The organism is Roseivivax marinus (assembly GCF_900109705.1).
Lineage (GTDB): Bacteria > Pseudomonadota > Alphaproteobacteria > Rhodobacterales > Rhodobacteraceae > Roseivivax > Roseivivax marinus.
Window position 1 is genome coordinate 1 of sequence record NZ_FOAI01000013.1, and the last position, 99,490, is coordinate 99,490.

General features: G+C 67.4%; 86 protein-coding genes, 3 tRNA genes and 1 pseudogene. 32 read left to right on the forward strand and 58 right to left on the reverse strand.

The features are described 5' to 3' along the window. Positions 1–194: 194 nt before the first annotated feature. Together BMX29_RS14870 and BMX29_RS18885 are read right to left on the reverse strand one after the other, a co-directional pair. On the reverse strand, positions 195–401 hold the full coding sequence (locus BMX29_RS14870) for a hypothetical protein (protein ID WP_092814281.1): 207 nt from the start codon (positions 399–401) through the stop codon (positions 195–197). Then, the gene (locus BMX29_RS18885; RefSeq protein ID WP_139197045.1) at positions 401–991 is read right to left on the reverse strand and encodes a hypothetical protein; all 591 of its coding nucleotides are present in this window, start codon (positions 989–991) and stop codon (positions 401–403) included. Before BMX29_RS18885 ends, BMX29_RS14870 begins: the two co-directional genes overlap by 1 nt. A 223-nt stretch (positions 992–1,214) precedes the next feature. Between BMX29_RS18885 and BMX29_RS18890 the strand changes: the two genes are divergently transcribed. Beyond that, a complete protein-coding gene (locus BMX29_RS18890; RefSeq protein ID WP_139197047.1) occupies positions 1,215–1,793 on the forward strand; it encodes a hypothetical protein in 579 nt (192 codons plus the stop codon). A gap of 120 nt (positions 1,794–1,913) precedes the next feature. Here BMX29_RS18890 and BMX29_RS14875 read toward each other — a convergent pair whose 3' ends face one another. The 9 genes from BMX29_RS14875 to BMX29_RS14915 form a co-directional block, all read right to left on the reverse strand. Then, positions 1,914–2,978 (reverse strand): phage portal protein, encoded by a 1,065-nt coding sequence (locus tag BMX29_RS14875; protein ID WP_092814284.1) that lies wholly within the window; start codon positions 2,976–2,978, stop codon positions 1,914–1,916. 2 nt (positions 2,979–2,980) lie between these two features. After that, a complete protein-coding gene (locus BMX29_RS14880) occupies positions 2,981–3,559 on the reverse strand; it encodes an HK97 family phage prohead protease (RefSeq protein WP_092814287.1) in 579 nt (192 codons plus the stop codon). Beyond that, entirely contained in the window at positions 3,559–4,833 is a 1,275-nt protein-coding gene (locus tag BMX29_RS14885; RefSeq protein WP_092814290.1) for a phage major capsid protein, read from the reverse strand. Before BMX29_RS14885 ends, BMX29_RS14880 begins: the two co-directional genes overlap by 1 nt. A 3-nt stretch (positions 4,834–4,836) precedes the next feature. Then, complete coding sequence (locus tag BMX29_RS14890; RefSeq protein WP_092814293.1) at positions 4,837–5,175, reverse strand: HNH endonuclease; 339 nt, start codon at positions 5,173–5,175, stop codon at positions 4,837–4,839. Beyond that, positions 5,172–5,516 carry a phage head closure protein gene (locus tag BMX29_RS14895; protein ID WP_092814296.1) on the reverse strand — a complete coding sequence of 115 codons (345 nt, stop codon included), beginning with the start codon at positions 5,514–5,516 and terminating at the stop codon, positions 5,172–5,174. The genes BMX29_RS14890 and BMX29_RS14895 overlap by 4 nt, the downstream gene beginning before the upstream one ends. Continuing rightward, entirely contained in the window at positions 5,507–7,222 is a 1,716-nt protein-coding gene (locus tag BMX29_RS14900) for a terminase TerL endonuclease subunit (RefSeq protein ID WP_244889254.1), read from the reverse strand. Before BMX29_RS14900 ends, BMX29_RS14895 begins: the two co-directional genes overlap by 10 nt. A gap of 371 nt (positions 7,223–7,593) precedes the next feature. After that, positions 7,594–8,019, reverse strand: coding sequence for a hypothetical protein (locus BMX29_RS14905; RefSeq protein WP_092814302.1), 426 nt, complete (start codon positions 8,017–8,019; stop codon positions 7,594–7,596). An 8-nt stretch (positions 8,020–8,027) separates the two neighbouring features. Beyond that, complete coding sequence (locus BMX29_RS14910) at positions 8,028–8,576, reverse strand: head-tail connector protein (protein ID WP_092814305.1); 549 nt, start codon at positions 8,574–8,576, stop codon at positions 8,028–8,030. Then, positions 8,573–8,902 carry a hypothetical protein gene (locus BMX29_RS14915; RefSeq protein WP_092814308.1) on the reverse strand — a complete coding sequence of 110 codons (330 nt, stop codon included), beginning with the start codon at positions 8,900–8,902 and terminating at the stop codon, positions 8,573–8,575. The genes BMX29_RS14910 and BMX29_RS14915 overlap by 4 nt, the downstream gene beginning before the upstream one ends. Positions 8,903–9,214: 312 nt before the next feature. Here BMX29_RS14915 and BMX29_RS14920 point away from each other — a divergent pair, with 312 nt between their 5' ends. Then, on the forward strand, positions 9,215–9,814 hold the full coding sequence (locus tag BMX29_RS14920; RefSeq protein ID WP_043842501.1) for a L,D-transpeptidase: 600 nt from the start codon (positions 9,215–9,217) through the stop codon (positions 9,812–9,814). A gap of 39 nt (positions 9,815–9,853) precedes the next feature. Here BMX29_RS14920 and BMX29_RS14925 read toward each other — a convergent pair whose 3' ends face one another. The 4 genes from BMX29_RS14925 to BMX29_RS14940 all read right to left on the reverse strand — a co-directional run bounded on the left by BMX29_RS14925 (position 9,854) and on the right by BMX29_RS14940 (position 14,028). Then, positions 9,854–10,582: a proteasome-type protease gene (locus BMX29_RS14925; RefSeq protein WP_092814311.1), complete on the reverse strand. Its 729-nt coding sequence runs from the start codon at positions 10,580–10,582 to the stop codon at positions 9,854–9,856. A gap of 164 nt (positions 10,583–10,746) precedes the next feature. Next, a complete protein-coding gene (locus tag BMX29_RS14930) occupies positions 10,747–11,646 on the reverse strand; it encodes a transglutaminase family protein (protein ID WP_092814314.1) in 900 nt (299 codons plus the stop codon). Continuing rightward, complete coding sequence (locus tag BMX29_RS14935; protein ID WP_043842498.1) at positions 11,643–12,596, reverse strand: alpha-E domain-containing protein; 954 nt, start codon at positions 12,594–12,596, stop codon at positions 11,643–11,645. The genes BMX29_RS14930 and BMX29_RS14935 overlap by 4 nt, the downstream gene beginning before the upstream one ends. Before the next feature lie 7 nt (positions 12,597–12,603). Beyond that, on the reverse strand, positions 12,604–14,028 hold the full coding sequence (locus tag BMX29_RS14940) for a circularly permuted type 2 ATP-grasp protein (RefSeq protein WP_043842497.1): 1,425 nt from the start codon (positions 14,026–14,028) through the stop codon (positions 12,604–12,606). 228 nt (positions 14,029–14,256) lie between these two features. Here BMX29_RS14940 and selD point away from each other — a divergent pair, with 228 nt between their 5' ends. Continuing rightward, complete coding sequence (gene selD, locus BMX29_RS14945; protein ID WP_092814465.1) at positions 14,257–16,422, forward strand: selenide, water dikinase SelD; 2,166 nt, start codon at positions 14,257–14,259, stop codon at positions 16,420–16,422. On the opposite strand, the gene mnmH is transcribed toward selD, so the two are convergent. Beyond that, positions 16,401–17,462: a tRNA 2-selenouridine(34) synthase MnmH gene (gene mnmH, locus BMX29_RS14950; protein ID WP_092814316.1), complete on the reverse strand. Its 1,062-nt coding sequence runs from the start codon at positions 17,460–17,462 to the stop codon at positions 16,401–16,403. The two genes, selD and mnmH, sit on opposite strands and share 22 nt — an antisense overlap. Before the next feature lie 138 nt (positions 17,463–17,600). Between mnmH and BMX29_RS14955 the strand changes: the two genes are divergently transcribed. Beyond that, a tRNA-Phe gene (locus BMX29_RS14955) sits at positions 17,601–17,675 on the forward strand. Positions 17,676–17,927: 252 nt separating this feature from the next. Here BMX29_RS14955 and BMX29_RS14960 read toward each other — a convergent pair. Beyond that, complete coding sequence (locus tag BMX29_RS14960; protein ID WP_092814319.1) at positions 17,928–20,366, reverse strand: calcium-binding protein; 2,439 nt, start codon at positions 20,364–20,366, stop codon at positions 17,928–17,930. Positions 20,367–21,608: 1,242 nt separating this feature from the next. On the opposite strand from BMX29_RS14960, the gene BMX29_RS14965 reads away from it, so the two are divergent. Next, on the forward strand, positions 21,609–23,741 hold the full coding sequence (locus tag BMX29_RS14965) for a calcium-binding protein (protein WP_092814322.1): 2,133 nt from the start codon (positions 21,609–21,611) through the stop codon (positions 23,739–23,741). Positions 23,742–24,025: 284 nt separating this feature from the next. Here BMX29_RS14965 and BMX29_RS19660 read toward each other — a convergent pair whose 3' ends face one another. From BMX29_RS19660 to BMX29_RS15025, 12 genes and pseudogenes are all read right to left on the reverse strand, one after another. Beyond that, positions 24,026–25,081 carry a calcium-binding protein gene (locus BMX29_RS19660; RefSeq protein WP_092814325.1) on the reverse strand — a complete coding sequence of 352 codons (1,056 nt, stop codon included), beginning with the start codon at positions 25,079–25,081 and terminating at the stop codon, positions 24,026–24,028. Next, entirely contained in the window at positions 24,990–26,051 is a 1,062-nt protein-coding gene (locus BMX29_RS14975) for a Calx-beta domain-containing protein (RefSeq protein WP_139197049.1), read from the reverse strand. The genes BMX29_RS19660 and BMX29_RS14975 overlap by 92 nt, the downstream gene beginning before the upstream one ends. A gap of 9 nt (positions 26,052–26,060) precedes the next feature. Beyond that, positions 26,061–27,101 carry a Calx-beta domain-containing protein gene (locus BMX29_RS14980; RefSeq protein WP_092814331.1) on the reverse strand — a complete coding sequence of 347 codons (1,041 nt, stop codon included), beginning with the start codon at positions 27,099–27,101 and terminating at the stop codon, positions 26,061–26,063. Between the two features lie 227 nt (positions 27,102–27,328). Continuing rightward, a pseudogene (locus BMX29_RS19880) lies at positions 27,329–27,958 on the reverse strand (Calx-beta domain-containing protein); the annotation flags it as partial. Positions 27,959–28,306: 348 nt separating this feature from the next. Further along, entirely contained in the window at positions 28,307–29,875 is a 1,569-nt protein-coding gene (locus BMX29_RS14990; RefSeq protein ID WP_092814334.1) for a GMC family oxidoreductase, read from the reverse strand. Positions 29,876–29,894: 19 nt separating this feature from the next. Then, positions 29,895–30,419 carry a twin-arginine translocation pathway signal gene (locus BMX29_RS14995; RefSeq protein ID WP_043842490.1) on the reverse strand — a complete coding sequence of 175 codons (525 nt, stop codon included), beginning with the start codon at positions 30,417–30,419 and terminating at the stop codon, positions 29,895–29,897. 65 nt (positions 30,420–30,484) lie between these two features. Further along, the gene (locus BMX29_RS15000) at positions 30,485–30,880 is read right to left on the reverse strand and encodes a VOC family protein (RefSeq protein WP_043842488.1); all 396 of its coding nucleotides are present in this window, start codon (positions 30,878–30,880) and stop codon (positions 30,485–30,487) included. 98 nt (positions 30,881–30,978) lie between these two features. Then, on the reverse strand, positions 30,979–31,266 hold the full coding sequence (locus BMX29_RS15005) for a ribbon-helix-helix domain-containing protein (protein WP_043842486.1): 288 nt from the start codon (positions 31,264–31,266) through the stop codon (positions 30,979–30,981). Between the two features lie 156 nt (positions 31,267–31,422). Beyond that, entirely contained in the window at positions 31,423–33,843 is a 2,421-nt protein-coding gene (gene ligD, locus BMX29_RS15010; protein WP_092814337.1) for a DNA ligase D, read from the reverse strand. After that, positions 33,843–34,811 carry a non-homologous end joining protein Ku gene (gene ku, locus BMX29_RS15015; RefSeq protein ID WP_092814340.1) on the reverse strand — a complete coding sequence of 323 codons (969 nt, stop codon included), beginning with the start codon at positions 34,809–34,811 and terminating at the stop codon, positions 33,843–33,845. The genes ligD and ku overlap by 1 nt, the downstream gene beginning before the upstream one ends. Positions 34,812–35,207: 396 nt before the next feature. Further along, a complete protein-coding gene (locus BMX29_RS15020; protein ID WP_092814343.1) occupies positions 35,208–35,645 on the reverse strand; it encodes a DUF6691 family protein in 438 nt (145 codons plus the stop codon). Between the two features lie 13 nt (positions 35,646–35,658). Further along, positions 35,659–36,111: a YeeE/YedE family protein gene (locus BMX29_RS15025; protein WP_092814346.1), complete on the reverse strand. Its 453-nt coding sequence runs from the start codon at positions 36,109–36,111 to the stop codon at positions 35,659–35,661. Positions 36,112–36,286: 175 nt separating this feature from the next. On the opposite strand from BMX29_RS15025, the gene lexA reads away from it, so the two are divergent. Further along, positions 36,287–36,982 (forward strand): transcriptional repressor LexA, encoded by a 696-nt coding sequence (gene lexA / locus BMX29_RS15030; protein ID WP_092814348.1) that lies wholly within the window; start codon positions 36,287–36,289, stop codon positions 36,980–36,982. A 253-nt stretch (positions 36,983–37,235) separates the two neighbouring features. On the opposite strand, the gene BMX29_RS15035 is transcribed toward lexA, so the two are convergent. Next, positions 37,236–39,368, reverse strand: a complete 2,133-nt coding sequence (locus BMX29_RS15035) for a ComEC/Rec2 family competence protein (RefSeq protein WP_092814351.1) — start codon at positions 39,366–39,368, stop codon at positions 37,236–37,238. 80 nt (positions 39,369–39,448) lie between these two features. Between BMX29_RS15035 and gltX the strand changes: the two genes are divergently transcribed. From gltX to BMX29_RS15050, 3 genes are all read left to right on the forward strand, one after another. Beyond that, a complete protein-coding gene (gltX, locus tag BMX29_RS15040; protein ID WP_092814354.1) occupies positions 39,449–40,858 on the forward strand; it encodes a glutamate--tRNA ligase in 1,410 nt (469 codons plus the stop codon). 100 nt (positions 40,859–40,958) lie between these two features. Continuing rightward, a complete protein-coding gene (locus tag BMX29_RS15045) occupies positions 40,959–42,260 on the forward strand; it encodes a citrate synthase (protein WP_043842476.1) in 1,302 nt (433 codons plus the stop codon). 272 nt (positions 42,261–42,532) lie between these two features. Further along, entirely contained in the window at positions 42,533–44,161 is a 1,629-nt protein-coding gene (locus tag BMX29_RS15050) for a hypothetical protein (RefSeq protein ID WP_092814357.1), read from the forward strand. A 336-nt stretch (positions 44,162–44,497) separates the two neighbouring features. Here BMX29_RS15050 and BMX29_RS15055 read toward each other — a convergent pair whose 3' ends face one another. The 8 genes from BMX29_RS15055 to zwf all read right to left on the reverse strand — a co-directional run bounded on the left by BMX29_RS15055 (position 44,498) and on the right by zwf (position 53,094). Further along, entirely contained in the window at positions 44,498–45,274 is a 777-nt protein-coding gene (locus BMX29_RS15055) for an enoyl-CoA hydratase-related protein (RefSeq protein WP_092814360.1), read from the reverse strand. A gap of 107 nt (positions 45,275–45,381) precedes the next feature. Continuing rightward, positions 45,382–45,825, reverse strand: a complete 444-nt coding sequence (locus tag BMX29_RS15060; protein WP_425314280.1) for a cytochrome c-type biogenesis protein — start codon at positions 45,823–45,825, stop codon at positions 45,382–45,384. A gap of 29 nt (positions 45,826–45,854) precedes the next feature. Further along, positions 45,855–47,819 carry a heme lyase CcmF/NrfE family subunit gene (locus BMX29_RS15065; protein WP_092814363.1) on the reverse strand — a complete coding sequence of 655 codons (1,965 nt, stop codon included), beginning with the start codon at positions 47,817–47,819 and terminating at the stop codon, positions 45,855–45,857. Positions 47,820–47,975: 156 nt separating this feature from the next. Continuing rightward, positions 47,976–48,563 carry a holin family protein gene (locus BMX29_RS15070; protein WP_092814366.1) on the reverse strand — a complete coding sequence of 196 codons (588 nt, stop codon included), beginning with the start codon at positions 48,561–48,563 and terminating at the stop codon, positions 47,976–47,978. Beyond that, on the reverse strand, positions 48,554–49,171 hold the full coding sequence (locus BMX29_RS15075; protein WP_092814369.1) for a holin-associated N-acetylmuramidase: 618 nt from the start codon (positions 49,169–49,171) through the stop codon (positions 48,554–48,556). Before BMX29_RS15075 ends, BMX29_RS15070 begins: the two co-directional genes overlap by 10 nt. Positions 49,172–49,258: 87 nt before the next feature. Then, complete coding sequence (gene pgi, locus BMX29_RS15080; protein WP_092814372.1) at positions 49,259–50,845, reverse strand: glucose-6-phosphate isomerase; 1,587 nt, start codon at positions 50,843–50,845, stop codon at positions 49,259–49,261. 108 nt (positions 50,846–50,953) lie between these two features. Further along, entirely contained in the window at positions 50,954–51,631 is a 678-nt protein-coding gene (pgl, locus tag BMX29_RS15085) for a 6-phosphogluconolactonase (protein ID WP_043842468.1), read from the reverse strand. Positions 51,632–51,639: 8 nt separating this feature from the next. Further along, positions 51,640–53,094 carry a glucose-6-phosphate dehydrogenase gene (zwf, locus tag BMX29_RS15090; protein WP_092814375.1) on the reverse strand — a complete coding sequence of 485 codons (1,455 nt, stop codon included), beginning with the start codon at positions 53,092–53,094 and terminating at the stop codon, positions 51,640–51,642. 279 nt (positions 53,095–53,373) lie between these two features. Here zwf and BMX29_RS15095 point away from each other — a divergent pair, with 279 nt between their 5' ends. After that, positions 53,374–54,315, forward strand: a complete 942-nt coding sequence (locus tag BMX29_RS15095) for a nucleoside hydrolase (RefSeq protein WP_092814378.1) — start codon at positions 53,374–53,376, stop codon at positions 54,313–54,315. Between the two features lie 77 nt (positions 54,316–54,392). Further along, positions 54,393–54,842 carry a GNAT family N-acetyltransferase gene (locus BMX29_RS15100; protein ID WP_175471202.1) on the forward strand — a complete coding sequence of 150 codons (450 nt, stop codon included), beginning with the start codon at positions 54,393–54,395 and terminating at the stop codon, positions 54,840–54,842. Between the two features lie 13 nt (positions 54,843–54,855). On the opposite strand, the gene BMX29_RS15105 is transcribed toward BMX29_RS15100, so the two are convergent. Beyond that, the gene (locus BMX29_RS15105) at positions 54,856–55,302 is read right to left on the reverse strand and encodes a CBS domain-containing protein (RefSeq protein ID WP_244889256.1); all 447 of its coding nucleotides are present in this window, start codon (positions 55,300–55,302) and stop codon (positions 54,856–54,858) included. A gap of 194 nt (positions 55,303–55,496) precedes the next feature. On the opposite strand from BMX29_RS15105, the gene BMX29_RS15110 reads away from it, so the two are divergent. From BMX29_RS15110 to BMX29_RS15150, 9 genes are all read left to right on the forward strand, one after another. Next, positions 55,497–56,918 (forward strand): protein adenylyltransferase SelO, encoded by a 1,422-nt coding sequence (locus tag BMX29_RS15110; protein ID WP_092814473.1) that lies wholly within the window; start codon positions 55,497–55,499, stop codon positions 56,916–56,918. Between the two features lie 67 nt (positions 56,919–56,985). Beyond that, entirely contained in the window at positions 56,986–57,939 is a 954-nt protein-coding gene (locus BMX29_RS15115; RefSeq protein WP_175471203.1) for a CorA family divalent cation transporter, read from the forward strand. An 83-nt stretch (positions 57,940–58,022) separates the two neighbouring features. Then, positions 58,023–58,832, forward strand: coding sequence for a DUF533 domain-containing protein (locus tag BMX29_RS15120; RefSeq protein ID WP_092814387.1), 810 nt, complete (start codon positions 58,023–58,025; stop codon positions 58,830–58,832). Positions 58,833–58,851: 19 nt separating this feature from the next. Then, positions 58,852–59,787: a DMT family transporter gene (locus tag BMX29_RS15125; protein ID WP_139197055.1), complete on the forward strand. Its 936-nt coding sequence runs from the start codon at positions 58,852–58,854 to the stop codon at positions 59,785–59,787. After that, positions 59,784–60,206, forward strand: coding sequence for a Fur family transcriptional regulator (locus tag BMX29_RS15130; RefSeq protein WP_092814390.1), 423 nt, complete (start codon positions 59,784–59,786; stop codon positions 60,204–60,206). Before BMX29_RS15125 ends, BMX29_RS15130 begins: the two co-directional genes overlap by 4 nt. A 74-nt stretch (positions 60,207–60,280) precedes the next feature. Continuing rightward, positions 60,281–61,201 (forward strand): DMT family transporter, encoded by a 921-nt coding sequence (locus BMX29_RS15135; RefSeq protein ID WP_092814393.1) that lies wholly within the window; start codon positions 60,281–60,283, stop codon positions 61,199–61,201. Between the two features lie 40 nt (positions 61,202–61,241). Next, complete coding sequence (eno, locus tag BMX29_RS15140; RefSeq protein WP_092814396.1) at positions 61,242–62,519, forward strand: phosphopyruvate hydratase; 1,278 nt, start codon at positions 61,242–61,244, stop codon at positions 62,517–62,519. Continuing rightward, complete coding sequence (locus BMX29_RS15145) at positions 62,516–63,199, forward strand: DUF7002 family protein (RefSeq protein WP_092814399.1); 684 nt, start codon at positions 62,516–62,518, stop codon at positions 63,197–63,199. Before eno ends, BMX29_RS15145 begins: the two co-directional genes overlap by 4 nt. Beyond that, complete coding sequence (locus BMX29_RS15150; RefSeq protein ID WP_092814402.1) at positions 63,196–63,837, forward strand: DedA family protein; 642 nt, start codon at positions 63,196–63,198, stop codon at positions 63,835–63,837. The genes BMX29_RS15145 and BMX29_RS15150 overlap by 4 nt, the downstream gene beginning before the upstream one ends. Positions 63,838–63,856: 19 nt before the next feature. Here the strand turns inward: BMX29_RS15150 and ccmE are convergent, their stop codons facing one another. From ccmE to BMX29_RS15175, 5 genes are all read right to left on the reverse strand, one after another. Next, on the reverse strand, positions 63,857–64,312 hold the full coding sequence (gene ccmE / locus BMX29_RS15155) for a cytochrome c maturation protein CcmE (protein ID WP_043842449.1): 456 nt from the start codon (positions 64,310–64,312) through the stop codon (positions 63,857–63,859). A gap of 76 nt (positions 64,313–64,388) precedes the next feature. Continuing rightward, positions 64,389–65,417: an N-acetyl-gamma-glutamyl-phosphate reductase gene (gene argC, locus BMX29_RS15160; protein ID WP_092814405.1), complete on the reverse strand. Its 1,029-nt coding sequence runs from the start codon at positions 65,415–65,417 to the stop codon at positions 64,389–64,391. Positions 65,418–65,517: 100 nt separating this feature from the next. After that, positions 65,518–66,330: a glutamate racemase gene (gene murI, locus BMX29_RS15165; RefSeq protein WP_092814408.1), complete on the reverse strand. Its 813-nt coding sequence runs from the start codon at positions 66,328–66,330 to the stop codon at positions 65,518–65,520. A gap of 34 nt (positions 66,331–66,364) precedes the next feature. Continuing rightward, positions 66,365–67,291 (reverse strand): lysophospholipid acyltransferase family protein, encoded by a 927-nt coding sequence (locus tag BMX29_RS15170; protein WP_092814411.1) that lies wholly within the window; start codon positions 67,289–67,291, stop codon positions 66,365–66,367. A gap of 173 nt (positions 67,292–67,464) precedes the next feature. After that, positions 67,465–70,896 carry an indolepyruvate ferredoxin oxidoreductase family protein gene (locus BMX29_RS15175; protein ID WP_092814414.1) on the reverse strand — a complete coding sequence of 1,144 codons (3,432 nt, stop codon included), beginning with the start codon at positions 70,894–70,896 and terminating at the stop codon, positions 67,465–67,467. 162 nt (positions 70,897–71,058) lie between these two features. Here BMX29_RS15175 and BMX29_RS15180 point away from each other — a divergent pair, with 162 nt between their 5' ends. Together BMX29_RS15180 and BMX29_RS15185 are read left to right on the forward strand one after the other, a co-directional pair. Then, complete coding sequence (locus tag BMX29_RS15180) at positions 71,059–71,964, forward strand: LysR family transcriptional regulator (RefSeq protein WP_043842442.1); 906 nt, start codon at positions 71,059–71,061, stop codon at positions 71,962–71,964. Positions 71,965–72,279: 315 nt separating this feature from the next. Further along, the gene (locus BMX29_RS15185) at positions 72,280–73,212 is read left to right on the forward strand and encodes an endonuclease/exonuclease/phosphatase family protein (protein WP_244889257.1); all 933 of its coding nucleotides are present in this window, start codon (positions 72,280–72,282) and stop codon (positions 73,210–73,212) included. On the opposite strand, the gene BMX29_RS15190 is transcribed toward BMX29_RS15185, so the two are convergent. Beyond that, on the reverse strand, positions 73,182–73,610 hold the full coding sequence (locus tag BMX29_RS15190; protein WP_092814416.1) for a PaaI family thioesterase: 429 nt from the start codon (positions 73,608–73,610) through the stop codon (positions 73,182–73,184). The genes BMX29_RS15185 and BMX29_RS15190 overlap by 31 nt on opposite strands. A gap of 129 nt (positions 73,611–73,739) precedes the next feature. On the opposite strand from BMX29_RS15190, the gene trmFO reads away from it, so the two are divergent. The 3 genes from trmFO to gluQRS are packed head-to-tail and all read left to right on the forward strand — an operon-like array spanning position 73,740 to position 76,174. Continuing rightward, on the forward strand, positions 73,740–75,113 hold the full coding sequence (gene trmFO, locus BMX29_RS15195; RefSeq protein ID WP_092814418.1) for a methylenetetrahydrofolate--tRNA-(uracil(54)-C(5))-methyltransferase (FADH(2)-oxidizing) TrmFO: 1,374 nt from the start codon (positions 73,740–73,742) through the stop codon (positions 75,111–75,113). A gap of 4 nt (positions 75,114–75,117) precedes the next feature. Continuing rightward, positions 75,118–75,330 (forward strand): hypothetical protein, encoded by a 213-nt coding sequence (locus tag BMX29_RS15200; protein ID WP_043842436.1) that lies wholly within the window; start codon positions 75,118–75,120, stop codon positions 75,328–75,330. Positions 75,331–75,334: 4 nt separating this feature from the next. Next, a complete protein-coding gene (gene gluQRS, locus BMX29_RS15205) occupies positions 75,335–76,174 on the forward strand; it encodes a tRNA glutamyl-Q(34) synthetase GluQRS (RefSeq protein WP_092814421.1) in 840 nt (279 codons plus the stop codon). 28 nt (positions 76,175–76,202) lie between these two features. On the opposite strand, the gene hisI is transcribed toward gluQRS, so the two are convergent. Next, a complete protein-coding gene (gene hisI / locus BMX29_RS15210) occupies positions 76,203–76,562 on the reverse strand; it encodes a phosphoribosyl-AMP cyclohydrolase (protein ID WP_092814423.1) in 360 nt (119 codons plus the stop codon). Positions 76,563–76,630: 68 nt separating this feature from the next. Here hisI and BMX29_RS15215 point away from each other — a divergent pair, with 68 nt between their 5' ends. Then, a complete protein-coding gene (locus tag BMX29_RS15215) occupies positions 76,631–77,083 on the forward strand; it encodes an iron-sulfur cluster assembly scaffold protein (RefSeq protein WP_043842431.1) in 453 nt (150 codons plus the stop codon). A 57-nt stretch (positions 77,084–77,140) separates the two neighbouring features. Beyond that, entirely contained in the window at positions 77,141–78,556 is a 1,416-nt protein-coding gene (locus BMX29_RS15220) for a methyl-accepting chemotaxis protein (protein ID WP_092814426.1), read from the forward strand. A 411-nt stretch (positions 78,557–78,967) separates the two neighbouring features. Here BMX29_RS15220 and recG read toward each other — a convergent pair whose 3' ends face one another. From recG to sciP, 4 genes are all read right to left on the reverse strand, one after another. Then, positions 78,968–81,058, reverse strand: a complete 2,091-nt coding sequence (gene recG / locus BMX29_RS15225; RefSeq protein WP_092814429.1) for an ATP-dependent DNA helicase RecG — start codon at positions 81,056–81,058, stop codon at positions 78,968–78,970. After that, positions 81,055–83,178 carry an NAD-dependent DNA ligase LigA gene (ligA, locus tag BMX29_RS15230; RefSeq protein WP_092814432.1) on the reverse strand — a complete coding sequence of 708 codons (2,124 nt, stop codon included), beginning with the start codon at positions 83,176–83,178 and terminating at the stop codon, positions 81,055–81,057. Before ligA ends, recG begins: the two co-directional genes overlap by 4 nt. Positions 83,179–83,495: 317 nt before the next feature. Further along, positions 83,496–84,215 carry a response regulator transcription factor CtrA gene (ctrA, locus tag BMX29_RS15235; protein ID WP_043842422.1) on the reverse strand — a complete coding sequence of 240 codons (720 nt, stop codon included), beginning with the start codon at positions 84,213–84,215 and terminating at the stop codon, positions 83,496–83,498. A gap of 114 nt (positions 84,216–84,329) precedes the next feature. Next, positions 84,330–84,608, reverse strand: a complete 279-nt coding sequence (gene sciP, locus BMX29_RS15240; RefSeq protein WP_092814435.1) for a CtrA inhibitor SciP — start codon at positions 84,606–84,608, stop codon at positions 84,330–84,332. Positions 84,609–84,731: 123 nt separating this feature from the next. On the opposite strand from sciP, the gene mnmA reads away from it, so the two are divergent. Continuing rightward, a complete protein-coding gene (gene mnmA / locus BMX29_RS15245) occupies positions 84,732–85,874 on the forward strand; it encodes a tRNA 2-thiouridine(34) synthase MnmA (RefSeq protein ID WP_092814438.1) in 1,143 nt (380 codons plus the stop codon). A 367-nt stretch (positions 85,875–86,241) separates the two neighbouring features. Here the strand turns inward: mnmA and BMX29_RS15250 are convergent, their stop codons facing one another. From BMX29_RS15250 to BMX29_RS15265, 4 genes are read right to left on the reverse strand one after another with little or no spacing between them, the layout of a single operon-like run. Continuing rightward, positions 86,242–87,450: a beta-ketoacyl-[acyl-carrier-protein] synthase family protein gene (locus tag BMX29_RS15250; RefSeq protein ID WP_043842417.1), complete on the reverse strand. Its 1,209-nt coding sequence runs from the start codon at positions 87,448–87,450 to the stop codon at positions 86,242–86,244. Next, positions 87,447–87,707: an acyl carrier protein gene (locus BMX29_RS15255; RefSeq protein WP_043842416.1), complete on the reverse strand. Its 261-nt coding sequence runs from the start codon at positions 87,705–87,707 to the stop codon at positions 87,447–87,449. Before BMX29_RS15255 ends, BMX29_RS15250 begins: the two co-directional genes overlap by 4 nt. 42 nt (positions 87,708–87,749) lie before the next feature. Continuing rightward, positions 87,750–88,841 (reverse strand): UDP-3-O-(3-hydroxymyristoyl)glucosamine N-acyltransferase, encoded by a 1,092-nt coding sequence (gene lpxD / locus BMX29_RS15260; protein ID WP_092814441.1) that lies wholly within the window; start codon positions 88,839–88,841, stop codon positions 87,750–87,752. A 30-nt stretch (positions 88,842–88,871) separates the two neighbouring features. After that, positions 88,872–90,476: a L,D-transpeptidase family protein gene (locus BMX29_RS15265; RefSeq protein WP_092814444.1), complete on the reverse strand. Its 1,605-nt coding sequence runs from the start codon at positions 90,474–90,476 to the stop codon at positions 88,872–88,874. Between the two features lie 333 nt (positions 90,477–90,809). On the opposite strand from BMX29_RS15265, the gene mepK reads away from it, so the two are divergent. Beyond that, a complete protein-coding gene (gene mepK / locus BMX29_RS15270) occupies positions 90,810–91,379 on the forward strand; it encodes a peptidoglycan L,D-endopeptidase MepK (RefSeq protein WP_092814447.1) in 570 nt (189 codons plus the stop codon). 255 nt (positions 91,380–91,634) lie between these two features. On the opposite strand, the gene BMX29_RS15275 is transcribed toward mepK, so the two are convergent. Together BMX29_RS15275 and BMX29_RS15280 are read right to left on the reverse strand one after the other, a co-directional pair. Then, positions 91,635–91,711: transfer RNA gene (locus BMX29_RS15275), tRNA-Asp, on the reverse strand. Between the two features lie 32 nt (positions 91,712–91,743). Beyond that, a tRNA-Asp gene (locus BMX29_RS15280) sits at positions 91,744–91,820 on the reverse strand. Positions 91,821–92,061: 241 nt separating this feature from the next. On the opposite strand from BMX29_RS15280, the gene BMX29_RS15285 reads away from it, so the two are divergent. The 3 genes from BMX29_RS15285 to BMX29_RS15295 are packed head-to-tail and all read left to right on the forward strand — an operon-like array spanning position 92,062 to position 96,183. Next, positions 92,062–92,715, forward strand: coding sequence for an ABC transporter ATP-binding protein (locus BMX29_RS15285; protein ID WP_092814450.1), 654 nt, complete (start codon positions 92,062–92,064; stop codon positions 92,713–92,715). Continuing rightward, positions 92,712–95,111 (forward strand): ABC transporter permease, encoded by a 2,400-nt coding sequence (locus BMX29_RS15290; RefSeq protein ID WP_092814452.1) that lies wholly within the window; start codon positions 92,712–92,714, stop codon positions 95,109–95,111. Before BMX29_RS15285 ends, BMX29_RS15290 begins: the two co-directional genes overlap by 4 nt. Then, a complete protein-coding gene (locus BMX29_RS15295; RefSeq protein WP_092814455.1) occupies positions 95,101–96,183 on the forward strand; it encodes a lipocalin-like domain-containing protein in 1,083 nt (360 codons plus the stop codon). The genes BMX29_RS15290 and BMX29_RS15295 overlap by 11 nt, the downstream gene beginning before the upstream one ends. 88 nt (positions 96,184–96,271) lie before the next feature. Here the strand turns inward: BMX29_RS15295 and BMX29_RS15300 are convergent, their stop codons facing one another. Beyond that, positions 96,272–97,828 (reverse strand): cytochrome c, encoded by a 1,557-nt coding sequence (locus BMX29_RS15300; protein WP_175471205.1) that lies wholly within the window; start codon positions 97,826–97,828, stop codon positions 96,272–96,274. A gap of 385 nt (positions 97,829–98,213) precedes the next feature. Then, positions 98,214–98,948, reverse strand: coding sequence for a DUF533 domain-containing protein (locus BMX29_RS15305; protein ID WP_244889258.1), 735 nt, complete (start codon positions 98,946–98,948; stop codon positions 98,214–98,216). Positions 98,949–99,490: the final 542 nt, after the last annotated feature.

A 99,490-nucleotide genomic window follows, 5' to 3' on the forward strand; every position in this document is an offset into this window, starting at 1 on the left:
GAAACTCTCATGGGTGGCTCCTCTCACATGCAGATCATGACACCTGCACTATGGCGCATCGCGACGCCGGGGAGCAGGAGCCATCCACCCCATCGTCTTCCCAGAACTTGGGGCCACCACGCCACGCGTAAAAGTGAAAGCGGCTCTTGCCGTTCGCCAGCTTTCGCCGAATGCGATGGACACCTTTAGGCAGATCACCTTGCCGCACGGTTGGTCCTCCACTTTTCAAGCGGGGTCATGTGTGGCTTGGCAGCATCGCCACCGGTCCCGGCCGTGATTTCGAACCGCTTGCCCTCGGCGGTCTCCACGACGATCGACACATGTTCATAGCCCGCAGCCTTGGCGGCCTCAAACACCGGCGACAGATCGGACTTGCGAAACTCTGCAGAGCGACGCTCCATTAGTTTGCCCCTACATCAAGAATGCGGACAGCCGCTCTCGGTAATTTATCTACCACTTTCTTTGCGAAGAACGGCAAATCCAACGAAACCACGGGCTGACCGATCCGAGGATCATTTTGTTCGACGCTATCCCGCCATTCATCGAGCGAACCGCCAAACCAGCTAGAACCATCACCCCAGAAGAACGCAGATCGTTTAAAAATAATATTTCCATACCAACCGAGATCATTCGCTCGCTCTTGGTAAACCTGCCGAACGGTATAGAGGTTAATGTCTTCTTGCGAAGGCTCGGGGATGGTGCAGGAAGCGGTCAAGTCACCTTTTATGCAGCCATTGCAATGGAGAGCGAAATAAAGAGCGGCTTGAGAAACGATTTCGCTGTCATGCCAAGCTCTTTTCGGACCGATATTCAGCCCAGCAACCTCCTTAACGAAGCTCATTTGGAGCAACACGTCGATCTCGTAACTTGGTTTTGGTCCCATAGGAGGAAGAAACTCTGGGAACCGCCGTCTATGGTCGCGCTGCGTGACCAGGTCCATGGCAGTTATGCGTGCTGCCTCTCTGGCAGTGAAAGATTCAAACTTGATCATGCGCACCCCTCTTGGCGTGAGAGACACCACGCAGATGACGGCGTGGCAACCACCACGCAAAAATTTCTCGAAGCATAGTCACTTACTGCGAGGATGCATCATCAACAGCTGCAGCACTCAGAACAGCGACCATGCAGAAGAGCTCCGCGACAGTCTTGTCGATGTGTCGCCTAGAGTTTATCCCTGCCAACGGTGCTAGTAATGGTGCGAGACGCAAAGATAGATGAACTTATTTTTAGACCACACCTCTCTTAGAAAATCGGCTCGAGCAGCTTTTATTTCGTCGATAACGCTAATAATCGTTCATGGCTGTGTAGCAGAATTCTCCAGTATCGGCCTTTTAGGCCTCCCTGTAAGGTTCTCGCTTCAAGACTTACAGAGACTGGCACTGTTTGTTCAGATTTTTTACTCTGTTATATTTTTCTTCCGCGCTTATGAGCTCAATTTCCGACACCATATAGATGAGCTACAGGAGAAGGCTGATGAACGCAAAAAAAAGAGAAGTGAACTACATGGCGCTAAATACCGCGAACGAACGCCTCCTTTAGAAATTATTCTCAAAGACCAAAAGGCACCTCCAGAAAAGCGTGAAGAGGCACAAGAGTTGCGGAAGAAACAGAGCGCTTTTCGCAACGCGGCGGTCGAAAAGGACACTAGGCGCATTACAATCCTCCTATATTGGCAAATTGCGTTATTTTTTCTCATTGAAATAATAGCCCCGGCAATCACGATCGTGGCTGCATGGTCCTCCCTTTGGCTTGAATGCGTGGCCGCAGTGATATGCGCCTCTAACTTTCCTTAGGCTTGTACATATTCATGACCGCCGCTTATACCTGAGGGGCATAGGCGGCGCGCTTCAATTTTTTGACTGAAGTCACCAGTTGTCGGTGACTCTTCGGGCTCATGCCGAGGCGCGTCCCGCCTATTCCTTCCAATCGACCATGCGCATGGCCCCGGACACATCGCCCCGCGGAATGCCCGCCTCTTTCGCCTCGGCCATCGTCTTGATGATCGTGGACAAAGCGCGGGCGCGTCCGCCTGCATCGAAGGCTTGCAGTGGGCGGATGGTGTCAATTTCCACCAACCCACCGAGCTTGGTTGATGCCTCATCGGCCAGCAGCGCAGCGATGGGTTGTAGCGCCCAGATTGCGAGCTGTCGTTGCGCTTCCCTGACCGCCGGGCCGGTGGTGGCGCGGTTCACCAATGACGGTAGGACGCCATAGGCCATTAGGATGCCTTCGCGGGCCGCTGCCAGCGTCTCGGCCGTCATGCTTTTGGACAGGTCTGGCGAGAGCTGGTCGGGCTTCTGTCCGATCTGGGGGTTCATGCCCGCCGCAGTCGCCTGCGCGACACCCTCGATCACCAGCGTGGAGCCGCGCCGCCCTCGGAACGCACCGCGCATCGAGGCCATGTCCTCAGCCCCAGTGTCCGGCAGGGGCACGATCTGAGAGCCGAGCGGGGCATTCTCAAAGGTCTCGCCGAGGGCCGATTCCACCGCGTGGAGCATGGCCCCGGTGAGGCTGGACCGGCGCAGCGGGGCCGTTCCGATCCACGGGGTCAGGTTGTCAGAGCCGATTCGAAGGTGCAGAACCTCTGCCGCAAGCGCGGTGACCGTTCGTCCGCCGCCCGCCTCTGGGATGGACAGGCGGTAGGCGCGCGGCTTGCCATCGCGGGTGGTCACGTCCCAATCCGTCGCCGGGACAAGCCCCAGCTCAGTGATCAGGTAGACCGCCTCGCCGTTGAGCGCGGCCGAACGGGCAATCATCGCCATCATCTGGCGGGTTAGCAGTTCGGTGCCGGACACGTCCGCCATAGCGAACCCGCCTTCCCAAAGGCTGACACAGCTCTGCACCGTCGCCGTAAGCTCGGCCACGCCGCGCCGCCCGCTGATGAAGCTGTCCCGCGCCACCATGACCTGGGCGGTATAGCCGGACCCGCTGGACCTTGCCTCGATCGGGCGCAGCTTGTTCATGAGCCATCCGAGCATGGTCACCTCCACCGGATCGCGGCGGGGCGGTACGTCAGGCGCTTCGCCACCTCACCAATGGGTTGCCAGTTTCGAGCCTCGATCTGGGCTTGCGGATAGGCGGGTTTCGTGACGGCGCTTATCTCGATCAGGTCTGCCGCCTTGATGGTCCGCAGGATCGCGGTGCCACGTTCCTCGACCGTCTCGCCGCCCGGCCGGACGCGGAAGTCGGGAGACAGGCCCCGCACCAGCCCGGCCGAATGGGCCGAGAGGAAGTCCCGGACATAGCTTACCTGGCCCATATCGGCGCTGATTGTCGCTTCCACGGTTAGGGCATCGTCGGTTTCGGTAAGGGTCAGGGTGCCGGCCGAACGCGAGGCCAGTGGCTTGTTGAAGTCATGGCCGGACAGAAAGTGCACGTCCTCGCCGCGCTCGATCCGATCTGCGAAGGCACGGGCTGCGATCATCTCACGACGCTCACGGCCCATGCCCACGCGCTCGGCAAGCACGGTTTCCCGGCCATAGGGGAAGGTTGCCCGAAGGCGGGTTTCCCCGCCCTCGGTGCGCAGCTCAAGGCTGCCGACATGAGCGCCCCAGAGCATTACGCCCCCGCGTCCAGTTCGAGGTCGGTCAGCAGTTCGAGCTGGGCCGGGCGCGCCACGGTCACGTCCATCGTCGCCAGCGCCGTGATCCGAAGCCCGCCGGACTGCGCATCGCTGTAGGGGTCGCGGATCATGTCCACCGCTCCCCATGCGCCGATAAAGATCGGGGCCACGCCGCCTGCCGCGGTGGTCAGCAACGCCGAGGTGGCAAGCGGATTGCCGGCCGGCGCAGCAAGCGCATTGTTCGTCATGGCGATGTTTGCCGAGGGCAGGTTCTTCACCAGGCGGTCCCACTCGGACACCGCCGTGCCGTCTATCAGCGCGCTATCCAGGAAGTCCCACAGCTCCGGACGGATCAGCGCCCGCACTGCGTCCGGGGACGCGGCGGCGTTGGAAGTCATGAACCGGGTGACAGCCGAGCGGAACGCACCCCAACTCGCCAGCGCGGTCACGGCCGTGGAGGTGATGCCGTAGGTGGCCGCGCCCGCGATGACGCCGAGCGGCTGGCCGTTGGCCCCGGTTCCCAGGAACGCCGCCTGATCCATCGCCGCGCCCATGGCCCCGCTCATGTCTCGGCGCACCGCCTGTTCCAGCGCCGCGCCAGACTGTTTGAGCGTCTTGCGCGTGATGCGCATCTGAATGCCGAGGTTGTGGTCTGGCGACATGGCCCGATCAGTCGTGGCATAGGTCGACGGCCCGGCCACGTTGGCCGTCTCGCCATCCGCCCAGCCCGCTGTGACGGCCGAGGTGGTCACCGGCCATTCCACTGCGCCCGCGTCGATGCTGATCATCTGCGCCCCCATGCGTGCCGCAACGCTGTCCGGGAACAGGCGCTCGATGATCGGACGTGTCTGGACCGGGTTCGGGGTGCCGCTGGCGACGGTTTCACCGGCCCGGACTTCCAGAGCCTGCCACGGCACGGGAATGCCCCGGAAGCCGCCCGCGCTGCGCAGCTCGGACACGATCTCGGCCGTCTGACCGTCGAGCTGGCGCCCCTCATCGAGAGCCAGCGCGACCTGACGCATCTCGAAACCGGCCATGAGGTCGGCCCATTCCTGAGCCGTCCGGGTTTCCAGTTCGCTGCCTGCGTCCCGGCGTTCGGCATCTTCCGCGATCAGGGCAGCGCGATACCGCGTTTCGTTGGATCGATATTCACAATCCATCGTGTCCATCTGGCGGATTTCGTCCTCGGATGGTGTTTCCTTACCGGCCAGCTCGGAAAGGTTCTGGCGGATTTCGCTTTGCCGCCTGGCGATATTCACAGACTCGAGCATCGGTTATCCTTTCTGCTCAAAAGGGGTTTTGCCGGGTCGCGAAAGCGACTCGACGGCTTGCCGCCAATCTCGGCGGTCCTCTCGGGGCGGGGGGTGCCCGCACTCGATCCTCGTTTTTCGGGTGTGGCAGCCGGGGCAAAGCGCCTGGAGGTTGCCGGTCTCATACGACAGCTCGGGGTGCGTCCTGACCGGCTTGATATGGTCGACCTCGAGCCGGCCCCCGCAGCCGCAGGAGCGGCAGCGGTAGTGGTCGCGTTCAAGGATCTCCGCGCGAAGCGCCTTCCAGCGTTTGGTGCGCGTGACATGCCTAGAGTGGCGCTGATGTTCCTTGCGGATGCTCATGCCACGCCACCACTCTGAGCGGTGACCTCAAGAAAGCCCCGTTCACCCGGAACCTCTTTAATGCCATCGATCTCATAGCTGACGCCCTCATGGACCAAGCGATCGGTTCGAGCGATGCTGCGCCCGAAAGCCGTCGCGCGGATGATGAAACGGCTGACCAGCTTGTTGTCCCAAGCGCCCGCGCTAACGCGCTCGGCATCGGATACGTCCCGCCGCCGAGCGAAGATCGCGGAGCCGTAATCCGTCCAATCGCCAATGGCACCGCCAAGGCCATCGGTGTCGGTCTGGACGTAGCGGCGGATTTGAATGCGCCGGTCTAGGCTTCCAGAGTTCAGAACCATGCCATCCTCGCTTTCGTCTGGGGTTGAGCTGCGATCCGCGCGCCTTGCGCGACGGCCAGAACGGAAGCCGCTGCCGCGTCGATCCGGCCAGTGGCACGAGCTTTCGCGAGCTTGAGATTGTTGGCCGGGTCGCGCAGGCACACCGCGTCCGCGAAGGCCGAGCGCAACAACAGTGACGGCCGGGCCTTAACCAAGCCGTCAAAGGCGGCGCGGCGGAACCGCTCGCAGTCTTCGCCACCGTCCCGGAATCCCTGCCCGCGCCAGACGCATGGGGCGCGGACACCTGCCCGGGTCAGTGCCTCGGACAGCTCGGCCTGTTTGTAGCGGTCCATCGTGATCGCAGTGACGTGCTCGCCTTCGACGTTGCGCATCACCTCGGCCAGCCAAGGCGCAACCGGCACCGTCTTGTCACCGAGCACGGTCAGCTCACCACGCTCCTGCATTTCGACGTATCGCCCGGCCACGCCGTCCGACTGCCCCCTGTCCAAAAGGCCGGGCATGGACGGGAAAGTGCCGAGGCATTCGAGCCGCCCGGTCTGGGGCCAGTAGAACGCTGCCGCCGTCATCGAGGCCGAGCCGCCGAGGTCGATGCCGATCACAACCCCGCCCTCGCGGGGCGGCAAGGCATCCGTTTCGCAGGCCAGCCACTCATCGAGCGTGATCAGCAGATCGCGGGACTCGCCGGACACGCGCTCATTCCAATTGTAGAGGCGGAAAGATGTGAGGCTGGACCCGCCGCGCGCAATCGCCCGCTTGGCTTGGGCTTCCAGCCATTCCAGAGAACCGCCGATGCCGTGCGGTGCACCGGGGTTGGCGATCAGCAGGCTTTCGGGGTCATCGGCGGGCCGGCCTGGCGCAGGCCGATGCTCTTGAACGTATGACCCAGGCACAGGATCGTCGATCCACCGAGAAAATGGGTGGGTGTCGTCGCTGGCTGATGTGCTGATCAGGAACGAACGTCCGCCGCGCTTGCCGAGCCCGGACAGCAGGGCATGTTCGAGTTCATCGCCGCGGTCGAGCGCCCAGTGCCCACGCTCATCAAGGATCGCCATTGTCGGCGCACCGCCGAGGGCGGACTTTCCGTCGGCAGCGATCACGCGCAGGACATGCCCGCCGCAGTCGCCTTCATACTCGATCTCAAGACGCGGAGCCCGGCGGTAGATCAGGCGACGCCGCAGCTCGGACGGCAGGCTGGCCGCAAACCCGGCCACGAAGTCCCAAATGATGCGGCCCTGATCGCGCGTCCGAGCGGCCGCGATAATTTCCCGCCGAGGCTGGCGATCCCACACACCGAGCAGGCCGCCGAGCGCGAGGCCTGCCGTGATCGCAGATTTGCCGTTGCCGCGGCCAATGCTGAGAACGGCGGCTGCCGTGTCTGAGGCAAGCGCGCCCTCGATGAAATGGCTTTGAAACGGCGCGAGTTGAACCGGCTTGCCCGCATTCGGACCTTCGGGAATAGCAAGTCCATGCAGGAAATGCATAGCTCGATCGGCCGGGGCCGTCAGGCGCTCATCCAACTCGGGCGCGAAAAGAGAAAACTCACACACACGGTTTCCCGCATGCCCAGGAATTGCGGCATTGGGACCATCTGAGAAAAGGTTGCGCTGACGCGGATCGTTTGCCGGCAGAATGGCTGCTTCGGCGATGGGGTCGAGCTTCGATCCATCTGCCTTTCGCCACTGCCTCGCTTTCGCCTTCTCGCTCATCTTCTCGCGCCTGTCTCTATATTCAACCGTTACTCAGTTCCCACCTGCTCAATGGTGAGGTTCGGAGCGAAGGGCATAGGTCGACTGCCCACAGCGCGCGGCTGTGGCAGTCCCTACGCCCTCCGCGTGAAGTCCTGCTCAACGGAGCCGGTCCATCGCTTTGGGCCCGTCCGGTCATGCGCTCCTGCCGGTCGGTCGGTTGCTGCTTGCGACACCGTGAGCGCGGTGCCGGGGATCGGGCCTCAACCTTTCGGACTGCCCTTCGCCTGTGATCCCGCCCGTGGTAGGCTTTTCCTTGTGGTGCCACCGTTGCTGACCCGAACCACCACTTCGGCCCTGCGCATCGAGTGGCGCGCAGGGTCGCCGTTTGCTCATTCCTCGATCAGTTGAAGCTCTGGGCCGTCGAACATTTCGGCCACCAGGCGAAGCATGACGTCTCGCTGACGCTTGGTAGGGCGCCAGCCTCGCTGCTTCGCTCTTTGAGCCATGCCGGCCGCAAAGCGTTGATCCCACTCGGTCGAACCGTGGCGAGAGAGAAAATCCATGTGTGCGAGGAGCTCGTCATCGCAGCGTCGTGGAAGCGTTTCATCGCTCTTATGCGTAGCGATCTTGGCTCTCGGGAAGCTCCGTCTCGCGAGGACGAGAATGCGCGCTTCGCAGAATTGCTGCGCTGCCTTGCGATCCGCCCTTCGAATTTCGGTTTGCTTTTGCAAAGGAAAGGTTCTGAGAATTGCCTCTGGCAGAAACACAGGTTCGGCCAAGGCGAACGCTTCTTCGATCGAGTGCGGCGCGACCATGCAATCCGTCACAACTGCACCCCACGATATCTGGCGCTCACGCGCGCCATGTGCGGCGACGTGGTGAGGCTCTTTGCGTCCATCGGGGACCGGCCATCATAGTGCAGCGCGGCCTGATCCATGAGCGCTTGTGCGAGGTCTGACGGGACGTCCGCAGCCGCGTTCCCGAACCCGGCCTGATACTCGATTGTCAATCGGCCTGGGCTCAGATCGTGATAGCCCGCTAGCCAACGGATGCAGGGCCGATTGCCCCCAACCAATTCAAATGCAGTGAACAGCTCGCCATCGACGGTCACGGTCGGAACCGCATCGAAACTGACGGGGCCAATCGGTAGGTTGAGCCAGCTCGACCTTTCCGGATCGAAAACCGTCACCCTGATTGTCTGGGTCAAAAGCGCGATCTGTGCGAATTGCTCGATCTCTGCCGCGGCTGTCTCCCCCATGTTCCGAATCGCGTCGTCTTCCGCGTCATCGAGCACCCTCAGGTGTGTCTTGAGATCATTAAGGACGAAGGGCAGCGCGGCGCCGCCGGCAGTCCGGTGCACAAGCATTTTCATGCCGCCGTCTCCATTTCGCTGATGTGCCGGAAGAACGCCGCCTGATTCTCCGCGCTCATGGCCTCGAAAGATGCGAGCGCGTATGCCTTGAGCTCGCAGCGGCTGGCATAGGAAGCCCAGAGTCTGGCTTCCTCCATGCCGCCGAGAAAGGAAGGCAGTGGCGGGCCAGCCGAACCGATGGACACTGCCGCGGTCAATTCGGCGTCGTCGGGCTTGAGCGAATTCAAGGCAGAGAATGCAAGCGCGGCGCGTTCGGTCTCGGTTAAGCGAACCGCGGCGACGAAGCTGCCGAGCATTCGCGACATGCGCTTGTGCTCGGGCTTCATGAAGCGGCCGAGGCTAGACCCGCCCTTTCGGTTTACAGTAAGCGCGTAACCGTTTGATTTCTGACACCCCTCAACAGGGGGTCGTTTACAGCTTTGTGCAGTGTTGTCAGAGGCGTCCGGAGGATTGCAAATCCGTGTACACCGGTTCGATTCCGGTACTCGCCTCCAGACACCCTCCCATCTTCAAACCAGCATATGCGCGTCTCTTCCGGTCTTGCGCGGTGGCCGGTGCGCGCCCACATCGTCGTGATCGGGGAACACTCGGAACCGGCACGGGTTTCTGACGCGACCGGAACGGATATCGAGGGACGCATGAGACGCAGAGAACTGATCGCGGGCGGCGCGGCATTGGCGGGTCTTCCGCTGGCGGCACGGGCTCAGAACGCCACGGACACGACCGAGGCGGCGGCGGGCATGCTCGACGGGACCGGTCAGCCGATGATGGCGCCGCACATCGTGCAGCTGGTCGAGCCGTTTCCGCCGGGCGAGGTTCACGTCTTTCCCGGACCGTTCCGTCTCTACTGGACGCTCGAGGATGCCTACGCCTGGGTCTACCCGATCCGGATCGGTCGCGACAATCTCTACGAAGCCGGGGAATATTATGTCGGCGCCAAGAAGGAATGGCCGTCCTGGACGCCCACTCCCGACATGATCGAGCGCGAGCCGGAGAAGTACAAGCAGTACGAGGACGGGATGCCGGGCGGGCCGAACAACCCGCTGGGGGCGCGGGCGCTCTACCTGTTCACGGAAGAGCGCGGCGACACGTTCCTGCGCATCCACGGAACCAACGATCCGAACACCATCGGCCGCGCCGTGTCGAACGGATGCGCGGGGCTCATTAACGAGCACATGATCAACCTCTACGACAAGGTGCCGATGGGCGCGCGTGTCGTGCTCTATCCCAAGGCGTGACGGTCGGCCCGTAACATCGAGGCGCGTCGCGACGGCCGGTCAGACGCCCTCGATCTTCTGGAACGCGTCGCGCAGGGCATCCGACCATGCGTGGCTCATGCGGGCAAAGTGCGGGTCCGACGCCTCGATCCGGCGTCGGCGCGCGATCTCGAGCCCGCCCTCCTCGATAACCGCGAGGTCGAGAGGCATTCCGACCGAAAGGTTCGAGCGCAGCGTGGAGTCCATGGACAGAAGGACAGCCTTCTCGGCATCCGCAAGCGTGGTCTCGGGCGTGATGACGCGATCCAGGATCGGCTTACCGTACTTGTGTTCGCCGATCTGAAGGTAAGGCGTGTCCTCGGTCGCCTCGATGAAGTTGCCCTCGGGATAGACGAGGAACATCCGCATCGGCCGGCCCTTGCGCTGGCCGGCGACGATGAGCGAGGCGGAGGCTGACTGGTGCATCCGCTCCATCTTCTCGGAGATCTCGGCGGTCACATCCGCAAGCGTCGCGCCCACCATCTCGGCCACGGCCAGCATCGACGGCGCGCGCAGGATCGAACGGGTCTCGTCCGCGTCCGGGTCCTCGGCCGCCTCGGTCAGACGCGCGAGCGCGGTCTGCGTCACCGACAGGCTGCCCGCGGTCATGATGACGATGGCCCGTTCACCCGGCGTGACGAAGGTGAACATCTTTCGATAGGTTGCGATGTTGTCGAGCCCCGCATTGGTGCGGGTGTCCGACAGAAGCACCATGCCCGCCTTCAGCAGCAGGCCCACGCAATAGGTCATCGCCGTCCCCGTGAGTCGCGCCGCACCGGCGCCCGCCGGCGGCCCCTGCCCCGACCCGCGAGAGCTAGCTTGCCGGCGCGGATCACGCAATGCCGCCGCACGTCGCAGGGCCATGCCGGCTCCGAAAGCGTGACCGACGGGTTATCGCGTGGGCGCCGGGAGGCTCATTGCTGCTGGCGCTGCGACTGGGAAGCGCCGTCGGAGGATTGCGACTGCTCCTGACCCCCGCCCGATTGCGACTGCGACTGGCGCGCGCCATCGACCACGCCCACCGAGACGTCGAGCGTCTCGGTGGCGGCGCCGTCGACCACACCCCGGATCGGTGCCGCATCGCCCGCGTCGAAGCCCGAACCGAGCCGGATGTAGGCATCGTTCGGACAGCAGGCGTTGGCCGCGTCGAAGCCCACCCAGCCCAGACCGTCGACCCAGAGCTCGGCCCAGGCATGGCTCGCCTCGGCGCCGACGCTGTCCTCGGTCGACATCAGGTAGCCGGTGACGTAGCGCGCCGGGATGTCCACCGCGTGCGCCAGTGCGATCAGAACGTGAGTGTGGTCCTGACAGACGCCCTGCCCGCCCGCGAGCGCCTCGGCCGCGGTGGTATGGGGCTCCGTCTCGTTCGGGACGAACTCGATCGCCTCGTTGACCGCGCGGCACAGGGCATGGGCCCGATCGAGCACGGTCGCCCCGTCCATCCCCTCCAGCGCATCGGCGGCCAGCGCGCGCAGTTCCGCGGTGCCGGCGGTGCTGCGTGTCGCGGTCAGGTAGGCCGATGGCGGCACCCGTTCGCGATGTCCGCGCAGCACGCCGGCCAGATCGCTGGTCTCGACCGTGCCGGTGACGGTGATTTCCTGCACCTCCACCGGACCGCGCAGGCTGGCGGTCTGGGTCCAGTCGCCTGCGCCGTCCCGGAAGCCTGCGCCGTCGATCGCCGAGCCGGTATCGACGGTCCAGTCCAGCACGGTCTGTCCCTCGAACTGGCTGGGCCAGAGGCGCAGCGACTGCACCAGGCGGCGCACCGGCGTGTCGAAGCCGTAGCGGGTGACGTGGCGAACGGCCAGTTTCATGCGGGTTCTCCCGTCAGGTAGGTGTCCTGCACCACGTGCGCGATGCCGGCGTTGAGGCCCATGAACCGCGTCAGGAACTCGTGCAGGCCTTCGTCGAAGATATCCTCGACCTGCGCCTCGGCGAGTTCAGCCAGGAGCGCCCGCGCGGTGGACTGGGCCTGGCTCGGCCGTTTGTATCCCCGTGCGAGGTGGTCGAGGTGATCGCATGTGCCCTGCACCGCCGTCAGAAGCGAGCGCGGGAACTGACGGTTGAGGATCAGGAAGTGCGCGATGCGCCCTGCGGTGATCTCGCCACGATAGGTCCAGTTGTAGGCCCGGTGCGCCGACATCGACCGCAAAAGCGTGACCCACTGGGTCTGGTCGAGCCCCGAGCCCACGTAGCTCAGCGACGGCAGCAGCACGTAATACTTCACGTCGAGGAGCCGGGCGGTGTTGTCCGCCCGCTCGATCGAGAAGCCGACGCCCATGAAGTGGTAGCCGTCATTGCGCAGCTGGGTGTTGTCGATGGCGCCGCGCACGAGCGCGCAGACATTCGTCGTCCACTCGGCCAGATCGGTGAGGGACATCTTCGAACGCTCGGTCCGGCGCATCTCGCGCAGCTCCTGGTAGGCGGTGTTGAGCGCGTCCCAGGTCTGCGAGGTCAGCGCGGTCCGCACCACACGGGCGTTTTCGCGCGCGCTGGCGATGCAGGAATAGACCGAGGCCGGGTTGTCGGTGTCGAAGAACAGGAACGTCTCGATGTTGCGCTGCTTCGGCTCGCTGTACTTCTCGCGGAAGGTCTCGAGCGAGCCCGAGGCGCGCAGGATCGCGTCCCAGTCGTTGCGGTAGCCGCCGCCGATATCCGGCAGCAGCGCGTTGCGGGCGCCCACCTGGAGCAGGCGCGCGGTGGTCTCGGCGCGCTCGATGTAGCGGGCCATCCAGTAAAGGTGCGATGCGGTGCGGCTCAGCATGGTTCTGTCACTCCGCCAGGACCCAGGTGTCTTTCACGCCCCCGCCCTGCGAGGAATTGACCACGAGCGAGCCCTCCTTCAGTGCCACCCGCGTCAGCCCGCCGGGCACCAGCTCGATCTTCTCGCCGACGAGGCAATAGGGCCGGAGGTCCACGTGGCGCGGGGCCACGCCCTCCTCCACGAAGGTCGGAACCGTCGACAGGGCCAGTGTCGGCTGGGCGATGTAGTTCTCGGGCCTGGCTTCGATCTTGGCGCGGAAAAGCTCGATCGTCGCCTTGTCCGCCTTGGGGCCCACGAGCATCCCGTAGCCGCCCGAGCCGTGCACTTCCTTGACCACCAGTTCCGAGAGGTTCTCGAGCACGTACTTGCAGTCGTCACGCTTGGCGCATTGCCACGTCGGCACGTTCTCGAGGATCGGCGCCTCGCCAAGGTAGAAGCGCACCATCTCGGGCACGAAGGTGTAGATCGCCTTGTCGTCGGCCACGCCCGCGCCGGGCGCGGAGCAGATCGAGACGCCGCCCGAGCGATAGACGTTCATCAGGCCCGGCACGCCCAGCATGGAATCGGGCCGGAAGCACAGCGGGTCGAGGAACGCATCGTCGATCCGGCGATAGATCACGTCCACCTTCTGCGGGCCCTCGGTGGTCTTCATCCAGACGAAATCGCCCTCGACGAAGAGGTCCTGCCCTTCCACCAGCTCCACGCCCATCAGATCGGCGAGGAAGGAGTGCTCGTAATAGGCCGAATTGAACTGACCGGGCGTGAGGATGACCACGTTCGGATCGCCCTCGCACTTGGGTGGTGCGACCGAGGCGAGCGTCTTGCGCAGGAGCCCCGCGTAGCCATCCACCGGCGCGATGCGGTTCTCGACGAAAAGCTGCGGGAACATCCGCATCATGATCTCGCGGTTCTGCAGCATGTAGCTGACGCCCGACGGCGTGCGGCAGTTGTCCTCGAGAACGTAGAACTGGTCGCGGCCCGTCCGCACGAGGTCGATGCCGACGATATGCGACCAGACATTCTTGGGCGGGCGCATCCCCACCACGGCCTTCTCGAAGGCCTCGTTGTGGGTCACGAGATGTTCCGGGATCACGCCCGCGCGGATGATCTCGCGCCGGTCGTAGACGTCCGCGAGGAACGCGTTCAGCGCCGCGGCCCGCTGGCGGATGCCTCGGTCCAGCTTGCGCCATTCCTCGGAGGTGAACACCCGCGGGAACATGTCGAACGGGATCAGTCGCTCGGGGTCGCCGCCCTCGCCATAGACCGCGAAGGTAATACCCACCCGGCGGAAAAGCTGTTCGGCCTCGCTTTGCTTGAGCGAGCGCAGGTCGGCCGGCATCTCTGCCTGCCACCGGCCGAGATTCTCGTAGGCTGCCCGAACATCGCTGCCGGTCAGCATCTCGTTGAAATAGGTCGGATCGTCCTGTGCCATGGGCCCCCGTTTCCCGCTGCGTCAGACAACAAAGCACCGGGACCGCGCGAACTGCAACGCCCGGGTCCCTGAAAAGGCGCGCTTTCTCCGATGGTACACCTATGCTGACGTCGCGTGCATCGCCGTGGCTGCATGTTTTGTAAGCGTTCGGGATGCTCGGCCATCCCCCCCGCCCTTGTGACCGGCGCGGTCCGTGCTAAGCCCTTTTCCGGAGCCAGGAGACAGATGATGCACGCCCCAGCCCCGCTTCCCCTTACCCGAGACCTCGTCCTCGTCGGCGGTGGGCACACCCACGCACTGATCCTCAAGGCGTGGGGGATGAAGCCGTTGCCGGGCGTGCGGCTCACGGTGATCGATCCGGGCCCGACAACCGCCTATTCGGGCATGCTGCCGGGGCACGTCGCGGGCCATTATGACCGAACGGACCTCGATATCGACCTCGTGCGGCTCGCGCGCTTCGCCGGCGCGCGGCTTGTGCAGGGCGCGGCCGAGGGGCTGGACCTCCCGCGGCAGGAAATCCGCGTCTCGGGCCGCCCGGCCGTGGGGTTCGACGTGACCTCCCTCGATATCGGGGTCACGTCGGAGGTGCCCGACCTCATGGGCTTTGCCGCGCACGGCGTTCCCGCCAAGCCGTTGGGGCCTTTTGCGGCGCGCTGGCAGGCATTCGTGGCGGACGACCGGACCGGCGATGCCGCGGTGATCGGCGCAGGCATCGCCGGAACCGAGCTGGCCCTGGCCATGGCGCATCGGCTCCGCGGGACTGGCCGCCGGGTGCATCTGGTGGAGGCGCGCGAGGCACTGTCGGACGTGCCGAACGCGGTGCGGCAGAAGCTGTTGTCCGAAGTGCTTTCCGCCGGGATCATCCTGACCGAGGGCGCCGAGATCGCCCGCGTGGACGCGCACGGGCTGGTCCTGTCGACGGGCCGGCGCATCCCCACGCGCTTTGTCACCGGGGCGGCCGGGGCGCGGCCGCAGCCTTGGCTCGAACGCTCGGGGCTCGACCTCGTGGACGGGTTCGTCGCGGTGAACGCCCGGCTCGAATCGAGTTTCCGGCAGGTCTTTGCCGCCGGTGACTGCGCGCATTACCGCCACGCGCCGCGCCCCAAGGCCGGGGTCTACGCGGTACGCGCCGCGCCGGTCCTGCTGAACAACCTGCGCACGGCGGTCGGCCACGGCGGCTTCCGCCGGTTCCGGCCGCAGGGCGATTACCTCAAGCTCGTCTCGCTCGGCCGAAAGGACGCCATCGGCACCCGCGGGCCGCTACGAGTGTCGGGGCCGTGGGTCTGGCGCTGGAAGGACCGCATCGACCGGCGCTTCATGGAAAAGCTGTCGAAGCTGCCGGCAATGCCGCCCACCCCCCTGCCCTGGCCGCGCGCCCAGGACATGCGCGCGGCGATGGGTCCGAAACCGCTCTGCGGCGGCTGCGGCGCCAAGGTCGGCCGCGCGACGCTGCAACGGGCCCTGTCCCGGCTGGGCCCGCACGAGCGCGACGACGTGGTACCCGTACCCGGCGATGACGCCGCCATCCTGAAGACCGGCGGCGCGCGTCAGGTTCTGTCGAGCGATCACCTGCGCGCACTTGTGGACGACCCGGTCACCATGACCAGGATCGCGGCGGTTCACGCGCTTGGCGACATCTGGTCGATGGGCGCGGCGCCGCAGGCCGCGACGGTGAACCTCGTCCTGCCACGGCTCGCCGACACGCTCGCCGCGCGGACGCTCAGCGAAATTCTGGAGGCGGCCGAAGCGGTGCTGCGCGCCGAGGGCGCCGAGATCGTCGGCGGCCACAGTTCGGTCGGGGACGAGCTGACCATCGGCTTCTCGCTCACCGGCCTGTGCGAGCGCGACCCGATCACCCATGCCGGGGGCAAGCCCGGAGACGCGCTGATCCTGACCAAGCCCGTCGGCTCGGGAACCGTGCTGGCCGCCGAGATGGCCCTGGATGCCCGGGGCGGCGACGTGGCCGCGGCGCTGACCCTCATGACCCGGTCGGAGGGTGCGGCCGCGCGGATCCTCGGCGCGGCGCATGCCATGACCGACGTCACCGGCTTCGGCCTGGCCGGGCACCTCACCAATATCGCCGAGGCATCCGGCACAGGCGTCGAGCTCTGGCTTCACGCGATTCCTCATCTGCCCGGCGCGCGCAGCCTCGCCGCGCGCGGCGTCCGCTCGACCCTCTATCCGCAGAACCGGATGGTGGCGCCCGATCTGCCCGAAACGCCGGACGTGGCGCTGCTCTTCGACCCGCAGACCGCCGGTGGTCTCGTCGCGGCGGTGGCACCGGAGGACGCTTCGCGCCTACTGCAGGAGCTGCACGACGCCGGCTATCCCGAGGCCGCGCAGATCGGCTGGCTGACGGCGTCGCTACCCGGTCAGATCGACGTGACGGACTGAAGCGCGGCCTCGATCCGTGCCGCCGTGGCGTCGAGCGCCTTCGGGTCCAACGCGTCGGCCTCGACCCGTGCCGCGACGTCCGGGGCGACGGCGCGCATCGAGGTCTCGTAGGCGGGGTCGTAATGCTCGGCCGCCAGCGCCGCGCAAAGCGCGCGCTTCTCGCCCTGGTCGATCAGGTCGAACCAGCGATCCACGGTGTCGTGTCCCCGGAAGCGCCGCAGCGGCGTGAGCTGAGCCTTCAGCCGTTCGGGGTCCGCGAGAATGTCGGCATAAGCCTCGGCAAGGTAGCGCGCCCGCGCCTCAAGGGGCGCCGAGACCTCGATCCAGCGCGCGCGCTTCATCGCGTCCCAGAGCTGCGGCGGCAGGTTCAGCCTGCCGATCTTTGAGGATTCGGCCTCCACCAGCACCGGCCGCGCCGGATCGAACCGATAGAGCTTCTGAGCCAGTTCCGTCTCGAACCCCTTCTGAGCCGGCTGCCCGCCGGGCATCTCGCCCAGCAGAGACCCGCGGTGCCGCGCCAGCCCCTCGAGGTCGAGGACCTGAACGCCGCGCGCCTCGAGCAGATGCAGAAGGTCGGTCTTTGCCGTGCCGGTATAGCCACCCAGCTGCACGAGCGTCAGGTCCAGCGGCGTGTCGTAGAGTGCCTCTGTCACCAGCCGGCGATAGGTGCGGTAACCGCCTTCGATCGACTCGGCGCGCCAGCCGATCTCTCCCAGCATCCAGCGGAACGCCCCGGAGCGCTGACCGCCCCGCCAGCAATAGACCAACGGTCGCCAGCCGCCTTCCTTGAGCGCCAGCGACGTCTCGATATGCGAGGCCGCGTTGCGGAAGACCAGCGCCGCACCGATCTTCCGCGCGAGGAACGGCGATTCCTGCTTGTAGATTGTGCCGACCCGCGCGCGCTCCTCGTTGTCGAGCACCGGCAGCGAGATCGCGCCCGGGACGTGATCCTCCTCGAACTCCGCCGGCGAGCGGACATCGATGACGGTGTCGAAGTCATGGTCGAAGAGGTCGCGGAGCGCGGTCGCCGAGTAAGCCATGCGCCCCGATCTATCCCGCCACGGGGCCGTCGGAAAGACCCCGCGTCGCCGGTGTTTTTTCTGCCCCCGGACCTCTGGACACCGCCCGCCGGAGGGGCTATCCCCTGCGCCACCCGAAGGGCCGCGCCCTTCCCCGGTGCCCGGGTAGCTCAGGGGTAGAGCAGTGGATTGAAAATCCTCGTGTCGGTGGTTCGATTCCGCCCCCGGGCACCATTTAATGACCATCATCATGTTGGGTCACGGCCTAAGCCCCGCCTTTCAGTGTGTCCGATCCAACGCCAGCGGGGCGACATGGACCGGGCAGCGGATCGTGGCGGCGCCTAGGCGTGATTTAGGGACGATGCCGCGTCTGTGCTGGCGTTCTTGGCGAGACCGTCGCCGCACGACAGACAGGACTCTCAAGCAAGATAGAAAAGGCCGCCCCGAATACCGGGACGGCCAGAAAGGCTCCGGAGCGGTGTGCGCTCAGAGGAAGTTGATATCGTCCAGCGACACGTCCGCTGCGGTAACACCCACGAGGACGATGGTCTGGCCGTCGTAGCTGAGCGCCGCCGACGCCTCGCCGTCGAAGGTGGTGTCCGCGATCTCCAGCGCCGCTAGCTTGCCCCCGAGGCCGGTACCGGGCGCGTTCTCCACGCCGACGAGCAGGAGTGAATCCAGCCCGTCCTCGAAGTCGCCGACCACATCCACGGCCCCGGCCTCGCCCGCGTTCCACACGAAGACGTCCGCACCCGTGCCGCCGAGCAGCACATCGTTGCCGTCACCGCCATTGATGGCGTCGGCGCCGGCGCCCCCGGTGACCACGTCGTCGCGACCGCCGCCGGCCAGGAAATCGTTGCCGGTGCCGCCGTTCACGGTGTCGTCGCCCTCTCCGCCGCCGATGGCGTCGTTGCCGTCGTCGCCAGAAAGCTCGTCCTGTCCGAAACCGCCGCCGAGGCTGTCGTTCCCGGCCCCGCCCGACACGGTGTCGAAGCCGAAGGACCCGCCGATGGTATCGGCGCCGGCACCGCCGGTGATGGCGTCGTCGCCGGGACCGCCGGCGATCACGTCGTCGCCGCCGTTGCCGAGAACGGTGTCGTCACCCTGCCCGCCGCCGAGCGTGTCGTCGCCCGGTCCGCCAAGGAGGCTGTCATTGCCGAGACCGCCGCCGATGAAGTCGTCGCCGGTCCCGCCATCGACCACATCGTTCCCGTCCGCGGCCGCGATGTTGTCGTTGCCGCCTCCGCCCAGCAGCGTGTCGTTGCCGGACTGGCCTAGGACGCCGTCGGCGCCCGCGCCCGCGTCGATGTCGTCGTTGCCGGCACCGCCCTCGACCCGGTCGTCGTTCTCGGTGCCGGTCAGAACGTCGTCACCAGCCGTGCCGGTCACCAGCTCGCCCGGGGTTCCGCCGGTGTCGCCGCCGCCCTGCGCCGCGATCAGTGCCTCGCCCGAGAAGCTCGCATCGGTGAACGCGAAGGTCTCGATGTCGATGAACAGGTCGTCGCCACGCGAGGAGGCGACGAGGATCCCGTCCTCGGTCTCTGTCGCGACCACTTCGGTGCTGGCGAAGCCGAAGATCGCAGTGTCGGTGCCCGAGCCACCGTCGAGGGTATCGTCGCCGAAGCCGCCTGCCAGCGTATCGTCACCATCCCGGCCCTGCAGCAGTTCGGACTCGGCGCCGCCGTAAATCACGTCGCCTTCGCGGCTGCCGCGGACGTACTCGATGCTGCTCAGGGTGTCGGTGAAGGCCACCCCGTCGTGGGTGCCCGACGCGGTCCCGGCGCCAAGGTCGATCTCCATCGCGCCTATGCCCGAGCGGTCGTAGCGCACACGGTCGAACCCGGCACCGCCGGACACGGTGTCGTCGCCGCCGAGCGGGATGAAGCTTTCGCGGAAGGCGCTACCGACGAGCGTGTCCGCCCCGGCCGTGGCCGCGATCTCGATCCGGCCGGTCTCGGCGCCGGAGACGTTGATCCGATCGGTGAAGCCGAAGCCGTCCTGCGCGACGCCGGTCGCGATGTTCACGTTGATCGGGCCGGCCTCCTCGCCCGAGCCTTCACGGGTGAAGAACAGCCGTGCGTTGTCGCCCGCGAGCGTGATGTTGTAGGTGTCGTTGCCGAAGCTCGATCCAAGCACCAGCCACTCGCCCGCCGAATGGACGGTGTCGAAGGTGTCATCGCCGTCGCTGCCGAAGATCGCGAGGCCGCCGTCGGCCGCACCGGTCGCCTCGACAAAGTTCACCAGCGTGTCGGTGCCGCTGTCCTTCTCGATGCTGCCGGTGCCGCGCGAGGTGTCCACGTTCACCGAGACCGGGCCGTCCACCTCGAAGTAGACAAGATCGTAGAAGGACTGCGAGGTGGCGCCTGCGAAGTCGTAGATGTCCGAGCCCTCGCTGCCGCGCAGCTCGTCCGCGCCGTCGTTGGCGCCCGGCGCGATGTCGTCGTCGCCCGCGCCGCCGGTCACCCGCTCGGAGAACTCCGAGCCGGTCACCACGACGGGGTCCGTCACCAGTTCCAGCACGTCGGCGATCTCGCGCATGTCGAGGCCGGTCACCGCGGTCGAAGCATCGACCCGCACCTCGTCGCCCTGCGAGAAGAGCACCGCCAGCGGGCCTGCTTCGTCACCCTCGATAATCGCGTCGAGCGCCGCGACGAAGTCGGTCAGCGGCCAGGAGATGTCGGTGAGCGTGGCGGTCTGCGTGCCGTCCGAGAAGAAAAGGATGTCGGAGATCGTGCCGTCCGTTGGCTCGCCGCTCGAGTCGGTCGCGAAGCCTGACCCGAGAAGAACCGTTTCGTCCTCTGTGTCCGGGTTGAGAAGGTCGATGCGTGTCGAGGTCTCATCGGTCACGTCAGGCGAGAAAGAGCCGTCCGTGACGAAGGCCTCTCCGAAGATCTCCTGCGTCGGTCCGAAGTAATTCAGTCTCATGTTCAAAACCCGGCATTACATACACATTTCACGCTCGCGGCGCGCAGTTTCGATGCGGATCCCGGAATATATGTCCAGAAATTTCCGTTCCCGCTGACGCGGAAGACGGTGAATAGCCCTCAGAATACATCCGAAAGGTGTCCATGGCGGTCATTGTTTCGCCCTAAGATTACGAAAGGGTTCTCGGAGGAGAGCTGAGCACCAGAAACCTCGGATCATCGTGGGATATGATCCGCGCTGGAGGGCTCTTCACGGGTAAGCGACGCCATCTCGATGTACCAAGTAACGGGACACGCTCAAGGCGTGGCTTATTCGCATGCATTCGGACTCAAGATCAAAACAGGGCACGATAGCACCGGTTGCTTAATCGCGTCTGGAAGATTGCGCTCACGCCAGCTTATAACTCTTACCAACAAGACCAAACAAACGCGTTCCCAGAATACGCAACACCCGAGATCCGAATGTGCCGCGGAAACTCAGGCCCTTCACATCCGGAATGCTTGCGCGCAAATAAAACATGCCTTGGTGAACAATAAATCGGTACGTCCGCCTTGCCGCGCGCGGGCTCCGTCCATGTCGGTTTGTTCGGTCAAATATCTCGGCGCGCCGCCCTCGGGTGGATGGCATTGGGACCGAGGGCCTGCGCCGACCACGGGTTACAAGGTGATACAGAGCCATTCGCGCCCACCTCATCTAGTAGCACCATACCCTAAGCGTCGCCGATATGGAACCTTGCGCGGTTGTCGCGAAGACGCAAGGGCAGTCGGGCGTCCCAGCAGCAGCACGCGGCCCACGCGCATCTGACCATTACCCCCCGGCCGAGAAAGTCGCGTGCAGCGTACCGTCAGGACAATCCCGAAAGCGATACCCATATCCAGCAAGCCGCGCGCGACCGATGTCCACATCTGGGTCCGAAACAGGGTATTGTTTGTTATACAATTAAATACTTCAGCGAAGAGTCACGAATTGAGTCGGAGAAACAAAATCTGGTGCTAACCTATCCAGAGTAGGTGGCCGAATCGAATTGCGCGTGGGGGCGCTTCGGTCGCCTCGAACCGAATTGGGTGCAAACAAACACCGTATGACGTGGCGACGCTCGGGGAAATCGTTTCCGGGCGAACGACAGTCTCGTGCGCGATACATTTGAGGATACCGGCACATATGCAGCTATGCCGGTCGCTCACGGGACATTTTGCGGCGGTGCGCATCCGAGGTGCACAAACGAATTGAGGAGATCTCCCCATGCCGACCCAGACCATCAGTGTCACACCGTATAACGGCTCGCTGCTCGCGCTCGATCTGCTGCAGGAGGGCGAAACAGTCCTGTTGACCTCTATCGGCGACGAGACGACCGCGACACTCGCCGACAACGACGGCACGCTGTCGCAGGATGATAACGGTGTCGCCACGCTCGACGGCGAGCCGATCACCTATATCGGCAGCGGCACGTTCGAGTTCGGGCTTCTCGGCATCGGTCTCGGCGGCCTGACCGGCGGTTCGAGCCGCGTGGTCGCCTTCCAGACGGACTCGGGCGAAGACGGGCAGATCTACTTCCACTTTCCCGACGGCCCGGGCGACGATCTCCTGTCCTTGGTCAGCGCGAACCTCAGCCTCGACGCCGACGCCGGGTTCCAGTTCTTCGAGAATCCCTACCTGGGCACACCGAACTCGGACGACTTCGTCGGGGATGCCTTCGACAACATCATGACCGGCGAAGGCGATGCGGACACGATCGCGGGCGGGTCCCGAGACGACACGATCTCGGGCGGCGGCGCGGCCGACGTTCTTTCCGGCGACGCCGGTGACGACGAGATCGATGGCGGCCTCGGCAACGACACCATCTCGGGTGGCACGGGCAACGACAGCATCGACGGCGGCGATGGCGACGACACCGTGGTGACCGGTGTGGCCTTCGCCGACGCGGGCGTCTCCGGCGACACGAGCGAGCTTGTGCTGAACACCTCCACCGGGAGCGACACCATCGCGGGCGTGGAGTTCTTCGAATTCACCGATGGGACCGTGACGGCCGGCGACCTGCTGGCCGGAACCGGGCCCGACAATGGTGACGACGGCACCGGCGGTGGTGACGATGGCACCGGTGGTGGCGACGATGGCACCGGCGGCGGTGACGACGGCACCGGTGGTGGCGACGATGGCGCCGGCGGCGGTGATGACGGCACTGGCGGTGGTGACGACGGTACCGGTGGTGGCGATGACCTCTCCGGCGGTGACGATGACGGCTCCGGCGGCGGGGACGACGGCACTGGCGGTGGCGATGACGGCACCGGCGGCGGCGATGACGGCACCGGAGGTGGCGATGACGGCACCGGCGGTGGCGGTGACGGTACCGGCGGCGGTGATGACGGCACCGGTGGTGGTGATGACGGCACAGGCGGCGGTGACGATGGCACCGGCGGTGGCGACGATCGCTCCGACGATGGGGACGACGACAGCACCGCACGAGAAAAAATCATCTCGGGCACGGCCGGCGGCGATATCCTGATCGGCACGCCGCAGGAGGATCGCATCGAGGGCTTCGGCGGCGACGACAGCATCCGCGGCCTGGAAAGCGATGACGGCATCCTTGGCGGGACCGGGAACGACACCATCGACGGCGAGGCCGGCAACGACAACATCGCGGCGGCAGATGGCGACGATGTCGTCATGGGCGGCAGCGGCGACGACGACATCGGCGGCGGCACCGGCAACGACAGGCTCGACGGCCAGGGTGGCGCAGACACGATCGGCGGCGGCGACGATGACGATACCATCGACGGGGGATCCGGCGACGACGTTCTGGCCGGCGGCGACGGCGACGACATCATCGAAGGCGGCACCGGCGACGATACCGCCGGCGGCTCGTTCGGAGATGACGTGGTCCGCGGCGGCGACGGTGCCGACAGCCTCGGCGGCGGCAGCGGGCGGGACCTGCTGAGCGGCGGCGAGGGCAACGACTCCCTCGGTGGTGGCATCGGGGACGACACGGTCTCCGGCGGCGCGGGTGACGACTTCGTCGCGGGCGGTGGCCGCAACGACGTGCTGCGCGGCGGCGCCGGGGAGGACACGCTGAACGGCGGCTCCGGCGAAGACCTGCTGACCGGTGGCGCCGATGCCGACGTGTTCCTCTGGAACGAGGGCGTCGCCGGCGAGGTCGACCGGATCACCGACTTCCAGGACGGGATCGACACGATCTTCCTCGTGGGCGTCGATAACCCGGCGGGCTCCGGTCTCGCGGGCAAGGTCGAGGCGCTGGACATCACGGATGTCAGCATCGGAGGCCAGCAGGCGGTCGAACTGACCTACCAGGGTCAGACGATCGAGGTGGTCGGAGTGACGGCGGCGGACCTCACGGTCGACGACTTCGACTTCCTCTGATCCGGGAAAAAAGACGGCGCGGCCTCACACCACCGTGCCGTCGCCTCCCGGACCCCTTGGCCTGCCCCCTCCCCCGGGGGCAGGCCTTTTTCAGGATGCGGCATATTGCACGCGAGCATGCAATCCGCACCGGCCCGGAGCCGTGAAGCTGCACGCTCGATGACGCCAGCAGGCCCTACGCAGCCCGGCGCCGACCGGCCCAGCCTCACTACCGGCGCAAGCGACGGCACTACCTCCCGACCAAGACACCCCGGCTGGCACCGCGGCCGGGGTATCGGGGGGCGTCAGAGGAACACGAAGTCCTCCACGCCGAGGTCCGCTGCGGAGACGCCGCGCACCTGGATGGTCTGGTCGAGATAGCTCATCTCCACCCCTGCCACGCCTCCCAGATCGGTATCGGTGATCGAGAGCGCATCGACCCTACCCTGCAGGCCCGTGCCCGGCGCGTTCTGGACGCCCGAGAGGCGGAAGGTGTCGACCCCGTCCTCGAAGTCGAGCACGAGGTCGACCGCCCCGGCCTCGGCGTCGGTCCACACGAAGACGTCGGCGCCCGCCCCGCCCTCGAGCGTGTCGTTGCCGTCGCCGCCATTGATGGTGTCGTTTCCGGCACCACCGCGCACCACGTCGTTGCGGCCGCCGCCGGCAAGGAAGTCGCTGCCGTTCTGACCGAGAACGGTGTCATCGCCCTCGCCGCCGCCGATCGAATCCGACCCACCGCCGCCCGAGATGCGGTCGGTTCCGGTCCCGCCGCCGAGGCTGTCGTTGCCGGCCTGGCCGTCCACGGTGTCCGAGCCGAAAGACGCGCCCATGGTGTCGTCGCCCGCGCCGCCGCACAGCAGGTCGTCACCGGGACCGCCGGCGGCCACGTCGTCACCGGTGCCGCCGTCAATCTCATCGTCGCCGAAGCCACCGCCGAGCGTGTCGTTGCCGTCGTCGCCGTTCAGGGTGTCGTTGCCCTCGCCGCCGCCGATGAAGTCGTTGCCAGTCCCGCCGGAAATGGAATCGTTGCCCGAGGAACCGGCGATGTTGTCGTCGCCGCCACCGCCGAGCAGGACGTCGTTGCCGCCCTCGCCGAGAACGCCGTCGTCCCCACCCAGACCCTGCAAGGTGTCATTGCCCTCGCCGCCTTCGATCCGGTCGTCCAGCGCACCGCCGACGATGGAGTCATTGCCCGATGTAGGTGGTGCGACATCGATGGTGCCGGTCTCTGCCGTCACCGCTTCGGCTCCGCCGAGACCGTCGATGAAGCTAACCTCGGCCGAGACGCGCCGTCCGATATCCGACTGGCCGAGCGTGTAGCTGCTGCCGGTCGCGCCCGCGATATCCGTCCCGTCCCGCATCCACTGGTAGGAGAAGGGCCCGAGTCCGTTCGGGTCGCTCAGGTCGCTGGTGTCGAGCGTCAGCGTCTGGCCGTCGCGCTCGGTCCCGACGATCCGCAGTTCGCCGGTAGGCGGCAACTGCAGCTCGGCGTCGTAGATCGTCGCCTCGCCCCGGACTCCAGCCCCCGAACTCGCGAGAGTGGACGGAAGGCCCGACAGGGACAGCGAGAAAGCTTCGACCTCCTCGTTGGCGACACCAGCCAAGGACCGGCACCACGACAGCCGCTTCGGTCTGCCCGGGACGGAAGGTGATCGAACCCGACGTCGCGGTGAAATCGCTACCCGCCGTCGCGGTCCCGGCCACGGTTTCGTAGTTGATCGTGGTCGCCGTCTCGAAGGGGCGCGACAACCTGATCTCGAAGACTGCGCCGGTGCTGCCCGAGGTCGGCTCCTCGACGTCGACGTTCGAGACGACGATCGCGCGGTTCAGACCGACCCCGTCGTCGTCGAGAATGAAGACCGCCTTCTGCAAGGTGGGCGCTCCGCCGGCCAGCACGGCGCCCGAAGGCTCGTAGAGCTCGAGCGCCACGGACTCGTCGGCCTCGTCGTCCCCATCCCGGTTTGCGCGGATACTGATGGTCTTGGAGGTTTCGCCCGGCGCGAAGGTCAGCTCGCCCACGGTCGAGGGGAAGTCGGTGTCGACCGTGGCCGAGCGGCCGATCGTGCGGTAGGACACCGTGACTTCGTCGTCGGCCGGCTCGGACAGCGTCACCACCCAGTCGAGCATGCCCCCGAAGCCGTAATTCTCCTGGGCATCGCTTCCACGCAGCGACAGGGTCGGCAGACCGTCCTTGCCGTCGTTGTCGACGATCGTCGCGCGGGCAACCGATCCCCGACCGCCATCGCCCAGCGCCGAGGTCGGCGTGACCACGAGCGAGAAGAACTTGGTGACCTCCGACGCGGTATCGCCGTTCACCGGCACGTCTACCACCGCCTGTGTCTAGCCCGGTTCGAAGGTCAGCGTTCCCGACCGGGCGGCGTAGTCCTGCCCAGCCACCGCGCTTTCGTTGCGGGTGGCGTAGTCGAAGTTCAGCGTGGCGGTCGAGGGTCGCGACAGCGTCACCTCGAAACGCGCGATCTGTGCGCCGCTGTCGCCCTCGATCACCACCGGCTCGGTCACGAACAGCGCCCGGTCGAGGCCGACACCGTCATCGTCCAGGATGATGCCGGTCTCGCGCAGTACGGGCTTGCCGCCCTCGAACGTCGCGTTCTCGACATCGAAGAACTCGAGGAAGAAGGCTTCGTCGTCCTCGTCCGCGCCGTCCCGCGCCGCGCGGAATACGATTTCCTTGACCGTTTCACCTGGGGCGAAGGTCAGGGTGCCGAGTGTGCGGGTGTAATCGACCTCGCTCGTCGCGGTGGCCGGGAGGGTCCGGTAATCGACCGTGACCGCTTCGGTCGAGGTCTGGGACAGGCGCGCAGTAAAGCTGAGGTTCCCGCCGAAGCCGATGTTCTCGCCGATCTTGGTCGGCTCGACCGTCAGCGTGGGTTGTGCGCCACCGGTGTCGTCATCGAGGATCAGGGCGGTGCCGACGGCGCCGAGCCCGCCGTCCGCCAGAGCGGATGTGGGCGTGACCACCAGGTTGAAGGCCTCGGACATCTCGGACGCGGTGTCGCCGGACACCCGCACCGGCACGACCGCCGTGGTCTGACCCGGCGCGAACGTGACCGTGCCCGACGTGGCGGTGTAGTCCTGGCCCGCCCTGGCGCCTGCGTTCTGCGTCTCGTAATCGAAGCTGATCGGGGTGGTCTGCGGACGCGAGATCGAGATCTCGAACAGCACGGTGGAGGTGCCGCTGTCGCCCTCCAGGACGGTATGGGAGGACACCGAGAGCCCGAGATTGTTGCCCGCGCCGTCATCGTCGAGGACGAAGGCGGTGGTCCGCAGCGAATGGCCACCCCCGGCCAGTACGCCGCCCGTCGCATCGAACAGCTCGAACTGCAGCGCCTCGTCCGCTTCGTCGGCGCCGTCGCGCTGCACGCGGATGCCTTTTCCGCGGTGCCGGGCACGGTCCGGTAGTCCACCGTCACCGCGTCGTTCGATGGCTCGGACAGGCGCACGGTGAACACAAGCTCGCCGCCGAACCCGATATTCTCGCCGACGGATTGTCCCTCGAGCGTGATCGTCGGCGCGCCGGTGTCGTCGTCGAGGATGGTTGCAATGCCGGTCGCCCCGATGCCGCCGTCCGCGATGGTGCCGTCGGTTTCGACCACGAGGCGAAACTGCTCGCTGGTCTCGACGGCGGTATCTCCGCTGACGTCGATCCGGATTTGGCGCGTGGTCTCGCCCGCGGCGAACCGCACCTGGCCGGAATTGGCGGTGTAATCCGATCCGGCCGTCGCGCTGGCATTCTCGGTACGCCAGTCGAACAGCTTGGTCGCGCCGTAGGGCTCGGAAATGGTCACGTCGAACACGGCCTGCCGTGTGCCGCCATCCCCCTCGACGATGACCGGCGACGACACGAAGAGCGCCCGGTCGTTGCCGGTGCCGTCGTCGTCCAGAATGAAGTTCGTGACCTTCAGGGTCTCGGAATTGCCGGAAAGAGTCGCGCCCACCGGGTCGTAGAACTCCATGACCACCGACTCGTCCGGCTCTTCGATGCCGTCGCGTGTCGCGCGCACCTCGATGGTCTGGGACAGGACGCCGGGGGCAAAGGTCACCGTGCCCTTGGCATCAGCGATATCGCGCTGCGCGTCCGCCGTTCCGGCCAAGAGCCTGTAATCTACGGTGATGGCATCCGTTCCGGCCTCGGAGAGGGACACATCGAAACGAAGGAGCCCGCCGAACCCGGTATTCTCGACGGCAGACGTGGGCGTGACGGAAATGACGCTGGCCATAAAAATCTCCGCGAAACAATAAATGAAAAGTTAACGAATTATTGAGGCCACGGAGCCAAAGTCAGTTCAAGGGTCAAAGAAGCTCCGCAATCTTGCCTTTTTGACGCTGGGTAAGGTCGGACGCGTGACTTCGATCACGGTTTCAACGGACTGGGGCAATCTCTTCGCGCAGAGTGGCGCCCGAAAATTCTTCAAACCTGTCAGTTCGTACCGGTCGGCCGGCGCCCGGCTCGGCCGATCGGGGCGATTTTCGACGGCAAATCGCTTCACTCAGAACCGGCACGCGGGATGCAGAAAACCCCGCCGGTGTCCCGGCGGGGCGTGGTGTACGGGGCTGCTGCGACCGCGTCACAGGTTGCCGCGGTTGAGCTCCCCGGCGATGTGCTCGGCCTGCCGGATCGCCAGCGCGACGATCGTCAGGGTCGGGTTCTCGGCGGCGCCCGTCGTGAACTGCGAGCCGTCCGAGACGTATAGGTTCGGCACGTCGTGGGCGCGGCCATTGGCGTTCACAACTCCGTCCTCGGGCCGCTCGGACATGCGGTTGGTGCCGAGGTTGTGGGTCGAAGGATAGGGCGGCGTCGGCATCGTCCGCGTGGCGCCCATCGCGTCGTAGATCGCCATGCCCTGCTGGTAGGCGTGATTGCGCATGGCGGTGTCGTTGGGGTGGTCGGTGAAGTTCACGTTGGCGACCTTCAGGCCGAAGCCGTCCTCGGCATCCGACAGGGTGACGCGGTTGGCCTCCTGCGGCATGTCCTCGCCCACGATCCACATGCCGGCCATGTTCTCGTAGGAATCGAGCGCCGTGGTGAACGACCGCCCCCACGAGCCCGGATCGAGGAACGCCGCCATGAACGGCAGGCCCAGCGACAGGGTCTCGAGCTCGTAGCCGCCGACGAAACCGCGCGACGGATCGTGCTTGGCTTCGTCCTGGATGATCCCGGCCATGGTGGTGCCGCGATACATGTGCACCGGCTGTTCGAAGATGCCGTAGACCGACCCGGTGGTGTGACGCATGTAGTTGCGGCCCACCTGCCCCGAGGAGTTCGCGAGACCGTCGGGGAACATGGACGAGCTGGAGTTCAGCAGGAGCCGCGGGCTTTCGAACGAGTTGCCGGCCACGCAGACCACGCGGGCCTTCTGCATCTGCAGGTCGCCGTTCTCGTCGAAATACTCCACACCGGTCACCCGGCCCGCGTCGTCGTGCAGGATGCGCGCGGCATGGGCCTTGGTGCGAACCTCGAGATTGCCCGTGGCCTCGCCGGCGGGGATGTCGGTGTAGGCCGCCGACCACTTGGCCCCCCACTTGCAGCCCTGGAAACAGAAGCCGGTCTGCTGGCAGGCCATCCGTCCGTCCCGCTCGACCGAGTTGATCGCCATGCGGCCGGTATGGACCTCCTTGTAGCCGATCTTCTTCGCGCCGGCTTCGAACACCTTGTAGTTGTTGCTTCCAGGCAGTCCGGGAATGTCGTTGGTGCGGGTCACGCCCAGCTTCTTCTCGGCGCGGTCGTAGAAGGGCGCCATCTCGGTGCCGTCTATCGGCCAGTCGAGCAGGTTCGCGCCCTCGACCTCGCCATAGGTCGTGCGGGCCTTCCACTCATGGTCCTGAAAGCGCAGCGATGCGCCGGCCCAGTGGGTGGACGTGCCGCCCACCGCCTTCACGATCCACGCGGGCAGGTTCGGGAAGTCCTCGCTCACCCGCCATTCGCCGGAGGTGGTGCGGGTGTCGGTCCAGGCCAACTGGCCGAAGCTGTCCCACTCGTCGTTGATGTAGTCCTCGGGCAGGTAGCGCCCGCCTGCCTCCAGCGCGACCACCGAGATGCCTTTCTGGGCAAGCTCGTTGGCCAGGACGCCGCCGCCGGCGCCGGTGCCGATGATGACGACGACGCTGTCGTCGTTCATGTCGAAAGGTGCAGCCATTGTTCGGTCCTCCCCTGCCTCAGATCCACGAGATGTCGTCGAAGCCGCGGTAGAGATAACCGCCCTTCGAGTACGACTCGCCCTCGTAGCCGAAGATCGGCCACACCTCTTTCTGGTTGTAGAGGCCGGTCACGAGGCCACCGCGGATGCGCTGGAAGAAGTCCGTCCCCTCGATCTCGCGCAGGATGGCGACGCGGTCGTCTTCCCAGCCGGCGTCGAGATACGTGCCGAAGCCTTTCTGCGACGCGGTGTCGTTCAGCATGTCGATCCCCGCCTGCACGAAGTCGACCTCCTGCGGGACGTCGTAGCCTTTGACGGCGGCCGCGTAATACTGGTCGCCGACCTTGTCGTGGGGGTAGATGTCGCGCGCCATCTGGATCAGCGTCGCCATCGTTTCGGGCTTGAGCGCGTCCATCTCGGTCGCCCAGGCCGCGTCCCGGCCGGCCACGAAGCCCGTGCCGATCACGAAGCTCGCCCCCGCCGCGGCACCGCGCGTCAGAAGCTGGCGCCGGGTCAGCGCCTTCAGAGACATGGTCTCCGTCATGGGGTCCTCCTCCCTATTTTGTGCGCCCGGATCGCGGCTCCGGACGGGCCGTCGTCAAAGTCGTGTCACTTGAAGCGCCCGCTCCTCTCGAGCACCTCGATCTCGTAGCCGTCAGGGTCGGCCACGAAGAAGAAGCGGCCCACGAGCTTCCCGTCGGGCGCGAATTCCACGAGCTTGCGGGGGGACAGGCCCTCGGCCTCGAACCGGGCATGTTCGGCGTCGAGGTCCTCGACCGAAACGGCAAGGTGGCCGTAGCCGTCGCCCAGGTCGTAGGGCTCGGTCCGGCCCTTGTTGACCGTGAACTCAACTTCGAAGTCGGACTCCGCGTTCGACATGTAGACGAGCGTGAAGTTCTCGAAGTCGAGCCGGTCCGCGATTTCGAGCCCGAAGGCCTTGCGGTAGAACTCGACCGAGCGGTCCTCGTCCAGGACCCGGATCATGCTGTGGATGGCCTTGGCCATGCGCCCTCCTGTGAGTTGTGTCGCTCACAGGATACGCCGGGACGGGGCGGTCGCGGGTAGTAGCGCGATACTACACCGTCATCGCCAAAGGTCGTAGATCACTCGGCCGCCATCAGCGGCTCGGGCGCGCGCTGGCCGAGATAGATCAGGCAGGTGGTGCGCAGCAGGGACGAGAAGTTCTCGGGCTCACCCTTGAGGGTAAGCACCTCGTCGTGCAGCGTGGACAGGAAGGCCGGCGTCGACACGCCCTCACCCGCAGCAATCTCGTCAAGCGTGGCCCAGAAGGCGTTCTCGAGCCGGATGCTGGTGCTGAGGCCGTTGAGGCGCAGCCGCCGCGTGGTCGAGCTGTAGCGGTCGGGGTCCTGTCCTGCGAAGACCTGGCACATATCGATCCCTCCCTTGGGGCCGCGTCGCCTGAACGGGCCGATCATCGATTTGCTGGGTCGCACGATCATGGCACCGCCGCCCGAAGCTGTCAAAGCGCGAGCGGCCCGGTCGCCGGAACGTGAGGCGGCGTCCGACGCGACGGACGGTGCGGTCCGTCAGTCGTCCCGGGCCTTTTCGAGCGCCTGTTCGAGCCGCTCCACCCGGTCCTCCGAGATGCCCACGGCGGCCGGGATGTCTGCCACGCTCCAGTCCCGTTCGCGCGCGGAGGAAATGTCGAAGGCCTGCGCGCTATCGAGGCGCGCCAGCTCCTTCCACGACACCGGCACCGCGACCGGCGCACCGGGCCGCGCGCGCAGAGAGAACGGCGCGATGGCGGTCGCGCCGCGTTCGTTGCGCAACCAGTCGATGAAGATGCGGCCCTTGCGCTTTGCCTTGGACATCTGCGCCACGTAGCGGTCCGGAGCGCGGGTCGCCATCAGGGTCGCCACGAGCCGCGAGAACAGCTTGACCGTATCCCACCCGGCGCTGCGCCTGAGCGGCACGACGACATGTACGCCCTTGCCCCCGGTCAGAAGCGGCCACGACGGCAGGCCGAGGTCGTCCAGAACCTCGCGCATCTCCGCCGCCGCGTCGCGCACCTCGTCGAAGCCCAACCCCTCGTCGGGGTCGAGATCGAAGACCATGCGATCGGGCCGCTCCAGCCGGTCTCGGCGGCTGCCCCAGATGTGCAGCTCCAATGCCCCCATCTGCGCCGCGCCGACGAGACCGGCAGCATCCATCACGTACATGTAGTCGGCGCGGTCGCCGTCGGATTCCTCGATCTCCATCCGCTCGATCGCGTAGGGGAAGCCCTTGCCCGCATGCTTCTGAAAGAACCGCTCACCCTCCAGACCTTCCGGCAGCCGCACCAGCGACAGCGGACGGTCGGCCGCCGTTTCGAGAATCCGGTCGGCCATGTCCTCGTAGTAGCGCGCGACGTCGAGCTTGGTGCAGCCCGCGCCGGGAAAGACCTCGCGGTCGGGCGACGAGACCGAGATCCCCGCCACGTCGATACGCTTGTCGCCATCGCTCATTCGATCCTCCTCCAGCCGGACACTGCCCGCCGGCTTGTCCTCGCGCCGGCCCTCGTGAACGGCGTGGCGCAGATGGCCGTCGTCGGTGCGCTCGGAATAGCTCACCTCCACCACGATGCGCGGGGTGACCCAGTGCACGCCCCGGGCCTCGCTGCGCGGCACCTCGGCCGGCGGGGTCTTGCGCGCGAGGGGGCGCATCGCGCTGGCATAGTCGTCCATCTGGTCGCCGTCGAAGCCGGTGCCGACCTTGCCCACGTAGCACCAGCCTTCGCCGTCGCGCGCGCCAAGGGCGAGGGACGCGAAGGGACGGCCCTTCTTGTCGCTCTCCTGCCAGCCCAGCACGACGAACTCGTCGCGGCGGGTGCACTTGATCTTGCGCCAGGCTTTCGTGCGGGTGCCGCGATAGGGAGCATCGGTGCGTTTGGCGACGAGACCCTCGCCCCCGGCCGCGCAGACCCGTTCAAGGACCTCGTCCGCGTCCTCCTCGATCACGGGGGATAGCTGAACCGGCCCGAGCAGCGGCACCGGGGCGAACATCTCCTCGAGAGCGTCGCGGCGTTCATGCAGCGGCTTGCCGGTCAGGTCGGTACCATCGCGCGAGAGCACGTCGAAACCGTAGAACCGGAACGGCCCGCCTGCCGAAAGCGCCTTCTGCAGGGAGGAAAAGCCGTCGAGGCCTGCCCCCGCCACGATCTCTCCGTCCAGCAGCGCGGAGCCGCAGTCGATCTCGGCGAAAGCGGGAAGCAGGCTCTCGAACCGGTCGGTCCAGTCCTTGCCGTTTCGGGTGAAGATGCGCGGGCCGCCCTGCCCCAGCGCCACCAGCGCGCGGTAGCCATCGAATTTCAGCTCGTGCCACCAGCCGTCGCCGTCCGGACTTTCGTCAACCAGAGTGGCGAGCTGCGGCTTCGACGATTTCGGACGGGCGCCCTCGTGCGCGTCGACCGCCTGGGCGTCCGAGGCGATCTCGCGCATGGTGCGTTGCGTCGCAACGCTACGCCGGTAGCGCCGCACCGGCTCGCGCGCGCCCGCGGCATCATCGTCGCTCTTGATGAGCAGCCAGTTTTCGCGCTTCTCTTTCGTTTTCATCCGCACGAGGTGCCAGTCGCCGGACAGGCGCGCCCCGTGAAGGCGCATCTCGAGATGCCCCTTCTTCAGCGCCTTCTCGACCGGGATCAGCGGTTCCCAGTGACCGATGTCCCACAACATCACGGTGCCTGCGCCGTAGTTGCCCTTGGGAATGGTCCCCTCGAAATCGACGTAGGACAGCGGGTGGTCCTCGGTGCGCACCGCCAGTCTCTTTTCCGAGGTTTGGAAGGACGGCCCCTTGGTGACTGCCCAGCTCAGCAACACGCCGTCCCATTCGAGACGCAGATCGAAATGCGTGGCCGTGGCGTCGTGCTTCTGGATCGAGTAACGCGGCGCGAGGTGGGCGGCGCCCCCGTCCCGCGGCTCGGGCGTCCGGTCGAAGTCGCGCTTCTCGATATAGCGGTAGAGCCGGTCCATTACGCGGATTTCTTGGTTCCACCCGAGGACGAGGAGCTTGACTTCGAGCCCGAGGATTTCGCCTTCGAGGACGACTTGGACCCGGACGATTTTGAACCCGACGACTTCGACCGAGACGACGACGACCCGGAGGACTTGGAGCCCGAGGAACTCCGCTTGCGCCCTGACTTGCCGTCGGAGTCGAGGCTTTTCTTCAGCGCCGACATCAGGTCGACCACGTTGTCGTCGCCTTTCGCGCCGCCGCTGTCGTCACCGCCGGTCCTGGCGCGGGGCGACTTGCGGTCCTTGCGCTTGGTGTCGATCAATTCGCGCAGCGCCTGATCGTAGCGATCCTCGAAGGCCTCCGGGTCGAACGTATCGCTCTTGCGCTCGATCAGCTCTGTCGCAACGTCGAGAAGCTCGTCGTCTGCGGCGTCATCCTCGATGTCAGAGAACAGCGGATCGGCCTCTCGGATCTCGTCCGCGTAATGCAGCGTCTCCAGCAGGATGCCGTCCCCACAGGGCCGAAGCGCGCAGAGGTATTCTTTGCCCCGCATGGTCAGTTGGCCGAGCCCGACCTTCTTCGTCTGCCGCAGCGCATCGCGCACGACGCGGTAGGCGTCCTCGGCCAAATCGTCGGTCGGTACCACATAGTACGGCTTGTCGTAGTAAAGCGGCGGGATTTCGTCCGTGCCGACGAACTGCACCAACTCCAACGTCTTCTTCGTCTCGAGCTTGATCGCGTCGATCTCGTCAGGCTCCAGCAGCAGGTATTCGTCGTCGCCCAGCTCGTAGCCCTTGAGAATGTCGTCCGCCTTGACCGGGCCGACGCCGGGCACGGTCTTTTCGTAGCGCACCCTCTTGCCCGAGGGGCCGTGAATCTGCCGGAACCGCACCCGCGCCCCGCTGCGGGTCGCGGAATGGATTTCGACCGGAATTGAGACGAGCGAAAGGCGGATTTGCCCTTTCCAGACGGCACGCGAAGCCATGACGGTCCTCCTGAAGTCAAAGGATCAACGCAGATTGCCGGGAAACGGTTGCGCGGGCCCGCGCGAGGTGGAGGACCACGAGCGACACCCCCGATGCGAAAAAAGCTGACCCCACATCCAGAGCGGCATTCCGAGACCACTGCGGTCAGGGCGTCCAGCACGGGAACTTCGTGTCGTAGGCGCCCCGGACCGTACGGGGCGGAACTGCTTGCTGATCACCGGCGCAGTTGGCCGATGCGCTTCGACTCCGGGACAGGTCGCCGCGAACGCGGCCCGTATCGCGCCCAGATCAGGGCCCCGGCGCAGCCTTCGAGACGCGCGCCCTTCGGGTCACGAAAAAGACGTCGCGGATAGCGGCTTGCGCGACGCCTCTGGGCGCAGCCGGGACCAGGTGGATCAGGCGGGCCGCGCCGAGCCGCGCAATCCGCCCGCGCTCAGCCACCCGCCAAGCCAGAGCCCCACGAGCATCGCCGGAATGAAGAGCAGCGTGCCCGGTGCCATCATCGGCAGCGCGGTCCACGCCGGTCCGGGGCAGAAGCCGCCGATCCCCCAACCGAGTCCGAACAGCGCGGCCCCGGTCAGGAGCTTGGCGTCGATGGTTCGGTTCGTCGGTATCTGGAAGCCCTCGGTCAGCACCGGCGCGGGGCGCTTCCACACCAGCCGGTAGCCGATATAGGTGGTCACCGTGGCGCCCCCCATGACGAAGGCGAGGCTCGGGTCCCACGTGCCGAACACGTCGAGGAAATTCAGAACCTTGGCCGGGTTCGACATGCCGGATATCACCAGCCCGAGGCCGAAGACGAGCCCGGCGGCGAAGCCTGCGATCAATTTCATGGCCCTTCCCTCCTCAGATCACGTGACGCAGGACGAAGACGGTGATGGCCGCCGTCGCCATGAATGTGACCACGGCCGCGAGAGAGCGCGGCGAAAGACGTGCGAGGCCGCAGACACCGTGGCCGGACGTGCACCCCGAGCCGAGCGCGGTACCCACGCCGACGATCAGGCCGGCCGCGATCATGCCGAGCGGCGCAGACGGCACCGTCTGCTCGGGCCAGCCGCCCGTCACAATGGCGTAGAGGATCGGCGCGGTCACAAGGCCCACCACGAAGGCGATACGCCAGTCGCGGTCCGAGGCCGAGCTCTGCATGGGCACAACCGCGCCCATGACGCCGGTGGTGATGCCCGAGATGCCAGCGATGCGGCCGAAAAGCGCCATCACGATAACGGCGCTCAGCCCGATCAGGATGCCGCCGCCCAGCGACAGCCACGGGGTGAACTCGGTGGGTGTGGACAATTCCATCTCTGGCCTCCGTTCCTTGCGGCGTCCTGCGCCGGGATGCGAAACTCATGTCGCGTCACGCGGCCGAACGCCAGAGGACAGGGCGCCGCAATCCGGAAGAATAGCAGAACGCCTTGACACAAATAGTGAACATGAATAGAACACGGAGTGACAGACCCAGGACGGGGCGGCGGACATGCTGACCAAGAAGCAACTCGATCTTCTCGACTTCATCAACAGGCGCGTCTCGCGCGACGGCGTGCCGCCCTCGTTCGACGAAATGAAGGAGGCGCTGGACCTGCGGTCGAAATCCGGCATCCACCGTCTCATCACCGCGCTCGAGGAGCGGGGCTTCATCCGGCGCCTCGCCCACCGCGCCCGCGCCATCGAGATCGTCAAGCTGCCCGAAAGCCTTGGGGGCGAACCTGCTGGCTTCTCTCCCCGTGTCGTTGACGGCGGCCGCCCGGACGCGCGCCCGGCGAACGCCCAACCGGTCGAGGCCCTTCATGCCAGCGAACTCCCGGTCCTCGGCCGCATCGCCGCGGGCCGTCCGATCGAGGCGATCGACGACAATCCGCCGGGCATCGCGGTGCCGGGGCAGATGCTGTCGGGCCGCGGGCGTCACTACGCGCTCGAGGTGCAAGGTGACTCGATGATCGATGCAGGCATCAACGACGGTGACGTCGTGGTGATCCGCGAGACCGGCGATGCCGGCGACGGCGACATCGTTGTCGCTCAGGTCGACGGCTACGAGGCTACGCTCAAGCGGTTCCGCCAGCGCGGCGACGCCATCGTGCTCGAAGCCGCGAACCCCGCCTACGAGCCGCGGGTTCTTCCCAAGGGCTCGGTGAAGGTGCAGGGACGACTGGTCGGCCTGATCCGCACGTACTGAGTGGCTGGCGGGCGAACCGGCGCGGCGACGTCGGGTGACTGCGCTGCCGGGTCGGTCTTCGCCGCGTTCTTGAGAGCTCCCCCCCCCGCGCGCCGGACAACTGTGCAAGGCGCGGCTCGCGCGTTGGACCGATCGCGACGCATGCCCCTCCTTCACTGGTCGGCGCCGTCGCGGTGCTCGCACGATCCAACAGAGGGTATGCCGCGTCGGTCACCGCGCGGCGGCCCAGCACCGGTGACTCCGAGCTGCACGCTTACCGACCTGTCGCTTGACGGATCATACCTGGCGACAGCCGTGCCTCCTCCAGCACGGCACAGAGTTCGGTATCCGCATCGAACCTGCTCCGTTCGGCGCCATACGCCGTGTTTTGCGGCCACGCGCTCCACAGGCGGTCGCCAGTGCGATCGCGCACGCCGACACGGCGCAGTCCCGATCCCTCGCGAAATAACGCCACCGCCCCGCTCCGGCGAAGCGAGGCGCCGCAGATCACCGCGCAGGACCAATCGGCGCGGCGGGCATCGGTGACCACGATGTCCCCTTGGTCACATCCCCCGAAGGCTGCGGTCTCGCGCTTGCCCCGAACGTGGAAAATCCGTCCGCCGTCCGTCTGAACCGGCATCCCGGACGGGTTCCAGCGTGCCGCCGCCCTCTCCTGCGGCACCGGCGCACCGTCATTCTCGAGCCAGATGCCGGCAACGAAGCCTTCGCCCCACTCGCGGCTGAGCGCCCGTCCCGCGTCCGACAGGACGCCGACGAGACGACCCGTGTCCGAGATCAGAACCATCGGTCGCTCGGCCCCGGCCCAAAGCGCGACTGCCACGCCCACAGGGACCAGACCCGCGAGCCGTCCCGCCCCCCGCCAGAGCAGGCAAACGAGCCCGCCCGCCGCCATCAGCGGCAGCACCGTGGCCGGGGGTGCAGGCACGTGCCCCACGGCACCCGGCAGGCCCGCGACTTCCTCGGCGATGCGCAGGATCGCCTCGAGACCCGCGCCCATGACCCCGAACCCGATCCAGCCGAGACCGAGAGGCATCAGCGCCAGACCCGCCACGCCCGCCGGCATCACCACCGTGCCCATGAGGGGCACCGCCAGTAGGTTCGCGACCAGCCCGTAATGCGACACCATGTTGAAGTGCGCCATCGCCACCGGCGCCGTGGCCGCACCGGCGACGGCCGAGGATACGACCAGCGACACCGGCCCCCGCGTCCAGGCGGGCCAGCGCGCCTGCAGACCTGCGTCGCGCAGGACTCCGAAGGCCGCGACGAGGGCCGTGGTTGCGGCGAAGGACATCTGGAAACCGGGGCCAAGCAACGCCTCCGGCCGCAGAACGAGGACGACCAGCGCCGCCAGCGCGACGCCCCGCAGCGACAGCGCCCGACGGTCGCAAAGAACCGCGCCGAGCGCCACGGCGACCATGACGAACGCGCGCTCGGTCGCGACGTTGCCGCCCGAGAGGACGAGGTAGCCCGCGGCGGCCACGAGTGCTATTGCGGCCGCGATCTTCTTTGCCGGGGCCCGCAATGCGGCGGCGGGCCAGAGCGCCAGCGCGAAGCGCAGACCGCCGAACACGACGCCCGCCAGCAGGCCCATGTGCAATCCGGAGATCGCAAGGAGGTGCGCGAGGTTGGCCGCCCGGAGATCCTCTTGCGTGCCGCGCGCGACCGCGCTCCGGTCGCCGGTCAGGATCGCCGCCGCCACCGCGCCCGTCTGCCCCGGCAGAAGGTCCTGCACCCGCGCCGCCAGCGCGCGCCGCGCCGCGAAGACGACAAGCGCGCCGTCCGGCAGCTCGAGCAGCAAGGCCGGCGTGCGCGTGTAACCCACCGCGCCCAGCCCGAGAAACCACGCATGACGCTGGAAATCGAAGCCCCCCGGCTCGGCCGGACCCGCGGGCCCCGAGAGGTGGCCCGTCAGGATGACCGTCTGTCCGGGCGCGGGATCAAGCCAGCGCTGCGCGCCGTGAAGGGACACCCGCACCCGGCGCGGCGTCTCAGACGGGGCCACCCTGTCGAGCCGCACCCGGTCGAGCGTCAACCGGACCGCGTCGGAGGCCGAGCGATCGATGCCCACCACCCGGCCCTCCACCGGGCCGTAATGCCGGAAATCGAGCACCGGCCCCGCCACGAGATGCGCCCGCGCGCCCGCGAGTGCAGTGCCCGCCGTCACCAGCGCCAGCGCTGTCAGCCCGATCCGCAGCCAGCCGTGCGCGAAACGCGCAAGGACGAGGCCGACAGCGCCCGCGAGGCCAAGCGCTGCCAGTGCCCAGACCGGCGGCTCGACCCGCAGACCGAAATACAACCCGATCCCTGTCGCGAGGCAGACCGGAACCCACGGAAACAGGTGTCCCTCCTGCCGCGAGAGAGCGAAGAGCCGCCACGCGCCGCCCATGCTTGTCCTTCCCTGCCCGCGTCGCTAAGGGTGCGCCATTCCTCTCCGACCGCGGTTAGAAAAAGGTTAACACCGGCTTCATGTCCCAGGACGTCGTCACCCGTTTCGCCCCCTCGCCCACGGGCTACCTGCACATCGGCGGCGCGCGGACGGCGCTGTTCAACTGGCTCTACGCGCGCGGCCGCGGCGGCAAGTTCCTGCTGCGGATCGAGGACACGGACCGGGCGCGTTCCACCCAGGCGGCGACGGACGCGATCCTCAAGGGACTGTCGTGGCTCGGCCTCGACCATGACGGCGAGGTTGTCAGCCAGGCCGCCCGCGCCGACCGCCACGCCGAGGTCGCGCGCGAGATGCTGGCCGCGGGCCACGCCTTCAAGTGTTTCTCCACGCAGGAGGAAATCGAGGCGTTCCGCGAGACCGCGCGGGCCGAGGGCCGCTCCACGCTCTTCCGGTCGCCCTGGCGCGACGCCGATCCGGCGACGCATCCCGACGCGCCCTACGTGATCCGGCTGAAGGCCCCGCAGGAGGGCGAGACGGTGATCCCGGACGCCGTGCAGGGCGACGTGAAAATCGGCAACGACCAGCTGGACGACATGATCCTGCTGCGCTCGGACGGCACCCCGGTCTACATGCTGGCCGTGGTGGTCGACGACCACGACATGGGCGTGACCCATGTGATCCGCGGCGACGACCACCTCAACAATGGCGCGCGGCAGATGCAGATCTACCTGGCGATGGGCTGGCCGGTTCCGGTTTACGCGCATATCCCGCTGATCCACGGCCCCGACGGCAAGAAGCTGTCGAAGCGTCACGGCGCGGTGGGACTCGAGGAATACCAGGTCATGGGCTATCCCTCCGCAGGGATGCGCAACTACCTGGCGCGGCTTGGCTGGAGCCATGGCGACGACGAGGTTTTCTCGGACGAGGACGCCAAAGCCTGGTTCGACCTCGACGGCATCGGCCGCAGCCCGGCCCGGCTCGACTTCAAGAAGCTCGACAACATCTCGGGCCAGCAGATCGCGCGCGCCGAGGATGCTGCGCTGCTGCATGAAATCGACGCATTCTTGGAGGCCGCCGAAAAAAATCCGCTGACCGAGCGTCAGCGGGACGGCCTTGCACGCGCCATGTACTGCCTCAAGGGCCGCGCGAAGACGCTGCCGGAACTCCTTGAAAAGGCGCACTTCGTTCTGGCCGAGCCCTACCCCGTTCCGGACGAGAAGGCGCAGAAGGCCCTCGATCCGGTATCCCAAGGTATACTGTCAGAATTGACGCCGCAGCTGCATAATGCTAGCTGGTCGCGTGACGCACTGGAGGCGGTCGCCACCGCCGTCGCCGAGGCGCACGGACTGAAGTTCGGCAAGCTCGCAGGGCCCCTCCGGGCTGCCCTCGCCGGCCGGACGACCTGCCCGAGCGTCTTCGACATGATGCTCGTCCTGGGCCGCGACGAGACGATCGCGCGGCTCGAGCGGGCAGCGAGCGGGGAGAGTTGATCCGCCTTTCGGTCATACTCTCTTAATCGCTCGATGGTTTTGACGGATGGGCGCCGGGGTCTTGCCTCGCGCCCTTTCAGAGACGAAAGGGACCACGACCATGGCTGACAGCTCTTCCTCGAAAACGGCGACGCTGAGTATCGACGGGCAGTCCTACGACCTCCCGATGTATTCGCCCACGGCCGGCCCGGACGTCATCGACATCCGCAAGCTCTACGCGCAGGCCGGCGTCTTCACCTACGACCCGGGCTACACGTCGACCGCGTCGTGCGACTCGACCATCACCTTCATCGACGGTGACAAGGGCGAGCTGCTGCACCGCGGCTACCCGATCGACCAGCTGGCGTCGAAGTCGCACTACCTCGAGGTCTGCTACCTCCTGCTCTACGGCGAACTGCCGTCGGCGGCCCAGCTCGAGACCTTCGAGAACACGATCACCCGCCACACGATGATCCACGAGCAGATGCACAACTTCTTCCGGGGCTTCCGGCGGGACGCGCATCCGATGGCGACAATGGTGGGTGTCGTGGGCGCGATGTCGGCCTTCTACCACGACTCGACCGACATCACCGACGCGCACGAGCGCGAGGTGGCCTCGCATCGCCTGATCGCCAAGATGCCGACGATCGCGGCGATGGCCTACAAGTACTCGATCGGCCAGCCGTTCGTGTATCCGCGCAACGACCTGCCCTACGCGGCGAACTTCCTGCACATGTGTTTTGCCGTGCCGGCCGAGGAATACGTGGTCGACCCGATCCTCAGCCGCGCGATGGACCGTATCTTCACGCTGCACGCGGACCACGAGCAGAACGCCTCGACCTCGACGGTGCGCCTGGCGTCGTCCTCGGGGGCAAACCCGTTCGCCTGCATTGCCGCAGGCATCGCCTGCCTTTGGGGCCCTGCCCACGGCGGCGCCAACCAGGCGTGCCTGCAGATGCTCCGCGAGATCGGCACACCCGACCGCATCCCCGAGTTCCTGGCCCGCGCCAAGGACAAGGACGACCCGTTCCGCCTCATGGGCTTCGGGCACCGGGTCTACAAGAACTTCGACCCGCGCGCGAAGGTGATGAAGCAGTCCGCGGACGAGGTGCTCGACCTGCTCGGCATCGAGGACAACCCGACGCTCCAGGTCGCCAAGGAACTCGAGAAGCAGGCGCTGGACGACGACTATTTCGTCGACCGCAAGCTGTTCCCGAACGTGGACTTCTACTCGGGCATCATCCTCGAGGCGATGCAGTTCCCGATGTCGATGTTCACGCCGATCTTCGCCGTGGGTCGCACCGTGGGCTGGATCTCGCAGTGGAAGGAAATGCTGGGCGATCCGCAGAACAAGATCGGCCGTCCGCGCCAGCTCTACCTCGGGTCCACGCAACGCGACTACGTGGATATCGAGAACCGCTGATCCGCGAGAGAGCGCCGTTTCTGGCCCCGGCATTGCCGGGGCCTTTTTCGTTTTGGCCCTACGCCACAAAAAACATGGCCTCTGGCCACCGGAGACGATCCAGCCGGAACGTTGCTACCGTTTCCAGATCTCACCACTAAAGACGCGAACGCGGCACTCTTGAGGCGGAAACGTAGTGTTTCCGGCGCTTTGGCCGCAAATCGGGAAAATATGCGGTATCTCCGGGACGACGCGGCCTTCTTTCGCCGCCCGGCCCCAGACGGAGACGCTCCATGACCACCGGCGCAGTTCGCGAAGTCACCATCGGTGAGAACCCGCAGATGACGGTCCGCATCGAGGAAGACGACGGAAACCTCTTCATCCAGTTTCTCGCGAGCGAACCCGAGAAGATCGACATCGACGGAGCCTTCTTCAATCTGACCGACGACACAGTGATCCCGAACCTGATGATCTCGCCCACTGTCGATCAGCTGACTGCCGGCAACGTCACCGGCTTTTCCGCCGAGGCGGGCGCGCTCAACAGCCTGCCGAACGGGGCGGTGGTCGAGGGCGGCTACGACGTGTTGGTCTCCTTCGGGACAAGCCCATCCTCCACCGAGGGCGACGTGGACGACGGCAAGTTCACCTTCTGGCTCGACGGCGAAGCGCCGCTGTCGGTGGACGACATCGACCTTTCGTCACTGACCGCGGTGGTCAACTCGGACGACGGCCGGGGTCTGGTGCTCAAGACCGGCGACGCACCCCACGAGGGCACCACCGTCACCGCCTTCACCGAGGACTTCTCGTGCCTCTGGAGCCCCGATCACAGCGAGAACATCGTCCGCGACGACGGCTGGGACAGCTACTGGGGCAAGCTCGTCACCAGCGGCTGCAATGACGGCGTGCTGCAGTTCGACGCGGTCGAGACCGACGGCCCGGTGGGGATCACCTTCGAGGCGCACGCCAACGATCCGTCGCGCTTCGAGGCCGGCGGCTGGCACGGCGACAGCCTGACGCTGGAAGTGCGGCTGGACGACGGCTCGTGGCAGACGCTCGACACCTTCACCGTGGACCACGACCGCGGGCTTTTCGTGGGCTCCGAGACCGGTCAGACCTTCGGCGCGCACCCCTCCCAGCTCGAGTATTCCGGCGGCGTGCTGGACGACGCGTCCGGGCAGGCCGAGTTCCGCTTCGTTTCGGATATCAGCAGCTGGGATGAACGGATCTACATCGACGACGTGTCGGTGACGGCGACCGAGGCGCCCGCAGAGGAATCCTCCGCCCCTGCCGAGGACACCGTCGTGCAGTCGGAGGACTTCGATCACCTCTGGTGGGCCGAGCAGTCCGACGCAGTCGAAGGCCATACCGACTGGGATGTGCAATGGGGCAAGCTCAACACCGACGGCAATGACGACGGCGAACTGCGCTTCGACGAGGTGCAGACCGACGGCGACGTGCGCTTCGCCTTCGACGCCAAGGCCCCCGCCGCCCACCGCTTCGAGCAGGACGGTCACGCCGCCGACAGCCTGCGCGTCGAGGTTCAGGTCGACGGCAGCGACGACTGGCAGACCCTCGACACCTTCGCGGTGAACGACGAGGGCACAGCGCTGCTGGGCTCGGAAACCGGCCAGGAGATCGGCCGCGACTTCTCCAACATCGCCTACGAGGGTGGCGTGCTGGAGGGCGCGTCCAAGGTCCAGTTCCGCTTCGTGTCCGACATCAGCGCGCATGACGAGGACATCTGGATCGACAATGTCGAGGTCACGGTGCTGGGCGAGGACGCCGGAAGTGACGGTGGCGCGGGTGACGGAGGCTCGCAATACGAGATCCTGTTCGATCCGTTCCGGCAGGCGCTGGAAGAGACCGAGGACGAGGCCGACGACACCGGGGGCGAGATCGAGGAGCCTCTCCTCGCAGGATGATCGCTCGATACCTTGGCGGAGGGGCCGGTCTGTCCCGATGACCTGCGCCGAGGCAGCGCGAGCAGTCGCTCCTGCGAAAGCCGCGTGCGTGCAGGACCGTAGTCCGGCACCAACACCCTTAGGGGTCTTCGCTCGATCCCTGTCATGTCTGCCCGAGCTTCGATCTCCGCGCTGCCATGACCAAGGCGCCAGATTCCGGGGATGGTTCGGCGCGCGCCCGGCGGGGGTGACGCCTCTCGTCCCGGGCCGGCGCCTCTAGGAAGCCGAGAGCATGCGGCATGACTGCACACTCGCGCGCGTCGAGGACGAGGCGCCGTTATGCAGCCGTCCCGACCCTCAGCGCCCCTCGTAACGCGGCGGACGTTTTTCGAGAAAGGCGACCACGCCCTCGCGGAAGTCGCGGGTCTGGCCGCACTCGCCCTGCAGCCTGGCCTCGACGGCCAATTGCTCTTCGAGGGTGTTGCCGAAAGAGGTGCGCATGGCCTCCTTCACCCGCTTGAAAGCCTCCGTCGGGCCGGTGGCGAGGTGCTGAGCGCGGGCCTGCCAGCCGGTTTCGAACTCGGCGTCCGGCAGCGCCTCCCAGATCATGCCCCAGCGCTCGGCCTGCGCCGCGGTGATCTTGTCGGCGAAAAGCGCCGCGCCCATGGCCTTGGCTAGCCCCACCTGCCGCGGCAGCAGCCATGTTCCGCCCGCATCGGGGATCAGGCCGATCCGGGTGAAGGCCTGGCTGAACGCCGCGCTCTCGGTCGCGATCACAACGTCGGCGCACAGCGCGAGGTTTGCCCCGGCCCCTGCCGCCGCACCGTTCACCGCCGCGATGGTCGGCACCGGGCAGTCGGCGATGGCCATGAGCATCGGCACGTATTCGTCGCGCAGGGTGCGCTCGAGGTCGAGCGAGGCCGCGTTGCCTCCGTCGCCCAGGTCCTGCCCCGAGCAGAACGCCCGCCCCGTGCCGGTCAGCACCACCACGCGCGCCTCGCGCGCGCCTCGGGTCACCGCGTCGGTGATCTCGGCCCGCATCCGGGTGTTGAGCGCGTTCATCACGTCCGGCCGGTTCAGGCGGACCACGGCGACGCCGTCGGTGACCTCGTAGGCGATGGTATCGTACTGCATGGCGTGGCCCCCTCCCGGCATGTGGCGCGTGTCGGGAGGCATCAAACACCGCCGTCGGCGGCGCGCCAAGCTCAACGCGGCGTCATGGCCCCGGCCAACATGCCACGTCAGTCGCGCAGGAGTTCCCGCAGGCGCGCCTGTTCCTCGGGCGACAGTCCCTCGTCGCGCTCGGGCGCCGTGGCCCGCCCCCGCAGGTAGACGGCACCGGTCCCGAGCGCCAGGAGCAGCATGATCGGCCCCGCAGCCCAGAGCAGCCAGTTCCAGCCAGCGGTAGTGGGCTGCAAGAGGACGAACTCGCCGTAGCGGTCGACGATGAAGTCGACCACTTCCTCGTCGCTGTCGCCCTCGGTCAGACGGTCGCGCACGAGGATCCTCAGATCGCGGGCCAGCGACGCGTTGGACTCGTCGATGCTCTCGTTCTGACAGACGAGACACCGCAGGCCTTCCGAGATCTCCCGCGCTCGCGACTCGAGGCCGGGATCGTCGAGCATCTCGTCCGGCTGCACGGCGAGCAGCGGTACAGGTGCGGTCAGAACCGCAAACGCGATCATGGCCGCACGCATGACGTGGCGCACCCGGCTCATTCCGCGGGCACCGGCTGGGCCGGCGTGCGGCTTGCCCCCGTGGCGACCCGGAAGCGGCGGTCCGACAGCGACAGCCCGCCGCCCAAGGCCATGATGATGCAGCCGGCCCAGATCCAGTTGGCCAGCGGCTTGATGTAGGTCCGCACGACCCAGCCGCCGTCCGTCTGCGCGTCCCCGATCACCACGTAGAGGTCGCGCAGGAAGCGGTAGTCGATGGCGGCCTCGGTGGTGGGCATCCCGGCGACGGGGTAGTTGCGCTTCTCGGGATGCATCGTGGCGATCTGCTCGCCGTTCCGGCGGACCACCACCTCGCCCACTATCGAGATGTAGTTCGGACCGCGCAGACGCTCGACATCGGTGAGTGTCAGTTCGAAGCCGCCGACTTCGAAGCTCTCACCGATATTGGCGACACGAATATCCTCCTGCTGCCACGCGGTCAGGCCCGCGACGCCCAGCATGGTGATGCCGAGCCCCGCATGTGCGACGGCCTTGCCCCACTCGGCCCGCGGCAAGCGGAAGAGACGCTTCAGGTCCCGGCTCTTGCCCGTGCGGGAGATCAAGTCGGTCACGGCGCCTGCGACCAGCCAGGCGCCGAGGAAGACACCCACGGGGCCCAGCATGCTGCGCCCGGTCTGCATCGCCCAGACGAGACCCGCGAGCGCGAAGGCCAGGACCAGCGCCGGCACCAGCGACTTGAGCGCCCGGCCCGCCCGTCCGCGCTTCCACGACATCATCGCCCCGACCGGCAGGATCAGCCCGAGGATCAGCATGAACGGCGTGAACGCCATGTCGAAGAACGGCGGACCGACCGACAGCTTCCGGTCGAAGAACATCTCGGCCACGAGCGGCCACATGGTGCCCACGAAGACCACGAAGGACGACACCGCCAGCAGGATATTGTTGGCGACGAGCGCGGATTCGCGGCTGACCACGCCGAACACGCCCTTCGCCTGCATCGCGCCGGCCCGCGCGGCAAAGAGCGTCAGCGCCCCGCCGGTGAACACCACGAGGATCATCAGGATGAACACGCCGCGTTCGGGGTCGTTGGCGAAGGCGTGCACGCTGGTCAGCAGGCCAGAGCGGACGATGAACGTCCCGATGAGCGAGAAGCCGAAGGCGAGGATGGCAAGCAGGATCGTCCATGCCTTCAGCGCCTCGCGCTTCTCGACCACGATGGCCGAGTGCAAAAGCGCGGCGGCGAAGAGCCACGGCATGAAGGACGCGTTCTCCACCGGGTCCCAGAACCAGAAGCCGCCCCAGCCGAGCTCGTAGTAGGCCCACCAGGAGCCGAGGCCGATGCCGATGGTCAGGAACGCCCAGGACGCCAGCGTCCACGGCCGCACCCAGCGGCCCCAGGCGGCGTCCACGCGGCCCTCGATCAGTGCGGCCACGGCAAACGAGAAGCAGATCGAGAGCCCGACGTAGCCGAGGTAGAGAAACGGCGGGTGGAAGGCGAGGCCCGGGTCCTGCAGCAGCGGGTTCAGGTCCTGCCCGTCGAAGGGCGGTGTCGCGAGGCGTGCGAACGGGTTCGACGTGAACAATATGAAGGCGAAGAACGCCACCGCGATGGACGACTGCACCGCGAGAACCCGCGACCGCAGCGTCGGCGGAAGATTGGTGCCGAACCACGCCGCCATCGCGCCGAACAGAGTGAGAATCAGAACCCACAGCAGCATCGAGCCCTCGTGGTTCCCCCATGTGCCGGTGATCTTGTAGAGCAGCGGCTTGGCCGAGTGCGAGTTCGCGACCACCACCGCCAGCGAGAAGTCCGACGTCACGAAGGCATGGACGAGCGCGGCGAAGGCCGTCGCGGTCAGCAGGAACTGCGCCGTGGCGGCGGGCTCGGCGACGGCCATCCAGCCGGGCCAGCGTTTGTGCGCGCCGACGAGCGGCACGACCGCCTGCACGATGGCGACGAGGAACGCGAGGATGAGGGCGAAGTGGCCGAGCTCTGTAATCATGCCGCGACTATAGAAGTGCGCGGGCCCCGCGTCCAAGCCCTGCCAGCGCCGACTCGTCACAATGTCGCGGGTGGTCGGACCGAGGGGGCGTTCGTGAAGGACGCAGGCCGCCCCCGCCCGCCCCGGACACGGGCGGGCGGGAGAGGTATCGCTCCGTCAGCCGCTGCGCCGCCACTCCACCAGCGCGGCGTTCTCTTCTTCGGTCGTCGTGGACCCGAACACCGCCATCTCGCGCGGCGGGGCAACCGGCTCCTCGGCTGCAGTCTCTGGCACTTTGCCACGCAGGGCCTCGATGTCGCGCAGCCGGGCGGCGACCTCGGGCGCCGCGGCCATGGTCGCCGCGATCTCGCGCCGGAAATCCTGCCCTTTCGCTTGGTGCCGCGCCCCGAAATAGAAGCTCACGACGGCGCCGAGCAGCCACCAGAGCGGTTCCGGCACCAGCGCGATGCCGGTCATGCGCGCCGCGAACCAGGTCGGATCGATCATCGCCGCGACGAAAAGCGCGAGGGTCCCGAGCGCCATCGCCGGACGCGGCAGCCGGTTCAGCCCGTCGATGCAACGGTCGAACCACGACCGGCGCCCTTGCGCGAATTCCTGCGCCATCTGCGCCAGCGCGGCGCCCTGCGCCTGGGCCTCGCGCCCCGCCTGCGCCTCGGCGTTCACGCGGAAGACCTCGGCGGTTTCGGCCACCACGTTCCGCCCCGACCCGAAGACAAGGCCCAGCGCCCGTTCGATCAGCCCCATGACGCCACCCGCGCGCGGAACTGCGCGTCCGTCAGGTGATAGCGGGGAGCGATGAACTCTTCCGCCCGTCGGATCCATCCGCCCTTGCCGCCGGCGCGGGTGCGGGCGTACTTGCGCGACGCGGCACGGCGATCGGCCAGCGCGAAGTAGTAGTTGCGCCGCGCGATGCCGTAGGCGTCGGTGAGGTGATCCGGCGCGGCGCGCTGCGCGGCGTCGGCCGCACCAACGGTCTGCGGTCCGATCAGGCCATCCACCGCGACCTCCCATCCCATCCGCCGCAGCAGCCGCTGAAGGATTTTCACCGCGTTCGTGCCCGCGTTCACGTACATGTCGAAGACCGTCGCCTGAAGCGGCTCGGGCAACGCCGCGATCCGCGGCCGGGCAAAGTAATGGGTGAGGAAGATCTCGACAGCCTGATCCCGGGTAAGGCGCTTCACATCCGTGCGCGTGACACGGCCATCTCCGTCGAGATCGATGCCGAGGCGCGTCATCGTGCCGATGGTCACCCCGAAATTCGTCGCTCCGCCGGGATCGTCGGGATCGTCCACGTATCCGCCCTCTCGGGCCACGATCTCCTTAGCGATCGCTCGTACGTCCGGTCCAGCCATCCGTTGCCTCCGTATCACCGTGATGAACGGTCTCGGGATAGGCGACGAAGTGCTAAGGTCGCCACTGCGCCCCGCGCGTTGCGGTCCTCACTCGCGGTGGCGCAGCACGAAATCGACGAGCGCCCTGGTGGACCCGTCCTTGCCCTCGGAAGAAGCCTCGCCGGTGACGATGGGCCCGAGAGAAGTCGCCAGTTCCTTGCCCAGTTCGACGCCCCACTGGTCGAACGAGTTGATGTCGAGAATCGCGCCCTCGACGAAGACCCGGTGCTCGTAGAGCGCCACGATCTTGCCCAGCGCCTCGGGGGTGAGCTGCGGGTAGACCAGAACGGTGGACGGACGGTCGCCGGGAAAGACCCGGTGGCGCGCCTGCCGCTCCAGCTCGGCGCCCTCGAACCCCTTTTCCGCGCAGATATCGCGCGCCTCGTCCAGCGAACGGCCGCGCATCAACGCCTCGGACTGGGCGAGGCAATTGGCGACGAGCAGGTCGTGGTGGTGGCGCAGGTCGGGCTCATGGCCCACGGCGGCCACCATGAATTCGCACGGGACAACGCGCGTGCCCTGGTGGATCAGCTGGTAGAAGGCGTGCTGCCCGTTGGTGCCGGGCTCGCCCCAGACGACCGGGCCGGAATTCTCCGCCAGGGGGTCACCGTCGATGGTCACGCCCTTGCCGTTCGATTCCATCTCCAGCTGCTGGAGGTAGGCCGGAAGCCGTGCCAGCCGGTTGTCGTAGGGCAGCACCGCGCGGGTCGCGTGGCCCATGACCTGGTTGTGCCAAATCCCCGTGAGCGCCAGCAGCACCGGCATGTTCTGGTGCAGCGGCGCGGACTTGAAGTGGCGGTCCATCTCCTGTCCGCCCCGCAGGAAGGCCCGGAACGCCTTGTCGCCGATGGCGATCATCAGCGCGAGGCCGATCGGCCCCCACATGGAATATCGCCCGCCAACCCAGTCGCCGAAGCCGAAGACCCGATCCGCCGGGATGCCCCACTCGGCCGCCTTCTCGGCATTGGACGACAGCGCGACGAAACGGCCCTCGTGGCTCACCCCCCTGTCGTCCAGCCAGGCCCGCGCGGTGCGCGCATTGGTCATGGTCTCGATGGTGGTGAAGGTCTTGGACGCGACGATGAACATCGTGGTCTCGGGATCGAGGGTGCGCAGCGTGTCGGCGATGTCGGCGCCGTCCACGTTCGACACGAAGTGGCAGCGCGGACCGTCGGCATAGGGCTTGAGCGCGAGGTAGGCCATCGCCGGACCGAGGTCCGACCCGCCGATACCGATGTTGACCACGTCGGTCACGTCAGAGCCGCGCACGTGCTCCGCAAGCTTGGCCATGCGGTCGAGCGTATCGCGCACGCCGGGCATGACGTCCTCACCGTCCACCAGCACCGGCCCGCCGTCGAGATTGCGCAGCGCGGTGTGGAGGACGGCACGGCCCTCGGTGTCGTTGATCGGCTCACCCGCGAACATGCGGTCCCGCTTGGCCTCGACGCCCGCTGTCTGCGCGAGCGCGACGAGCGCGGCACGCGAGGCCTCGTCGAGATGGGTCTTGGAGTAATCGAAGAGCATCCCAAGCGCGTGCAGCCCGAACTCCGCCGCGCGATTGGAATTCTCCTCGAACCGCGCTTCGATCCGCGTCTCGTGCGCCTTCGCACCCAGGCGTTTCACCTCGTCCCACATGGTCTTGCTCCGTCGATTGGTCGTGCCCCCGCCGCGGGCCGGTCTTGGTTGCGGCGCGCGGACTGCGCGCCATGTCTCGGGCGGACGCCAACCGGGCGCCCGCGAAAGTCAGGGGGCCCAGTGCACCTCGGCGCCATCGAGGATCGCGTTCACCGGCGCCTCCTCGCGGCTCTTGCCCTTGGCGCTCTCCAGCGCCGCGCGCTTCTCGTCGCCGAATATCAGGACATGCTTGGACAGCGCCCCGTCGAGCACGGGTGCGGTCAGCGTCACCCGCGGTTCATCGGCGCCCGGCGCGCGCATCGGCATCAGGATCGGTGCATTCCGCGACAGCGCAGCCTCGAGATTGTCGGCGCCGGGAAAGAGCGACGCCGTGTGCATGTCGGACCCCATGCCCAGAAGCACGATGGACAGCGGCAGGTTCGGGCGAATGTGCTCGGCCAGTTCGTCCAGGCGTTCCTCGGGGTCCTGGCAGGGCAGGAACATCGGCAGCAGCCGGGCCGCCTCGGCCTTGCCCACCAGCAGCCGCTCGCGCAGCAGCCGGGTGTTCGAGCGGTCGTGATCCTCGGGCACCCAGCGCTCGTCTGTCAGCATCACGTCGACCCGGTCCCAGTCGAGTTCCACCTCGCAGAGATCGTCGAAGATCGGCCCCGGCGACGTGCCGCCCGGCACCGCCATCGTCACCCGCTCGGCCCGCGCCAGCGCGCCGCGCAGCTCGCCCGCGATGCGGTTGGCGAGCGCGATGCTCAGCATCTCGCGGTCGGCATACTCGTTGAAATGGTAGGACATGCTTTCCCTCAGGCCTTGATGTCGCGCCAGCGGCGCCCGTCTCGGTGCATCAGCATCAACGCATCCTCCGGCCCGGACGATCCCGGGTCGTAAGGCTTGGGCACTTCTCCGCGCCGTTCCCAGCCGTCGATAATGGGATCGGTCCAGGCCCAGGCCGCCTCTACCTCGTCGCCGCGCATGAACAGCGTCTGGTTGCCCCGGATCACGTCCATGATGAGCCGCTCGTAGGCGTCCGGCATCTCGGCCCCGTCGGGCCCCAGCGCATCGGCGAACGTCATGTCCAGAGGCACGTCCAGAAGGCGCATGCCCCCCGGCCCCGGTTCCTTGATGGTGACGTCCAGCGTCATCCCCTCGTTCGGCTGAAGGCGGATCACAAGCACGTTGCGGTGCCGCCCGGCCTCGGCCCCGAAGATCGAGTGGGGCGCATCCTTGAACGTGACCACGATCTCCGAGGTCCGGCCCCGCAGCATCTTGCCGGTGCGCAGGTAGAACGGCGTGCCCGCCCAGCGCCAGTTCGAGATCGCCGCTCGCAGCGCCACGAAGCTCTCGGTGCGCGAGCGCGGGTTCTCCACGTGCGCGCGGTAGCCCGGCTGCTTGTCGTCGGCGTCGTACTGGCCGCGGACGATATGGTGCGGTTCGACCGGATCGAGCGCGCGGATCACCTTGAGCTTTTCGTCGCGCACGGCGTCGGGCTCGAACCGCGCGGGCGGCTCCATGGCGATCAGGCACAAAAGCTGCATCAGGTGGTTCTGCACCATGTCCCGCATGGCGCCAGATTCGTCGTAATAGCCGCCGCGCCCGCCGACCCCAACGGTCTCGGCCACGGTGATCTGGATGTGGTCCACGAACTGCGCGTTCCAGAGCGGCTCGAACAGGACGTTGCCGAAGCGCACGGCCATCAGGTTCTGCACCGTCTCCTTCCCGAGGTAGTGGTCGATCCGGTAGATCTGCGTCTCGTCGAAATACTGCGCCAGTTCGCGGTTGAGCGCGCGTGCGCTCTCGAGGTCGTGGCCGAAGGGCTTCTCTACCACGATCCGGCTCTCGGGAGAGGCCAGCCCGAACTTGCGCAGCCGCTCGGCGAGATCACCAAAGAGGCCCGGCCCGACCGAGAAGTAGAAGGCGCGCACGTTCTCGTCGCGCAGGCGCCCGCGCAGGGCTTCCCAGCCGCTGTCGCCCTTGGCGTCCACGGCCTCGTAGGCCACGCGTTCCAGAAAGGCATCCACCTGCCCCGGCTCGCGCGGGGTGCCGCCGCCGAATTCCTCGATCGCCTCGCGCACGAGATCGCGGAAGCCGGTGTCGTCCATCTCGGAGCGCGCGGCGCCGACGATCTGCGCCTCGGCGGGCATCTGGCCCGCGCAGAACCGGCGGAAGAGGCCGGGCAGGATCTTGCGCCGGGCCAGGTCGCCGGTGGCGCCGAAGATCACGAGGTCGAAGCTCTCGACGGGAATGACGCGCGAAACCATGGACGTCTCCGTAATGCCTTTTGCGGATGCCGCCTCTGCGGGCGGGCCGGTCCGATCCCTGTTCCTGCGCCCGTTAGCGGTAACGGGCGCTCTCGCCGGATCGTTAGACGAGCCGCGCGGCAAAGTCTAACACTCGTCGCCGGTCCGGCAACGCGCGAGACGGAAAACCCGCGATCCGTGGACCGCGCGGCACAGCGTCGGCCCGCCGAGCCGCTCCGTGGTCTCTTGCAGGAACGCGCGCCCCGTGCGACGCGGAAGCACGCAGTCCGGAGTTCCGCCATGCCCCCGCGCAAGATCATCATCGACACCGATCCCGGACAGGACGACGCCGTGGCGATCCTGCTGGCGCTCGCGTCCCCGGAGGACATCGAGGTCGCCGCGATCACCGCCGTCGCCGGAAACGTGCCGCTGGAACTGACCGTCAGGAACGCCCGCATCGTCTGCGAACTGGCGGGCCGCACCGACGTGCCGGTCCATGCCGGCTGCGACCGGCCGCTGGAACGCGCCCCGGTGACCGCCGAGCATGTCCACGGCAAGACCGGCCTCGACGGTCCCGACCTGCCCGATCCGACCATGCCGATTGCCGAGGGGCACGGCGTGGACGCCATCATCGACATCGTCCGCCGCGAACCGGCGGGCACGGTGACGCTCTGCCCGCTCGGGCCGCTCACCAACGTGGCCCGGGCGCTGGAGAAAGCCCCCGACATCGCCGGACGCCTGAAGGAGATCGTGCTGATGGGCGGCGCCTATTTCGAGGTCGGCAACATCACTCCCACGGCAGAGTTCAACATCTATGCCGATCCCCACGCCGCCGCGCGCGTCTTTGCCTGTGGTGCCAAGATTACCGTCATGCCGCTCGACGTGACGCACAAGGCGCTGGTCACCAAGACGCGCAACGACGCGTTCCGCGCGCTCGGCACGCCGGTGGGCGTCGCAGTCGCCGAGATGACCGATTTCTTCGAGCGGTTCGACAAGGAGAAGTACGGCTCGCTCGGCGCGCCGCTGCACGACCCTTGCGTGACCGCCTACCTGATCGACCCGGAGATTTTCTCGGGCCGCTTCGTCAACGTCGAGATCGAGACGGTGTCGGAGCTGTGCATGGGAATGACCGTCGCCGACTGGTGGGGGGTGTCGGGCCGCGCGCCCAACGCCACCTTCATGGGCGACCTCGACGCCGACCGTTTCTTCTCGCTGCTGACCGAGCGCCTCGCGCGCCTCTGATCGCCGCGCCCGCCCGAAGGGAGATTGCCCATGACCATCGCCGTCCGCCCCCTCCGGCCCGCCCCGGGGAGCCTGTGATGAAATCGCTGCACCTTGCCGGCATCGACGATGCCGAGAAACTGTTGCTGCTGGTCGCCGCGTTCCACGCCGAGCAGGGATTTGGCACAGACGAAGACCACCAGCGGGCCGCGCTTGCGCCGCTGCTCGAGGGCTCGCCTCACGGCGCGGTCTGGCTGATCGGCCCGCGCAAGGCGCCCGTGGGCTACGTCGTGGTGACGTTCGGATGGTCGGTCGAGTTCGGCGGCCTCGATGCGATCGTGGACGAGATCTACGTCCGCCGCGCCGTTCGGGGCCGCGGCATGGGGGGCGATGCGCTCGACGGCATCGCCAAGGCGCTGCGGGAAGCGGGCGTAAGGGCGCTGCACCTCGAGGTGGACAGGTCCGAGGAGCGCACGATCGGGTTCTACGAGCGCGCCCGCTTCAAGGTCCGCGACAGCTACGCCCTGATGTCGCGGGTGCTGAACTAAGCCTGCCCTGCGGTCACGACATCGACGCGACCACGATCACCATGATGACCGAGTAGAGCATGATGCCACCGCCGATCATCCAGACGGCATAGCTGCGGCCAAAGCTCGCCCGTGCCATCTGGCCGGCCTGGTAGATCAGGTCCGGCCACGTGTAGCTGACGAAATCGCCTTGCGTGAACACCATCTTGACGCGGTTCTCGGCGTCCACCACCGGCAGGCGCCGAAAGCGTTCGTTCGACATGATCCGCAACCAGTCGACCACGTCGTCGGTCTCACGCGCGACGCGGGGATCGCGGGTCATGATCTCGGCCAGTGTCACATCGGCGGCGTTTCGACGCTCGCCAACGATCTTGCGCATCACGTCGCGCTCGGTCGCGACGCCGATCACCTTCTCGTCGTCGTCCACCACGATCACCGAGCCGTAGTTGCGGGCGTTCATGGCTTCCACGGCCTCCAGCACGTGGCGGTCTCGCGGAATGTCAGGGGCTTTGGCTTTGACTTGAATTCCGGGCGGTCGCGCAGCGCCATGCCCGGGCGGTCGGTCGCGGTCATGAGGGGCCTCCGTCTCTGGTTGCCGTAGGGGAAACGTAGCCCGGGAAACACGGCCGCCCACCGATGGTGGCAGCGTGTCGCGGCACTGCCTATATCGAGGCCATGACCCTCACGATCCCGTTCGACAACAGCTACGCCGCCCTCCCCGAGGGCTTCTACACCAAGCTCGCGCCGACCCCGGTGGCGCGCCCATCGCTGGTGGCCTTCAACCGTGATCTCGCGGATATGCTGGGGATCGAGGCGCCCGCCGACGACGCCGAGGCCGCACGGGTCTTTTCAGGCTCGTCCGTCCCGCGCGGGGCCGATCCGCTGGCACAGCTCTATGCCGGCCATCAATTCGGCCAGTTCAACCCGCAACTCGGCGATGGCCGCGCGCACCTGCTGGGCGAGGTCGTGGGCCGCGACGGCGTGCGCCGCGACATCCAGCTCAAGGGCTCCGGTCCCACGCCGTATTCGCGGATGGGCGACGGCCGGGCTTGGCTCGGGCCGGTCCTGCGCGAATACGTGGTTTCGGAGGCGATGCACGCGATGGGTGTGCCGACGACCCGCGCGCTGGCCGCGGTCCGCACCGGCGAAGAGGTGATCCGCGAAGCCCCCCTGCCCGGCGCCGTGCTGACCCGCGTGGCGCGCAGTCACATCCGCGTCGGCACCTTCCAGGTCTTCGCCGCCCGCCGCGACGGACCGGCGCTCGAGCGGCTCTATGACTATACCGTGGCGCGGCACTACCCGGAGGTCACCGACCCGGGCGACCTTCTGGCGCGCGTGATCGACGCGCAGGCGGAACTCGTGGCTCACTGGATGAGCCTCGGCTTCATCCACGGCGTGATGAATACGGACAACTGCACGCTCTCGGGCGAGACCATCGACTACGGCCCCTGCGCCTTCATGGACGCCTACCACCCCGAGACGGTGTTCTCGTCGATCGACCGTTACGGACGCTACGGCTACGCCAACCAGGCCGACATCATCGTGTGGAACATGGCGCAACTGGCGACTGCGCTGCTGCCGCTGATGCCCGATCCCGAGGCGGCAGTGGAGCCCTTCACCGCGCAGGTCCACGCCATGCCCGAGCGCATCCGCGCCGCGTGGGAGCGGCGTTTTGCCGCCAAGATCGGCATCTCCGACCCGCGCCCAGAGGACCGCACGCTAGTCGCCGACCTGCTGACACGCATGGCCGCAAATCAGGCCGACTTCACCAACACCTTCCGTGGCCTCGCCCGCGGCACCGCCCGCGACGAATTCACCAACCGCGCGGATTTCGACGAGTGGGAGACGCGCTGGCGCGCCCGCATCGAGGACGAAGCCGAGCCGGACGCGCTGATGAACCGCTCCAACCCGGCCTTCATCCCCCGCAACCACCGGGTGGAGCAGATGATCGACGCGGCGGTCGACGGCGACGATGCGCCCTTCCACCGGCTGCTCGACGTGCTTTCGCGTCCGTTCGAGGATCAGCCCGAGGCCGCGGATCTCGCCCGCGCGCCGCTTCCCGAAGAGCGCGTGCCCGCCACCTTCTGCGGGACCTGAGCCCACACCGGCTGGCCGGCGTCGCGGGATGCCCCATGTAGTGCGGCCCACGACGTCCGAGGCCCGCATGACCCCGCTTTTCGCCTACGATATTCCCACCGAGGGCACGCCCCGGGCCGTCTCGGACCTCGATCACCCGCTGCCGGAGGACGGCTATCGCTGGGTGCACTGCGACTTCACCCATCCGGGCGTCGAGGACTGGCTTTTCGCCAACCTGCCCGAGCGCGCCGCCGAGATCCTGTCGCTGCCGGAGACCCGGCCGCGCAGCCTGGGGCACGAGGGCGGCGTCATCGTGATCTTGCGTGGCCTGAACCTGGACCCCGAAGCCGACGATCCCGAGGACATGGTGGCCTTGCGGCTCTGGGCCGGGCCGCGCCTCGTGGTGTCGGTTCGCCGCCGCATGGTGCGCTCGGCACAGGAGGTCGGCGCCGAGGTGGCCAGCGGTGACGCGCCACGCTCGCCGCAGATGCTGCTCGTACGCCTCGCCGCGAACTTCACCGACCGGATCGAGCACCACGGCGTGGCGATCGAGGACAAGGTCGACGATCTCGAGGATCTGCTCTTCGCCGACGCCCGCCAGCCCGAACGCCGCGACCTGCCCGAGCTTCGCACCGCCTCGATCCGCCTGCACCGGTTCCTCACGCCGCAGGCGGTGGCCCTGCAACAGCTGACCGATCCGCGGATGCCGCTGATCGACGCCGAGGCGCGCGAGGACCTGTCGGAGCTTGCCGACCGCGCCCAGCGCGCCGTCGAGGAGATGAACGCGATCCGCGAGCGGCTCGCCGCGCTGGCAGACCACGTGGACATGAAGCAGAACACCCGCCTCGCCCGGAATTCCTACGCTCTGTCGATCGTCGCGGCGATCTTCCTGCCGATGAGCTTCGTCACCGGGCTGTTCGGCGTGAACGTCGCCGGAATGCCCGGCATCGACTGGGCCCCGGCCTTCGCGGTGCTCACGTTGGCCAGCATCGGCCTCGGCGCGGTGGTCTACATCGTGCTGCGGGCCATGCGCCTGTTCTGAGAGGCCACGCGCGGGGCTGCAAGGACCGGTCCGATGTGCCACTCTGACCGCGTTGTCCGAAACCTGACCGGGGGAGAAGAGCGATGGGCATGATGAAGACGCTGGCCAAGGTGGCGATCGGCTACGCGGCCGCGCGCGGGGTGGACCGGATGTCGAAGGGCGGCGGGTTGCAGGGCCTCTTCGGCGGCGGCGCACAGGTCAAGGGGAGCCACCCGATGACCAAGGCCGGCAGCCAGATGAGCAGCGCGCTGCAGGGTGGCGCCAGCCAGGCGACCCAGCCTTTGCAGGGGATGCTCGACCGGATGCGGGCGAGTGGGCTGGACCTCGGCGCGTTGATGGGCGGCGCCGGCGCGGCGCCGGCCGGGGCCGGGTCGAAGCGCGGCCTGCTGTCCTCGATGCCGTCAGGCACCGCGGCCGGACCGGGCGGCGGCATGGCCGGGATGATGGCCGCGGCCGGGGGCGCCGCCGCAACGGCCGGCGGCCAGGGCGTCGGTGCCCTTCTCGACCAGTTCAACACGCAGGAGACCGCCCCCGAGATGGAGAAGGGCGCGGGCCTCATGCTGCGTGCGATGATCCAGGCGGCCAAGGCGGATGGCGAGATCGACAAGGACGAGAAGGCGAAGATCATGGAGCTGGTGGGCGACGATGCCGACCCCGCGGATGTGGCCTTCGTGCGCGAACAGCTCGAAGCGCCGGTGGACGTGGCGGGGCTCGCGCGGGACACGCCGCCCGCCCAGCGGGTTCCCGTCTACTCGGCGTCGCTGATGACGATCCGCGTCGACACCGATGCCGAGGCCCAGTATCTCGACGCGCTTGCCAAGGCGCTCGACCTCGACGAGCCGACGGTGAACGCGCTTCATGTCCAGCAGGGTGTCCACCCGCTTTATACCTGACGACTGGACCGGTCCGATCATGACGTCACCCAGATTGTCCGGGCCGGTCATCGCCTGCCTGGCCGCGCTCCTTCTCAGTCCCGACGCGCTGTTCATGCGCCTGTCGGGCATGGGCGGGGCCCAGATGTTGGCCTGGCGCGCGCCAAGCATGGCACTGATCTTTCTGTTCGCCTGGGCGCTGACGTCGCGCCGCCGCGCGGCCGACCGCGCAAGCCTGCTGACCGGCGCAGGTGCCACGGTCATGATCTGCCAGTTCGGGAACAACGTGCTTTTCCCCACCGGCATCGCACTAGCGCCCGTGGCGGTCATGCTCATGGGCGTCGCGACCGTGCCGGTCTGGGCGGCGGTCCTGAGCCGCGTCCTGTATGGCGAGGCCACGAGCCGCGCCACGTGGGTCACCATCGTCGCGGTGCTGGCGGGCATCGCGCTGGCCGTGACCGGAGACACGCCCGTGGGGCTCGACGGGTCGTCCCTTCTGGGGGCGCTGTGCGGCCTGTGCACCGCCGCGGCGCTGGCGCTGAACTTTGTCACCCTGCGCCACAACCCCGAGCTGCCGTTGCTACTTGCCATGGGCGTGGGCGGGCTGGCGGCCGGTCTCCTCGGCATCGGGTTGACCGGCCCCGCGCAGATGGGTGACGGCGCGGTCTGGGCGATCCTCGTGACCGGTCTCTTCATCTTGCCGGTGTCGTTCTTCTCGTTGTCCTATGCGTCCCGCCATACCCCGGCGGCGGTGGTCAGCCTGTTCATGTTGCTCGAGACGGTGCTCGGTCCCCTCTGGGTGTGGCTCGGCATCGGAGAGGCCCCGACCCCGCGCATGCTCGCCGGCGGCGTGATTGTGATCGGCGCGCTGGCGCTCTATCTGCGGCACGGCGCGCGCGAGAAAGCCCGTGGCCTCCGCGGGCGCGAGGCGCTAGAACCGGGCCCCCAGCGACCCGAGCCCGCCCGAGGCCCATGACCGACCGAATCGCAGATCGTTGCAGCCAAAAGGGGCTGCGCATGACCGGGCAGCGCCGGACCATCGCGCAGGTTCTGGACGATGCCCGCGACCACCCCGACGTCGAGGAACTGCACGCCCGCGCCGCCCGGCGCGACCCTCGCATCTCGCTCGCCACGGTCTACCGCACCGTCAAGCTGTTCGAGGAAACCGGCATTCTCGAGCGCGTCGAGTTCGGCGACGGCCGCGCCCGCTACGAGGACGCCCGCCGCGCCCATCACGATCACCTCATCGATCTCGACACCGGAAAGGTGATCGAGTTCTGCGACCCCGAGATCGAGGCCCTTCAGGAAAAGATCGCCGAGCGGCTGGGCTATCGCCTGGAAGGGCACCGGATGGAGCTCTATGGCGTGCCGGTGAAGCGCCGAGGCGAGGACTGACGCCTCCGGCGCAACGGCGGGCCATCGCGGCAAGGCTCTGGCATGACGCCGCTATTCCGCCTATGGCGCCACACATGGACAATCTCCGCGGCATCATCCTGATGGTTCTGGCGATGGCGGGCTTCGCCGTCGAGGACGCCTTCATCAAGGCCTCTTCGGCCACCGTGCCCACGGGGCAGATCCTGCTCTTCATCGGCATCGTCGGCGGCGGCGCCTTCGCGCTGGCGGCGCGTCGCGGCGGCGTACGCCTGATGGCGCCCACATTCCGGCACCGCGCCATCGTCGCGCGCAATGTGGCCGAGATCATCGGCACGATCGGCTTCGTAACCGCGATCACCACGATCCCGCTCGCCACCGCGTCGGCCATCGCGCAGGCCATGCCGCTGGTCATCACCGCCGGCGCCGCGCTGCTTTTCGCCGAACCGGTGGGGTGGCGGCGCTGGAGCGCCATCGCCGTGGGCCTTGTCGGCGTTCTCATCATCATCCGCCCCGGTACTTCCGGTTTCGATCCGAACGCGCTCTGGGCGGTTCTCGCGGTTTTCGGCCTCGCGGCACGCGACCTTGCCGCGCGGGCTGTCCCGTCCACCGTCAGCCACAGCCAGCTTGCCGTCTGGGGCATGTTCATGCTGGTCCCGACGGGGCTGATCCTGACGCCGTTCACCGGCGCTCCGGTAGTGCCCGCGCCGCTGACCCTCGTGCTGCTGACCGGCGCGGCGGCGGTCGGGTGCCTGGCCTACTACGCGATCACCAGCGCCTCGCGCACCGGCGCCGTCGCCGTGGTCACCCCGTTTCGCTACACCCGGATCCTCTTCGCGCTGGTTCTCGGTGCGCTGCTCTTCGGCGAGAGTCCCGATGGCCCCACGCTCATCGGCGCGGCGCTCGTGATCGCCTCGGGGGTCTACACCCTGCTGCGCGAGCGGCGGCTGGCCCGCGCCGGCGCCACCGGCATCGCGCCGAAGCCCGCGCGCGTTTACACCTCGACCGCGCGCCGCTAGACCCTGACGCAACCGACATCCACGCACGGACGGACCGACCATGAGCATGATCATCGACATCTTCGCCCGCGAAATCCTCGACAGCCGGGGCAACCCCACCGTCGAGGTCGACGTCACGCTAGAGGACGGCTCCATGGGCCGCGCCGCCGTGCCCTCGGGCGCCTCCACCGGCGCATACGAGGCGGTCGAACGCCGCGACGGCGACAAGGACCGCTACAAGGGCAAGGGCGTTCTCGAGGCAGTGGCCGCGGTGAACGGCGAGATCGCCGAGGAGATCACCGGCATGGACGCCACCGACCAGGTGGGCATCGACACCGCGATGATCGACCTCGACGGCACCGACAACAAGGGCCGGCTGGGCGCCAACGCGATCCTCGGTGTGTCGCTGGCCGTCGCCAAGGCCGCCGCGGATTTCTGCGCGCAGCCGCTCTACCGTTACGTGGGCGGCACCTCGGCGCGGGTCCTGCCGGTTCCGATGATGAACATCATCAACGGCGGCGAACACGCCGACAACCCGATCGACATCCAGGAATTCATGATCATGCCGGTGGCGGCCACCTCGATCCGGGAGGCCGTCCGCATGGGCTCCGAGGTGTTTCACACGCTCAAGAAGGAGCTGTCGAGCGCCGGCATGTCCACCGGCCTCGGCGACGAGGGCGGCTTCGCGCCCGAGCTCAAGGGCACGCGCGACGCGCTCGACTTCATCCTGAAGTCCATCGAGAAGGCCGGCTACACGCCCGGTGAGGACATCTACCTCGCGCTCGACGCCGCCTCGACCGAGTACTTCCGGGACGGCAAGTACGAGATGAAGGGCGAAGGCCTGTCGCTCACTCCCGAAGAGAACGTCGACTACCTCGCCAAGCTCTGCGACGACTACCCGATCATCTCGATCGAGGACGGCTGCGGCGAGGACGACTGGGACGGCTGGAAGATGCTGACGGACCGTCTCGGCGACCGGGTCCAGCTGGTGGGCGACGACCTGTTCGTGACCAACCCCACCCGCCTCGCGATGGGCATCGAGAAGGGCTGCGCGAACTCCATGCTGGTCAAGGTAAACCAGATCGGGTCGCTCACCGAGACGCTCAAGGCTGTCGACATGGCCCACCGCGCGCGCATGACCAACGTCATGTCCCACCGCTCGGGCGAGACCGAGGACGCCACCATCGCCGATCTCGCCGTCGCCACCAATTGCGGGCAGATCAAGACCGGCTCGCTGGCGCGTTCGGACCGGCTGGCGAAGTACAACCAGCTGATCCGCATCGAGGAAATGCTGGGCGAAAGCGCCGAATACGCGGGCCGCTCGATCCTGCGCGGATGAGCGACCGGCTGGCGGGGCGCGATCGCTCCGCCCTTCTGGACCATCTCGGCCGCCGGGTGGCGCATGTCACCGCGGCGGCCAACCTGCCGGGCATCGCGACTCACGGGCTTCTGCCCGCCGCGGAACTGGCGCGGCTCTCGGGCCGTGCAACTGCCGACATCGTGCTGCGCCCCGAGCGGACGGCCCTGCGATATGGCGCCTCCGGGCACACCGCGCGTCTCAACCACCAAAAGCCCATCCTGCACGGCCTCGCCGCCGCCAATCGCGTGGTCGAGGGCCACGACGCCGCAAGCTGGGCCGAGCTTCTGGACGCCCGCGTCTTCTTCTGGCCAGAGCGTCACCTGCGCGGGCCATTCTTGACGAGCGTGCAGCGCGACCTCGAGACGGCGGTGATCTGGTTCGATACGGAGGCGCTGCTCGACCGCGCGGGCGACCGGCTCGACCTCTCGCCGATCAACTCGGGCAACTTCACGCAAGGCGGGGCCCATGCCCGGCGCGGCAACTGGTTGTTCGTGCCTGCCGGGGCCGGCCTGGAGGCGTTCCGCCGCAACCGGCAGGCACGCGGACTGGTCCGCGCGCCAGACGCAGTCAAGGAAATCTCCTTGCGTGGCGCGCTCTCGGCGAACGATCTGGCCGCCTCGCGCGTTGACAGCGAAACCGACGGACAAGGGGCGCAATGACCGGCTGGATCACTTCGTTGATGGAACAGGGCAGCTATGCCGCGGCCGCGTTCCTGATGTTTTTCGAGAACGTCTTTCCCCCGGTCCCCTCGGAGATCGTCATGCCGCTCGCCGGGTTCATCGCGAACCGCGACGGGATGAGCCTGATCCTGATGATCGCGGCCGGCAGCATCGGGTCGCTCGCAGGCGCGGTGCTCTGGTATTACCTCGGCGCGTGGATCGGGCTGGAACGGCTCAAGACCTTCGCGCGCAAGTACGGCCGCTGGCTGACGCTCACCCCGGGAGAGATCGACGCCGCGGACGCGTGGTTCGACAAGCACGGCGGCAAGGCGGTGTTCATCGGGCGCCTCGTGCCGGGCGTGCGGACGTTCATCTCGGTGCCCGCCGGGCTGTCGGGGATGCCACTGGGCAAGTTCATGGTCTACACGACCGCCGGCACCGTCATCTGGACCGCGTTCCTGACCATCGCCGGATGGTTCCTCGGCCGCAACTACGAGGCGGTCTCGGGCTGGCTCGCGCCGGTGTCGAACGTCGTGATCGTGTTGCTTGTCGGCTGGTATCTCTACCGGGTGGCCACCTTCCGCCGGACCGTCCGGAAAGAGGACGCCAAGCGGGACAACTCCAGCAAGGCGGGCTAGGACCGATGCGCGTCCGGACTTAGCTGCCCGGCGCGCTTTCCTGATAAACGCCCTGCTCCTTCAGCGCGTCGACGACCTCCTTCGGCATGTAGGTCTCGTCGTGCTTGGCAAGGATCTCGGTCGCGACAAAGCGGCCGTCCACGTAGCGGCCGGTGCCGACCATGCCCTGATTTTCCTCGAAAAGGTCGGGCAGCACGCCGGTATAGACCACCGGCACGCTGGCGCCGCCGTCCGTCACGCTGAACGAGATTTCCTCGCCCGCGCCGCGGATCAGCGTGCCCTGCTCCACCAGTCCGCCGATGCGGAACGTTTCGGTGGGTTGCGGCGGCTCGGCCATCACCTGCGAGGGTGAGCGGAAGAAGTTGATCCCGTCGCGCATGGCGTAGCCGACCAGCGCCGTCGACACCACGAGCGCCACCGCCGCCATCGCGACGACCTGAATGCGACGTTTCTTCTTGAGCGTGCTCAGAGCCATGCGAACCTCCCGGTCTCCCCGGGCAATATAGCCGGTGGCGCCCCCGCCCGAAAGCGGGCGGGAGGTCGCAATCGCGTCAGGGGAAGCACGGTGCGAGCATCAGGCCCGCCGTCTCGTCCACGCCCAGCATCAGGTTCGCGTTCTGCACCGCCTGTCCGGAGGACCCCTTGGTCAGGTTGTCGAGCGCCGCGACCACGATGGCACGGCCCGGGATTCGGTCGCCGGTCACGCCGATATGGCAGAAGTTCGAACCGCGCACGTGGTGGGTCGAAGGCGTCTCGCCCATGGGCAGCATTTCGAGGAACGGCTCGTCGGCATAGGCACGGGTCAGAGCGTCATGCACGGCGTCGGCTTCGCCCGATACATAGGCGGTGGCGAGGATTCCACGGTTCATCGGCAGCAGGTGCGGCGTGAATTGCACGCGCACCTCCCGCCCCGCGAGTTTCGAAAACTCCTGGTCGAACTCTCCGAGGTGCCGGTGCGTGCCGCCCACGGCATAGGCGTTGGTGCCCTCCGACAGTTCGGCGTGAAGAAGGTTTTCCTTCAGCGAGCGGCCCGCGCCGGAGACCCCGCACTTGAGGTCGAGGATGATGTCGTCGAGCCCGATGACCCCGGCCGAGATCAGCGGCCGCAGCGCGAACTGGCCCGTAGCGGCGTTGCAACCCGTGCCGGCCACGAGGCGCGCGCCGCGGATGTCGTCGCGGTAGAACTCGGTGAGACCATAGACGGCCTCTTTCTGCATCTCCTCGGCGGCGTGGGGGTTGCCGTACCACTTGCCGTAGTCCGCCGGGTCCCGCAGCCGGAAGTCCGCCGACAGGTCCACGATCTTGAGGTGGCCCGGCAGCTTCGAGATCACCTCCTGGCTGGTCTTGTGCGGCAGGGCGCAGAAGCACAGGTCGATGCCGTCGAAATCGATCTCTTCCCACGTCACCAGAGCCGGCAGGTCCAGATGTCGCAGGTGCGGAAAGACCTGGGCCATGGTCTGCCCCGCCTTCGAATTGGCGGCGAGCGCCTTGATCTCGAAGGACGGATGCGTGGCGATGAGCCGGATCAGCTCGGCCCCGGTGTAGCCGGAGGCGCCGATGATGGCGATCCTTTGGGTCATGTCGGTCTCCCGGTCGGGTGGTCGGGCAGTGTATAGCGCGACGGGCGCGCGGGGGCCATGCCCGCCGCGCGCCGCTTGGGTCCGCGGATGGACTGGGCCGTCAGGCCTTCTCGAAGCGGATCTCGCGTCGGAGGAACTGCGTCGCCTGCCCCGAGACCTTGCGCGGGTCGCCGGTGGTCAGGAATTTCGAGCTGCCGCCCTCGCCCGCCATCTCGGGACGGCGCGCGAGGTAGTCGGCAAGGCTCTCGGCCACCACGTCGGCCTGGCTGAAGACGCGCACGTCCGGGCCCAGCGCCTCCTGGAATGTCTCCTGCAGAAGCGGGTAGTGCGTGCAGCCCAGCATTGCCGCCTGCGGCTCGGGCATCTTGCGCTTGAGCGCGTCGACATGGCTGCGCACCAGCGCCTCGGCGAGGATCATGTCGCCCTCCTCGATCGCGTCGACGAGACCGCCGCAGGCCTGCGCCTCCACGTCCACGCCGACGGCGCGGAAGGACAGCTCGCGCTGGAAGGCACGGCTTCGCACGGTCGCGGGCGTCGCGAACAGCGCCACGCAGTTGACCGCGACCTCGCGCGGGGGCGAGTTGTCGCCCCAACGCCGCTCGGTCAGCGCCTCGATCAACGGCACGAACACGCCGAGCACGCGCTTGTCGGTGGGGATCCAGCCCTCCTGCATCCGGCGCAGCGCGGCCGCGCTCGCCGTGTTGCAGGCGAGGATCACCAGCTTGCAGCCCTCGTCGAAGAGCCGCTGAACGCCTGCGACGGTCAGCTCGTAGATCGCATCCGCATCGCGCACGCCGTAGGGCGCGTTCGCGTTGTCGCCAAGGTAGGTGAACTCGACCCCGGGCAGCCGACGTGCCACGGCGTCCAGAACCGTCAGGCCGCCGAGGCCCGAATCGAAGATGCCAACCGCCATGTCCTGCCCCTGCTCTGCGCCGGTGCGACCGGCCTCAGTAGACCATTCCGCCCGTGCGTTTGTGTTTGCCGTCGCGCAGCCTGGGATCGCGGTGCTTCACCTCGAACTCGAAGCCGGTGTCCAGCGACGCCAACGGCGTCGGGGACAGTCCATAGGTCGATTTGCGCAGGAAATCCATCAGCTCGCGCGCGTCTTTCGCCCGGCTCCCGATCTCGTCCGGCGGGATGGGGCGGCCGATGACGAGCCGCACCGGTTTGTCGACGCGGCGATTGAACTCGCGGATCAGCAGACCCATGCGCAACGTCGTGTGCAGGTGGCTCGCCAACTGGAACAGGCGCGAGTTGTGCCCGTCGAAGTAGATCGGCACCACGGTCGCGCCGGACTTGGCGATCATCCGCGCGGTGAAGCTGCGCCAGCCCGGATCCATCGGCTTGCGGAACGGTTTGGCCGCCGTCGACACGGTGCCACCGGGAAAGATTCCGATGGCCCCGCCCGCACCGAGATAGCGCAGCGCTTCCTTGCGGGTGTCGAGGTTCTGCTGCACCGCCTCCTTCGTCTCGTCGAAGTTGACCGGCAGGATCACCTTGTCGAGGTCCTCGGCCTTGCGGAACACGCGGTGGGCCAGGATGCGGAAGTCGCCGCGGGTGACCGACAGGAGGTGCCCGAGGATCAATCCGTCGAGGATACCGTAGGGATGGTTCGCCACCACGATCAGCGGGCCGCTCGTGGGGATGTCGGTGATGTCGCCGGCCACGACCTCGAGCCGGAGGCCGTAGCGTTCGACCATGACCTCCCAGAAATCACGGCCCCGCGCGACCTCGGCATCGTAGCCGCGCGCACGCCGGATGAGGCCCACGCGGCCGGTGGCGTTCTCCATCAGACGGATCAGGGCGCGACCGCCCCTGGTCTGCGCGGAGTACGAATAGGATATGTCCCGGGCAACCTGACGCGTGTCGGGCATCGGAACCGAGCCTCCTTCTGGCGTTTGTCGGTCCCGCCTCACTGCAACAGGCAGGTGACCGTTTTGTAAACGCGGGCGCGCAGCGGCCCCCGCGTGACGCATGGGAATACATCAAATCCCTCTCGGGTCCACTCGGGGCCGTCCGGGTTTCGCATTTGTGACCGTCGTCCGCCTCAGCCAGCGGCGCGCAGGTCGCGCCGCGGCGCATCCCCGCCCGACCGCAGCACGGCCAGCAGTTCCTCTCGCCGCTTCTCGGCCTTGGCGGCGTTCGCGGCCTTCACCGGGCCGAAACCCCGGATCGACAGCGGCAGCTCGGCCAGCGCCACCAGCGTGTCGCCCGTCACCTCGTCCGCGCGCGGCAGCCACTCTTCCATGTCGGCCTCGTACTGGCGGATAAGCGCCCGCTCCATCCGGCGCTCCTCGGACCGGCCGAACGGGTCGAGGAACGTCCCCCGCAGCCCCTTCAGCCGTGCCAGTACACGGAAGCCCTTGAGCATCCCCTCGCCGAAACGCCGCTTCTGCGGGCGCCCGTCGGCGCCCTCTTTCGCGACCACCGGCGGGGCAAGATGGAAGCTCATCCTGAAATTCCCGTCGAAGGCCTCTTCGGCCCGCTTGCGGGTCTCGAGATGCAGGCGCGCCACCTCGTATTCGTCCTTGTAGGACAGAACCTTGTGGTAGCCGAGCGCGACCGCCTCGCGCAGCCGTCCCTCGGGCGCACTGTCGACCAGCGCCCGGTAGCGCCGCGCCAGCCGCCGATTCTGGTAGGCGGTCAGATGCTCTTCGCGCACGGCGATGCGCTCAGCCAGCGTGGCGGGCTTGGCGACCACGTTCGGGGTCACGATCCGGGCAGCATCCTTGGGATGGGTGACGGCCCAGCGACCGATCTCGAAGGCGCGCTTGTTGCCCTCGACTGCTGCGCCGTTCAGCTCGATCGCCTGCAGGATCGCGTCCTTGGGCAGCGGGATCAGACCGCGCTGCCACGCCGCACCCAGCAGCATGGTGTTCGAGAAGATCGAGTCACCCGTGGTCTCGCGCGCGAGGTCGGAGGCGTCGAAGAGGTCCAGCCGCTCGCGCAGACGCCGCTCCAGCGACAGCCGCAGGCGGTCGGCCGGCAGCGTGAATTCCGGCTCGCGCGTGAAGTCGCCGGTGGGGGTCTCGTGGCTGTTGACCACCGCCCCTGTCCGGCCGGTCGCCGTCAGGCCCAGCGTCTTGGCGCCGGCGCTGACGACGAGGTCCCCCCCTATCAGCGCGTGTGCCTCGCCGGTCGCCACGCGCACGGCGCTGATGTCCTCGGGCGCCTCGGCCAGCCGCAGGTGGATGTGCACCGCGCCGCCCTTCTGCGCGAGACCGGCCATCTCCATCATCCCCGCGCCCATGCCGGCAATCTGCGCGGCCTGCGCCAGCACCGCGCCCACCGTCACGACGCCGGTGCCGCCGACGCCCGTGATGACCACGTTCCAGGTGCCGTCGATGGCGGGCAGGTCGGGATCGGGAATGTCCGGCAGGTCGAGATCGGTCGTCGCGCCCTTGCGGGGCTTGGCCCCCTCAAGCGTGACGAAGGACGGGCAGAACCCGTTGAGGCAAGAGAAGTCCTTGTTGCAGGCGGACTGGTCGATCTCGCGCTTGCGGCCGAACTCGGTCTCCTTCGGCGCGATGGCGACGCAGTTGGACTGCACGCCGCAATCGCCGCAGCCCTCGCAGACATCGGTGTTGATGAACACGCGCGTGTCAGGGTCCGGGAATTCGCCGCGCTTGCGGCGGCGGCGCTTTTCGGCGGCACAGGTCTGGACGTAGATGATCGCCGAGACGCCCTCGACCTCGCGCAGATCGCGTTGAACCTCGTCCAGTTCGGCCCGCTCGTGCCAGCCGACCGAAGACGGGAAGTCCGACTTCTCGGGCTCTTCCTTCTCGTCGAAGACCACCTCGATGCGGCGCACGCCCATGGCGTCCAGCTCGCGGGCGATGCGGTCGGGGGTCAGGCCGCCCTCGTTCTTCTGTCCGCCGGTCATGGCGACCGCGTCGTTATAGAGGATCTTGAAAGTGATGTTGGTGCCCGACGCCAGCGCCGCCCGGATCGCCTGCACGCCCGAGTGGTTGTAGGTGCCGTCGCCGAGGTTCTGGAACACGTGCGGCGTGGTCGAGAAGGGTGCCTCCCCGATCCAGTTCGCGCCCTCACCGCCCATGTGCGTGAAGCCGGTGGTGTTCCGGTCCATCCACTGCACCATGTAGTGACAGCCGATGCCCGCATAGCCGCGCGACCCCTCGGGCACCTTGGTGGATGTATTGTGCGGACAGCCGGCACAGTAATAGGGCAGCCGAGCCGCGATCTCCTCGACGTTGTCGGCGCGGCGGGACTCCTCCAGGCGCGCCAGCCCCGCGCGGACGCCGTCGGTGCCGCGGCCTTCCTCCACGAGGATGCCGCCCAGCTTTTCGGCGATCCAGACGGGATCGAGCGCGCCGCGGGTCGGGAAAAGTTCCTCGCGGTGCATCCCGCCGGCGCCGCCCTTGTACCAGCCGTAGACACGGCGGCCGCGGCGATCGTCGAAGATCGCCTCCTTGACCTGCACCTCGATCAGCTTGCGCTTTTCCTCGACGATCACGATGAGCTCGAGCCCCTCGGCCCAGTCGTGGAAGCCCTGCATGTCCAGCGGGAAGGTCTGGCCGACCTTGTAGGTGGTCAGGCCAAGCCGGTCGGCCTCCGCCTCGTCGATCCCCAGCAGGGACATGGCGTGTGTCAGGTCGAGCCAGTTCTTGCCCGCAGCGACGAAACCGATCTTGGCGCCCGGCTTGCCCCACACCCTTCGGTCCATGCGGTTGGCATGGCTGAACGCCTCGGCCGCGAAACGCTTGTAGTCGATCATCCGCGCCTCTTGCAGGTGCGGCGTGTCGCCGAGGCGAATGTTGAGCCCGCCCTCCGGCATGGCGAAATCGGTCGGGTCCACGAGGTGGAGACGCTCCGGGCGACCGTCGACCACCGCTGTCGCCTCCACCGTGTCCTTCATGGTCTTGAGCCCGACCCACAGCCCCGAGAACCGCGAGAGCGCGTAGCCGTAGATGCCGTAGTCGAGGATCTCCTGCACGCCCGCGGGGCTGACCACCGGCATGTAGGCGTCGACCAGCGCCCACTCGGACTGGTGCAACACGGTCGAGGATTCACCGGTATGGTCGTCGCCCATGGCCATGAGCACGCCGCCGTGTTTCGAGGTTCCGGCCATGTTGGCATGGCGCATCACGTCGCCCGAGCGGTCTACCCCCGGCCCCTTGCCGTACCAGAGGCCGAAGACGCCGTCGTGCCGCCCCTCGCCGCGGAGCTCGGCCTGCTGGCTGCCCCAGAGGGCCGTCGCCGCGAGGTCTTCGTTCAGACCGGCCTCGAAGCGGATGCCGGCGGCCGAAAGGTGCTTTTCGGCACGGGCCATCTGCAAGTCCACCGCGCCCAGCGGCGAGCCGCGATAGCCGGTCACGTAGCCCGCCGTATCCAGCCCACGCGTCACATCGCGTGCTTTTTGCATCAGCATGAGGCGGACTAGGGCCTGTGTGCCGTTCAGAAGCACGCGGTCCTTGTCCACATCGAAACGATCGTTCAGGGATATATCGGTTGCGTTCATTGCGCGCCTCCCGTCGCTCAATGACCTATCCTGTTGAAACTACGGCGGATGGGGACGGGATCCCAAGAAAATTCCGCAATATTTCTGCGCCGCAGCATAGAATGTTACCCCAAAGTTCATTATTTGCCGTATTCAATCCCCGCAGCAACGAAGATCGATCCGATGGACTGGGACAAGCTTAGAATCTTTCACGCCGTGGCGGACGCCGGGTCGCTCACCCATGCGGGGGACGCGCTGCACCTGTCGCAGTCGGCAGTGTCGCGCCAGATTCGCGCGCTCGAAGAATCGCTGAACACCACGCTCTTCCACCGCCACGCGCGCGGCCTGATCCTGACCGAGCAGGGCGAACTGCTCTTCGATGCCACCTCGTCGATGATAAAGCGGATCGAGGCGGCGACCGCCCGCATCCACGACAGCGAGGAAGAGGTCTTTGGCGAGCTGCGGGTCACCACCACGACCGGCTTCGGCTCTCTCTGGCTCGCACCGCGACTGTCCAAGCTGTACGAAAAGTACCCCGAACTGAACATCGACCTGATGCTCGAGGAGCGGGTGCTCGACCTGCCGATGCGCGAGGCCGACGTCGCCATCCGCATGAAGGAGCCGAGCCAGGCCGACCTGATCCGCAAACGGCTGATGGCGGTGAAGATGCGGCTCTACGCCTCGCCCGACTATCTCGAACGGTTCGGCACACCTCACACGCTGGACGAACTGGCCGGCCACCGGCTGATCTGCCAGAATCCGCGGTCGGCGCAGGTGACGGCGGGCTTGCAGCTGGTCCAGCAGTTGCTGACCCACGACATTCACGGCACGCTGACGGTGAACAACTACTTCGGCGTCCTGCAGGCGGTGATCTCGAACCTCGGGATCGGTGTGCTGCCCGACTACATCATCGAGGATTTTCCCTCGGTGGTGCGTGTCCTGCCCGAGATCGAGTCGAACGAGGTGCCGGTCTTCCTCGCCTACCCCGAGGAACTGCGGCAATCGAAACGCATCGCCGCGTTCCGCGACTTCGTGCAGGAAGAGATCGTCGCCCACCGCGTGAGCCGCAAGGCGATGGGCGCCGAGTAGGCGCCCCGTCCGCGCCCGCTCGACCATCGCTTCGAGGCGCCTCGCCAAGGTGTCTCACATGCAAATTCGTGCGTGGCTTGCACAGCACGCATATCGGCCATGTGAACGCACCGCGGCGCTTTCGCTTGATCGACTCAAAACCGGTGACTAATTCAGCAATCGAACGATGGGGCGCCCACCGGCGCATCATCTTCATACCTCCCTGTTGGACTTCGGCCGAGCTTTGTGCTCGGCCTTTTTTTTGGCCGTCCCCGAACGACCTCCGCCAAGGCACGGACAGAGCGAAGCGCAGCACTACCTCTGCGCGACATGAAGATGCTCCTCCGCCTCGCCGCCGCGCTCGTTCTGCTGCCGCTCCTGCTGGCCTGCGGCGCCTACGTCATGCAATCGCGCGGCACGGCCCCGCCGGCCGCCGGCGCAGCGCTGCGGGTCGCCACCCACAACGTGCATTACATCTGGCTGAACCGGTCCGAGGGCCCGTGGTCCGTGGGCGACTGGACCGAGCGGCGCGCGGCGCTCGACGCGGCGTTCAAGGCACTCGAGGCCGACATCGTCGCCACGCAGGAGATGGAAAGCTTCGGCGGCGGCAACAGCGACGAGGTGAACCTCGCCCGCGCCTGGTTGCTGGAGCGCAATCCCGGCTACGCCGCCGCTGCCGTAGGCGACTGGCGGAGCTTTCCGTCGACCCAGCCGATCTTCTACCGCCGTGACAGGCTCGACCTGACGGACCAGGGCTGGTTCTTCTTCTCCGAGACGCCCGATGTCATCTACTCGCGCACCTTCGACGGCTCCTACCCGGCCTTCGCATCCTGGGCCGAGTTCCGCACCGAGGCCGGCACATCCCTGCGCGTGGTGAACGTCCACTTCGACGCCGGCAGCGGGTCGAACCGGATCAGGTCGGCCGAGCTGGTGGCAGAGCGACTGGCGCCGCTGCTGGCACGCGGCACGCCGGTCCTTCTGCTCGGCGACCTGAACGCGCGACTCGGGGCGCCGACGGTCGACATCCTCGCCGAGGCCGGACTGACCTTCGCCGACGTGCCGGGTGCGACCTTCCACTTCAACCGTGGGATCAATGTCTTCGGCGCGATCGATCACGTGGCCCTCGGCCCCGGCATCGCCCTCGAGGGTGGCCCCTGGGTGCTTCGCGAAAGGTTCGCGGGCGACTGGCCTTCGGATCATTACCCCGTCGCCGCCGACATCGCGCTGCCCCGCGCGGATCAGCCCGGGGGCGCAGGCGGGATCGAGTAGGTCAGCGACGCGCGCGCCACGGGCGCGTCCGAGCCCTCCGAGAACAACAGGCAATCGCAGACGCTCAGAGTGCGCCCGAGCTTCAGCACCCGTGTCTCGGCCAGCACGTCGGCGCCCGACGCGGGCTTTCGCATGAAGTCGATGGAGCAGTTGGTGGTCACCGCCAGCGCCTGCCGCCCGATCCGAGCCATCGTCGCCACGTAGGCCGACACGTCCGCCAGCCCGAACATCGCCGGACCCGACACCGTGCCGCCCGGACGCAGGTGCCGCTCGTTCTGCAACAGCCGCATGACCAGCAGGTCCTCGTCCAGCCGGTCGATGGCGAACATGCCCCGCACCTGCGGAAACACCTCGTCCAGAAACGGCATCATCTCCTCGGCCGACACCTTCAGCGCCATCCGCGTCCCTCCCTTGCCTCGCTCCGACGCGCAGACTGGCCGCAGGCCGAGGCGGGGACAAGTCACCAGCGTGCGCTTTGCCGCGCACACCCCCGTGACAAGCGCCTCCGTCATGCCTATCTCGGCGCCATGATCGAAGAGCTTCATATCGTAGGCGGCGGCATGGCCGGGTCCGAGGCCGCTTGGCAGGCCGCCAATCTCGGCGTGCCGGTGGTCCTGCACGAGATGCGCCCCGAGCGCGGCACGTTCGCGCACAAGACGGGCAACCTGGGCGAGATGGTGTGCTCCAACTCCTTCCGCTCCGACGACCACGAACAGAACGCCGTGGGCTTGCTCCACTGGGAGATGAAGGCCGCTGGCGGGCTCATCATGGACGCCGCCTACCGCCACCGCCTGCCCGCGGGCGGCGCCCTTGCCGTGGACCGCGAGCTGTTCGCCGAGGACATCACGGCCGCGCTGTCCGCGCATCCGAACGTGCGCGTCTCCTACGAGGAAGTGACGGAGCTGCCCGACCAGGGGCGCTGGATTTTCGCCACCGGGCCGCTGACCTCCGACGCGCTGGGGCAGTCCATCGCGCGGGCCACCGGCTCGGACGCGCTGGCCTTCTTCGACGCCATCGCCCCCATCGTCCACGCCGAGTCCATCGACATGGACGTAGCGTGGATGCAGTCGCGCTACGACAAGGGCGAGACCGAGGACGAGCGCCGCGCCTACCTCAACTGCCCGATGGACCGCGAGACCTACGAAGCCTTCATCGACGCGCTGCTGGCCGCCGACAAGACAGAGTTCCACGAGGGTGAGACAGCGGGCTACTTCGACGGCTGTCTGCCGATCGAGGTCATGGCCGAGCGCGGCCGCGAGACCCTGCGCCACGGCCCCATGAAACCCGTGGGCCTGACCAACGCCAACGATCCGGAAAACAAGCCCTACGCCGTGGTGCAGCTTCGCCGCGACAACGCACTCGGGACCCTGTTCAACATCGTCGGGTTCCAGACCAAGATGAAGTACGGCGCGCAGAAAGAGGTCTTCCGGATGATCCCCGGCCTCGAGAACGCCCGCTTCGCGCGGCTCGGCGGCATTCACCGCAACACGTTCCTCAACTCGCCCACCCTGCTCGACGCGGGCATGAGGCTGCGCGCGCAGCCGAACGTGCGCTTCGCGGGCCAGATCACCGGCGTCGAGGGCTACGTGGAAAGCGCCGCGATGGGGCTTCTGGCGGGTCGGATGGCCGCGGCCGAGGCGCTTGGCACTGCGCTCGAGCCCGCGCCGCAGGACAGCGCGCACGGGGCCCTGGTGCACCACATCACCGGCGGCGCCGAGGCCAAGACGTTCCAGCCGATGAACGTGAACTTCGGCCTGTTCCGGCCGCTCGAGGGTCTGCGCGGCGGCCGGAAAGGCCGGCGCGAGCGCTACAAGGCGTATACCGACCGCGCCAAGGAGGCGTGGACCGGGTGGCTCGAAGGTCAGGCGGCCGGTGCGGCGCAAACCGAAGCGGCGGAGTGATCGCATGAACTACGTCCTTGCCCTCCTCCTGCCGCCGCTGTCGATCCTGCTGGCCGGCCGGATCTTCACGTCGATCATCGTGTTCCTGATCTGGGTGCCCGCGATCCTGATCCCGGGCGGCGTGTTCACGCACCCGATGTTCATCCTGTTGGCGTGGATCTTGATCTACCAGGCCCGCGAGGACCGGCGCGCCCGGCGGCAGCTGCGCGACGAGTGAGCCCATGCGCACGCGCTTCGCGCCGTCGCCCACCGGGCCGCTGCACCTCGGCCACGCCTACTCGGCCATTCTGAATCATGATGCCGCCCGCGCCTCGGGCGGCTCGTTCGTTCTACGCATCGAGGACATCGACCGTTCCCGCGCCCGCCCCGAATGGGAGGCCGCGATCTACGAGGACCTGCGCTGGCTCGGCCTCGACTGGGAAGAGCCGGTAATGCGCCAGTCAGACCGAATGCCCGCCTATGCCGAAGCGCTGGACCGGCTTTGGGACATGGGCGTGCTGTATCCCTGCGACTGCCGCCGCCGCGACATCCTCGAGGCGCTCTCGGCCCCGCAGGAGGGCTCCGTGACCTACGGCCCCGACGGCCCGGTCTACCCGGGGACATGCCGCCCCGGGACGGCGCCGACCGGACCGCGCCCCACCGGCACGGCGCTCAGACTCGACATGCGCCGCGCACTGCACCGCATTGGAGACGCGCCTCTTTCCTACATCGAATCCGATGAGCGGATCGAGGTGTCCCGCGATGCCCTGGTCGACGCTGTCGGCGACGTGGCCATTGCCCGTCGCGACATGGACACGTCCTATCACCTCTCCGTGGTCGTGGATGACGCGGCACAGGGGATCACCGACGTCATGCGCGGCGCCGACCTGGCGGACGCCACGCAGATCCACGTTCTTCTTCAAGTTCTTCTGAGCCTTCCCTCACCCCGATATGTCCATCACGAACTGATCAGGGACGAGGCGGGCAAACGGCTGGCCAAGCGTGACGACGCCCGCGCGATCTCGCGCTACCGGGACGACGGCCACACGCCCGAAGACATCCGGGCTATGGTGAACTTGTAAACAACGTCAAATCGTTGCGCGCGGACCTTCACTCGTCCGGCGCCATGATCTCCACCGGCTCGCCGTCGCGCACCGCCGTGTAGAAGCAGGAGCGCCGGTTGGTGTGACACGCCGGCCCGGTCTGACGCACCAGCACCAGAAGGCAATCGCTGTCGCAGTCCACCCGCAGCTCTACGAGCTCCTGCACGTGGCCCGAGCTTTCACCTTTCACCCAGAACGCCTGACGCGAACGAGACCAATAGGTTACGCGGCCGGTTTCAAGTGTCTTGCGTACCGCCTCGGCGTTCATCCACGCCATCATCAGCACCGCATGATCGCCGGCATCCTGCGCGATGACCGGGATCAGCCCCTGTTCGTTGTAGACCAAGGTATCGGGATCGAACGACATGACGGGTTTTCCTTTTGCACACGCGGGCGGGACGCCTATCTAGGAAAGACGATCGACGAGAGGAAGCCATGTCCGGCGAAAGCGACCTTATCAAGCTCTATTCCCAGAAGATCCTGGCGCTGGCCGCGGATATCCCGCGGACGCAACGCCTGGAAGCGCCGGACGCCACGGTCAAGAAGCGTTCGCCGCTCTGCGGCTCGACCGTGACGGTGGACCTTACTCTCGCGGACGGCCGCGTTTCCGATTACGGCCAGGACGTGAAGGCCTGCGCACTGGGCCAGGCCTCGGCAGCCGTGGTGGGCGGCGCCATCGTCGGCCGCACGCCGGACGAGATCGTGCACGCCCGCGATGCGCTGCGCGAGATGCTCAAGAACGACGGGCCGACGCCGCCCGCACCCTTCGACGGGCTGGAGGTCCTGCGCCCCGCACGCGATTACAAGAACCGCCACGCCTCGATCCTGCTGGCACTGGACGCAGCATCCGATGCCGCCCAGGAGGCATCGGCGCGGGAACGCGCTTAAGGGTTTCTTCCGATTCTCCGGACTATGCCTCTGCCCGTAATCAATGGGCAGTCGGACATGGAACACGATCGCAGGCTGAGCATCCGGCGCGACCGCGATGCGGAGGCCGAGGCGCTGCTGAGCACGCTGACGAACGACGCCGTGACGCTCGGGCACGAGCTTGTCTCGATCCACGGCGTGATGTCCGACCTCGACGCCCGCCGCGCCGGGCAGTTGGAAGAACTGAGGCTGGTACGCGTCGCCCTAACCCGGCTCGAGGAGGCGACCCGCACCGTGTCCGAACGCACGGCGCGCGGCCGCGACACCGCGCGGTCCGCGCAGCAGGATGTGCGCCAGTCCATCGCCATTCTCAGCGACACCGGCACTTCGTCGCGCACGCTCGCGGAATGGGTGCAATCCGTCCGGGCCGGCTCTGACGATGTGGACGACATGCTGCTTGCCGTGGGTCGCTCGAATGACCAGATCGCCTCCATCGCCAGCCAGGTGAACATCCTCGCCATGAACGCCAAGATCGAAGCGGCCCGCGCCGGTCAGGCCGGGACAGGATTCGCCATCGTGGCCGAGGCGATCAACGAACTCAGCCAGAAGACCGCCCGCGCCGCCGCGGACGTGTCGGGCACCGTCACGCGGATGTCGGAATGGATGCACAGCCTGCGCGAAGGGGCCGTCACCACATCGCAGGCCGCAACGCATCTGCTCGGCCGGTCCGAGGAGACTGACAGCGCGCTTTCGCGGATCGACGACAACGTCAGTGCGCTGCACCGCGCGATGGACGAGATCGGCGCCGAGATGGGTAGCACGGACACCGCCGTCGCCAGTCTCGCACCGGCCATAGAGGGCATGATTGCGGCACAGGATGAAACCGCTGGCGCGATCGCCGGCGCCACCCGCGCCGGGGAACGGCTGGTGGACGTGTCCGAGGGTATCCTGCAGAAGTCGGTGCGCCTCGGTGGGGCGGCCGCCGATGGCGAGAAGATCGCGTTGGTGGCGGAGCTCGCTGCCCGGATCGGCGCGGCGTTCGAAGAGGCGGTGCTCGCAGGACGCATCTCCGAAGCCGAGCTCTTCGATGCCCGCTATTGTCCGGTGCCCGAGACCGACCCGCAGCAGGTCGTCACTGCCTTCACCGAGCTGACCGACCGCCTTCTGCCGCCGATTCAGGAGCCCGTGCTCGACATGCCGGGCGTGGTGTTTTGCGCTGCGGTGGACCGCAACGGCTACCTGCCGACCCACAATCGAAAGTTCTCGCAACCGCAGGGCGCAGATCCGGTCTGGAACGCCTCGCATGCCCGCAACCGGCGCATCTTCGACGACCGCGTCGGCCTGAAGGCAGGCCGGAACCGCGACCCGTTCCTGCTACAGATCTACCGGCGCGACATGGGCGGCGGGCAGTTCGCCATGATGAAGGACCTCTCCGCCCCGATCGAAGTGAACGGCCGCCACTGGGGAGCTTTGCGGCTGGCCTACAGGCTGTGACTGGTTGCCGGTTCCGGCCGCATCAGGCGCAGAAAGAAAAAGCCGCCGCCCTTGCGGGAGGCGGCGGCGAGTGAAGCGTCGGCATGACGGGTCCGCATTCGACGAACAGCAGCGGGGGACAACCGCCGCTATTCCGGTTCGCGTCGACGGGACAAGGACGACGAACCATGCGGGCACGCGCAACGCAGGCAGAAACAGGTCAGAGGTGAAGGGCTGCCACCAGCAGGACGACAAGCGCCATCGCCCCGAGCGCGTCCTCGAGAATCTCCGCTTCGGCGCGGGTAAAGGCGATCTTGATCCGGTTGAGCATGTGACCCTCCTGAGCAATCCGTTGCACCTTTGTTCTCATGGCAGCGCCCCACCTGTAAAGAACTTTTTAAGAACATTCGCGAACAAAGGGGGTTGCCCTGGTCAGCCGACACCGATCAGGCGGATCGCCTCGTCCTGCCGCATAAGCCACAACAGCGCCCGCGCGGCGCGTCCCCGCTCGCCTTCGAGAGACGGATCATCGGCCAGAAGACGGCGCGCGTCGCTTTGCGCGACGGCCATCAGCCCGGCCTGCCGCTCGGGATCGGCAATGCGAAAGCGCGGGAGGCCGGACTGCGCGGTACCGATCAAGTCTCCGGCCCCGCGCATTTCCAGGTCGACCTCGGCAATACGAAACCCGTCCTCGGTCTCGCGTAGGGTTCGAAGCCGCTGCTCGGCGGTCTCGGACAGCGGGGACTGGTACATCAGAAGGCAGGTCGAGGCCGCCGCCCCGCGTCCGACTCGTCCGCGAAGCTGGTGCAGCTGCGCCAGACCGAACCACTCGGCCCTTTCGATCACCATGATCGACGCGCGCGGCACGTTCACGCCGACCTCGATGACGGTCGTTGCCACCAGGACCGCGATCTCGCCAGCCACGAAGCGCGCCATCGTCGCGTCTTTCTCGGCGGGCGGCATCTGGCCATGGACCAGCCCCACGACGCCCTCGCCCAGCGCGGCGCGCAGGCGCTCGAAGCGCTGGGTCGCCGCGGTCAGGTCCACGGTCTCGCTCTCCTCGACCAACGGGCAGACCCAGTAGGCCTGCCGCCCCTCGGCGACCGCGCGCCGCAGATGATCGACCACCTCGTCCATGCGGTCGGTGGCCACCAGCGCCGTCTTCACCGGCTGCCGCCCGGGCGGCTTCTCGTCCAGAACGGAGACGTCCATATCGCCGTAGGTCGCCAGCGCGAGGCTGCGCGGGATCGGCGTCGCGGTCATCACCAGCACATCCACCGCAGCACCCTTGCGCCCGAGTTCGAGCCGCTGACGCACGCCGAAGCGGTGCTGCTCGTCCACCACCGCAAGGCGCAAATCGCGGAACACCACATCCTTCTGGAACACCGCGTGGGTGCCCACGAGGCAGTCAATCTCGCCGGCCTCGAGCGCGGCCAGTTTGGCCCTCCGCTCGGCCCCCTTGTCGCGCCCGGTCAGCAAGGCCAGGCGCACACCGGCCGCCTCTGCCATGGGCGCGAGGCTTTCCATGTGTTGCCGGGCGAGGATCTCGGTCGGCGCCATCAGCACCCCCTGCCCTCCCGCCTCGATCGCAACGAGCAGCGCGGCGAACGCCACGAGGGTCTTGCCTGCACCCACGTCGCCCTGCAGCAGGCGGTTCATGCGATGCGGCTCGGCCATGTCGGCGGCGATCTCCTCGATCGCGCGGGACTGGGCGCCCGTGGGATCGTATGGCAAGGCAGCAAGGACTGCGCGGCGGAGGCGGCCGTCGCCGCGCGTTTCGATCCCCGGGCGCCTTCGACGGGCGAGCCGTGCCAGTGCGAGGGTCAGCTGGTGCGCCAGCAGTTCGTCATAGGCCAGCCGCCGTCGCGCAGGCGCGTCGGGTGACAGGTCCTCGGGACGCTCCGGTACGTGGACGGCGGCCAGGGCCGCACGCCAGCCCGGCCACCCTTCGCGCGCCACGAGGCCCGGGTCGATCCACTCGGCCAGGTCGGGCGCGCGGCCCTGCGCCGAGCGGATCGCGCGAACCATCAGCTTCTGGGTGACGCCGCCTGCCAGCGGGTAGACCGGTTCGAACGCGGGAAGCGCCTCGGCCTCGGCGGGCGGCAGGATATGGTCGGGATGGACCATCTGCGCCATGCCGTCGAAGAACTCGACCCGGCCCGAGAGGATACGGCGCGCGCCCTCGGGCAGGATGCGCGTCAGGTAGTCGCCACGCGCGCGGAAGAAAACGACCTGAAACTCGGTTTTAGCGTCCCGCACGTGCACTCGGTAGGCCCCGCCCTTGGAGCGCGGCGGCCGGTGCTGGCCGATCTCGACCTCGACGGTCAGCACCGCGGGCAGGTCCGCGCCGCGGATCGTGGGCCTGAGGGCCCGGTCGATCCCCGATTGCGGCAACGTGAACAGCAGGTCACGCGGCGCTTCGATTCCCGCCTGCCCGAGCGCCTGCGCCGTTTTGGGTCCGATCCCGTCGAGCCCGGTCAGATCGCCGAAGAGCGGAAAGAGGGCTTCGGGCCGCGCGCTCATGCGCCCGAGATCAAGTCGAGCCAGGCGTCCTCGTCCAGCACCTCGACCCCAAGTTCGCGCGCCTTCTTCTCCTTCGAGCCCGCGCCGGGCCCGGCAACCACGATGTCGGTGCGCGCCGACACCGAGCCCGAGACCTTGGCGCCCAGCGCCTCGGCCCGCGCCTTGGCCTCGGCGCGGGTCATCTTTTCGAGCGTGCCGGTGAAGACAACGGTCTTGCCCGCGACGGGGCTGCCTTCGGTCTTCGGACGCTCGGCCGCCTCGACCTCGATTTCGGCCAGCAGGCGTTCGATCGACTCGCGTTCGGCCGGCTGGTTTACCGTGGAGACCAACGCTCGGGCCAGCACCTCGCCCACGCCGTCGATACCGATGAGGTCGTCCCAGGCCGCGCCTTCCAGCGGCTCGGCGGCGCGCATGGCTTCGTCGAAGGCCTCCCACGTGCCGTAGTGCCGCGCGAGAAGCATGGCGTTGACTTCGCCCACGTGGCGGATGCCGAGGCCGAAGATCAGGCGCCCGAGGGGGATCTTGCGGCGCGCGTCGATGGCCGCGAAGAGGTTCTTCGCCGACCGGTCGCCCCAGCCCTCGCGGTTCTTGAGCTGGCGCGGCCCGGAGCCGTAGCGCGCCTCCAGGCGGAAGATGTCGGCCGGCTCCGCGATCCATTCGTCGCGGTAGAACTGTTCGACCTGCTTGGCGCCGAGCCCGTCGATGTCGAACGCCGCGCGCGACACGAAGTGCTTGAGCTTCTCGACCTGTTGCGCCGGGCAGACGAGCCCGCCGGTGCAGCGGCGCACCGAATCTCCCTCTTCGCGGATGGCGTCCGACCCGCATTCGGGGCACGTGGTGGGAAAACTGTAGGGGGCGGCGTCGTCGGGCCGCTTGGAGAGGTCGACGTCGGCGATCTTGGGGATGACATCGCCCGCGCGATAGACCTGCACCCAGTCGCCGACACGAATGTCGCGGCCTTCGCGGATCGGCTGACCGGCGGCGTCGCGGCCGGCGATGTAGTCCTCGTTGTGGAGCGTCGCGTTCGACACCACGACGCCGCCCACCGTGACCGGCGTGAGCCGCGCAACGGGCGAAAGCGCGCCGGTGCGCCCGACCTGTATCTCGATCGCCTCGAGGTGCGTCCACGCAAGCTCGGCGGGAAACTTGTGCGCGATGGCCCAGCGGGGCGTGGTCGAGCGGAAGCCAAGCCGGGCCTGCAGTGCGAGATCGTTCACCTTGTAGACGACGCCATCGATGTCATAGCCGAGCGTGGCGCGCTGTTCCTCGATCGTCGCGTAGTGAGCGAGCATCTCGTCGGGCCCGTCGCAGAGCCGGGTCAGCGGGTTCGTCGAGAAACCGAGCGCGGCGAGGCGTTCGATCGCCTTCATCTGGGTGTCCGCGAGCGGCGCCGACACTTCGCCCCAGGCATAAGCGAAGAAACGCAGCGGACGCGCGCGGGTGATTTCCACGTCGAGCTGGCGCAGGCTTCCGGCGGCGGCGTTTCGCGGATTCGCGAAGGTCTTGCCGCCGCGCGCGGACTGCCTCTCGTTCAGGGCCGCGAAGTCGGCGTGGCTCATGTAGACCTCGCCCCGGACCTCGAGCACGTCCGGCGCCCCCTCGAGCCGCTCCGGCACGTCGTCGATGGTGCGCGCATTCGCGGTGACGTTCTCGCCCACGGCGCCATCTCCACGCGTGGCCGCGGTGACGAGGCGACCACCCTCGTAGCGCAGGGTCAGCGACAGCCCATCGATCTTGGGTTCGGCGGTATACAGCAGCTTCGCATCGTCGGCATGGTTCAGGTAGCGCCGGATTCGCCGGTCGAACTCGGTGACCTCCTCGGCATCGAAGGCATTGCCGAGCGACAGCATCCGGACCGCATGCGTGACCTTCTCGAAGCCCTCTGCCGGCGCTGCGCCGACCTGTTGCGACGGGGAATCGTCCCGCACGAGCCTGGGAAAGCGCGCCTCGATCGCCGCGTTGCGTCGCTTGAGACGGTCGTATTCCGCGTCCGTGATCTCGGGCGCGTCTTCGGTGTGATACGCGGTGTTCGCCGCATCGAGTATCCCGGCCAGACGCTTCAGCTCGACCCGTGCGGACGCCTCGTCGAGGGAATCGACCTCGGTTTCGCTCTCCGCCATGACCCTTCCGCCCCCGTTTCGCAGGTTCCGATCTAGTGCGCGCCACTGATATGGGGCGCGTGCGGGCAGGTCCAGACGGCACGGCCGATCGAGCGGTGGGCCGTGTCCAGACGCGCGTCAGCACGGACCTGTCGCGCAGCCAGAGTCGACCGGGTCCAAGGGGCGTTACAGAGAACGGACACATCCCCGCGGCGCGAAGGGGGCGGCAGGTGTGAAGACAGACGGCCTTGCTGCAACGGTGTCTCTGCCGGCAGGCCAAGCGCATACCCGCGGCCCTTTGGCCGCGAGTGGCGCCAACCGGCAGAAGCCCGATGAGCTCAGGCGCCGAGCGCCATGGCCCCCGGCTTGGCTTCGGCTTGCTCTTCGGGATCGCGCAGAACGTAGCCGCGGCCCCACACCGTTTCGATGTAGCTCGGGTCGCCCGTGGCTTCCGAGAGCTTCTTGCGAAGCTTGCAGATGAACACGTCTATGATCTTGAGCTCGGGTTCGTCCATGCCGCCGTAGAGATGGTTGAGGAACATCTCCTTGGTCAGCGTCGTGCCCTTCCGCAGGCTCAGAAGTTCGAGCATCTGGTATTCCTTGCCGGTCAGGTGCACCGGCTGGCCGTTCACATCCACCGTCTTCGCGTCGAGGTTCACCTCGATCTTTCCGGTGCGGATCACCGACTGCGCGTGGCCCTTCGAGCGGCGGATGATGGCGTGGATACGGGCGACGAGTTCGTCGGCGTGGAACGGCTTGGTGAGGTAGTCGTCAGCCCCGAAGCCGAAGCTCTTCAGCTTGCTCTCGGTGTCCTGGGCGCCGGACAGGATCAGGATCGGTGTAGAGATGCGCGCGGACCGCAGCTGACGCAGGACATCGTGCCCGGTCATGTCCGGCAGCGTGATATCCAGCAGGATCAGATCATAGTCGTAGAGCTTCGCGAGATCGACGCCCTCCTCACCCATGTCCGTCGCATAGACGTTCAGGTTGGATCGGGTCAGCATCATCTCGATGCTCTTCGAAGTTGTGGGATCGTCCTCGATCAAAAGCACGCGCATGGCCGTCTCCGCCAATTATTACTCACACATCACACATTTGCGCCGTAATCGTTAACTTCGGATTACCGGCCAATGGCTTGAGCTTAGACGGATCGGTTATGCGAAGTAAACACTTCAGGGTTGTCTAAATTTCTGTATCGCCGTGGCCTTCAATGCCCCCTCCCCGTGCACGGACATGGCGCGCATCCATTCGTCCAGCTCCTCCTCGCTGAGCGCATACCGGAGGCGGGCCTGTTCCTCGGTCAGGAGCCCATGCTGCACTGCCCGAACCACCGCCGCCTTCCGTGAGGCCACCCAGCGCCGGGTGTCGGCGGCTGGCAGGTCCGCGCGGGTCATCTTCGTCCCGTCCGGAAGCGTGACCGCGCGAGGTCCGTCGACTTTCTTGAGATACATCTGTCCGTCCCGCTGGCGTTTCGCAGGAAGACCCTGCGCCAGCGCACTTAACGCCCGATGAAACGGCCCCTTGAGAGTACGTCGCATTTTCCTATATTCCGCGCGCATCCATCGGAGACCGTCATGCCGCTCGATCAGGGACAGCTGAACTCGCTGGGCCTTCCCAAGGCCCCGTCCGACACACGCGTCGTCGTCGCAATGTCCGGCGGCGTCGACAGCTCCGTCGTGGCCGCGATGCTCGCCGAAGAGGGCTACGACGTCGTCGGCGTCACGCTGCAGCTTTACGACCACGGCGCGGCGCTCGCGAAAAAGGGCGCCTGCTGCGCCGGGCTCGATATCCATGACGCCCGGCGGGTGGCCGAGGCCATGGGCTTCCCGCACTACGTCCTCGATTACGAGAACATCTTCCGCGACGCGGTGATCGACGAGTTCGCCGACAGCTACCTCGCGGGCGCCACGCCCGTGCCCTGCATCCGCTGCAACGAGCGTGTGAAGTTCAAGGACCTGCTCGAGACCGCGCGAGACCTCGACGCCGATTGCATGGCGACCGGCCACTACATCCAGCGCAAGCCGGGCGACGCAAAGGCCGAGCTGCACCAGGCCGCGGATCCCGCCCGAGACCAGTCGTACTTCCTGTTCTCGACCACGCAGGACCAGCTTGACTACCTGCGCTTCCCGCTCGGGCACCTGAAATCCAAGGACGAGACCCGTGCGCTCGCGGCGCGCTACGGGCTTCCCGTCGCCGACAAGCCCGACAGCCAGGATATATGCTTCGTGCCCAACGGCGACTACGCGAGCGTCATCGAGAAGCTGCGTCCGGGTGCAGCCGATCCCGGCGACATCGTGCACGTCGACGGCCGCGTCCTCGGGACCCACGAGGGCGTCATCCACTACACCATCGGCCAGCGCCGCGGCCTCGGGATCGGCGGCCTGTCGGAGCCGCTCTACGTGGTGAAGCTCGACGTGGAGGGGCGCCGCGTGATCGTGGGACCGAAAGAGATGCTGGCCACCCGCCGCGTTCCTGTGCGCGAGATCAACTGGCTGGGCGATTCGCCGCTCATATCGCAAGACGAATGGCATGTGGCGGTGAAGGTTCGCTCGACGCGCCCGCCACGCGACGCGATCATCCGCCCCGTATCGGCCACGGAGGCGGAGGTGGAGCTCGTAACCCCCGAGGAAGGTGTGTCGCCCGGCCAGGCCTGCGTGTTCTACGACCCCGAAGGCACGCGCATCTTCGGCGGTGGATGGATCTGGCGGGGCTACTGAGGGCTCCCGGGCACGTTTCATCGAACGGCAACGGGGGGCTGTCTGCCCCCGGACCCCCCGAAGGTATTTCAATCCCAAAGACACCCGCGTTAGCCAATTCTTAACTGTGCGCATGGGACGATTAGGGTGCGGTACAGGCGGAGGCGCCGATGACCGCGCCCGAAGACGGGGCCCGGGTAAGTCCGGGCATCGCGCCGGACGTCGCGCCGCACTCATGCGGCCGACGTCCGGATCCGTAAAAGTATTCGAATGTCGTCGCTTCAGCTTCTGACGCGCTGCCGTCTTTGGGCGTCAAATACCTCGGGAGCGCGAGGGCAGAGCCCTCGCTCCGTAGCCACTGCCGTGTGCGCGGCCGTAAACTCCGCGCTCAGGTCCGCTTCAGTGCCAGCACGGCGTTCAGGCCCCCGAAGGCGAAGGCGTTCGACAAGGCGACATCCACCCGGGCCTCGCGCGCTTCGTTCGGCACGACATCGAGGGCGCATTCGGGGTCGGGCTCCTCGTAGCCGATCGTCGGGGCGATCACCCCATCCCGCAGGGCCATCAGCACAGCCAGCAGTTCCACGGCGCCGGTGCCGCCGATGCAGTGGCCGTGCATGGACTTGGTCGATGACATCATCAGGTCGTCCGCGTGGGTGCCGAACACGTCCGCCACCGCGGCGCACTCGGTCTTGTCGTTCGCCGCGGTCCCGGTGCCGTGGGCGTTGATGTAGCCGACCTCCTCTCGCGCAATGCCCGCATCCGACAGTGCTCCGGCCATCGCGCGGGCCGCGCCCTGCTTGGAGGGCATGACGATATCGGCGGCATCCGAGCTCATCGCGAAGCCCGCCACCTCGGCAAGGATCTCGGCACCCCGGGCCTTGGCATGCTCGTATTCCTCGAACACGAAGATGCCCGCCCCCTCGCCCTGCACCATGCCGTTGCGCGTGGCCGAAAACGGGCGGCAGGCATCGCGTGACATCACGCGCAGGCCCTCCCACGCCTTGATTCCGCCGAAGCACAGCATCGATTCCGAGCCGCCTGTCACCATCACCGGTGCCATCCCCGACCGGACGAACCAGAACGCCTGCCCCATGGCGTGATTGGACGAGGCGCAGGCCGAGGCCACGGTAAAGCTCGGGCCCTTGATGTTGTACTGCATGGACACGTGGCTGCAGGCCGCGTTGTTCATCAGCTTCGGCACGACGAAGGGGTGAACACGGTTCTTACCCTCTTCGTAGACCGCGCGGTAGTTCTCGTCCTGAGTCGTGAGCCCGCCGCCGGAGGTCCCGAGCACCACGCCCGAACGCGCTGCGAGGTCGCCGTCGAAGGTCAGGCCCGACTGGCGGATGGCCTCTTCGGCGGCGATCAGGGTGAACTGGGTGTAGCGGTCGTAGAGAGCGATCTGCTGGCGATTGAAGACGCTCTCGGGGTCGAACCCCTTCACCTGCCCGCCAATCTTGATCGCCAGCCGGTCGCTGTCGCGCATCTCGAGCGGGCCGATCCCGCAGCGGCCCTCGCGCATGGCCTCCATCGTGGCCGGCACCGACTGGCCGAGCGCGTTGATCGTGCCCGCGCCGGTGATCACGACCCGCTTCACGGGTGCTGCTCGGCCACGAGCTTTTCGACCCCCTCCACGATCCGCGCGACCGAGGAGATGTCGAAGTCGCTTTCCTGGGGATCGTTGGCGTTGAACGGCACCGAGATGTCGAATGCCTCCTCGATGGCGAAGATCGACTCGACCAGCCCGAGCGAGTCGATGCCAAGATCCTCGAGGCTCATTTCCATCTTCACGTCCGAGGGTTCGAGAACGGCCTGTTCGGCGAGGATCTCGACAACCTTGTTCTTGACCTCCATCGCGCGTGCCTCCCGGTCATTTCTCGTCGCTGGAGGGGAGCTTTAGTCGCTCGGGTCTTCCTTGGAAACCGCTTTCCGAAGCTCCGCGACCTCACGTGACAGGCGCGGCAGGCGGCGCAACGCCTTGTAGGTCTCGAGGTGCTGATCCATCTTCATCGCCGGGTAGCCCAACATGACGCGGCCCGCCGGAATCGACGACAGCACGATGGTCGAGCCGCCGCAGATCACATTGTCGCCGATGCGGATGTTGTCCGACACGCCGACCTGCCCCGCCAGCACCACGAAGTCTCCGATGGTCACCGAGCCCGCGATCCCGACCTGCCCGCACAGCAGCGTGTGGCGGCCGACCACGGTGTTGTGGCCGACCTGCACCTGGTTGTCGATCTTCGTGCCGTCGCCGATGCGGGTGTCGCGCACGGTGCCGCGGTCGATGGCCGCGGCGGCGCCCACTTCGACGTCGTCGCCGATGGTCACGCCGCCGAGCGACGCGATCCGGGCCCAGGGCTGGCCCTTGGCCTCCCCCTGGTCGCCGAGTGTCTCACGTGCCTTTTCGACGCCCGACGCCTCGGGGGTGACGAACGAGAATCCGTCATTGCCGACCACCGCGTTGAAATGCGCGATGAAGCGGTCGCCGATGGTGCAGCGGGCGCCGATCTTGGCGCCGGCGTGCAAGAGCGCGTCGTCGCCGATGCGCGTGCCCCAGCCGACATGGACCTGCGGGCCGATCACCGCGCCATCGCCGATGATCACGTCCGCGCCGATCACGCTGAAGGGTCCGACAGTAACGTCGCGACCGAGCTTTGCGGTGGGATCGATTGCGGACATCGGATGGATGCCGGCGGGATAGCCCTGGCCCGGGTCCATCATCCCCGACAGTGCCGAGAGCGCATACCGGGGGCGCGGCGCAAGGATCGCGGCCTCGAGGCCCAGCGCCTGCCAATCCGCCTCGCCCCACAGCATCGCCGCGCGCGCCGATCCCTTGGCGATGCCCTCGGCGTATTCCGGCTTCATCGCCATGGCGAGCCGGTCCGGCGGGCAATCCGCCGGCTCGGCCACGCCTTCGACGACGATGGAGGTGTCGCCCACTGCCTCGAGCCCGAGGGCGGCGGCGATCTCTGCAACGGTGTGGCTCATGGCGTCCTCCGGGTCAGGTCTGACGGAGGATTAGCTTTCCCCGCGCCCGAGAACCACCCCTGCCGCCGACAGGGCCCGCCAGATCGTCTGGTCGCGATTGTAGATATCGGGGCGGTACTGCACGTGTCCCTTCGCCTGGGTGAAGGCGGTGCGGTAGATCAGGTGCACCGGCACCGGCTCCACCAGGTTCACACGCGCCTCGGCTCCGGTCCGCAGCCTGGAATGGAAGAAACCCTCGGGGTCGTCCTCTTGCTTGGCGAGCAACGTGTAGGCGAATTCGTAGGGGTCATCGAGGCGCACGCACCCGTGAGAGTAGGCCCTGACCGTCCGGCTGAAGAGATGCTGCGCCGGCGTATCGTGCAGGTAGATGTTGTATTTGTTGGGGAACATGAACTTCACCTGCCCCAACGCGTTCTTCGGCCCCGGAGGCTGGCGCATCGAATAGGGGAAGGAGCCCGCAAAGCTCTGGTTGCGGCTGACCACCTGGCCCCGGCTGTTGAGAATCTGCAGGTGGCTGACCGCGTAGGGGTTGCGGCGCAGTTGCGGCAGGTACTCGTTCTTGATGATTGAGCGGGGGACGTACCAGCTCGGGTTGATGACCATGTGGTCCATCTCGTCCGAGAACTCGGGCGTCTGGCGGTCGCTCTCGTTCGAGCCGATGACCGCACGGGTCTCGAAGGTCACCTTCTCGTCGTCATAGACGCGGGCCATGAACTCGGTGAGGTTCACCTTGATGTGGCGTTTGCCGAGGCCGCCTGGCCTGTTCAGCCAGCGCTCACGCTCCATCGCGACCAGGACCTGCTGTAGCCGCGTTTCCGGCGAATGGTTGAGCTCGCGCAGGGTCGAATCCCCTGCGATTCCGTCAACGGCCAGGCCATGGTCCGCCTGAAAAGCCTTTACGGCCTGTTCCAACGCCGAGTCGTAGACCGCCGAAGCGGTCGGCCGCAGATAGTTCATCGCGATAAGCCGGTCGCGCAGCGGTACGACGCGGGAGCCCGACTCGCCGGGGTCGATCCGTCCGGGCGACACCGGCCGGCCCCAGCCACCGCGGGCGACCACACGCTCCAGCCGCATCTTTTCGCGCATGAGGCGGCCGTACTCCGGGCTAGACGGAGCGAGACCGCGGAAGACCGCTCGCGGGTCGTCCGATTCCAGCTTGTCGAGCAGGTCCGCGGTATCGGGGATGTAGACCTCGCGCTTGAGGCCAGAGATCACCCGGCGCGGATCGAGAGCGCCCGCGCTCAGATCCCGGGCGAAACGCCCGAAGGTCAGCGACAGGTGCACATCGAGCGCGCCGCGCTCTTCGGCGGTGCGTGCGGCGCGCATCTCGGCCATGAGGGCGTTGGCATCGTAGCGGCCGGCCGGAAGGCCGTGCGCCGACGCCATCGTCACCGCCTCGAGAAGCGCCTCGCGCCGCAGTCTCTGGATGTCCTCGGGACCGGTCCAGACCGGCTCGAATCCCCGATCGCGATAGAAGGCGGCGACCGCCTCGTCCTCTCCCACCGTCTCGGCGACGGCACGCTTGAAGGCCGTGACCTGCGCGGTCGCGGGTGCGGCGAAGCCGAGTGTCAGGGCAAGCGCAGCGCCCGCCAGGAGCGCTCCGGTCCGATTTCTGAGGGTCGAGGCTCTTGTCATTCTGAAATCCGTTCCGGCAGGGGGCGAATACATAGGGAAAACCGCACGTTGCAGAGTGTCGGAATTCCGGCGGGTGTCCATTCACAAAGCGTCGGGGACGCGAAACGGGTCCGGCGTGATGCGTCCGCGCACCGGGGAGTGCGACATCCTTGCGACACTTCGCCGACGTTCGGCAGAAACCTGCCGAAATTTCGCGGAAGGCGGAACCATTTCGGTTCCCGGGTTTCTCGGGAGCGACTGCTGTGCAATAAATCTTAAGGCATCTGGGGAAAGATGGCAGGGCCGACGCAACGACGCCGGCACAAGCAGTAACCGAACGGGACAGCACCGACCATGACCACCGCAGCTTCTGGCAGCATGACGCGGCGCGGCCTGTTGACGGCTTTCGCCGCAACGACCATCACCGCAGCTCCGACATTCGCCAACGCAGCAGGCCTCCTGCGCGGCGGCGGCGACATCCGGCGCATCAAGATGTATTCCGGCCGCACCGGCGAGAAGATCGACATGATCTATTGGGTCGAAGGCGAGTATATCTCTGACGCCGTAAAGGAAATCACCTACTTCATGCGCGACTGGCGCAATGACCAGGTGAAGAACATCGACCTTCGCACCATCGACATCATGGCCGCGTGTCACAACCTTCTCGACTGCTCCGAGCCGTACATGCTGATCTCGGGCTACCGCAGCCCCGAGACCAACGCGATGCTCCGGGCCCGGTCGTCCGGTGTCGCGAAGCGCTCGCGTCACCTCGTCGGCGAGGCGGCGGACCTTCGGCTTTCGTCCCGCTCGGTCAACCAGATGGCCAAGGCGGCCCTCTCCTGCAACGGCGGCGGCGTCGGTCGCTACAGTAGCTCTAACTTCGTGCACATGGATTGCGGTCCGGTCCGCACTTGGGGCAGCTGAGCCCCCCACGATGGCACGATCGAACGAGGCGCCCGCGGGCGCCTTTTTCGTGTCTGGCTTAGTGCAAACTGCGTAGGTCACACGACCAGAGCGCACTGACCCCCTCGGCAGTTTCCCGCCGATCGGTCACAAACGCGTCAGGCGGCGTGATCGGTCGTCGGCATGGGGAACCATGCTGACCCGAGACGTCATGCAATCGGTCGAGCGACACGGACCATGCAGCCGTTCGGACACCGGATCATGCAAGGATGAAAGTGGCGCGGTTGACGGGGCTCGAACCCGCGACCCCCGGCGTGACAGGCCGGTACTCTAACCATCTGAGCTACAACCGCGCATCGCGCCGGCGGGAAGGATCGGACAGCGGTGGCGCGGTTGACGGGGCTCGAACCCGCGACCCCCGGCGTGACAGGCCGGTACTCTAACCAACTGAGCTACAACCGCGTATGCTGTCCGCCCATACCTTCGGGCGTGGGGCGCGTTCTAGGCGGGGCGGAAACCGCCGTCAAGCGGATTTGACCCGCCCGGGCACAAGGAATCACGGCCCGCCGCGACGGCAACCTCGGTTCATATGCGCGGTTCGTCCGCGGCACCCCGTCGCGGCGCCGACGGTTGGCCGTAAGCCCCCTGCCCGCTACCTCTGGCCGACGCCCGATCGCGCGAGGCCCGACGGAGACACCCGCCCATGCTCGACGCCCACGACCTGCGAAAAACCTACCAGACCGGCGACGGCTCCCTCACCGTGCTCGATGGCGTGTCGCTGTCGGTCGCCCGTGGCGAGAGCGTGGCGCTCACCGGCGAAAGCGGGTCGGGCAAGTCGACGCTCCTGCACCTGCTGGGATGCCTCGACACCCCGGACGGCGGGCGGCTGAGCCTCGACGGTTCGCGCATCGACGACCTCGACGACGCGGGCCGCGCGCGACTGCGCCGCGACCGGATCGGTGTCGTGTTCCAGAGCCTGAACCTGATTCCTTCGCTCACCGTTGCGCAGAATCTGGCGTTCCAGGCCCGGCTTGCCGGACGGCACGACCCGGACTGGCAGGAACGGCTGACCCGGCGCCTCGGCCTCGACGGGCTGGGCCAGCGCTTTCCCGAGCAGCTTTCGGGCGGACAGCAGCAGCGCGTCGCGATCGGCCGCGCCATCGCCAACCGGCCCGACCTCGTGCTGGCCGACGAGCCCACCGGCAACCTCGACGAGACCACCGCCGCGCGGGTCAGGGACCTGCTGCTCGAACTCGTGGACGAGACCGGCGCCGCGTTCCTGATGGTCACACATTCAGACGTCCTCGCCGCGCGACTGTCGCGGCGGCTGCACCTGAGCGGCGGGCGCCTGGCATGACACGCACCGCGCTCATGGCGCTTCTGTCCCACTGGCGGCGCCACAAGCTTCAGCTCGCGACCCTGCTGACCGGGCTCGCGCTGGCCACCGCGCTCTGGTCCGGGGTGCAGGCGATCAACGCCGAGGCCCGTCGCAGCTACGACCGCGCCGCCGCGACGCTCGGACAGGACGTGCTCGACAGGCTGACCGCCCCGGAGGGCGTGACGCTCGACCAGTTCGTCGCCCTGCGCCGCGCCGGGTGGCAGGTGAGCCCGGTGATCGAGGGACGCATCCGCGCGGGCGGCACGCCCCTGCGCATTCTCGGGATCGACCCGCTGACCGCGCCGCCGCAAGCCGGGCTGACCGCGCTTGCGGGGGACAACGACATCATCGGCGACTTCCTCTCCACGCCGGGCCTGCTACTCGTAGCGCCCGAGACCGCCGCGCAGATCGGGGACGCCGACCTGCCGCCCACCCGCATCGCGCCGGACGTGGCCCCCGGCACCGCGGTCACCGATCTCGCCACCGCGCGGCGATTGCTGGAGCGGCAGCGCCTCTCCTACCTCCTCGTCGCTTCCGAGCAACCGCTGGGCCTGCCCCCCCTGTCCGACATTGCCGAACTCGACCGCCGCACGCCCGACGAGAGCACCGACCTCTCAGAACTGACCGACTCGTTCCACCTCAACCTCACCGCCTTCGGGCTCCTGTCCTTCGCAGTTGGCCTGTTCATCGTGCAATCGGCCATCGGCCTCGCCTTCGAACAGCGGCGGCAGAGCTTCCGGACACTGCGCGCCCTCGGCCTCAGCCTGCGGCGGCTGATGGTCCTGCTGACAGCCGAACTGGCGGTCTTCGCGCTGCTCGCGGGCATCGCGGGGCTGGCGCTTGGCTACGGCATCGCGGCCGCGCTCCTGCCCGGGGTGGCCGGCACGCTGCGGGGTCTTTACGGCGCTTCGGTCGCAGGCACGTTGGCGTTCGATCCGGCATGGGCGGCGGCAGGTCTCGGCATCACGCTGGCCGGCACGGCTTTGGCGGGGGCGCAGGCACTTTGGCGGGTGGCGCGGATGCCCCTACTGGCCCCGGCACAGCCCCGCGCCTGGGCCATGGCTTCGGCCCGGACGCTGACGGCGCAGGCGGGAGGCGCCGTCGCGTTGCTGCTCACCAGCGCCGTTCTGGTCTGGGTCGGAGAAGGCCTGATCGCCGCGTTCGCCTGCCTCGGCGCGCTGCTACTTGGCGCGGCTCTGGCGCTGCCGCCGCTGTTGATCGGGGCGCTCCGGATCGCCCGTCCGCTGGCGCGCGGTCCCGTGGGCGAGTGGCTCCTGGCCGATGGACGCCAGCAGGTGCCCGCCCTGTCGCTGGCCCTGATGGCGCTCTTGCTGGCGCTGTCCGCGAATGTCGGCGTGGGCACGATGGTGGGCTCGTTCCGCACCACCTTCACGGCCTGGCTCGACCAGCGGCTCGCGGCCGAGCTCTACGTCACGGCGCCCGACGAGGCCGCGGCCGCACGCGTGCGCGCGGCGGGCGACGAGTTGGCCGACGCTGTCGTGCCGATCTGGTCCGTGGACGTTGACCTGCGCGGGCGACCGGGAAGCGTCTACGGCATCGCCGACGATCCGCTCTACCGCGACAACTGGCCGATCCTCGAGGCGCTCCCCGAGGTCTGGGACAGGGTTGCGGCGGGCACCGGGGCCATCGTCAACGAACAGCTCTTCCGAGGCACCGACATGACCCTCGGCGCGCCACTTCGCATGGCAGAGGGGTGGGAGGTGCCGGTCGTCGGCGTCTATTCCGACTACGGCAACCCGGCGCCGCAGGCGATGATCGGCAGCGATGCGCTGTCCCGGCGCTATCCCGACGTGCCCCGCCTGCGGTTCGCCGTCAGGACCGATCCCGACCAGGCCGCCGAGGTCGCAGCGCAACTGCGCGAGCGCGCGCGCCTGCCCGATCAGGGCGTGGTCAACCAGTCCGAGGTCAAGGCGCTGTCGCTGCGGGTCTTCGAGCAGACCTTCCTCGTGACCGGCGCGCTCAATGTTCTGACGCTCGGCGTCGCGGGAATCGCGGTGCTGACATCGCTGCTGACCCTCTCGGGGTTGCGCCTGCCGCAGCTCGCCCCGCTCTGGGCTCTGGGAATGCGGCCGCGAACGCTCGCGGCGCTGGAGGTCGCACGGACCTGCCTTCTCGCGCTCCTGACGTGGGCTCTGTCGCTCCCCGTGGGGCTGGCGCTGGCCTGGGTTCTTCTGGCCAAGGTCAACGTCGAGGCGTTCGGCTGGCGCCTGCCCATGCACCTGTTTCCCGCCCAGTGGATCGGTCTGGCCGGGGCGGCGCTGCTCGCCGCCGGGCTCGCCTGCCTCTGGCCCGCGATCCGCCTGACCCGCCTGCCCCCATCCCGACTGCTGAGGGTGTTCGCCCATGATCGCTAGCGTCCCCGCCGCAATTCTGTCCGCAGCTCTCGCCGCCGTGCCGGCCGCCGTCCTCGCGCAGGGCTATGCAGGGCTCGGCGCCGAGGCCGACGGCGACTTCGCGGTCCCGCAACAGGGCGCGGCGCTGGCCTTCCCCGGAGATCATCTTCCGCATCCCGACTACCGCATCGAGTGGTGGTACCTGACCGCCGCGCTGTCTGCCGCCGACGGCACGCGCTACGGGGTTCAGTGGACGTTGTTCCGCTCGGCGCTGCGGCCCGGCTCGGATACACCCGGACTGCCCGGCGACACCCGCCAGGTCTGGATGGGCCACGCCGCGGTCACGACGCCCGACGCGCATCTCTTCGACGAGAGACTCGCGCGCGGCGGGGTCGGACAGGCGGGCGTGACCGAGCCGTTCGAGGCGTGGATCGACGACTGGACCATGCGCTCGACCGCGCCGGCGGACGCCGATCCGCTGGACGCGATCACGCTGACGGCGCGGGGCAACCGCTTCGCCTACGACCTCGCGCTCGAGGCCACCGGTCCACTGGTTCTGCACGGCGACGCTGGCTTTTCCGTCAAGTCGCCCGCCGGGCAGGCCAGCTACTACTACTCCCAGCCGTTCTACGACGTCTCGGGCACGCTGACCCTGCCCGAGGGCGACATCGAAGTGACCGGCTCGGGCTGGCTCGACCGCGAATGGTCGTCGCAGCCATTGTCGGGCGATCAGGAGGGATGGGACTGGTTCTCGCTGTCGTTCGAGAGCGGCGCGAAACTGATGGGCTTCGGTCTGCGCGAAAGCGATGGCGGGCACTTCACTTCGGCCACGTGGATCGCGCCGGACGGAACCGAGACCGCCTACGGGGACGGCGCTCTGCGCCTGACCCCTGGCGCCACGGCCGAGGTCGCGGGACGCACGATCCCGGTCGAATGGCGCGTGGAGCTGCCTGACGAGGGTCTCGACGTGACGACCACGCCGCTGAACCCACAGGCCTGGATGGGCACGACCTTCTCGTACTGGGAAGGACCGATCGCCATCTCCGGCAGCCACGACGGCCACGGCTACCTGGAGATGACCGGATACGAATGACGCCTCCCGATGGACGGGAGGCGTTCGGGGGCGCTGGTCCGCGCGGTGCGCGTCACGCCGGGCCCCCAAGGGCCCGGCGCGCGCCAGATCACTCGCCCGGCGTCATGCCGGCAGCGCGCATCGCATCGTCGATCTCGTTCATGAACGACAGCTGCCGCTCGAGGAACACGGACCGGCCCACCGCAGGCTCCGCCTCCGCGAGGGCGAGGCAGTACTCGGCCGTCAACGCGGCCATCGCTTCGGAATAGCCGGCATCGGGCTCGGCGGCGTGGAAGCCCTCCACCAGGGGTGCGATGTCCTCTTCGGCCACGGTCTGCCCGGCGAGGTCGCCTACCTGCGTGCGAACGCCGGCGGGGATCTCGTAGTTGCCGGGCGCCGGGCAGTTCGTCGTCAGGTCGATGCTGTCGGTCTCCTCGGCATCGGGGCGGCTTTCCGCGACCATCTCGGGCGTGGCAGATTCAGGGCCATCGTTGTCCCAGCTGCGCCGCACGTAGTTCGACACGTCCGAAAGCTCCTGATCCGACAGGACGTTGGCGAAGCTGGGCATCGGCCCGAACTGGTTGCGGGTCTCGATGCCCCGCAACAGCACGTTCACGACGTTCAACGGCGACTGTGCGTTGACCCCGCCATTGTCCACGAGCCGGGCGGCATTCTCGCCACCCATGCCGTCCTCGGCATGACAGGACTGGCACTGCGCCTCGTACACGCCCGCACCCCGCTCCATCACCTCGTCGGGAATGCTTTCGATCTCGGGGCCGCGCCCGGGCTCGTCGTCCTCGGCACGGTCGAGGATGAAGGCGGCGATGGCCTCGATGTCCGAGCGCTGCGCGTCCTGAAGACTTTCGGTGACCTGGTACATCGCCCCGAAGGCGGCAAGCCCGTCGGGATGTTCGTCGGCAAGATAGGCGGTCAGCGTCTCCTGATCGAACTTTTCGAGCGCGGAGCCCTGCGTGCCGCTGATGTTGGGCGCATACCAACCGTCGACCAGGGCACCCTGATAGGCCCGATCCTCGATCGGGCCGCCGATGGCGTTCCGCGGAGTGTGGCAGGACGTGCAGTGTACCGGCCCTTCGGCAAGGTAACGGCCCCGGTTGATCTGGTCGCTCTTCTCGGCATCAGGCTCGAAGCGGTGTGCATCGAAATAAAGCACCTGCCAGGCGTTCACGCCGGTGCGGATGTTGAACGGAAAAGGCAGCTGGATGACCTGCACCTCGTGGGTGACGGGCTCCACATTGCGGAAATAGGCCCAGAGGTCGTCGATGTCCTGATCGGTCATCTGCGTGAAGGACAGGTAGGGCATCGCCGGGTAGAGCGGCCCTCCGTCCTTCTGGCGACCTTGCCGCAGCGCACCCTCGAAATCGTCGCGGGTCCAGGTGCCGATGCCGGTCTCCGGATCCGGGGTGATGTTGGGGCCGACGAGTTCCCCGAACGGCGTGCCAAGCACCACCCCGCCTGCATAATCTCCGGCATCCGCGGTGTGGCAGTGTTTGCACCCCCCGATCATGGCCAGGTATTGACCACGGGCGATCGCGTCGTCTCCGGGCGCACCGGCCCAGGACTGCGCCGACGAGATTGCGGGAAAAAGCATGGCGGACGCCGACACCGCGACGCTGGCCATGAGACGGGATTTCCAGTTCGCGCGCATGGCACTCCTCCTGACGATAGGCGGAGCGAGCATGCGCTCCTTTCCTTGGCGTCAGGACGTAGGGCGGCGCGAACCCGCTTCGAGTCCCCGCGAGCGCGATCTCTGTCACACCCGCATCACGCGAGCGAGACGGCCATCACCAGCATCACGCCACAAAGCCCGGCGAAGACCGCGGATCCGCGGTTCAGCGCCGGTGTGGGACAGAAACACGCCCCGCATTCGTCCGCGCCGAAGCGCAGCGGTGATCGCAATCGGGACACCTGAAGACGCGGACGGACATCGGGGGAACCTCCCTGGGACAACGCGAACCGAACGCGACCAACTAGCGCCCCGTTCTTTAAGAAGCGGTTTACACGCCCTGCCCGGCCCGCAGTCCTTCGGGGGGTCAAGAGGCGATGGCGTCGGCCTCCGCAGCCTCTTCTTCGGAGAGGCCGAGCCGCTGGCGCAGGTCCGAGAGATAGCGCTGTTCCTGTGCGCTCTCGCCGTCTACCGCCGCCCGCGAGGCAAGGTAGAACTCTTCTGCGGTCTCCTGGTCGTTCACCTGACCGAGCAAGGTGTCCAGCGGCTTCGGATTCGCGATTTCGCGCTCCATCGTGGCGCGTTCCTCGGGCGTCGCGTCCGCGTCGTCGATCGCCTGCACGATCCGTGCCCGCTCGTCCTGCGACAGCGCGCCGTCGGAATAGGCGGCGGTGATCATCGCGCGGATCATCAGGAGCGCCTCGTCCTCGCTGAACCGCTCCGCCGCGGCCTCGCCCTCGCGCATGTCCTCGTCGTCGGCAGAGGCGGCTGCCGCCTGCCCGGATGCCTGCGTCGGCCCGGACCCGTCGCCGAGAAGCTCGTTCGCCTTGTTGCGGATCGTGTCGATGAGGCTGCCGCCGCTGCTGCCCGAGCTGGTCGTGGCGGTGCTCTGCGCGCTGCCCGACTGGGAAGACTGGCTTTTCTGATAGGCTTGAAACGCCATATAGCCCAGCGCCGCGAGACCCAGCTTCGAGCCCAGCCCGCTCCTGCGCCGACGCCGGCCACCGAGCAACCCGAGGGCAGAGGCTGTCCCCAACGCGCCGCGCCGCCGCCCGCGCCCGGCCATGCGGGTCGCCAGCATCGTGCCCAGTATACGCTTCATGCTCATCGTCCGATCCTCCCGGCACCGGTCGGCGCCCGCGGGTGTTCGGGGCACAATGACAACGGCCTGCCTGTCGTGAGATGAAACTCCGCCCAACGATGCCCGTTCCGAGCAGACGAGTCAGTAGGCGATACACCGCGCCGGCATACCGCCCCCCTGCATCGACTTTGCCTGCCTGCACGAAAAATGGCATGGGTCGACCGGATCAAGGAAGGTGCCTTGCAAGACCGATCCGCAGGCGGATCCCGCTCCTTGGTGGTTAAAAATCGGGGCCAGCGGCATCAAGGCTTGCAACCGGCCGGCGGATGGAAGTCTACCGCCTTCCACGAAAGAGCAACCTCGCTTATTCCCAGAACGAGCCGCCGCCGTCGAGGTGATACAATATGCCCATTATCAAGACGTATCGCGTCAAAGCGACGAAATCGGCGAGTATTCCGTTCGTCCGGGCCTAGCAACTGTATCTGTCAGGTAGCCGGAGCGGCCCATTTCTGACGGTTCCTGCACAGCGCGTTCGCGATGGTTACGAGCTTTCGGGCAACCGC

Coding starts and splice junctions, on each gene's coding strand:
- BMX29_RS19660 (WP_092814325.1), bottom strand. CDS start 25,081: ATGCGGGACGGGACGGATATCGCGGGCGCGACCGGCAGCAGCTACACG.
- recG (WP_092814429.1), bottom strand. CDS start 81,058: ATGAGCGCGCGGCCCGAAGCCCTCTTTCCGCTCTTCGGCGATCTGACC.
- sciP (WP_092814435.1), bottom strand. CDS start 84,608: ATGTATCTCAAGAAAGTCGACGGACCTCGCGCGGTCACGCTTCCGGAC.
- ligD (WP_092814337.1), bottom strand. CDS start 33,843: ATGGACCGGCTCTACCGCTATATCGAGAAGCGCGACTTCGACCGGACG.
- gluQRS (WP_092814421.1), top strand. CDS start 75,335: ATGCGCACGCGCTTCGCGCCGTCGCCCACCGGGCCGCTGCACCTCGGC.
- ctrA (WP_043842422.1), bottom strand. CDS start 84,215: ATGCGCGTGCTTTTGATCGAGGACGATCCCACAACTTCGAAGAGCATC.
- BMX29_RS15000 (WP_043842488.1), bottom strand. CDS start 30,880: ATGGCCAAGGCCATCCACAGCATGATCCGGGTCCTGGACGAGGACCGC.
- mnmA (WP_092814438.1), top strand. CDS start 84,732: ATGCCGCTCGATCAGGGACAGCTGAACTCGCTGGGCCTTCCCAAGGCC.
- BMX29_RS15120 (WP_092814387.1), top strand. CDS start 58,023: ATGGGCATGATGAAGACGCTGGCCAAGGTGGCGATCGGCTACGCGGCC.
- BMX29_RS14990 (WP_092814334.1), bottom strand. CDS start 29,875: ATGGCTGCACCTTTCGACATGAACGACGACAGCGTCGTCGTCATCATC.
- BMX29_RS14930 (WP_092814314.1), bottom strand. CDS start 11,646: ATGAAACTGGCCGTTCGCCACGTCACCCGCTACGGCTTCGACACGCCG.
- BMX29_RS14880 (WP_092814287.1), bottom strand. CDS start 3,559: ATGCTCTGGGGCGCTCATGTCGGCAGCCTTGAGCTGCGCACCGAGGGC.
- BMX29_RS15020 (WP_092814343.1), bottom strand. CDS start 35,645: ATGAAATTGATCGCAGGCTTCGCCGCCGGGCTCGTCTTCGGCCTCGGG.
- BMX29_RS18890 (WP_139197047.1), top strand. CDS start 1,215: ATGAACTTATTTTTAGACCACACCTCTCTTAGAAAATCGGCTCGAGCA.
- BMX29_RS14935 (WP_043842498.1), bottom strand. CDS start 12,596: ATGCTGAGCCGCACCGCATCGCACCTTTACTGGATGGCCCGCTACATC.
- zwf (WP_092814375.1), bottom strand. CDS start 53,094: ATGGTTTCGCGCGTCATTCCCGTCGAGAGCTTCGACCTCGTGATCTTC.
- BMX29_RS15295 (WP_092814455.1), top strand. CDS start 95,101: ATGATCGCTAGCGTCCCCGCCGCAATTCTGTCCGCAGCTCTCGCCGCC.
- hisI (WP_092814423.1), bottom strand. CDS start 76,562: ATGTCGTTCGATCCCGATACCTTGGTCTACAACGAACAGGGGCTGATC.
- BMX29_RS15110 (WP_092814473.1), top strand. CDS start 55,497: ATGACCCTCACGATCCCGTTCGACAACAGCTACGCCGCCCTCCCCGAG.
- BMX29_RS15145 (WP_092814399.1), top strand. CDS start 62,516: ATGAGCGACCGGCTGGCGGGGCGCGATCGCTCCGCCCTTCTGGACCAT.
- lpxD (WP_092814441.1), bottom strand. CDS start 88,841: ATGAGCCACACCGTTGCAGAGATCGCCGCCGCCCTCGGGCTCGAGGCA.
- BMX29_RS15060 (WP_425314280.1), bottom strand. CDS start 45,825: ATGATCGCGTTTGCGGTTCTGACCGCACCTGTACCGCTGCTCGCCGTG.
- BMX29_RS15130 (WP_092814390.1), top strand. CDS start 59,784: ATGACCGACCGAATCGCAGATCGTTGCAGCCAAAAGGGGCTGCGCATG.
- BMX29_RS15050 (WP_092814357.1), top strand. CDS start 42,533: ATGACCACCGGCGCAGTTCGCGAAGTCACCATCGGTGAGAACCCGCAG.
- pgi (WP_092814372.1), bottom strand. CDS start 50,845: ATGTGGGACGAGGTGAAACGCCTGGGTGCGAAGGCGCACGAGACGCGG.
- BMX29_RS15215 (WP_043842431.1), top strand. CDS start 76,631: ATGTCCGGCGAAAGCGACCTTATCAAGCTCTATTCCCAGAAGATCCTG.
- BMX29_RS14920 (WP_043842501.1), top strand. CDS start 9,215: ATGAGACGCAGAGAACTGATCGCGGGCGGCGCGGCATTGGCGGGTCTT.
- BMX29_RS14960 (WP_092814319.1), bottom strand. CDS start 20,366: ATGAGACTGAATTACTTCGGACCGACGCAGGAGATCTTCGGAGAGGCC.
- BMX29_RS15055 (WP_092814360.1), bottom strand. CDS start 45,274: ATGCAGTACGATACCATCGCCTACGAGGTCACCGACGGCGTCGCCGTG.
- BMX29_RS15070 (WP_092814366.1), bottom strand. CDS start 48,563: ATGGGGCTGATCGAACGGGCGCTGGGCCTTGTCTTCGGGTCGGGGCGG.
- BMX29_RS15185 (WP_244889257.1), top strand. CDS start 72,280: ATGCTCCTCCGCCTCGCCGCCGCGCTCGTTCTGCTGCCGCTCCTGCTG.
- BMX29_RS15115 (WP_175471203.1), top strand. CDS start 56,986: ATGACCCCGCTTTTCGCCTACGATATTCCCACCGAGGGCACGCCCCGG.
- BMX29_RS14965 (WP_092814322.1), top strand. CDS start 21,609: ATGCCGACCCAGACCATCAGTGTCACACCGTATAACGGCTCGCTGCTC.
- BMX29_RS15290 (WP_092814452.1), top strand. CDS start 92,712: ATGACACGCACCGCGCTCATGGCGCTTCTGTCCCACTGGCGGCGCCAC.
- BMX29_RS15125 (WP_139197055.1), top strand. CDS start 58,852: ATGACGTCACCCAGATTGTCCGGGCCGGTCATCGCCTGCCTGGCCGCG.
- BMX29_RS15045 (WP_043842476.1), top strand. CDS start 40,959: ATGGCTGACAGCTCTTCCTCGAAAACGGCGACGCTGAGTATCGACGGG.
- BMX29_RS15285 (WP_092814450.1), top strand. CDS start 92,062: ATGCTCGACGCCCACGACCTGCGAAAAACCTACCAGACCGGCGACGGC.
- mepK (WP_092814447.1), top strand. CDS start 90,810: ATGACCACCGCAGCTTCTGGCAGCATGACGCGGCGCGGCCTGTTGACG.
- pgl (WP_043842468.1), bottom strand. CDS start 51,631: ATGTCCTACCATTTCAACGAGTATGCCGACCGCGAGATGCTGAGCATC.
- BMX29_RS18885 (WP_139197045.1), bottom strand. CDS start 991: ATGATCAAGTTTGAATCTTTCACTGCCAGAGAGGCAGCACGCATAACT.
- BMX29_RS14940 (WP_043842497.1), bottom strand. CDS start 14,028: ATGGCACAGGACGATCCGACCTATTTCAACGAGATGCTGACCGGCAGC.
- BMX29_RS14905 (WP_092814302.1), bottom strand. CDS start 8,019: ATGGTCGCGCCGCACTCGATCGAAGAAGCGTTCGCCTTGGCCGAACCT.
- BMX29_RS15175 (WP_092814414.1), bottom strand. CDS start 70,896: ATGAACGCAACCGATATATCCCTGAACGATCGTTTCGATGTGGACAAG.
- ku (WP_092814340.1), bottom strand. CDS start 34,811: ATGGCTTCGCGTGCCGTCTGGAAAGGGCAAATCCGCCTTTCGCTCGTC.
- BMX29_RS14995 (WP_043842490.1), bottom strand. CDS start 30,419: ATGACGGAGACCATGTCTCTGAAGGCGCTGACCCGGCGCCAGCTTCTG.
- BMX29_RS15100 (WP_175471202.1), top strand. CDS start 54,393: ATGAAATCGCTGCACCTTGCCGGCATCGACGATGCCGAGAAACTGTTG.
- BMX29_RS15075 (WP_092814369.1), bottom strand. CDS start 49,171: ATGGCTGGACCGGACGTACGAGCGATCGCTAAGGAGATCGTGGCCCGA.
- BMX29_RS15265 (WP_092814444.1), bottom strand. CDS start 90,476: ATGACAAGAGCCTCGACCCTCAGAAATCGGACCGGAGCGCTCCTGGCG.
- BMX29_RS15220 (WP_092814426.1), top strand. CDS start 77,141: ATGGAACACGATCGCAGGCTGAGCATCCGGCGCGACCGCGATGCGGAG.
- eno (WP_092814396.1), top strand. CDS start 61,242: ATGAGCATGATCATCGACATCTTCGCCCGCGAAATCCTCGACAGCCGG.
- BMX29_RS15305 (WP_244889258.1), bottom strand. CDS start 98,948: ATGAAGCGTATACTGGGCACGATGCTGGCGACCCGCATGGCCGGGCGC.
- murI (WP_092814408.1), bottom strand. CDS start 66,330: ATGGCGGTTGGCATCTTCGATTCGGGCCTCGGCGGCCTGACGGTTCTG.
- BMX29_RS14870 (WP_092814281.1), bottom strand. CDS start 401: ATGGAGCGTCGCTCTGCAGAGTTTCGCAAGTCCGATCTGTCGCCGGTG.
- BMX29_RS15150 (WP_092814402.1), top strand. CDS start 63,196: ATGACCGGCTGGATCACTTCGTTGATGGAACAGGGCAGCTATGCCGCG.
- trmFO (WP_092814418.1), top strand. CDS start 73,740: ATGATCGAAGAGCTTCATATCGTAGGCGGCGGCATGGCCGGGTCCGAG.
- BMX29_RS15095 (WP_092814378.1), top strand. CDS start 53,374: ATGCCCCCGCGCAAGATCATCATCGACACCGATCCCGGACAGGACGAC.
- mnmH (WP_092814316.1), bottom strand. CDS start 17,462: ATGGCTTACTCGGCGACCGCGCTCCGCGACCTCTTCGACCATGACTTC.
- BMX29_RS15190 (WP_092814416.1), bottom strand. CDS start 73,610: ATGGCGCTGAAGGTGTCGGCCGAGGAGATGATGCCGTTTCTGGACGAG.
- argC (WP_092814405.1), bottom strand. CDS start 65,417: ATGACCCAAAGGATCGCCATCATCGGCGCCTCCGGCTACACCGGGGCC.
- BMX29_RS15200 (WP_043842436.1), top strand. CDS start 75,118: ATGAACTACGTCCTTGCCCTCCTCCTGCCGCCGCTGTCGATCCTGCTG.
- lexA (WP_092814348.1), top strand. CDS start 36,287: ATGCTGACCAAGAAGCAACTCGATCTTCTCGACTTCATCAACAGGCGC.
- BMX29_RS15255 (WP_043842416.1), bottom strand. CDS start 87,707: ATGGAGGTCAAGAACAAGGTTGTCGAGATCCTCGCCGAACAGGCCGTT.
- gltX (WP_092814354.1), top strand. CDS start 39,449: ATGTCCCAGGACGTCGTCACCCGTTTCGCCCCCTCGCCCACGGGCTAC.
- BMX29_RS15300 (WP_175471205.1), bottom strand. CDS start 97,828: ATGCGCGCGAACTGGAAATCCCGTCTCATGGCCAGCGTCGCGGTGTCG.
- BMX29_RS15025 (WP_092814346.1), bottom strand. CDS start 36,111: ATGGAATTGTCCACACCCACCGAGTTCACCCCGTGGCTGTCGCTGGGC.
- BMX29_RS14910 (WP_092814305.1), bottom strand. CDS start 8,576: ATGAAAATGCTTGTGCACCGGACTGCCGGCGGCGCCGCGCTGCCCTTC.
- ccmE (WP_043842449.1), bottom strand. CDS start 64,312: ATGGCTCTGAGCACGCTCAAGAAGAAACGTCGCATTCAGGTCGTCGCG.
- BMX29_RS15005 (WP_043842486.1), bottom strand. CDS start 31,266: ATGTGCCAGGTCTTCGCAGGACAGGACCCCGACCGCTACAGCTCGACC.
- BMX29_RS14885 (WP_092814290.1), bottom strand. CDS start 4,833: ATGCTCGAGTCTGTGAATATCGCCAGGCGGCAAAGCGAAATCCGCCAG.
- BMX29_RS14890 (WP_092814293.1), bottom strand. CDS start 5,175: ATGAGCATCCGCAAGGAACATCAGCGCCACTCTAGGCATGTCACGCGC.
- BMX29_RS14895 (WP_092814296.1), bottom strand. CDS start 5,516: ATGGTTCTGAACTCTGGAAGCCTAGACCGGCGCATTCAAATCCGCCGC.
- BMX29_RS15135 (WP_092814393.1), top strand. CDS start 60,281: ATGGACAATCTCCGCGGCATCATCCTGATGGTTCTGGCGATGGCGGGC.
- BMX29_RS15035 (WP_092814351.1), bottom strand. CDS start 39,368: ATGGGCGGCGCGTGGCGGCTCTTCGCTCTCTCGCGGCAGGAGGGACAC.
- BMX29_RS15065 (WP_092814363.1), bottom strand. CDS start 47,819: ATGATTACAGAGCTCGGCCACTTCGCCCTCATCCTCGCGTTCCTCGTC.
- BMX29_RS14900 (WP_244889254.1), bottom strand. CDS start 7,222: ATGAGCGAGAAGGCGAAAGCGAGGCAGTGGCGAAAGGCAGATGGATCG.
- BMX29_RS15170 (WP_092814411.1), bottom strand. CDS start 67,291: ATGCCCGACACGCGTCAGGTTGCCCGGGACATATCCTATTCGTACTCC.
- BMX29_RS15180 (WP_043842442.1), top strand. CDS start 71,059: ATGGACTGGGACAAGCTTAGAATCTTTCACGCCGTGGCGGACGCCGGG.
- BMX29_RS14875 (WP_092814284.1), bottom strand. CDS start 2,978: ATGCTCGGATGGCTCATGAACAAGCTGCGCCCGATCGAGGCAAGGTCC.
- ligA (WP_092814432.1), bottom strand. CDS start 83,178: ATGGCGGAGAGCGAAACCGAGGTCGATTCCCTCGACGAGGCGTCCGCA.
- BMX29_RS14915 (WP_092814308.1), bottom strand. CDS start 8,902: ATGAAGCCCGAGCACAAGCGCATGTCGCGAATGCTCGGCAGCTTCGTC.
- selD (WP_092814465.1), top strand. CDS start 14,257: ATGCACGCCCCAGCCCCGCTTCCCCTTACCCGAGACCTCGTCCTCGTC.
- BMX29_RS14925 (WP_092814311.1), bottom strand. CDS start 10,582: ATGACCTATTGCGTGGGCCTGCTGCTGAAGGCGGGCATGGTGCTTCTG.